General features: G+C 59.7%; 90 protein-coding genes and 2 pseudogenes (1 of these 92 running past the window's edge). 64 read left to right on the top strand and 28 right to left on the bottom strand.

Annotated elements, in window-relative coordinates; genetic code table 11:
- The first annotated feature begins 241 nt into the window (after positions 1 to 241).
- Positions 242 to 493 (top strand): 30S ribosomal protein S20, encoded by a 252-nt coding sequence (gene rpsT / locus B3C38_RS03755; RefSeq protein WP_055210692.1) that lies wholly within the window; start codon positions 242 to 244, stop codon positions 491 to 493.
- A gap of 233 nt (positions 494 to 726) precedes the next feature.
- On the opposite strand, the gene thiL is transcribed toward rpsT, so the two are convergent.
- Positions 727 to 1764 carry a thiamine-phosphate kinase gene (gene thiL / locus B3C38_RS03760; protein ID WP_276656036.1) on the bottom strand — a complete coding sequence of 346 codons (1038 nt, stop codon included), beginning with the start codon at positions 1762 to 1764 and terminating at the stop codon, positions 727 to 729.
- A gap of 94 nt (positions 1765 to 1858) precedes the next feature.
- Between thiL and B3C38_RS03765 the strand changes: the two genes are divergently transcribed.
- The 4 genes from B3C38_RS03765 (at position 1859) to rplI (ending at position 3868) form a co-directional block, all read left to right on the top strand.
- Positions 1859 to 2434 carry an adenylate kinase gene (locus tag B3C38_RS03765; protein ID WP_286725487.1) on the top strand — a complete coding sequence of 192 codons (576 nt, stop codon included), beginning with the start codon at positions 1859 to 1861 and terminating at the stop codon, positions 2432 to 2434.
- A 348-nt stretch (positions 2435 to 2782) separates the two neighbouring features.
- Positions 2783 to 3127, top strand: coding sequence for a 30S ribosomal protein S6 (gene rpsF / locus B3C38_RS03770; protein WP_018694587.1), 345 nt, complete (start codon positions 2783 to 2785; stop codon positions 3125 to 3127).
- A 3-nt stretch (positions 3128 to 3130) separates the two neighbouring features.
- The gene (gene rpsR / locus B3C38_RS03775) at positions 3131 to 3409 is read left to right on the top strand and encodes a 30S ribosomal protein S18 (RefSeq protein WP_286725493.1); all 279 of its coding nucleotides are present in this window, start codon (positions 3131 to 3133) and stop codon (positions 3407 to 3409) included.
- An 18-nt stretch (positions 3410 to 3427) separates the two neighbouring features.
- On the top strand, positions 3428 to 3868 hold the full coding sequence (rplI, locus tag B3C38_RS03780; RefSeq protein WP_018694585.1) for a 50S ribosomal protein L9: 441 nt from the start codon (positions 3428 to 3430) through the stop codon (positions 3866 to 3868).
- 194 nt (positions 3869 to 4062) lie between these two features.
- Here rplI and B3C38_RS03785 read toward each other — a convergent pair whose 3' ends face one another.
- The 4 genes from B3C38_RS03785 to B3C38_RS03800 all read right to left on the bottom strand — a co-directional run bounded on the left by B3C38_RS03785 (position 4063) and on the right by B3C38_RS03800 (position 9519).
- Positions 4063 to 4983 (bottom strand): DMT family transporter, encoded by a 921-nt coding sequence (locus B3C38_RS03785; protein ID WP_286725497.1) that lies wholly within the window; start codon positions 4981 to 4983, stop codon positions 4063 to 4065.
- Positions 4984 to 5070: 87 nt separating this feature from the next.
- Entirely contained in the window at positions 5071 to 5724 is a 654-nt protein-coding gene (locus B3C38_RS03790; protein WP_286725499.1) for a DKNYY domain-containing protein, read from the bottom strand.
- 352 nt (positions 5725 to 6076) lie between these two features.
- Positions 6077 to 7912 (bottom strand): 30S ribosomal protein S1, encoded by a 1836-nt coding sequence (rpsA, locus tag B3C38_RS03795; protein WP_018696096.1) that lies wholly within the window; start codon positions 7910 to 7912, stop codon positions 6077 to 6079.
- Between the two features lie 182 nt (positions 7913 to 8094).
- The gene (locus B3C38_RS03800) at positions 8095 to 9519 is read right to left on the bottom strand and encodes a bifunctional metallophosphatase/5'-nucleotidase (protein WP_286725504.1); all 1425 of its coding nucleotides are present in this window, start codon (positions 9517 to 9519) and stop codon (positions 8095 to 8097) included.
- A gap of 70 nt (positions 9520 to 9589) precedes the next feature.
- Between B3C38_RS03800 and B3C38_RS03805 the strand changes: the two genes are divergently transcribed.
- The 10 genes from B3C38_RS03805 (at position 9590) to B3C38_RS03850 (ending at position 23357) form a co-directional block, all read left to right on the top strand.
- On the top strand, positions 9590 to 11260 hold the full coding sequence (locus B3C38_RS03805) for a nucleoside kinase (RefSeq protein WP_286725507.1): 1671 nt from the start codon (positions 9590 to 9592) through the stop codon (positions 11258 to 11260).
- A 201-nt stretch (positions 11261 to 11461) separates the two neighbouring features.
- A complete protein-coding gene (gene gcvP, locus B3C38_RS03810) occupies positions 11462 to 14287 on the top strand; it encodes an aminomethyl-transferring glycine dehydrogenase (RefSeq protein WP_286725508.1) in 2826 nt (941 codons plus the stop codon).
- 436 nt (positions 14288 to 14723) lie between these two features.
- A complete protein-coding gene (locus B3C38_RS03815) occupies positions 14724 to 15263 on the top strand; it encodes an FKBP-type peptidyl-prolyl cis-trans isomerase (RefSeq protein ID WP_055202593.1) in 540 nt (179 codons plus the stop codon).
- 269 nt (positions 15264 to 15532) lie between these two features.
- Complete coding sequence (locus tag B3C38_RS03820; protein WP_286725511.1) at positions 15533 to 16927, top strand: WG repeat-containing protein; 1395 nt, start codon at positions 15533 to 15535, stop codon at positions 16925 to 16927.
- 34 nt (positions 16928 to 16961) lie between these two features.
- Complete coding sequence (locus B3C38_RS03825; RefSeq protein ID WP_286725513.1) at positions 16962 to 18692, top strand: DUF4954 family protein; 1731 nt, start codon at positions 16962 to 16964, stop codon at positions 18690 to 18692.
- Between the two features lie 7 nt (positions 18693 to 18699).
- Positions 18700 to 19557, top strand: coding sequence for a vWA domain-containing protein (locus tag B3C38_RS03830; protein ID WP_032135394.1), 858 nt, complete (start codon positions 18700 to 18702; stop codon positions 19555 to 19557).
- A gap of 2 nt (positions 19558 to 19559) precedes the next feature.
- Complete coding sequence (locus tag B3C38_RS03835) at positions 19560 to 20567, top strand: WG repeat-containing protein (protein ID WP_286725516.1); 1008 nt, start codon at positions 19560 to 19562, stop codon at positions 20565 to 20567.
- A gap of 154 nt (positions 20568 to 20721) precedes the next feature.
- Positions 20722 to 21654, top strand: a complete 933-nt coding sequence (gene trxB / locus B3C38_RS03840; RefSeq protein ID WP_286725519.1) for a thioredoxin-disulfide reductase — start codon at positions 20722 to 20724, stop codon at positions 21652 to 21654.
- A 6-nt stretch (positions 21655 to 21660) separates the two neighbouring features.
- The gene (locus B3C38_RS03845) at positions 21661 to 22584 is read left to right on the top strand and encodes a ribonuclease Z (protein WP_055202604.1); all 924 of its coding nucleotides are present in this window, start codon (positions 21661 to 21663) and stop codon (positions 22582 to 22584) included.
- The gene (locus B3C38_RS03850) at positions 22581 to 23357 is read left to right on the top strand and encodes an RNA methyltransferase (protein WP_286725525.1); all 777 of its coding nucleotides are present in this window, start codon (positions 22581 to 22583) and stop codon (positions 23355 to 23357) included. Before B3C38_RS03845 ends, B3C38_RS03850 begins: the two co-directional genes overlap by 4 nt.
- A 145-nt stretch (positions 23358 to 23502) precedes the next feature.
- On the opposite strand, the gene B3C38_RS03855 is transcribed toward B3C38_RS03850, so the two are convergent.
- A complete protein-coding gene (locus B3C38_RS03855; RefSeq protein WP_276656045.1) occupies positions 23503 to 23862 on the bottom strand; it encodes a hypothetical protein in 360 nt (119 codons plus the stop codon).
- A 361-nt stretch (positions 23863 to 24223) separates the two neighbouring features.
- On the opposite strand from B3C38_RS03855, the gene pdxA reads away from it, so the two are divergent.
- The 10 genes from pdxA (at position 24224) to B3C38_RS03905 (ending at position 33706) form a co-directional block, all read left to right on the top strand.
- Positions 24224 to 25318 (top strand): 4-hydroxythreonine-4-phosphate dehydrogenase PdxA, encoded by a 1095-nt coding sequence (pdxA, locus tag B3C38_RS03860; protein ID WP_286725530.1) that lies wholly within the window; start codon positions 24224 to 24226, stop codon positions 25316 to 25318.
- A 1-nt stretch (position 25319) separates the two neighbouring features.
- Positions 25320 to 25610 carry a hypothetical protein gene (locus B3C38_RS03865; protein WP_286725532.1) on the top strand — a complete coding sequence of 97 codons (291 nt, stop codon included), beginning with the start codon at positions 25320 to 25322 and terminating at the stop codon, positions 25608 to 25610.
- Between the two features lie 189 nt (positions 25611 to 25799).
- The gene (gene thrS / locus B3C38_RS03870) at positions 25800 to 27752 is read left to right on the top strand and encodes a threonine--tRNA ligase (RefSeq protein WP_276656048.1); all 1953 of its coding nucleotides are present in this window, start codon (positions 25800 to 25802) and stop codon (positions 27750 to 27752) included.
- 36 nt (positions 27753 to 27788) lie between these two features.
- Entirely contained in the window at positions 27789 to 28409 is a 621-nt protein-coding gene (infC, locus tag B3C38_RS03875; protein WP_082426582.1) for a translation initiation factor IF-3, read from the top strand.
- A 251-nt stretch (positions 28410 to 28660) separates the two neighbouring features.
- Positions 28661 to 29305: a hypothetical protein gene (locus B3C38_RS03880; RefSeq protein ID WP_286725536.1), complete on the top strand. Its 645-nt coding sequence runs from the start codon at positions 28661 to 28663 to the stop codon at positions 29303 to 29305.
- Positions 29306 to 29425: 120 nt separating this feature from the next.
- On the top strand, positions 29426 to 30595 hold the full coding sequence (locus B3C38_RS03885; protein ID WP_286725537.1) for a hypothetical protein: 1170 nt from the start codon (positions 29426 to 29428) through the stop codon (positions 30593 to 30595).
- Positions 30596 to 30597: 2 nt separating this feature from the next.
- Positions 30598 to 31158, top strand: coding sequence for a LemA family protein (locus tag B3C38_RS03890; protein ID WP_022333817.1), 561 nt, complete (start codon positions 30598 to 30600; stop codon positions 31156 to 31158).
- Positions 31139 to 31519, top strand: coding sequence for a hypothetical protein (locus B3C38_RS03895; protein WP_055202622.1), 381 nt, complete (start codon positions 31139 to 31141; stop codon positions 31517 to 31519). The genes B3C38_RS03890 and B3C38_RS03895 overlap by 20 nt, the downstream gene beginning before the upstream one ends.
- Before the next feature lie 450 nt (positions 31520 to 31969).
- Complete coding sequence (locus B3C38_RS03900) at positions 31970 to 32935, top strand: acyltransferase (protein WP_286725542.1); 966 nt, start codon at positions 31970 to 31972, stop codon at positions 32933 to 32935.
- Between the two features lie 120 nt (positions 32936 to 33055).
- Complete coding sequence (locus B3C38_RS03905; protein ID WP_278720267.1) at positions 33056 to 33706, top strand: cytidylyltransferase domain-containing protein; 651 nt, start codon at positions 33056 to 33058, stop codon at positions 33704 to 33706.
- Positions 33707 to 33780: 74 nt separating this feature from the next.
- On the opposite strand, the gene B3C38_RS03910 is transcribed toward B3C38_RS03905, so the two are convergent.
- A complete protein-coding gene (locus B3C38_RS03910; RefSeq protein ID WP_018696130.1) occupies positions 33781 to 34662 on the bottom strand; it encodes a hypothetical protein in 882 nt (293 codons plus the stop codon).
- 66 nt (positions 34663 to 34728) lie between these two features.
- Here B3C38_RS03910 and B3C38_RS03915 point away from each other — a divergent pair, with 66 nt between their 5' ends.
- Positions 34729 to 35658 (top strand): glycosyltransferase family 2 protein, encoded by a 930-nt coding sequence (locus B3C38_RS03915; protein WP_286725549.1) that lies wholly within the window; start codon positions 34729 to 34731, stop codon positions 35656 to 35658.
- Positions 35659 to 35678: 20 nt separating this feature from the next.
- Positions 35679 to 36575, top strand: coding sequence for an alpha/beta hydrolase family esterase (locus B3C38_RS03920; protein ID WP_055202628.1), 897 nt, complete (start codon positions 35679 to 35681; stop codon positions 36573 to 36575).
- Between the two features lie 240 nt (positions 36576 to 36815).
- On the opposite strand, the gene clpB is transcribed toward B3C38_RS03920, so the two are convergent.
- Positions 36816 to 39413 (bottom strand): ATP-dependent chaperone ClpB, encoded by a 2598-nt coding sequence (gene clpB / locus B3C38_RS03925; RefSeq protein ID WP_286725553.1) that lies wholly within the window; start codon positions 39411 to 39413, stop codon positions 36816 to 36818.
- 223 nt (positions 39414 to 39636) lie between these two features.
- Here clpB and B3C38_RS03930 point away from each other — a divergent pair, with 223 nt between their 5' ends.
- From B3C38_RS03930 to B3C38_RS03980, 11 genes are all read left to right on the top strand, one after another.
- Positions 39637 to 40623, top strand: a complete 987-nt coding sequence (locus B3C38_RS03930) for an ATP-grasp fold amidoligase family protein (protein WP_286725556.1) — start codon at positions 39637 to 39639, stop codon at positions 40621 to 40623.
- 146 nt (positions 40624 to 40769) lie between these two features.
- A complete protein-coding gene (gene dnaX, locus B3C38_RS03935; protein ID WP_286725557.1) occupies positions 40770 to 42713 on the top strand; it encodes a DNA polymerase III subunit gamma/tau in 1944 nt (647 codons plus the stop codon).
- A gap of 18 nt (positions 42714 to 42731) precedes the next feature.
- Positions 42732 to 44030, top strand: a complete 1299-nt coding sequence (gene tyrS, locus B3C38_RS03940; protein WP_022333847.1) for a tyrosine--tRNA ligase — start codon at positions 42732 to 42734, stop codon at positions 44028 to 44030.
- Position 44031: 1 nt separating this feature from the next.
- Positions 44032 to 44385, top strand: a complete 354-nt coding sequence (folB, locus tag B3C38_RS03945) for a dihydroneopterin aldolase (RefSeq protein ID WP_018696138.1) — start codon at positions 44032 to 44034, stop codon at positions 44383 to 44385.
- A 55-nt stretch (positions 44386 to 44440) separates the two neighbouring features.
- Positions 44441 to 45790 carry a sodium-dependent transporter gene (locus B3C38_RS03950; RefSeq protein ID WP_022333848.1) on the top strand — a complete coding sequence of 450 codons (1350 nt, stop codon included), beginning with the start codon at positions 44441 to 44443 and terminating at the stop codon, positions 45788 to 45790.
- A 491-nt stretch (positions 45791 to 46281) separates the two neighbouring features.
- The gene (locus tag B3C38_RS03955) at positions 46282 to 47700 is read left to right on the top strand and encodes a calcineurin-like phosphoesterase family protein (RefSeq protein WP_286725565.1); all 1419 of its coding nucleotides are present in this window, start codon (positions 46282 to 46284) and stop codon (positions 47698 to 47700) included.
- A gap of 36 nt (positions 47701 to 47736) precedes the next feature.
- Complete coding sequence (locus tag B3C38_RS03960) at positions 47737 to 49953, top strand: calcineurin-like phosphoesterase family protein (protein ID WP_286725567.1); 2217 nt, start codon at positions 47737 to 47739, stop codon at positions 49951 to 49953.
- Between the two features lie 21 nt (positions 49954 to 49974).
- Positions 49975 to 52632, top strand: a complete 2658-nt coding sequence (locus tag B3C38_RS03965; protein WP_286725568.1) for a BACON domain-containing protein — start codon at positions 49975 to 49977, stop codon at positions 52630 to 52632.
- A gap of 81 nt (positions 52633 to 52713) precedes the next feature.
- Positions 52714 to 56064: a SusC/RagA family TonB-linked outer membrane protein gene (locus B3C38_RS03970; protein ID WP_286725571.1), complete on the top strand. Its 3351-nt coding sequence runs from the start codon at positions 52714 to 52716 to the stop codon at positions 56062 to 56064.
- 13 nt (positions 56065 to 56077) lie between these two features.
- Positions 56078 to 57760 carry a SusD/RagB family nutrient-binding outer membrane lipoprotein gene (locus B3C38_RS03975; RefSeq protein ID WP_237957461.1) on the top strand — a complete coding sequence of 561 codons (1683 nt, stop codon included), beginning with the start codon at positions 56078 to 56080 and terminating at the stop codon, positions 57758 to 57760.
- Between the two features lie 18 nt (positions 57761 to 57778).
- A complete protein-coding gene (locus B3C38_RS03980) occupies positions 57779 to 59449 on the top strand; it encodes a BACON domain-containing protein (protein ID WP_117507599.1) in 1671 nt (556 codons plus the stop codon).
- A gap of 527 nt (positions 59450 to 59976) precedes the next feature.
- On the opposite strand, the gene ribH is transcribed toward B3C38_RS03980, so the two are convergent.
- A complete protein-coding gene (gene ribH / locus B3C38_RS03985) occupies positions 59977 to 60507 on the bottom strand; it encodes a 6,7-dimethyl-8-ribityllumazine synthase (protein WP_022333855.1) in 531 nt (176 codons plus the stop codon).
- 9 nt (positions 60508 to 60516) lie between these two features.
- Positions 60517 to 61200 (bottom strand): tetratricopeptide repeat protein, encoded by a 684-nt coding sequence (locus B3C38_RS03990; RefSeq protein WP_286725578.1) that lies wholly within the window; start codon positions 61198 to 61200, stop codon positions 60517 to 60519.
- A 238-nt stretch (positions 61201 to 61438) separates the two neighbouring features.
- On the opposite strand from B3C38_RS03990, the gene recF reads away from it, so the two are divergent.
- Both recF and B3C38_RS04000 read left to right on the top strand, forming a co-directional pair.
- The gene (gene recF / locus B3C38_RS03995) at positions 61439 to 62824 is read left to right on the top strand and encodes a DNA replication/repair protein RecF (protein ID WP_286725579.1); all 1386 of its coding nucleotides are present in this window, start codon (positions 61439 to 61441) and stop codon (positions 62822 to 62824) included.
- 14 nt (positions 62825 to 62838) lie between these two features.
- Complete coding sequence (locus tag B3C38_RS04000; protein ID WP_055202647.1) at positions 62839 to 63111, top strand: DUF721 domain-containing protein; 273 nt, start codon at positions 62839 to 62841, stop codon at positions 63109 to 63111.
- A gap of 333 nt (positions 63112 to 63444) precedes the next feature.
- Here B3C38_RS04000 and B3C38_RS04005 read toward each other — a convergent pair whose 3' ends face one another.
- The 3 genes from B3C38_RS04005 to B3C38_RS04015 all read right to left on the bottom strand — a co-directional run bounded on the left by B3C38_RS04005 (position 63445) and on the right by B3C38_RS04015 (position 67918).
- A complete protein-coding gene (locus B3C38_RS04005) occupies positions 63445 to 64644 on the bottom strand; it encodes an OmpA family protein (RefSeq protein WP_022333859.1) in 1200 nt (399 codons plus the stop codon).
- 153 nt (positions 64645 to 64797) lie between these two features.
- Complete coding sequence (locus tag B3C38_RS04010; protein ID WP_286725584.1) at positions 64798 to 67350, bottom strand: adenosylcobalamin-dependent ribonucleoside-diphosphate reductase; 2553 nt, start codon at positions 67348 to 67350, stop codon at positions 64798 to 64800.
- 193 nt (positions 67351 to 67543) lie between these two features.
- The gene (locus B3C38_RS04015; protein WP_055210647.1) at positions 67544 to 67918 is read right to left on the bottom strand and encodes a RidA family protein; all 375 of its coding nucleotides are present in this window, start codon (positions 67916 to 67918) and stop codon (positions 67544 to 67546) included.
- Positions 67919 to 67994: 76 nt separating this feature from the next.
- Here B3C38_RS04015 and B3C38_RS04020 point away from each other — a divergent pair, with 76 nt between their 5' ends.
- Positions 67995 to 68423, top strand: a complete 429-nt coding sequence (locus B3C38_RS04020; RefSeq protein ID WP_117507603.1) for an META domain-containing protein — start codon at positions 67995 to 67997, stop codon at positions 68421 to 68423.
- 78 nt (positions 68424 to 68501) lie between these two features.
- Here the strand turns inward: B3C38_RS04020 and B3C38_RS04025 are convergent, their stop codons facing one another.
- The 5 genes from B3C38_RS04025 to B3C38_RS04045 form a co-directional block, all read right to left on the bottom strand.
- A complete protein-coding gene (locus B3C38_RS04025) occupies positions 68502 to 69500 on the bottom strand; it encodes a malate dehydrogenase (RefSeq protein ID WP_022333864.1) in 999 nt (332 codons plus the stop codon).
- Positions 69501 to 69634: 134 nt separating this feature from the next.
- On the bottom strand, positions 69635 to 70231 hold the full coding sequence (recR, locus tag B3C38_RS04030; protein WP_276656067.1) for a recombination mediator RecR: 597 nt from the start codon (positions 70229 to 70231) through the stop codon (positions 69635 to 69637).
- Positions 70232 to 71059, bottom strand: coding sequence for an SH3 domain-containing protein (locus B3C38_RS04035; protein ID WP_237957456.1), 828 nt, complete (start codon positions 71057 to 71059; stop codon positions 70232 to 70234).
- A 7-nt stretch (positions 71060 to 71066) separates the two neighbouring features.
- Positions 71067 to 72938, bottom strand: coding sequence for a BatD family protein (locus B3C38_RS04040; protein WP_286725592.1), 1872 nt, complete (start codon positions 72936 to 72938; stop codon positions 71067 to 71069).
- A 76-nt stretch (positions 72939 to 73014) separates the two neighbouring features.
- Positions 73015 to 74628, bottom strand: coding sequence for a fumarate hydratase (locus B3C38_RS04045; RefSeq protein WP_286725595.1), 1614 nt, complete (start codon positions 74626 to 74628; stop codon positions 73015 to 73017).
- Positions 74629 to 74975: 347 nt separating this feature from the next.
- On the opposite strand from B3C38_RS04045, the gene B3C38_RS04050 reads away from it, so the two are divergent.
- Entirely contained in the window at positions 74976 to 75968 is a 993-nt protein-coding gene (locus tag B3C38_RS04050) for a class II fructose-bisphosphate aldolase (RefSeq protein ID WP_018696169.1), read from the top strand.
- Positions 75969 to 76666: 698 nt separating this feature from the next.
- On the opposite strand, the gene B3C38_RS04055 is transcribed toward B3C38_RS04050, so the two are convergent.
- From B3C38_RS04055 to B3C38_RS04070, 4 genes are all read right to left on the bottom strand, one after another.
- Complete coding sequence (locus B3C38_RS04055) at positions 76667 to 77062, bottom strand: S24 family peptidase (RefSeq protein WP_286725598.1); 396 nt, start codon at positions 77060 to 77062, stop codon at positions 76667 to 76669.
- A gap of 553 nt (positions 77063 to 77615) precedes the next feature.
- The gene (locus tag B3C38_RS04060; RefSeq protein ID WP_286725600.1) at positions 77616 to 77927 is read right to left on the bottom strand and encodes a hypothetical protein; all 312 of its coding nucleotides are present in this window, start codon (positions 77925 to 77927) and stop codon (positions 77616 to 77618) included.
- 32 nt (positions 77928 to 77959) lie between these two features.
- Positions 77960 to 78838 carry a hypothetical protein gene (locus tag B3C38_RS04065; RefSeq protein ID WP_286725603.1) on the bottom strand — a complete coding sequence of 293 codons (879 nt, stop codon included), beginning with the start codon at positions 78836 to 78838 and terminating at the stop codon, positions 77960 to 77962.
- Between the two features lie 28 nt (positions 78839 to 78866).
- Positions 78867 to 79943: an HK97 family phage prohead protease gene (locus B3C38_RS04070; RefSeq protein ID WP_286725605.1), complete on the bottom strand. Its 1077-nt coding sequence runs from the start codon at positions 79941 to 79943 to the stop codon at positions 78867 to 78869.
- A 306-nt stretch (positions 79944 to 80249) separates the two neighbouring features.
- Between B3C38_RS04070 and B3C38_RS04075 the strand changes: the two genes are divergently transcribed.
- On the top strand, positions 80250 to 80552 hold the full coding sequence (locus B3C38_RS04075) for a hypothetical protein (RefSeq protein ID WP_286725607.1): 303 nt from the start codon (positions 80250 to 80252) through the stop codon (positions 80550 to 80552).
- A gap of 320 nt (positions 80553 to 80872) precedes the next feature.
- Here the strand turns inward: B3C38_RS04075 and B3C38_RS04080 are convergent, their stop codons facing one another.
- Complete coding sequence (locus tag B3C38_RS04080) at positions 80873 to 81934, bottom strand: phosphodiester glycosidase family protein (RefSeq protein WP_229092093.1); 1062 nt, start codon at positions 81932 to 81934, stop codon at positions 80873 to 80875.
- Positions 81935 to 82142: 208 nt separating this feature from the next.
- Here B3C38_RS04080 and B3C38_RS04085 point away from each other — a divergent pair, with 208 nt between their 5' ends.
- Complete coding sequence (locus B3C38_RS04085; protein WP_168949295.1) at positions 82143 to 84284, top strand: alpha-N-acetylglucosaminidase; 2142 nt, start codon at positions 82143 to 82145, stop codon at positions 84282 to 84284.
- A gap of 77 nt (positions 84285 to 84361) precedes the next feature.
- Here the strand turns inward: B3C38_RS04085 and B3C38_RS04090 are convergent, their stop codons facing one another.
- Positions 84362 to 85567 carry an ROK family transcriptional regulator gene (locus tag B3C38_RS04090; protein WP_286725610.1) on the bottom strand — a complete coding sequence of 402 codons (1206 nt, stop codon included), beginning with the start codon at positions 85565 to 85567 and terminating at the stop codon, positions 84362 to 84364.
- Between the two features lie 326 nt (positions 85568 to 85893).
- Here B3C38_RS04090 and B3C38_RS04095 point away from each other — a divergent pair, with 326 nt between their 5' ends.
- The 17 genes from B3C38_RS04095 (at position 85894) to B3C38_RS04175 (ending at position 111197) form a co-directional block, all read left to right on the top strand.
- On the top strand, positions 85894 to 86832 hold the full coding sequence (locus B3C38_RS04095) for a DUF4434 domain-containing protein (protein ID WP_015547686.1): 939 nt from the start codon (positions 85894 to 85896) through the stop codon (positions 86830 to 86832).
- Positions 86829 to 87905, top strand: coding sequence for a DUF4434 domain-containing protein (locus tag B3C38_RS04100; RefSeq protein WP_019149386.1), 1077 nt, complete (start codon positions 86829 to 86831; stop codon positions 87903 to 87905). The genes B3C38_RS04095 and B3C38_RS04100 overlap by 4 nt, the downstream gene beginning before the upstream one ends.
- Positions 87906 to 87915: 10 nt before the next feature.
- On the top strand, positions 87916 to 89082 hold the full coding sequence (locus B3C38_RS04105; RefSeq protein WP_015547684.1) for an AGE family epimerase/isomerase: 1167 nt from the start codon (positions 87916 to 87918) through the stop codon (positions 89080 to 89082).
- A gap of 116 nt (positions 89083 to 89198) precedes the next feature.
- Positions 89199 to 92330: a SusC/RagA family TonB-linked outer membrane protein gene (locus B3C38_RS04110; RefSeq protein ID WP_278409381.1), complete on the top strand. Its 3132-nt coding sequence runs from the start codon at positions 89199 to 89201 to the stop codon at positions 92328 to 92330.
- A gap of 20 nt (positions 92331 to 92350) precedes the next feature.
- Positions 92351 to 94006 carry a RagB/SusD family nutrient uptake outer membrane protein gene (locus B3C38_RS04115; protein ID WP_276720079.1) on the top strand — a complete coding sequence of 552 codons (1656 nt, stop codon included), beginning with the start codon at positions 92351 to 92353 and terminating at the stop codon, positions 94004 to 94006.
- Between the two features lie 26 nt (positions 94007 to 94032).
- Positions 94033 to 94416 carry a hypothetical protein gene (locus tag B3C38_RS04120; protein WP_227901029.1) on the top strand — a complete coding sequence of 128 codons (384 nt, stop codon included), beginning with the start codon at positions 94033 to 94035 and terminating at the stop codon, positions 94414 to 94416.
- 43 nt (positions 94417 to 94459) lie between these two features.
- The gene (locus tag B3C38_RS04125; RefSeq protein WP_019149383.1) at positions 94460 to 95818 is read left to right on the top strand and encodes a DUF5018 domain-containing protein; all 1359 of its coding nucleotides are present in this window, start codon (positions 94460 to 94462) and stop codon (positions 95816 to 95818) included.
- A 221-nt stretch (positions 95819 to 96039) separates the two neighbouring features.
- A complete protein-coding gene (locus B3C38_RS04130; protein WP_019149382.1) occupies positions 96040 to 97212 on the top strand; it encodes an alpha amylase family protein in 1173 nt (390 codons plus the stop codon).
- A 4-nt stretch (positions 97213 to 97216) separates the two neighbouring features.
- Complete coding sequence (locus tag B3C38_RS04135) at positions 97217 to 98554, top strand: family 10 glycosylhydrolase (RefSeq protein WP_286725629.1); 1338 nt, start codon at positions 97217 to 97219, stop codon at positions 98552 to 98554.
- Positions 98555 to 98570: 16 nt separating this feature from the next.
- Positions 98571 to 100538, top strand: a complete 1968-nt coding sequence (locus B3C38_RS04140) for a glycoside hydrolase family 97 protein (RefSeq protein ID WP_286725631.1) — start codon at positions 98571 to 98573, stop codon at positions 100536 to 100538.
- A complete protein-coding gene (locus tag B3C38_RS04145) occupies positions 100535 to 102010 on the top strand; it encodes a calcineurin-like phosphoesterase C-terminal domain-containing protein (RefSeq protein WP_019149379.1) in 1476 nt (491 codons plus the stop codon). Before B3C38_RS04140 ends, B3C38_RS04145 begins: the two co-directional genes overlap by 4 nt.
- A gap of 7 nt (positions 102011 to 102017) precedes the next feature.
- Complete coding sequence (locus B3C38_RS04150; protein WP_286725634.1) at positions 102018 to 104027, top strand: glycoside hydrolase family 97 protein; 2010 nt, start codon at positions 102018 to 102020, stop codon at positions 104025 to 104027.
- On the top strand, positions 104024 to 105823 hold the full coding sequence (locus tag B3C38_RS04155; RefSeq protein ID WP_195498094.1) for an FAD-dependent oxidoreductase: 1800 nt from the start codon (positions 104024 to 104026) through the stop codon (positions 105821 to 105823). The genes B3C38_RS04150 and B3C38_RS04155 overlap by 4 nt, the downstream gene beginning before the upstream one ends.
- A gap of 6 nt (positions 105824 to 105829) precedes the next feature.
- Positions 105830 to 107869: a calcineurin-like phosphoesterase C-terminal domain-containing protein gene (locus B3C38_RS04160; RefSeq protein ID WP_286725638.1), complete on the top strand. Its 2040-nt coding sequence runs from the start codon at positions 105830 to 105832 to the stop codon at positions 107867 to 107869.
- The gene (locus B3C38_RS04165) at positions 107866 to 108951 is read left to right on the top strand and encodes an SGNH/GDSL hydrolase family protein (protein WP_168949224.1); all 1086 of its coding nucleotides are present in this window, start codon (positions 107866 to 107868) and stop codon (positions 108949 to 108951) included. The genes B3C38_RS04160 and B3C38_RS04165 overlap by 4 nt, the downstream gene beginning before the upstream one ends.
- A 222-nt stretch (positions 108952 to 109173) precedes the next feature.
- Entirely contained in the window at positions 109174 to 110493 is a 1320-nt protein-coding gene (locus B3C38_RS04170) for an MFS transporter (protein ID WP_286725643.1), read from the top strand.
- A gap of 23 nt (positions 110494 to 110516) precedes the next feature.
- Positions 110517 to 111197 carry an SGNH/GDSL hydrolase family protein gene (locus B3C38_RS04175; protein WP_015547673.1) on the top strand — a complete coding sequence of 227 codons (681 nt, stop codon included), beginning with the start codon at positions 110517 to 110519 and terminating at the stop codon, positions 111195 to 111197.
- A 30-nt stretch (positions 111198 to 111227) separates the two neighbouring features.
- Here B3C38_RS04175 and B3C38_RS04180 read toward each other — a convergent pair whose 3' ends face one another.
- The 4 genes and pseudogenes from B3C38_RS04180 to B3C38_RS04195 all read right to left on the bottom strand — a co-directional run bounded on the left by B3C38_RS04180 (position 111228) and on the right by B3C38_RS04195 (position 114100).
- Positions 111228 to 112364, bottom strand: a complete 1137-nt coding sequence (locus B3C38_RS04180; protein ID WP_286725674.1) for a DUF5009 domain-containing protein — start codon at positions 112362 to 112364, stop codon at positions 111228 to 111230.
- Complete coding sequence (locus tag B3C38_RS04185) at positions 112256 to 112627, bottom strand: DUF5009 domain-containing protein (protein ID WP_286725644.1); 372 nt, start codon at positions 112625 to 112627, stop codon at positions 112256 to 112258. Before B3C38_RS04185 ends, B3C38_RS04180 begins: the two co-directional genes overlap by 109 nt.
- Before the next feature lie 304 nt (positions 112628 to 112931).
- Positions 112932 to 113276: pseudogene (locus tag B3C38_RS04190) on the bottom strand (maturase); the annotation flags it as partial.
- Positions 113277 to 113821: 545 nt separating this feature from the next.
- The gene (locus B3C38_RS04195; RefSeq protein ID WP_286725646.1) at positions 113822 to 114100 is read right to left on the bottom strand and encodes a hypothetical protein; all 279 of its coding nucleotides are present in this window, start codon (positions 114098 to 114100) and stop codon (positions 113822 to 113824) included.
- Between the two features lie 455 nt (positions 114101 to 114555).
- Between B3C38_RS04195 and B3C38_RS04200 the strand changes: the two genes are divergently transcribed.
- From B3C38_RS04200 to B3C38_RS04210, 3 genes and pseudogenes are all read left to right on the top strand, one after another.
- Entirely contained in the window at positions 114556 to 114711 is a 156-nt protein-coding gene (locus tag B3C38_RS04200) for a hypothetical protein (protein ID WP_286725647.1), read from the top strand.
- 76 nt (positions 114712 to 114787) lie between these two features.
- Positions 114788 to 114913, top strand: a pseudogene (locus B3C38_RS04205) (DUF3408 domain-containing protein); the annotation flags it as partial.
- Positions 114914 to 115030: 117 nt separating this feature from the next.
- Positions 115031 to 115343, top strand: the 5' portion of a protein-coding gene (locus tag B3C38_RS04210; protein WP_286725648.1) for a DUF3408 domain-containing protein. The gene runs 206 nt beyond the window's last position; only the first 313 of its 519 coding nucleotides appear in the window; its start codon is at positions 115031 to 115033; its stop codon lies off the right edge, out of view.

Raw genomic sequence — 115343 nt, forward strand, 5'->3', positions numbered from 1 at the left:
TAGGACGCAAGATTTTCATTCTTGAAAGAGGAGTTCGACTCTCCTATGGGCTACGAACGAGGAGGGCTGCGGAGCGGCACGAAACCGGGGGGGGGCTCCCGACCGGCAACCGGGACAGCAAAAACGGCAGACCTCTACGGGTGAATACTTTTCAAGGAGCGGGCTTCAGGCCTATCCGCACACAGCTACGGCTGGAACCGATTTAGCAACTGAAAAAGTAAAAAATAAAAAACACAGAATTATGGCAAACCATAAGTCATCGAAAAAACGCATTCGCCAGACCACGGCCAAACGTGCCCACAACCGTCTGTACCACAAGACAGCACGTAATGCCGTAAAAGCACTGCGCAACACCTCGGAGAAGAGTGCCGCCGAAGCCCTGCTTCCCAAGGTAACCACCATGCTGGACAAGCTCGCCAAGCACAATATCGTGCACAAGAACAAGGCCGCAAACCTGAAGAGCGCCCTCCAGCTGCACGTGAACGCACTCTAAACCCCGGCCGGATGCAAAGCCAGAAGCTGCCCCTGTGGCAGCTTTTTTATTCCCCTGCGCAAAACAACGGTATCAGCCACCGTCCCGCCCCGGACATAGCGCATACATACGCTCCGGCATACCGCCTGTACGACAAAGCCGCCCGCATCGCTGCGGACGGCTTCCGTTTTTCTCCGCCGGGGCATCCCCGCGCGGCACTACCCTTCCCGGAAAACCCGGATCCGTCCCCGGAATCACTCCTTTTCGGGAAAGCCTTGGGCCTTGAGGCGGATATCCGCGCCGTCGGGCGTCACCAGGTATACCCCCGTCGACTCGGGCGTTATATGGCCGATGACATCGACGCACCCCATGCGCATCACCTGCTCCTGCAACGCCAGCGGCACCGTGAACAGCAATTCGTGGTCTTCACCGCCGTTGAGCGCCGCCACGACCGGGTCGGCATTCATCTCTTCGGCCAAGGCATAGGTCTGCCTTGCGATAGGAATCCGGTCGAGGTATATGCGGGCCCCGCATTTCGACGCCTTGCAAATCTGCATCAGGTCGCTGGAAAGCCCGTCCGAAAGATCGATCATCGACGTCGGTACGATGCCCTCCTCGGCCAATGCCTCCACGATGTCCTTTCGCAGACGCGGCTTGAGATACTTCTCCAGCAGGTATTCGTACCCTGCGAACTTCGGTTCGGGGTCTTTCACGTCGGCAAGCACCCGCTTCTCACGCTCCAGCAGCCGCAGCCCCATGTACGCCGCACCGAGGTTGCCCGAAATACAGATCAGGTCGTTCTGCTGTGCGCCGCCGCGCGACACGACCTTCTCCTTCGGGGCATGTCCCAGCGCCGTGAGGCCCAGCACCAGTCCGGTCATCGAAGCCTTCGTATCGCCCCCCACGAGGTCGATCCCCTGCTCCCTGCATGCGAAGGCAATTCCCTCGTACAGCTCCTGCAACGCCTCCACCGACAGCTTGGACGACACACCGAGCGACACCATCAGTTGCGAGGGCAGTGCGTTCATCGCCAGGATATCGCTTGCGGCCACCGTCACGGCCTTGTATCCCAGGTGCCGGAGGGGGAAATAGGTCAGGTCGAAGTCTATGCCCTCCAGCAGTGCGTCCGTCGAACAGAGCACCGCCTCGCCCGACGGCGGCATGACGACCGCCGCATCGTCGCCCGCGGCGCGGAGCGTCGAAGCGTCCGCCGGGTCGAACCCTCTGGTCAACAGGTCTATCAGGCCGAATTCACCCAGCTCGGCGATTTCGGTGCGTCGTTTCTTTTCCATATTATAAATTTTTTTACAAAATTACGGATTCTTTACTCTTTCCCAAAAATTTAGCGTATTTTTGTCCGGTAAATCCCAAATTCGGCTTCTACATATGATAAACATCGTCTTATTCGGTGCGCCGGGCTGCGGCAAAGGCACGCAGGCACAACGGCTCAAAGCACACTACGGCATCGAGCATGTCTCGACGGGCGAGGTTATCCGCGACGAGATCCGCCGCGGCACGGAACTCGGACGCAGCATGGAATCTTACATCGAGGCTGGCAAACTGGCCCCCGACGAAATCGTCATCGGCATGGTCGCCAACTATGTCGCCCAGCACAAACATGCCAAGGGCTGTATCTTCGACGGCTTCCCCCGCACCACGGTACAGGCCGAGGAGTTCGACAAGCTCCTTGCCCGGCACGGGCTCAAGGTCGACATCATGGTCGACATCCACGTCCCCGAAGAGGAACTCGTCCGGCGCATCCTGCTCCGCGGCAAGGATTCGGGACGCGCCGACGACGCCTCCGAGGAGGTGATCCGCGGCCGCCTCGACGTCTACCGCCAGCAGACCGCCGTCGTCTCGGACTACTATGCCGCCCAGGGCAAATACGCCTCGGTCAACGGCACGGGTTCGATGGAAGAGGTCTTCTCGCGCATCACCGACGTGATCGACCAGTTGCAATAGGCACCGGCAGCCGACCGCCGAAGTCCGGGCAAATCCTGTTCCGGACTTTATTTTTGTCCCCTTTCCCGCCCTGCCGCAGGGGTATCGGATCCACATCCCGCCCCTGCCCGCGGCACGGGCTGTCGCAGAACCCCCGGCCTCCGGCGGCAGGCACGCACCGGCACTTTCCCCGCCCGGGCGACCGCCGTCCGTACACCCCGGACTGCTCCGTCCGGCACCCCGGCAACGGAACCGGCTCGAAGATACGGCGATAAAACCGAAAAAAAGGTGCGCGGTTTTGCTATTTTACAAATAATCCGTATATTTGCAACCCCATTGAGGGGCAATTAACTAATTTTAATACGTATTATGAACAATTACGAAACCGTTTTCATTGTCACGCCGGTTCTGTCCGATGCACAGGTGCAGGAGGTCGCTGACAAATTCCAGGGTGTCATCACCGAGAACGGCGGTCAGATTGTGAACAAGGAGTCGTGGGGCCTTCGCAAGCTCGCCTACCCTATTCAGAAGAAGACCACCGGTTTTTACTTCCTGGTCGAGTTCACGGGCGAGGGCTCGCTCATAGGCACGCTCGAAACGCAGTACCGCCGCGATGAGCGCATCATCCGTTTCCTTACTTTCAAGCAGGACAAGTTCGCCGTGGAATACTCGGAGAAGCGTCGTGCAAAACTTTCTAACAAACAGGAGGAGTAAACCATGGCACAGGAGAACAAGGTACAGTCTGAAATCCGTTACCTCAACCCGGTATCGGTCGACGTCAAGAAAAAGAAATACTGCCGCTTCAAGAAGCTCGGCATCAAATACGTGGATTACAAGGACGGGGAGTTCCTCAAGAAATTCCTCAACGAGCAGGGTAAGATCCTTCCCCGCCGCCTGACGGGTACTTCGCAGAAGTTCCAGAAGAAGGTGGCACAGGCCGTGAAGCGTGCGCGCCACCTGGCCATCCTGCCCTTCGTAACCGATTGCATGAAATAATTAAAGGAGGAAGAGACAATGGAAGTTATTCTGATCAAAGATATGGAAAACCTGGGCTACGCCAACGACATCGTGACCGTAAAGCCCGGTTATGCGAACAACTACCTGATTCCCCAGGGTTACGCAAAGGCTGCCACCGCATCCGCCAAGAAGGTGCTCGCCGAGAACCTCCGCCAGCGCGCCCACAAGGACGCCAAGATCCTTGCCGACGCACAGGCACTCGCCGAGACCATCGCCAACCTGCCGCTCACGCTGGCCGTGAAGGCCGAGGAGGGCAAGCTCTTCGGTACGGTTACCGCCACCGACCTGGCCGAGGCCCTGGCTGCCAAAGGCATCGAACTCGACCGCAAGCTGATCGCCGTAGAGGGCATCAAGACCGTCGGCGAGTACGAAGCGACCGCCAAACTCCACAAGGAGGTCAAGGCCGTCATCAAATTCTCGGTTACCGCCGCAGAATAATCCGCAGGAGGCTGCAAGGGTTCCGCCCTGCAACTCATCGCACCATAAAAAAGGAGAGCCAAAGGCTCTCCTTTTTGCATTCAGGCAATACTCCGTCCCGATATTCGTTTCCCCCGAATTCGGAGACGGGCACGCCGCGTGTCCTGCCAACCCGCATTCCGGACTGTTCGATCCCGCCGGATTCCCCGCCCGGGTCAGTGCGGCGGCGCGGCCGGCGGATCGGGATGGCGCGGCGGCACGGAGTAGGAACGCAGCACGAGCGCCACGCCGACGAAGATCACCAGCGCGAAGACCACCGTATCGGCATGCAGCTTGTCCAGCCCCATCCCGACCGAAATGGCGATCGCCAGCACGGGCTGCAGGTAGGTATAGATGCTCGACACCGTGGCCGGCACACTCTTGAGCGCATAATTCAGCATCAGGTTCGGCAGGTAGGTCGGCACCGTCAGCACGAAGAGCGTCGGGAAAAGCGCATGGCCGGCTATGGCGGCATAGTCGGTATGGACGATCTCCTTCAGGCCGAACGGAAGCGCAATGACGGCCGCCACGCAGTATACCCAGCGCAGCACGGTGGTGATGCGGTACCTGGCAACCAAAGTTTTGAACCACACCATGTACAGCGCCGTGGCGCAGGCGCACAGCATGATCATCACGTTGCCCCAGACATGCGAATGCTGGTGCGACGACGAGGCGCCCGTCAGCACCACCGCCACAGCGCCCGCCATGCCGAGCACCAGCCCCGCGACCTTGAGCTTCGTGAAGCGATCCATGCCCAGCAATACGGAGAGCAGCAGCACCAGCAGCGGGACGATGGTGTCGATGATCGAGCCGTCGATGGGCGAAGTCATCGAAAGCCCGTACATGATGAATACCTTGCGCAGCACGCCGATCAGCAGCGCGGCGCCGATCAGCTTGCGGATGTCGGCGCGCGCGACCCGTTCCGCCTTCTGCCACAGCAGCGGCACGAGCGAAAAAAGCGCCGTGACGACCAGCGACCCCGCCACCATGGCCATCGGATGGACATAGTGCGGCAATACGATGTTGTAAAACGGGTAATCCATGGCCCATACGATATTGCATATCAGCAGGGCGATGTGGGGCTTGAATCTGCTCATTCCGTCTCGGGGTTTACCCTGCGGGAAACAAAAACAGTGCCTTTCCGTTCGGAAGGGCACTGCCGTTATAGCGGTGGCGGCCATTTCTCACCAGCTGTCGCGCGGCACCTCGAACGAACCGGGCGACGCTCCCGGCAGCTCTTTCCCCCGGTAATAGACTTTCCATGCGTCTTTCCCGTATCCTTCCCCGAGTTCTTCGAACGTCTGTGCCGAGGCGCCCTTCACCGCTCCGCCCCTGTAAAATACCTTCCAGGCATCCTTTCCGTATCCGTTCCCGAGGCTCTCGAAGGTCATCGCCGACGCCCCGTCCACCTTCCGGCCGCGGTAATACACCGTCCAGCTGTCCTTCGAGTAACCGCCGCCCAGCCTTTCGCCCGACAACGCGCTCCCGTCATACCGCTCCCCGTAGTGGTAGGTATGCCAGTTGTCTTTCCCCATCCCGTTCCCGAGGCTCTCGAACGACGAGGCCGACGCCCCTTCCACCTTCCGGCCGCGGTAGAACACCGTCCAGTCGTCCTTACCGTACCCACCGCCGAGATCCGTGAACGACGATGCCGAAGCGCCCTTCACCTTCCTGCCCTCGTAATACACCGTCCAGTTATCCTTCGAGTAAGCCCCGTGCCGCCTCTCCCGGTTGGGCTGCGACGCCCGAACCTCCTCGGGGGCAGGATTTCCCAGGCAGTGCGGGACACCCGCAAACACCGAAAACAGCGAAAACAGGGATAATATCAGCTTTTTCATAAGGCGCGGTATCCGTTCATGATTATATTTAGTTCCTGATTATATTTTACGATTCGGCCCGAAATATACGGAGTTATCGCCACGCGTCCAAGAAATCGGCGGCAAACTTTCCCGGAGTGGGGCGAAAAGCCCTGTCCTCCGCCTCAACCCGCCGCAGTCCTTCACCGCTCCCGGCCTATCCTTCGCCCAGGTCTACCCGCACCCCGCCCCGCAATCCTTTTCCCAACCGCGACCATCTGCCCCTCCTTCCCCTGCGCCCACAAACGCGCCCACAAAAAAAGAACCGCAGGCGTAACGCCTGCGGTTCTTTCGATATATCGGCGGACGGCTGCACCGTCCCTCCGTGCGGGGATTACTCCTCGGCCTTCTCTTCTTTGGCAGCTTTCTTGGCGTTCTTCGCCTCGGCAGCCTCCATGGCGCTCTTCAGCGCGGCCAGACCTGCGATGTCGCCCAGCGTCGTCTTCTCGACCGAAGCGTTGATCTTCTTCACGGTCGACTTCGTAGCATCGGCGGCGGCACGCTTCTCAGCCTTCTCGGCTGCCACTTCGGCACGCTTGGCCTCCTCGTACGTACGCAGGTGCGAAAGGGTGATACGCTTGGTAGCCTTCGAGAACTCGAGCACCTTGAAGTCGAGCTTGTCGCCCACCTTCGGCGTCGTGCCGTCCTCTTTGGTGAGCTGGCGTGCGGGGCAGAAGCCCTCCACGTTCTCGCCCAGTGCGACAACTGCGCCCTTGTCGGTCATCTCGGTGATCGTACCCTCGTGGATGCTGTCTACCGAGAACTGGTTCTCAAACTCGTTCCAGGGGTTCTCCTCGAGCTGCTTGTGGCCCAGCGACAGACGGCGGTTCTCCTTGTCGATCTCGAGCACCACGACGTCGATATCAGCGCCCACCGACGTGAATTCGCCGGGGTGCTTTACCTTCTTCGTCCAGCTCAGGTCGGAAATGTGGATCAGGCCGTCGATACCCTCCTCGATCTCGACGAAGATACCGAAGTTGGTAAAGTTGCGCACCTTGGCCGTGCACTTCGTGCCGACGGGATACTTGGTTTCGATATTTTCCCAGGGATCGGGCGTAAGCTGCTTGATGCCCAGCGACATCTTGCGCTCCTCGCGGTCGAGCGTCAGGATGACAGCCTCGACTTCGTCGCCGACCTTCATGAACTCCTGCGCCGAACGCAGGTGCTGGCTCCACGACATCTCCGACACGTGGATCAGTCCCTCAACACCGGGGGCGATCTCCACGAATGCACCGTAGTCGGCCATCACGACCACGCGGCCCTTGACCTTGTCGCCGACCTTGAGATTCTGGTCGAGCGCCTCCCACGGATGCGGGGTGAGCTGCTTCAGGCCCAGTGCGATACGCTTCTTGGCGTCGTCGAAATCGAGGATGACGACCTGGATCTTCTGGTCGAGCGCCACGATCTCTTCGGGGTGGTTCACGCGGCCCCACGAGAGGTCGGTGATATGGATCAGGCCGTCCACACCGCCCAGGTCGACGAATACGCCGTACGAGGTGATGTTCTTGACGGTACCCTCGAGGATCTGGCCCTTCTCGAGTTTCGACATGATAACCTGCTTCTGCGCTTCGAGTTCGGCCTCGATGAGCGCCTTGTGCGAAACGACCACGTTGCGGAACTCCTGGTTGATTTTCACCACCTTGAACTCCATGGTCTTGTCCACGTATACATCGTAGTCGCGGATGGGCTTCACGTCGATCTGCGAACCGGGCAGGAACGCCTCGATGCCGAATACGTCGACGATCATACCGCCCTTGGTGCGGCACTTGATGTAACCCTTGATGATTTCGTCCTTTTCGAGGGCCTCGTTCACACGATCCCACGATTTGAGCTGACGTGCCTTCTTGTGCGAAAGAACCAGCTGTCCGCCCTTGTCCTCGGCCGACTCGACATAGACCTCGATCTTATCGCCGACCTTCAGGTCGGGGTTGTAGCGGAACTCGGAAACGGGAATGACACCCTCGCTCTTGTAGCCGATGTTCACGAGAACCTCGCGCTTGGTAATGCCCGTAACGGTACCTTCCACGACCTCGCCGACGTTGACGTTCGAAAGCGTCTTGTCGTAAGCCTCTGCGATCTCCTCCTTGGGATGGTCATAGACCCCCAGGTCGTTCTCATACGCGTTCCAGTCGAAATTCTCGTTCGTGACTACATTTTTCGTTTCTTCCATGATGGAAATTCTTTTTGCGATACAATCGCTCGTTAAATGATTAATAATTAAACTTGTAGCCCCCCACCGCGCGCCTTATGCGCATACGTGAGGGCTACAAAGGTAACGGTTTTTTGCGAATCTGCAAAAAATCAGGCGGTTATTTGCGTTCCGCGGACGAGGCCCGGCGGCTTCCGCGGCGCCTATTTGCGCACCACCCGCTGCCGCGGGGTGTTGTCGATCTTCAGCGGGCTGTCGTCCCTGAGCCCTTCGAGCAGGATGTCGGCCACCTTCTCGACGGTGATTTCCCCGCCGGTATATTCCATATCCTTGTAATTCCGGTAAATGTAGTCGCTCACGGCGACCTTGTACTTCCGCCCCTCGCGCAGCTTCGGGAACTGCACGTCGAGGGCGTTGTCCGCCGCATCGGTGACGATCATATAGGGCGTGGTCGAAATCAGGTCGATGCGGTGCGCCTCCTTGGCGTTCACCGGGTCGTTGTACTTCGACACGATCATGCGGCGCATCTGGGCGGGCGTCATCTCCATCCGGGCCACCAGCGTCCCGAACGGCTCCAGTCCGTATACCTTCGCCGCGCTCACCCCGCCCGCGGGGATCGAATCGAGGCGCACGCCGCCGATGTGGTAGAAACCGACGTCGGCATCGGCCTCGTCGGCTACCGCCGCAGCCATCCAGTTGGCAAGCCCCCACTTGTCGGCGGCATTGCCGAACCGCCCGACGGGTTTGTTCAGCCCCGGGTCGGCATAGTAAGCCTCGACCTGCTTCTGGTAGAGGATATCGGGTTCGTAATCGGCCAGCGGGACGATCCGGTAATCAACCCCAGACACCTTATGCCCCTTCATCCGTACGGTCGTCACGCCGATGTTCCGCAGGTCTTTGCCCGTCTGCGTCAGCAGCGTGCCGCCGATGAGCGTATCGACCTCTTCGTGCGTATGCCCGCCGATCACCACGTCGTACTGCGACTGCCCCTTGGCGAGCAGTTCCGCATCGCGGTCGTCGCCCATGTGCGACACGAGTACCAGCACGTCGCACTCGGGCCGCAGCTCCGCGGCATATTTCAGGGCCATCGCCTGCGGATCGGGAAACTCCAGCCCCGCGAAACTCGATTCATTGCCCGCCGGATGCCCCGGGCCCTCGTAGTTGGTCACCACGCCGACGAACCCGATCCGGAACCCGTCCCGGTCGACGATCGTGTAGGGCGGCAACTGCGGGAAGGTGCAGGTGTCGCTCACCACGTTGGCGCAGACCACCTCGAAGTCCATGCTGTCGATCATCCGCCCCAGGAACGCCTGCCCGTGGTCGAATTCATGGTTGCCCAGCGTCGCCACGTCAAACCCCAGTTCGTTCATCAGGGCGATCATCGGCATACCGGGCGTCGGCGCCATGTCCACATAGGCATTCCCCGTCCAGCGGTCGCCGGCATCGACCAGCACCACCAGCCGGGCCGTATCGCGGCACGCCTCGACGGCCGACGCCAGCCGCGGGAAGTTCTGTATCTTTGCGTGCATGTCGTTCGTCGACAGCAATACGAGCGTCCTTTCGCGGGGTGCGCAGGCCGCGGCGAACGCCGCAACGGCGACCAGCCCCATCCTCAGTATTCCTTTCATAACACAGGTTTTAGTTTGTCAAAGTTATAAATTATTCATATCTTTACATGTTTTCAAGCCTGAAAATCTTATGACAAATATCATCGAAATCATATGCGAAAACCTCGGCGGCACGGTCGAGGTGCCGATGGGTACCCCGCTTTCCGAGGTCGCAAAGCGGGTCGCACCGGGGCCCTACCCGTTCCTTGCCGCCCTGGTCAACAACCGCATCAAGGAACTGTATTACAAAATATATACCCCGGTGACCGTCCGTTTCGTGGACATCACCTCCTTCGCCGGCATCCGCGTCTACCAGCGCACGTCGTGGTTCATCCTGCAGAAAGCCGCCCGCGACCTCTTTCCGGGCAAGACGCTCCATATCCGCCATTCGATGGGGCAGAACGGCTTTTACTGCGAGATCGAGGGCATCGACGAATTCACGCCCGGGCTGGCCGAGGCACTCGAAGGGCGCATGCGCGACCTGGTGGCGCAAGACCTGCCGATCTGCCGCATGAAGATCCTCACGAGCGAAGTCCGCGCCCGCTATGCGGCCCAGGGGCTCACCGACAAGATCGCCCTGCTGGACACCCGCCCGCGGCTTTACAGCGACCTCTATACGCTCGGCGACACCGACGGTTATTTCTACGGCGCGCTGGCGCCCTCGACAGGGTTCGTCGACCTGTTCGGCATCGAACCCTACTACAACGGGTTCTACCTCGCCCTGCCGCTGCGCACGGCGCCCGACCGGCTCAACACCAACGTCGAACAGGAAAAGATGTTCGGTATCTTCCAGGAATACCAGTCCTGGGTGCGGATCATGGGCGTGCCCACCGTGGGCGCCGTCAACTCCAAGGTGCTCGCGGGCGACGCGGGCGGGATGATCAAACTGGCCGAGGCATTCCACGAACGCAAGTTCGCGTGGGTCGCCGACACGATCTACGACGCCAACATCTCGCGCGGCGTGCGCATGGTGCTCATCTCGGGCCCCTCGTCGAGCGGCAAGACCACCTCGGCCAAACGGCTGGGCATCCAGCTCGGCGTACTGGGGCTGCAGCCGGTGCTGATCTCGCTCGACGACTATTTCGTCGACCGCGAAAAGACCCCGCGCGACGCCGACGGCGATTACGACTACGAGGCACTCGAAGCCATCGACCTCGACCTGTTCAACGACCACCTCTGCCGCCTGATGCGCGGCGAAAGCGTCGACATCCCGCGCTACGACTTCATCACGGGCCGCCGCACGTGGCACAACAACCCGCTGACGCTCGACGAGCGTTCGATCCTGATCGTCGAGGGCATCCACGGGCTCAACCCGCGCCTCACCCCGAGCGTCCCCGAAGCGCAGAAATTCCGCATCTACATCTCATGCTTCACGTCGGTGGCGATGGACAACCTCTCGCGCATCGCTACGACCGACAACCGCCTGCTGCGCCGCCTCACGCGCGACTATACGCAACGCGGCGCCGATGCCGTGGCGACGCTTTCGCGCTGGGGCTCCGTCCGCCGCGGCGAGGAGAAACACATCTTCCCCTACCAGGAAAACGCCGACGTCATGCTCAACTCGTCGCTTTTCTACGAAATCTCGGTGTTGCGCCCCTATGCCGAAAAGATCCTCCGCGAGGTTCCCGACACGGTACCCGAGTACGACGAGGCGCGGCGCATGCTGAAGTTCCTGAAAAACTTCACCCCCATCCCGCCCGATGAGATCCCGCCCACGTCGATCATCCGGGAATTCATCGGCGGCAGCAGTTTCAAGTACTGACCCCGGAAAGCCCCGCCGGGCTCCCCGCCCCGCACCCCGCCGATGCCGGGACACCGCCCGGCAGGATGCGGCGCCGCATGCGGCCTGCGGCGGAAAATATAAGCCCGGCAGGCGCTTGCGGTCTTCGTAAAAATAGTATTTTTGCATGGGAATTACGCGCCGCCCGGCGCATCCGACGACAATAACCAATTGATGATAACTATGTTCGACAAGTTTTCCGAACGCCACATCGGCGTCAGCAACGAAAAAGACCTCAAAGCCATGCTCGAAGTGATCGGCGCAAAGTCGGTCGACGAACTGATCTCGCAGGTCATTCCCCAGTCCATCCGGCTCAAGAAGCCGCTCGCACTGCCGGCCGAAGGGATGAGCGAATACGAATTCGCCGCCCACATCCGCTCGCTGGCCGACCGCAACCGTTGCCTCAGATCGTTCATCGGCATGGGCTACTACCCCTGTGCCGTCCCGGCCGCCATCGTGCGCAACGTCTTCGAGAACCCCGCCTGGTACACCTCCTACACGCCCTACCAGGCCGAGATCTCGCAGGGCCGCCTCGAGGCGCTGCTGAACTTCCAGACCGCCGTGATCTCGCTCACGGGCATGGAGATCGGCAACTGCTCGCTCCTGGACGAGGGCACGGCCGCCGCCGAAGCCATGCTGATGATGTTCGCGCTGCGCCCGCGCGAAGCGGTCAGGGAAGGTCGCAACCAGCTCTTCGTCGACCGCAACATTTTCCCGCAGACGCTCGACGTGCTGCTCACGCGCAGCGAACCGTTCGGCATCGAACTGATCATCGACGAATACGACGAATACAGCTTCACGGGCAAGGAGTTCGGCGCCATCGTCCAGTACCCGGCCGCCAACGGCGCCGTACGCGACTATACGGACTTCACGGCCGCGGCACATGCCAAGGGCGTGCTGGTCACGGCTGCCGCCGACCTGCTTTCGCTGGCGCTGCTCAAATCCCCCGGCGAGTGGGGTGCCGACATCGCCGTCGGCTCGACGCAACGCCTGGGCACCCCGATGGGCTTCGGCGGCCCCGGCGCAGGCTACATGGCCACGCGCGAGGCCTACAAGCGCAACATGCCCGGCCGCATCATCGGCGTCTCGGTCGACCGCCTCGGCAACAAGGCGCTGCGCATGGCGCTCCAGATGCGCGAACAGCATATCAAGCGCGAACGCGCCACGTCGAACATCTGCACCGCCTCGGCGCTGATGGCCTCGATGGCAGGCTTCTACTGCGTCTACAACGGCCCCGAGGGGCTGAAACGCGCCGCCGACACGGCCCACCTGGCCGCCGCAACGGTCGCCGACGCACTCCAGGCGATGGATTACAAACTCGCCGCCGCAGACTTCTTCGACACGCTCGAAGTCTCGGCCGAAGCCGCCGTCGTGCAGTCGCTGGCACTCGAAAGCGGCATCAACTTCTACTACCCCACCGAAGGCTCCGTGCGCATGTCGTTCGACGAGGTGACCACCCCCGAAGAGGTCGCCGAGGTAATACGCATCTTCGCCGCCGCCAAAGGCAGGAAAGCCAAGGCCATAAAGCCCGTCACCGAAAGCCGCGTGCCGGCCGCCCTGCGCCGCCGCACGGCCTACCTCTCGGAGGCGGTCTTCAACACCTACCGCTCGGAAAGCGACCTGATGCGCTACATCAAGAAGCTCGAACTGAGGGACATCTCGCTCGCCAATTCGATGATCTCTTTAGGTTCGTGCACCATGAAGCTCAACGCCGCGGCGCTCATGCAGCCGCTCTCGCTGGCGGGCTTCCAGATGATGCACCCCTTCGCCCCGGCCGACCAGGCCGAAGGTTACATGCAGTTAATCACGGAGTTGGAAAACGATCTGGCGACGATCACGGGCTTCGCGGCCTGCTCCCTGCAACCCAATTCGGGCGCTGCGGGCGAATACGCCGGACTGATGGTAATCCGCGCCTACCACCAGAGCCGCGGACAGGGCTACCGCAACGTGGTGCTGATCCCGGCCTCGGCGCACGGCACCAACCCCGCGTCGGCCGCCATGGCCGGCATGAAGATCGTCACGGTGGCCTGTGACGACAAGGGCAACATCGACGTCGAAGACCTCAAGGCCAAGGCCGGGGAATACAGTTCGGAGCTGTGCGGGCTGATGGTCACCTACCCCTCGACGCACGGCGTGTTCGAGAGCCGCATCCGCGAGATCGTGGACGCCGTGCACGACGCAGGCGGACAGGTCTACATGGACGGCGCCAACATGAACGCACAGGTGGGGCTGACCAACCCCGGCTACATCGGCGCCGACGTCTGCCACCTCAACCTGCACAAGACCTTCGCCATGCCCCACGGGGGCGGCGGCCCGGGCGTGGGCCCGATCTGCGTCGCCGAGCACCTTAGGGCGTTCCTTCCCTCGCATCCGGTTATGCCGACGGGCGGCGACGAGGGTATCACGGCCGTGGCGTCGGCCCCTTGGGGCTCCGCCATGCTGCTGCCCATAACCTACGGTTATATCAAGATGCTGGGTGGAAACGGGCTGCGCCGCGCCACCGAAATGGCGATCGTCAATGCCAACTACATGTCCTCGGCGCTGGCACCGGAATACCGCACCTATTATTCGGGCGAGACCGGCCGCGTGGGACACGAGATGATCCTCGACCTGACCTCTTTCAAGAAGGACTACGGCGTCGACTGCGGCGACATCGCCCACCGCCTGATGGACTACGGGTTCCATGCCCCGACGCTCTCGTTCCCCGTGCACGAGACGCTGATGGTCGAACCGACCGAATCGGAACCGAAGGCCGAGATGGATCGCTTCATCGAAGCGCTGGTGAGCATCAAGCGCGAGTGCGAAGCCGCCGCGGGACAGGCCGACAACGTGGTCGCCAACGCGCCGCACACCGCCGTCGAGATCGCCGGCGAATGGACGCATCCCTACACCCGCGCCGAGGCGGCATTCCCGCTCGCATGGGTGCGCGAAGCCAAGTTCTTCCCCTACGTAACCAAGATCGACAACGGCTACGGCGACCGCAACCTCTGCTGCCGCAACTGCGAATAGGCTCTCCCGAACCGGCTACTACGTACCGAAAACACGGGCACGACCGCCCGCCGGCACCGCAAGCCATACAATAATGATCCCCGGAATCCGTTTGTATTCCGGGGATTTTTCCGACAGCCCGCATCCGCAAAACCGGCGATAGGGAAGACGCAAACGCGCAGGCTCGGGCCAAGGCCCCCGCGAAAAACAGCCCCGCCGGCCCGGCCGGCGCCGTAAGCATCGCGGCACGTATCCGGCCCCGGCATTTCACCCGCGCAGTCCCGACGAAACGGGCCGAGAGCAACGGAAGCGGAAAATAAATTTTTTTGCACGATTTTAGCATAATAGGAAGATAAGCTTCCATAAAACCAGATAAATTCCGCAGTAATTGCAAATCCGGAACTTAATTTCTATCTTTGCCAATCAATTACATGCAATAAATCCTAATCAGATTACAATGAAAGTAGAACAGAACAAAATGGTCGGCGTGGACTACAAGCTCACTGTCGACGGACAAATCGCAGACCAGTCGCGCCCGGGACAGCCACTCGAATTCATCTTCGGGACAGGCATGCTGCTTCCCAAATTCGAGGAGGCAATCCTGGGCAAGGAGATCGGCGAGGCCGTCTCGTTCACCCTCGAGCCCAAGGACGGCTACGGCGAACTGATCGCCGATGCCGTGGTAGACCTGCCGAAAAATATATTCATGGTCGACGGCAAACTGGCCGAAGACATCCTCTTCGTGGGTTCGCAGGTGCCGATGAGCGACAACCAGGGCAACCGCATGATGGGTATCGTCAAGGAGGTCGGCGACGAAACCGTGAAGATGGACTTCAACCACCCGATGGCGGGCAAGACGCTCAATTTCGACGTCGAGGTCGTATCAGTGCGCGACGTAACGCCCGAAGACTTGCAGGGCGGCTGTTCATGCGGCGACTGCGGGGATGACTGCGGCGGCGGGTGCGACCATGGGGACGGCCACTGCGACTGCCACTGACGAACACGAAGCGGGACTGGAAAGCCCCGCTTTTTTAAACCCGGATACCGTATTACTGTATTATGTGGCCCTGGCCCAACTTGCCACGGTGGCCGACAGCGGTACTTTTCACGACCTGCCGGGACTGGAGGTGAAAGACGCGGATTCCACAGGCGCCGCAGGCAGCAGGGAACCTTCGCCCAGGCCGGGAGGCGGCTCCGCTTTCGCCGCCCCACCCTGCAAACCGGAATCTTCGGTTCCAACCCCGGCAACAAGACAACCAATAAACCGTGTTCACGCTGCGACAATACCTCACGACACTGGCCGACACCCACGGATTGACGAAAACCCTGGGCGGCATGGAGGTATGCCGTGACAGCCGGGGCCGCATGTGCTACACCGTAGGCAACAGCGCCATCGTCTTCCGTGTCCGCCACGAAGGGCATATCCGCTCGCTGCGGTGCTACATGCATCCGCCGCGCCACCTGGCGGAGATTTACGGCGAACGGCTGCTGCCGCAGGAGCTGTACCTCTACGACTCGCCCCGGAGCGGGGTTTGGGTCGACGTCGTGCTGGGCGACTGGATCGAAGGCGCGACGCTCCACGAAGCAGTCGCAGAAGCGGCCGCGGCAGAAGACACAGCACGGCTGCGGCAACTGGCCGCGGCGTTCGACCGCCTGGCCGCAAGGCTTACGTCGGACGACTGGGCGCACGGAGACCTCAAGCCCGAAAATATCGTCGTGGATCCCTCGGGGAGGCTGCACCTGATCGACCTCGATGCCATGTACCTGCCCGCATTCGCCGGGGAGGCGAGCCCCGAACTGGGTACCGCGGCCTTCCAACACCCGGCACGGACGATCCGCGACTTCAATACCTCGCTCGACGACTACCCCGCGGCGCTGATCTCGACGGCCCTTCATGCGCTGGCGCTCGACCCCACCTTGTACGTACGCTACCCCGATGCCGACGGGCTGCTCTTCTCCCCGCAGCAGATCCGCACCGACGAGGCGCTCCGCGAGGCCATCGCGCTTTTCGAACGCGAAGGGCTGGCCGTGCAGTACCGCATCGCACGGTTGCTGTATGCACCCACGCCCCGTTTGTTCGGGCTGCCGGAGTTGCTGGCATGGGCCGCACGCACTGGCGGGCCCCCGTGCGGCGGGAGAGAAGGCGAAGAGACAACCGGGAATACGGGCGGGGACAAAAGCGGGGACACGGACGGCGGCGCAGAGAGGTATCCAGCCGGAAATACAGGGTGCGGCGCGGACAAGCACACAGGCGGAGGCACAAGAGGTATAACCGGGAATACAGGGTACGGCAGGGACAAGCACACAGACGGGGACACAAGCGGCGGAGAGTTGTTTGCGGGCAAAGACGGAGACGTACGGAACGACGGCGGCGCAGTTTCGCCGGAGCTGTTCGTCGGGAACGGCCTGTGGGGTTACAGGACACCGGAGCGGATCGTCATACCGCCGCTCTACGACTGCGGATTCGACTTTACCGAAGGGCTTGCCGCCGTCAGGGTGGGCCAGGCTTGGCACTACATCGACACCGAAGGGCGCACCCGGATACGATGTGCGGGGTACGAAGCCGTAAAACCCTTCCGCAACGGCCGTGCGGAGGTCATCCGTGACGGCAGGCGGCTGGAAATCGACCGCGCAGGGCGCGAGTTTGAAATTTTGCCGTAATTCGTTATATTTGCATCTGCTAAATACGATTGTGATGCCCCAATTCAGAAATATGACACCGGCGGAAATCGCCGCGGTCGAGTCGCTCGGCTCCTCGGCCGAAGCGTGGTCGCAAGTGTCGGTCACCGACGATTTCACCCCCTTCCAGTTGCTGCAAAGCCACCTGGAAGGCAAGGTCGTGATCGGCTCCGGAGCAGGCATCATCCGCTCACGGGTGTGCAACTACCACCTCGGCGAAGGGGCGCTCGTCGAAGGGGTCACGGCACTCGAATGCCGCCGCAGGAGCACGTTCGGGAACGGCGTGGGCGTGGCGACGATGAACGAATGCGGCGGGCGCACGGTGAAGATTTACGACCGCCTTTCGGCACAGGCAGCCTATCTGATGGCCGTCTACCGGCACCGCCCGCAGACCATGGCGGCCCTGGAAAAGATGGTCGACGACTATGCCGAAACCCGCGCCTCGCAGACGGGGAGCGTCGGCAAGGACAGCCGCATCGTCGGCGCCAGGTTCATCCGCGAAGTCCGCATCGGCGACAACGTCACCGTCGACGGCGCCTCCCTGCTCGAAAACGGCACGGTCTGCGACGGCGCGCACATCGGCGTGGATGTCAAGGCCTACGACTTCATCGCCGCGGAAAACGCCCGGATCGACAACGGCTCGATCGTCGAACGCTGTTTCGTGGGCGAAAGCTGCCGGCTGGACAAGGCCTTCACGGCGGCCGAATCGCTGTTTTTCGCCAATTCGCACTGCGAGAACGGCGAGGCCGCCTCGATCTTCGCGGGGCCCTACACCGTCTCGCACCACAAGTCGTCGCTGCTCATCGCGGGCATGTTCTCGTTTTTCAACGCGGGCAGCGGCTCGAACCAGAGCAACCACCTGTTCAAGAGCGGCGCCGTGCACCAGGCGGTGCACCTCAGGGGCTGCAAGTTCGCCAGCGGCGCCTACATCATGTCCCCCGCGCTGGAAGGGGCTTTCACGATGATCATGGGGCACCACTCGTTCCACCACGACACGTCGGCCTTCCCCTACTCATACCTGATCGAAAAGGAGGGGCGTTCGGTGCTCATGCCCGGGGCGAACCTCACCAGCTACGGAGCCGTGCGCGACATCGAGAAATGGCCGGCACGCGACCGCCGCACCATACGGCGCGACGTCATCAACTTCGAAGAATACAACCCTTATATCACCTCGGGAATGCTCAGGGCCGTGGATACGCTCCACGCGATCGCAGAGGAAGACCCCGATGCCCCGACGTACGTCCACCAGAAGGCGATCATCCGCGCGGCGGCCCTCAAACGGGGCATCGGACTCTACAACCGCTTCATCGTGGCGGCGCTGGGCGCGATGCTCGACCGGGGGGAATCGGCGGAACGCTACGACGGCAGCGGCCGCTGGCTCGACATCGCCGGACAGTATATCACCAAACGCGAAGTCGAGGCCATCCTCGACGCCATAGACCACGGCGAACTGGCCTCGCCCGAAGAGGTGGACAACCGGTTCAGGGTCTTTTCCGTCCACTACGACGACTACGCCCACAGCTGGGCCGAAGGGGTCTACGCATCGCTGCTGGGACACATCCCGACCGTGGCGGAGATAGAAGAGGCCATCGCGGCGGGGCGCAACGCCCGCGCGACGATGCGCCGTACGACCGACGCCGACCGCGACCGCGACTGCTCGCTCGACATGGCGGTCAGCTACGGCCTCGACAGCGACGACGAAGGGGAAGTACGCGACGACTACTACTCCGTCCGGGGACTTAAATAGACGCAACATGTATACACAGAGCATCACACGCAACCACCGCACGGCATTCATCCTGGCCATAGACGGCTCGGGGTCGATGGCCGAAAGCATCCTCTTCCGGGGACGCTGCATGACCAAGGCCGAAGCGGTTGCAACCATCACCAACGACCTGCTGTTCGAGCTCGTCGAACGGGCACGCCGCAGCGACGGCGTACGCGACTATTACGACATCGCCGTGGTCGGCTATTCGGGCGACGACGAGGTACGCTCGCTGCTGCCCGGAGGCGAGGATCTGGTGCCTGTCAGCGCCCTCGCGGCACAGGAGATGCCGGTGCACACGGAGGTGATCGAACACCGGCTTCCCGACGGCAGCATCGCCCTGCGGGAGATTCCCGCACCGGCGTGGATCAAGCCCCTGTCGGCCGGGCAGACGCCGATGTGCGAGGCACTGCGCCGCGTGAGGGACATAGCCGCCGGCTGGACTTCCCGCACGGCCAACGCCGAAAGTTTCCCTCCCGTGGTCTTCAACATCACCGACGGCGAGGCCACGGATTGCGACAACGAGGAGCTGCGCACGGTCTGCGACCAGATCAAGGCGCTGGGCACCGTCGACGGCAATGTCCTGTTGATCAATATCCATATCGCTGCCGGGGATACCGAACGTCCGGTATTCTTCCCCGAGGCGCACGAAGCCCGGTATACGAACCGATATGCCTCGCTGCTCTACGACTGTTCGAGCGAAATGCCCGCGGTCTTCAACGAAGCCATCCGCGAAGCCAAGGGCCCGGGTGCGATCCCGCCCTTCCGCGGCATGAGCTACAACGCCTCGGCGGCCCAACTGGTCGCCATGCTCAACATAGGTTCCATCAGCGTCAAAACCGAATAGAGATGATAGTGACCCTGCAACATTTCTCCCGGGCACTGCTGACGCCCGACCTGTCGCTGGCGATGCTTGCCGACGCCCGCCCCGTTACGGAACCCAACGGCATGCCGCGCCTGGTGCGCACGACGCGTTTCGCCGAGGCGGAAGTAGAATGGCGGGGCGAGCGGTGGCTCGTCGCCATGCCCCTGAACCCGTCGGCCATGCCGCGGATCGAACGCACGGTCTCGGCGCTGCGCAAACTCAACACCGGCTACTTGGCGGAATGCCGCATACTGCCGGGCGAAATGCGCTGGCACGACGCCACGGGCGCGGAACGGCACACAGACCTGGTATTGCAGCACCTGCCTGCGGGGCGGGAGTTCGCCGAAGCGCTGCTCGCCGAGGATAAGGCGACGCTGCTCGCGGCGCTCGATACATTGCAGGCGGCGCTCGGGGAGCTGGAATTCACACACAACAACCTCAAGGAAACGAACCTCCGCTGGCACCGGGGACGGTTCGTCCCGATACGCTATTACGATGCCCGCATCGGCATGGCGGAGCCCGGCACGGGTGACAGGGAGGCATTCGACACCCTCCGGCACAGGATCGCCGAGGCACCCGCACCCCGCCAGACGGCCAACGACGTCACGGCGCCCTACAACCCGCTGCGCAGTCTGACCGGACACCGGTGGACGAGCCACGTATTCGAAGGACTGGTGTGCGTGGAGGACGACAACGGGTTCGGGTTCGTGGATACGGACAACAACCCGGTGATCCCGGCGCAGTTCGTCTGGGCGGGCGATTTCCGCGAAGGCCGCGCCGAGGTACAGACGCAGACGAGGATGGGGCTGATCGACCGCCGGGGCTGTTACGTCATACCTCCCGAATACGAAATCGTCGACTACGACCCCGCCGCCAGCGTGGTGCATGTGCGCAACAACGGGCACTGGGCGCTGTTCGACTACCTGGGACGCCGCCTCACGGAGTTCCGGACGGAAGTCCCGGAGCCCTGCGGGCCTGAAATTTGCAGGTGACAACGGCAATATCAGATATTTCGCCGTTATCGGTGCCTTCCGGCTGCATTGGCAAACCCGGCCCGGAGGGGCGCTGCCCGGCACAACCGGAAAAGGCGACCGGCGGGACTTCGGAGCATATAATCACGATAACAAATACAAAAAATTACAAGTCATGGAAGAAACGATCAAATGCCTGATTATCGGCAGCGGCCCCGCAGGATACACGGCCGCCATCTATACGTCGCGTGCAAACCTCCAGCCCGTGCTCTACGAGGGCATCGAACCGGGCGGGCAACTCACGACGACGACCGATGTGGAGAATTTCCCGGGCTACCCCGACGGGGTCAGCGGCCAGCAGATGATGGCCGACATGCGGCGTCAGGCCGAGCGCTTCGGCACCAAGATCCGCACGGGCACAGCCACCCGCGTAGACCTCGCGTCGCGGCCGTTCCACGTGGTGATCGACGGCGAGAAGGAGATCAGGGCCGAAAGCCTGATCATTGCCACGGGCGCCTCGGCCAGATACCTGGGGCTCCCCTCGGAGACGAAATTCCGCGGCATGGGCGTGAGTGCCTGCGCCACCTGCGACGGCTTCTTCTACCGTAAAAAGGACGTGGCCGTGGTCGGCGGCGGCGACACCGCCTGCGAGGAGGCCACCTACCTCGCCTCGATCTGCCGCAAGGTCTACATGATCGTGCGCAAACCCCACCTGCGCGCCTCGAAGGCGATGCAGCAGCGCGTGTTCAGCACCCCCAACATCGAGGTGATATTCAACCACAACACCGCCGAGGTACTGGGCGACGAGTCGGGCGTGACGGGCGCACTGCTGCGCTGCAACGACGGCAAGGAGGTGAAGATCGACATCTCGGGCTTCTTCCTGGCCATCGGACACCATCCCAACACGGAGTTGTTCCGCGACCAGTTGCAGCTCGACGCCGAAGGCTACATCAAGGTCGAACCGGGCACGTCGATAACCAACATCGAAGGCGTCTTCGCCGCGGGCGACGTCCGCGACCCGCACTACCGGCAGGCCGTCACGGCGGCCGCTTCGGGCTGCATCGCGGCCATCGACTGCGAGCGTTTCCTGTTAAGCCGGGCCAACTAAAAACGCATGAGTTTCAGCGTCACCATACTGGGGTCTTCCTCCGCGAAGCCCACCCTGAGCCGGCATCCGTCGGCGCAGGTGGTCAACGTGCACGAGCAGTACTACCTGGTCGATGCGGGCGAAGGGGTACAGCAACAGTTGATCCGTTACGGCATCAACCCGCTCAGGCTACGTGCCGTGTTCATCTCGCACCTGCACGGCGACCATGTATTCGGGCTGTTCCCGCTGATCTCGACGCTGGCGCTCTACGGCCGCAAGACCCCGCTGCGGGTATTCGCCCCGGCACCGATGGGCGAGATTCTGGCCTGCCACCTCAAATATTTCGACAGCGAACTGCCCTACCCGGTCGTATGGACGGAGGTCGACACGACCAAGCATGCGCTGCTGATGGAAAACCGTACGCTGGAGGTGTGGAGCATACCGCTGCGCCACCGCGTGCCGACGGCGGGGTTCCTTTTCCGCGAAAAGGAGCCGGCGCTGAACGTCGACAAGTTCAAGATTACGAAATACGGGCTTTCGGTCGCACAGATCACCGCCGCAAAGCGGGGCGAGGACGTCACGCTCTCCACGGGGGAGGTGATCCCCAACGGGGAACTGACCTACCGTCCCTACGCCCCTCGGTCGTACGCTTACTTGTCGGACACCAACTTTTCGGCCAAGGCCGCAGCGCTGGCAGCAGGCGCCGACCTGATGTACCACGAGGCGACCTACGCCGCAGCGGAGCAGAAGGCGGCGCGGGAGCGCGGGCACTCGACGACGACCGACGCGGCCAAGGCTGCCCTGAAAGCCGGGGCGAAACGGCTGGTGATCGGGCATTACTCGTCGCGCTACAAGGATGAAAACATGCTGGTCGAAGAGGCCCGTGCGATCTTCCCCGAAACCTACCCCGCCACCGAAGGGGTGACGTTCACCTTAGAAAAACAACGATGACAAAAGCCGACATACAACTCGTCCGCGCGCTGGCCGACAAACGCGGGCGCACGGAGCACGGACTGTTCGTCGCCGAAGGGGAGAAACTCATCGGCGAGCTGCGTACGTCGCACCTCGGGGTACGCAAGATATTCGCCCTGGAAGGGCTGTTTTCAGGGCCGGAAGTCGAGGTCGTCGGCACGAAGGAGATGGAGCGGCTGTCGCTGCTGAAAACAGCCTCCAACTCGCTGGCGCTGATCGAAATACCGCATTACGGACTGGATATGCGGGCTCTCGCGGGACGGCTGACGCTGGCGCTCGACGACGTGCAGAACCCTGGCAACCTGGGCACGATCGTCCGGCTGGCCGACTGGTTCGGCATCACGGACATCGTCTGCTCGGAGGCTTCGGCCGACTGTTTCAACCCCAAGGTCGTGCAGGCCACGATGGGCGCCATACTCCGCGTGAGGGTGCACTACACCGACCTGGGAGGGTTCCTGCGCCAAGCCGCGGACGCCGGGCTGCCGGTGTGCGGGACTTTCCTGGAGGGGGAGAACATCTACGGGGCATCGCTCCCGGAGGCGGGGATCGTCGTCATGGGCAACGAGGGGCGCGGCATTTCGGACGCCACGGCCGCGACCGTCACCCGCAAATTGTTCATCCCGCCTTACCCGGCCGACCGGCGGGGTTCGGAATCGCTCAATGTGGCGATGGCGACGGGGATCGTCTGCGCCGAATTCCGGCGGCAGGCAGGCACCGGGGGCCCGGGACAGGCCCGAAGGGGTAAAAAATAGGCAGGGAGAAGCCGCAAACAGGCGGCGGGAAGGCGTGCCAGCCCGGTTTCATCATCGTATTTCAGCTGTTATCCGCCGAATAAAGTCGATTACACCCGCTTACCGGAGCATGACACCGGAAGCAACGGGCAGGAGGTCGCCGCACTCACACCGGGTCGGCACACCGTTCGCACAGCCCGGCAACCATGCGGCGCACGGCTTCCAGGGCTTCGGCACACCGCTCGGGCGGCAGGAGGCGCGCCGCATCGAGCCGTTCGATGCTCCGCAGGAGGCACTCCACGGCATAGCGCATTTCGTCCAGCTCGCCCCCCGAGGCGGCCGCAAGGTCGGTAGCAGCCAGCCGTATCACCGCGGAGCGGGCGCAGAGTTCGAAATCCACGACCAGGGCATTGCATTTGCGGCGGTCGTATGGCGGAATCCAAAGGGTCTCGAACATCAGCCGGAAAACCGCGGCGACCAGGGCCGGGTTGTTTTTCCGCGTAATTTTTTTTGCGCAAGGTTCCATCTTTCAAAGCTGTTGCTCCGGAAAAAAGCGCGGGCAAAGATACCGAATCCACCATCGAGGTATTGGACGACCTGTAACGTAGAATGCGGCCAATGCCCACGCCGAAAAACAGCGAGAGCATCAACCTTCGTTCCTTACGCTACACGAAAGTGTCCAATTTCCGATGGTAAGAAAAAAGCCGATGCGCCTTTATCCGAATATGTCAGCAACCCTAACAGGCTGCATAAGACAAAGGTAGGAAAAATAAGCCCATCCGCAAAACATTCCGGGCCGCAGGAATGCAAAATTTCATTTAAATTCGATCCGGCGCATTGCCAATTCTGAATAATATGTATCTTTGTAAGTTGAAATATATGTATCTATGTCCGAATGCAAACTCAAAATAGGCATCACGCAGGGAGATCCGAACGGCATCGGCTGGGAGGTGATCCTCAAGGCCCTTTCCGACCCGCGCATGACGGAGCTCTTCACGCCCGTCGTCTACGGTTCGCCCACGGCGGCGGCCTATTACCGAAATACGCTGGGCGACACCGAACCGGTGGCGTTCAACACCGTGCCCGCGGCACGCGACGCCCGCCGCGGCAAGGCCAACCTGGTCGTATGCGGGGAGGCCGGGCAGCCGGAGCCGGGCAAGGCTTCGCCTCAGGCCGGACGCGCTGCGGTCGAAGCGCTGCGCACGGCGACGCAGGATTTGAAGGAGGGGACGCTCGACGCCATCGTCACGGCGCCCTTCAACAAGGAGAACGTGCAGGGCGACGATTTCAGCTACACGGGCCACACCGAATTCTTCGGGGCGGAACTGGGCGGGGAGCCGATGATGATCCTGTGCAGCGACGTGCTGCGCGTGGGGCTGGTCACCAAGCATATCCCCGTGTCGGAGATCAGCCGCAGCATTTCCAGGGAGAAGATCGTGCACGACCTCCATACGCTGCGCCGCTCGCTCATCGAGGATTTCGGCATCGTCGAGCCGCGCATCGCCGTGATGGCGCTCAACCCCCACGCCGGGGACGGCGGGCTGCTCGGACACGAGGAACAGGAGATCATCCGCCCGGCCATCGTCGAGGCATTCAGACAAGGCGTGCTGGCATTCGGCCCCTTTGCGGCCGACGGGCTGTTCGCCGGGGGCGGATACGCCAAGTACGACGGCATCCTGGCCATGTACCACGACCAGGGGCTGGCGCCCTTCAAGACGCTCTCGCCCGACGGCGTGAACTTCACGGCGGGGCTCGCCAAGGTACGCACGTCGCCCGACCACGGCACGGCCTACGACATCGCGGGGCAGGACAAGGCCGATGCGCAGTCGATGAGGTCGGCGATCTACGCCGCCATCGACATCGTGGAGCACCGCCGCGCCTGGACGGAATGGAGCCGCAACCCGTTGCAGCGCGCCGAGCGCGAGAAAGGCGGACGCGACATCTCGGTCAAAGACCTGCCGCAGACCGAACGGGAGGATTAGTATGACGCCGCAAAAAAAGATCCGCATCGGGGCCGGGTTCGTGGCCATATGGGTATTGCTCGGAGGAGCATGGCTCTGCGATTACTTTTTCGGCGACACGGAGTTCTGGAAGCTGGCATCCGGGAAACTGACCGTACTGCTGGGTATCGGCGCCGGGACGGCGATGATCCGGGAAGGGCGCCGCGGACAGGAGGCTGAAAACGCTGCGGGCAAAGACGCAGCACCCGGAAATCCGGCCGAAGGCACGGCGGGCAAAGACGCAGGGTCGCAGGCCGCAGAGACACAGGCCTAAGAGACCAGGCTGGAGAAACACAGGCCGCAGGGTCGCAGGCCGGGAACACGGCAGCCAAAAGCACGGCAGCCCGCACGGCGCGGCAGCCGGAAGAGAAAAACGATAAACACCGGGCAACCCGGAAGCGTATTCCGTCTCGTAATTGTGGAAGCGCCGAAGGCCCCGAAAACTTAACTTTATAATTTTTTTATGATCAAAATCACTTTTCCCGACGGTTCGGTGAGGGAGTTCGCCAAAGGGACGACTGCCTTCCAAATCGCAGAGAGCATCAGCCCTCGTTTAGCTGCTGACTCCCTGGCGGCCTCGGTAAACGGCGCAACCGTGGACATGATGCGCCCGATCGAGGAGGACGCCTCGGTCAAATTCTACAAATGGGAGGACGAAGAGGGCAAGCACGCCTTCTGGCACACCTCGTCCCACCTGCTGGCCGAAGCCCTCGAGGCACTCTACCCGGGCATCAAGTTCGGTATCGGCCCGGCCATCGAAAACGGCTTCTACTACGACGTCGATTCGCCGACGCCGATCACCGAGGCCGACCTGCCCAAAATCGAGCAGAAGATGCAGGAGCTTTCCCGTAACAAGGAGCAGCTCATCCGCCGCGAAGTCCCCAAGGCCGAAGCACTCAAGACCTTCACCGAGAAGGGCGACCAGTACAAGGTAGAACTGATTACGGACTTGCAGGACGGCACCATCTCATTCTATACCAACGGTGCGTTCACCGACCTCTGCCGGGGACCGCACATCCCCAACACGGGCTACATCAAGGCCCTGAAGCTGACTTCGGTAGCCGGGGCATACTGGCGCGGCAACGAGAAGAACAAGATGCTGACTCGCATCTACGGCATCTCGTTCCCCAAGAAGTCGATGCTCGACGAATACCTCGTGATGATGGAGGAGGCCAAGAAGCGCGACCACCGCAAGCTGGGCAAAGACCTCGAACTGTTCTGTTTCTCGCAGCGCGTGGGACAGGGCCTGCCCCTGTGGCTGCCCAAGGGCGCCGCACTGCGCGACCGTCTGGAGCAGTTCCTGCGGGGCGTGCAGAAGGAATACGGCTACCAGCAGGTGATTACCCCGCATATCGGCAACAAGGAATTGTACGTGACCTCGGGCCACTACGCCAAATACGGCAAGGACTCGTTCCAGCCTATCCACACTCCGATCGAAGGCGAGGAATACCTGCTCAAGCCGATGAACTGCCCGCACCACTGCGAGATCTACCGTTCGAAGCCCCGCTCGTACAAGGAGCTGCCCGTCCGCCTGGCGGAGTTCGGGACCGTCTACCGCTACGAGCAGTCGGGCGAGCTGCACGGGCTGACGCGCGTGCGCGGGTTCACGCAGGACGACGCCCACCTGTTCGTACGTCCCGACCAGCTGCTCGAAGAGTTCGAGCGCGTGATCGACATCGTGCTTTACATCTTCAAGACGCTGAAGTTCGACAACTATACGGCACAGATTTCGCTCCGCGACCCCAATAACAAGGAGAAGTACATCGGTTCGGACGAGAACTGGGAGAAGGCTGAAAGCGCCATCATGCAGGCAGCCAGGGAGAAAGGGCTCACGACCGTCGTGGAGCTGGGCGAAGCCGCATTCTACGGCCCGAAGCTGGACTTCATGGTCAAGGATGCCATCGGCCGCAAATGGCAGCTGGGCACCATCCAGGTGGACTACAACCTGCCGGAGCGTTTCGACCTGACGTACAAGGGCGCCGACGACAAACTGCACCGCCCGATCATGATCCACCGTGCGCCGTTCGGCTCGATGGAGCGTTTCGTGGCCGTGCTGCTCGAGCACACGGGCGGTAAGTTCCCGCTGTGGCTCTCGCCCCAGCAGGTCGTGGTACTCCCGATCTCGGAGAAGTTCAACGATTATGCGCAGAAGGTGGCCGAATACCTGAACCGCAACGACGTCCGCACCGAAGTCGACGACCGCAACGAGAAGATCGGCCGCAAGATCCGCGACAACGAACTGAAACGCGTCCCCTACCTGCTGATCGTCGGCGAGAAGGAGGAGGCCGAGGGCCTCGTATCCGTCCGTGCACAAGGCGAGGGCGACAAGGGCCAGATGACGATGGAAGCGTTCCGCGACCTGATCACCGGGCTGGTCAAAGAGGAGATCGACGCCAACAAACTGGAAAAGAAATAAAAGAGCACATTATTAACTTAACTAATACGTACAACTATCGCAGCACCGAAACCATTCCCGCCGAGGCCGTTTACCCCCGGGAATAACAGACCGAAACCGGCAGCCAATGCCAACAACCGCTTCGGGCGCCGTCCGCCCGTCAAGGAGAACCCCCACCGGATCAACAACGAGATCACGGCTCCGGAAGTGCGTGTGGTCGGCGACAACGTCGGCCAGCCGCAGGTTCTGCCGATCCGCGATGCGCTCAAACTCGCCGACGAACTGGAACTCGACCTGATCGAGATCTCTCCGAAGGCCGAGCCCCCCGTATGCCGCATCGACGATTACCAGAAATTCCTTTACCAGCAAAAGAAGAAAGCCAAGGAACTGAAGGCCAATCAGACGAAAGTGGTCGTGAAGGAGATCCGCTTCGGGCCCCAGACCGACGACCACGACTACAATTTCAAACTCAAGCACGCGCAGAACTTCCTCAAGGAGGGGGCCAAAGTCAAGGCTTATGTCTTCTTCCGCGGCCGTTCGATCGTCTTCAAGGAGCAGGGCGAAATCCTGCTGCTGCGCTTTGCCACCGATCTCGAAGAGTTCGCCAAAGTGGAGGCGATGCCCCGGCTCGACGGCAAGAAGATGAACATGATGCTCGCGCCGAAAGTGAAAAAGTAACAAATGACAAGCGGCCGCAGGCCACGTAATACCCGTGAAAACAACGACGGCGGAACGGAGATATCCGGGTCGCAGGTTGTTGTTTTCGCATTTACAGGAATGGGCCGCCCGGATCATGTCGTTCTGCTCCGGCGCCCAGCTCCTCTATCTCCTGGAACATATCCCGCAAGATAACTTTATGAGCGTTTTGGATAACCGAATATCGAAAACTATTCCCGATCTTTATCCGATAAATGATTAAACTGAAAAAAATGATGAAGAAATGGTTATTATCCGGATGTCTGCTGACTTTGATGGCCTGCGGACAAGTGCCGCAGGAGCGGATCGATTCACTGAAGGAGACCATCGCCGATTATGAAGAGAACGGCGCAGGAGCCGAAATGCCGGAAGAATTCCGTGCATTGCAGGAATCATTTGCCGAGGTGGAGAGATCGGTGGAAGCCGAAAAAGAAAAAATGTTCAGCAGCTACTCCGCAGTCGAACAGAAGATGGCACAGATCGAAAAACAGTTGGACGACATGGCGTTTACCATCAACGCGCGGAGTGACCGATTTCAGAAGGTGTATAAAAAATTTGCGAGGGAGGTCTGCTTGGGGCTCCTCATGTACGCAAGCCTGCCCAAAGACAAAGCCCGGAGCCTGCCCAAAGAGATGAAGGACGATTTGCAGCGCGCCCTGCAGCCTGCACTCCTGCTGAGAGAACTCATGAAAGCCGAAACCTATGCGCAAAAACATGAGATACTGGATCCGCACGTCGAAAAAATGGAGAAATTGAACCAAACGATGAAGCCCTGGCTTTCGGAGCAGAAATACGACGAGATCCTGAAAAAAGTCGAAGCCCAGCTGAAAAAGACAAATCTCAGCGACGACAGCCAGATCGGGTTCGGGGCGTTTTAAACATCCCGGCCTTTATCCCGCACGGAATCGGACGCAATCCGGTCTTGAACCCGTCCGACTTTTGCGTGTCTTTTGCATCCACAAAAGCGTGAAAAACTGAATACAAGAAATGTTTCGTAAATGAAGGAACTTATCAACTTTTTGACAGATTGGGGCGATATAAGTGTTGGAGTGGTTTTTGTTCTGATACCATTTTCGGCTTTTGTGGCGCTTTTTCATCATGTTATTTTAGGCGGAATATACGGTTGGGACTATAAACCTAAATGGCTTCTCTTTGTTCTGGAACCAACTCTTGTATGCTTCTTAGGGGTTATTAAACCGGGCTTTGGCTTGTGTGCGTTGGTGCTTCTTTTTGTACTTACTTTTGTGTTGGCTATTGTCGGCCTTATCATAATGCCTTTGGTGAGGAGATTAAGAAAAGTCAAAGCTGAATACCGGAAAACCGGAAAAAAAGTTTCCGTCTTCACTGCGGGCAAAGTAACGGGAACTTATATATCGGGGATTATTGGAATGCTCGTTATTATGTTTATTATGGAAGTCTCGTTGCCGCTAATATTTTTGGTGGTATTTATTATCCTTCCTCTTTTCGCGCTGAAAAATCCCGGGGGTGACCGTCATTTTATGCGTTTACAGGCAATATTGCCTACCTCTCCTATACGTTCTGTGGCTATGGGGCTTGCCGAAGTGGAAGGAATAGTTGTTCCCGGAGGAAAACTCATTGCTCCTATCGGTGACACGGAGTGTATTGCATACGAATACGAAATAGAAGATATAGACCACGACAGCGAAGGACGAACTTCGTATACCACCGTTCACAGCGAGAATAAATGCAACGCATTCTCCATACAGGACGAAACGGGCATATTGGACGTTACACCCGAAAAGCTGAATCTTTTGTGTCTGCCCATAAACAAGCGGTATCAAAAAGAAGGAAAGCGATACACGCAGCGGTTGTTGTTGCCCGGCGATAAAGTACTGCTTATAGGAATGGCAGATACACGAGGAGGCAAAACGGTTTTCCGGTACGAAGAAACGAAGAAGGTATATACGCTCATGCCTTCACAAACACTCAACAAATACAACAGGGCAAAGCCGCTTATCAATAGTCTGATCTGTTATACCTCCGTTTGGGGTATTATCGCTTCACTGATACTGCTTTGTCACATCGAATACCGTGACGGAGAGTTGCAAATAAACCTGCCTTTCGGCAACAAGGGTATTTCATCCGGTCAGTATGGATATATACTCCCTTCCAATCAAGAAAAAACAATCATCTTTAAGCATCAGTGAATATGGGAATTATTATTGCTTTCGTTATTTTGGGAGTTATCATTGTCGGCATTGTCTCGGGAGGCGTTGCCATTTACAACCGGTTGGTTATGCTGAAGTACAATGTAGATAAAAATTTTGCCAATATCGATGTAATATTAAAGCAGCGTGTAGATGAAATACCCAACCTTATTGCTGTGGTAAAAAAGACACAGGGATACGAAGAATCGCTGTTAAATCAGCTTACAGAGCTACGAACCGCTTTTCTTTCCTCTCGCTCTACCGATGAAAAAGTACAACTGGCTAATGAAGTCGGCAAACTGCTAAATTCCTTTTTCGCCGTTTCGGAAAACTATCCCGAGCTGAAAGCTGTGGAGAGTTTCCGCACCCTCCAACTTCGGGTGTCGGATTTGGAAGATATGCTTTCCGACCGCCGCGAACTCTACAATGAAAGCGTGAATATGTATAATATCGGTATTCACGAAATGCCCGCCTTGTTGTTTGCTCGTCCAATGGGTTATACTGACAAACCGTTGTTGCACATATCTGAAGAGGAGAAAAAATATGACGGAATTCGTTTCTGATATTCTAAATTATCTGCAAAATAACGAGAATGCCCAGGGAGTTGTAGTTGCATTGGCTGCGTTTGGCGTACCTTTATTCTCGTTCCTCTTGTATCTCTTGTTTCGAATACTGCGGATCAAGGTGGGGGCGATGGCAAGCAGAGCTTTGGCGGCATTAGCCACGGGGTATACGCTTTTCGGGTTTATTACGCAAATAATTCTCCTTTTCAGCGGTGTGCCTGCTCTTAAAATGGCACTCATTTGGCTTGCCATGATAATTGTTTACGGAGTGTTTGTCCTTTTTAATCGTAGAATGATATACAAAATATTGTCTACTTTTAACGAAACAAAGAACAGCGGACAAGAGTCATTAGAATCATAATACATATCCGTATTATTTCTTTGCTTTCCCTCCAATTTTCACATGCACCTTTTTTGTCTCCGCTCTGGTTACGGGCCAGACCACGACCACAATACAACTTACAGTCCTTAGGGAAATGCACGATGCCCTTGCCATAGACTTCAGCGGATTCCTTAAAGCCTTTGAGATCGTCTTTTTTCGTGCTGTCTCTTCCGCCTTCCGAAAATTCGGTTACATTTATAGATGAAACAGCCTTTGAAAGCGTGTAAATCAGCTCTTTGGAAACCATCTGAAACTTTTCCGCCAGCCCAAAAAGTAACAGGATAGTAACGTAATTCCGGTTTGAGTTGGCTTTTTGATGGTTTTACTTGGCTGCGCCCGTTTGTCCAATCTTCGTCTAAATCGCTATTCGACAGTCTTATCACACCGGTTTGCTCTCACTTTCATTTTTATTTCCTATCTTTACACTCGATGAGCACACCCGACGACATATTCCGCATCGCGGACGAGGCGGCATTCGAAGCGGCGGCGCTGGAGGTATTCCGGCGCCAGGCTGCGGAATGCGCGCCCTACCGCGAGTATCTGTCTCTGATCGGCGTACGACCCGGGGAGGTGCGGACGGCGGATAAGATCCCCTACCTGCCGATCGGGCTGTTCAAGACCCACGAAGTGTATTGCGGCGGCACGGAGCCCGAAGCGGTCTTCACCTCGTCGGCCACCACCGGCATGACCCCGTCGCGCCACCCGATGCGCTCGCTGGCGCTCTACGAACAAGCGTTCCGCGCTTCGTTCCGGACGTTCTACGGCGAACCGGCACGGTGGAGCCTCTACGCACTGCTGCCCAACTACCTGCGGCGCAAAGGCTCGTCGCTGGTCTACATGGCCGACCGGCTTTTGTCCGACTGCGGCTCGGGCGGCTTTTACCTCGACGACTACGAAGCCCTGCTGGAGGCGATGCGCCGCGACCCCAAGCCCAAGATCCTGCTGGGCGTAAGCTATGCGCTCTGGGATTTGGCGGAGCGTTACGCCCCGAAGCTGGACGACACGGTCGTCATGGAGACGGGCGGCATGAAGGGATACCGCGAGGAGATCCCCAAAGCGGAATTCCACAAAATCCTGTGCGACGCATTCGGAGTAGACAGGATACACTCCGAATACGGCATGGCAGAACTCACGTCGCAGGCCTACTCGCAGGGCGGGAACATCTTCCGCTGCCCGGCCTGGATGCGGGTCGCGGCACGCGACGTGAACGATCCGTTCGACCGCCTGCCGGCAGGCTCCCGCGGCGGGCTGGACATCGCCGACCTAGCTTCGTGGTGGTCGTGCGCCTTCATCCAGACCCAGGACGTAGGGCGCGTGGCTGCCGACGGAGCGTTCGAGGTAGAAGGACGCATCGACCACAGCGACATCAGGGGTTGCAACCTGCTGGTGCAATAATTTACATGCAAAGCTCCCGGCCACAGTCCGCGGGCCGGTGTCCTTCGCGGGACTCCGGCAGCAGCGACCGACAAGAGGGGGGGGGGCATTGACACAGACCGACAAAAAAGAGAGATAGCGATGAAAACAGTAGCATTCGTCCCCTTACGCCTCAACAGCCAGCGGGTAGCGGGCAAAAACCTCCGCCTGCTGGGCGGCGAGCCGCTGATGTGCCATATCCTGCGGACGCTCGCCGGCATCGGGGAGATCGACGAGGTGTACGCCTATTGCAGCGACGAACGCATCTGCGAATACCTGCCCCAAGACGTGCGTTTCCTGCGCCGCAGCCCCGACCTCGACCGCGATACGACGCTCGGGCGGGAGATCTACGACAGTTTCACGGCCGACGTCGAGGCCGACCTCTACGTGCTGGCGCACGCCACCTCGCCGTTCATCCGCGCGGAGACCGTGGCGGACGCCCTGCGGCACGTACGGTCGGGGGAATACGATTCGGCGTTCAGCGCCGAGAAGATCCAGACCTTCGCCTGGTTCGAAGGCCGGCCGCTCAACTATGCGCTGGACGACATCCCCCGCACGCAGACCATAGAGCCGGTCTATATCGAAACCAGCGCATTTTTCATTTTCCCGCGCACGCTCTGGTGCGGCCGCGGGCGCCGCATCGGGGAGAAGCCCTACATGGCCGTCGTCGACCGCATCGAAGGGTTGGACATCGACAACCCCGAGGATTTCACGATGGCAGAGATCATCGCGGCAAGCCGGCGGCTGGGGTGACGGGAGCGGGAATCCGAGATGAGCATAAAAAAGCGACCTTTCCTGGTCGCTTCCTTTATTTCAAAAGGGCGGGGTTACTCCGCCCCGCGCTCGTAGGCGTCGATCATCGAGCCGCGGGTGCGGTTGACGATCCGCGCACCGAGCGACGCGGCATAGTCGCGCAGTACTTCATGCCCGCGGAAGAGTTCGGCGACCTCGGCCAGGTATACCGACATCGTATAGGGCACGTGCGGCACCTTCATGTAGATGGGCTGCGGAGCCGGGGGAAGGGTATCGTAATAGTGGCGGTCGGCACGGCACAGGCGGTTCGCATCGTCGACGCATAGCCCGTCGAGCAACGTATGATCCACCCCGTAGAGCTCGATCCGCCGGTAACCCAGTAACAGGGCGACGTATTCGCCCACCTGCACGACCGTGCCGAAATTGGCGCTGCCCAGGCCGTGGCGAAAAAGCCAGAAGCCGACGCTGCCAAAACCGCGGTAGACCTGCGTATGGAAGCGAACGATGCGGATACGGGGGTTGGGCAGCGCGGCGCGGTAGTCGAACTTTTCGGGATTATAGAACTGTACGTAGAGCGTCATCGGCCACGTGACCTTGCTATCGAGCGTGCGGTAGAGCGCGGCCACGCGGTCGCGGCATTCGCTGTCGCGGAAGAACATCGGGTCGGAAAGGACGTAATAACCCGGTCTGACCACCTCGAAGCGGTCGTCCTCGGCAAAAAAGTTGACCGCCATGAAATCCTTCGCCTCGTATTCGCGGCGCGCGATCAATCGCGGCAGGTCGTCCGACAACGAAGGGCCGTTGCCCAGAATGACCATCCCGCGCGACGGGTCGCCCGTCGGGCCCGCACGGCGGATATAGTTGCGGAAATTCTCCTTGACGGCCATCACGGCGAAGTAAAGCGCCGTGTCGAACGTATTGCGGATGAATGCGATGAGCTTCTCGGATGCGGTCATGAACAGGGTTTTATTTGCAAATGTAGCAAAAGATCGGTATCTTCGCAAGAAACCAAACCGTAACAAATGGCATCGGCAACCATCTCGGTCATCATACCCCTCTACAACAAGCAACGCGAAATCGGCGACACCCTACGCTCGGTGCTCGCACAGACTTTGCAGCCCACGGAGATCGTCGTCGTGGACGACGGATCGACGGACGGGAGTGCCGGCGCCGTGCGTGCCATCGCATCGCCGCTCGTGAAGCTCGTCACGCAAGCGAACGCCGGGGTCTGCGCGGCACGCAACCGCGCCATCGCCGAGTCGACGGGCGACCTGATCGCCCTGCTCGACGCCGACGACACGTGGGAACCGGGATTCCTGGAGGAGATCGCTTCGATGGCGGCCGAATTCCCGGGCTGCGGGATTTATTCGACAGCCTTCAACATCGTCAGCCATGACGGACGGTTCCCCGCCCCCACCCCCACGGAGCGCGGCGTGGTCGCCGACTTCTTCCGCGACTCGGCGCACCGTTATATCTCGATCCCGTCGGCCAGCGCCGTCCCGCGCGCGGTATTCGAATCAGTGGGCGGATTCCCCGAGGGAATGAAGATCGGCGAGGATCTCTACATGTGGATCAAGATCGCCCGGCGCTACAAGGTCTGCTTTTCGCCCAAGCCGCTGGCAAACTATTCGAAGGTGGCCTCGAACCGGTCGTCAGCCATCTACACGCCCGAGCGGACGCGCTACTCGTTCGAGGAGCTTTACGACCCGGCGGCGGCAGACGGATACAACGAGTTCGTGGCCCGCGCAGCCTTGGGAAAAGCGCTCATCATCAGTGCAAAGGGGGGCACGAAGGATGCGGCGAGGGCTATCCGGTTCTTCGGCTACACGAAGACTTACCGCCGCACGCTGCACAAGGTACGCATCCTCAACGCCCTGCCCCGCAGCTGGCGGGGGCCGCTGATCGGGCTTTACAACAGCCTGGCCTGGCGCATCGCCCGGAAAGGGCTCTGAGCCCCGAAAATTCCGACAGCATGAAATACCTTTCGAACCCCTCCGTCGTAAAGGGTCTTTTTACGGCACTCCTCCTGCTGGCGGCATCCGTCGCCCGGCCCCAATCCGCAAATCCGGACACCCCTTCCTACACGATGCGCTCGGGCGGTATCGAACGCAGCTACAAGCTCCACCTGCCCCAGGGGCTGCCCCAAGGCGCCCCGCTGGTGGTCGTCCTGCACGGTTACGGCGGTAACAACGACCCGGGCCGCTTCGGGCTGAACGCCGCGGCCGACCGCCACGGCTTTGCCGTCTGCTACCCGCAGGGCGCGAAGGACGGCCGGGGCAAGACGTGCTGGAACGCAGGCTACCCGTTCCAGGCGGACATGGCCGTCGACGACGTGAAGTTCATCGCACAGCTGGTGCGCCACCTGCAAAAACGACACGAGCTGAGCCGCCGCAACGTATTCTGCACGGGCATGTCGAACGGCGGGGAGATGTGTTACCAGCTCGCGGCGCAGCGCCCCCGCCTGTTCGCGGCTGTGGCACCCGTATCGGGGCTGATGCTCGAATGGCTTTACAAGGCCGACGATTCCACGCACCCCGTGCCCCTGTTCGAAATACACGGCACGGCCGACCGCACGTCGGCGTGGGAGGGTGACCTCGACAATAAAGGCGGCTGGGGCGCCTACGTCGCCGTACCGATGGCCGTGCATTACTGGGCAGCCAAGAACAAATGCACCGGCATGCAGACGGACACGATTCCCGGGCGCACGCCGGAAAACGGGCGCAAGGTCATCGCCCACCGCTTCACGGGCGGCACGGGCGGCAGCGAAGTCTGGCTCTACGAGATCGTCGGCGGGAAACATTCGTGGGGCGAACAGGACATCGACACGGGCGAGGAGCTCTGGAAATTTTTCAGCAAGTTCGTGAAATAGACGGGACGACAGCCGGCAGGGGTAAGGGGCTTGTGCAACACCTCGCAGAAGGAGATGGTCTACATATGTATCCAATCCCGGGAAAATTCGCGGGAAGAACACACCTACGACGACGGAACCCGGGTCGCATGCACTCCCGGGTGGGAAACCCGCTAAAAAAACACCCGGCTTTACGTCCATGCGTAAAGCCGGGTGCCGATTTACCTCTCCCCACCCCTCACGGAGCCGGGTCGTTGCAGATCAGTTCGCGAAGGTCAGCCCCTTGTCGTCGGCGTCGATGCGGATCGGCTGCTCGCGGTTGACGTCGCCCGCAAGGATGCGCTTCGACAGGTCGTTGACCACATAGCGCTGGATGGTACGCTTCACGGGACGCGCACCGTAGAGCGGGTCGTAACCGGCGGCAGCGATCCATTCGCGTGCCTTGTCGGTGTATTCGAGGCGGATGCCGTTTTCGGCAAGCATCCTGCGCACCACACCGAGCTGAATGTCCACGATGCGCCCGATATCCCGGCGCGTCAGCGGCTCGAACATCACGATCTCGTCGATACGGTTGAGGAACTCGGGCTTGAGCTGCTGCTTGAGCAGGTCGATCACATCCCGGCGGGTCTTCTCGACCACTTCGGGGGCGAGTCTCTCACCGTTGAACGCCTCCGCGAAATTCTCCTGGATGACCTGCGAACCCATATTCGAGGTCATGATGATGATCGTATTGCGGAAATCCACCGTACGGCCCTTGTTATCGGTCAGACGGCCGTCGTCGAGCACCTGCAACAGGATGTTGAAAACGTCGGGATGGGCCTTCTCGATCTCGTCGAGCAGCACGACCGAATAGGGTTTGCGGCGCACGGCCTCGGTGAGCTGGCCGCCCTCGTCGTAACCGACATATCCCGGAGGCGCCCCGACCAGACGCGACACGCTGTGGCGCTCCTGGTATTCGCTCATGTCGATACGCGTCATCATCGAGTCGTCGTTGAAGAGGAACTCGGCCAACGCCTTGGCCAGCTCGGTCTTACCGACACCGGTGGTGCCGAGGAAGATGAACGAGCCGATCGGTTTGCGGGGGTCGTTCAGCCCGGCGCGCGAACGGCGCACGGCGTCGGAAATGGCGGCGATGGCCTGCTCCTGCCCGATGACGCGCTTGTGCAGCTCGTCCTCCATGTGCAGCAGTTTTTCGCGCTCGGAAGCCAGCATGCGCGTCACGGGGATGCCTGTCCAGCGCGACACCACCTCGGCGACGTCCTGCGCATCGACCTCCTCCTTGATCATCGAGCCGTTGGCCGACGCCAGTTTGTACTCCTCCTGGAACGCGGCGATCTCCTTCTCCGCCTCCTGGATCTTGCCGTAGCGGATTTCGGCCACCTTGCCGTAATCGCCCTGGCGCTCGGCCTGCTGCGCCTCGATCTTCAGGGCTTCTATTTTGTCCTTGTTCGACTGAATCTTTTTCAAGAGGTCGCGCTGCCCCTGCCACTTGGCACGCATCTCGGCGTCACGGGCCTTGAGCTCCTCGATCTCCTTGGTGAGGTGCTCGACGCGCTCCTTGTCCTTCTCGCGGCGAATCGCTTCGCGTTCGATCTCCAGCTGGCGCACACGCCGGTCGAGGGTGTCGATCTCCTCGGGCACGGAGTTCATCTCCAGCCGCAGCCGCGAGGCCGCCTCGTCCACCAGGTCGATGGCCTTGTCGGGCAGGAACCGCGAGGTAATGTAACGCGTCGACAACTCGACGGCGGCCACGATCGCCTCGTCCTTGATCCGCACCTGATGGTGGTTTTCGTAACGATCCTTCAGGCCGCGGAGGATCGAAATGGCATCCTCGGGGCTCGGTTCGTCGACCATGACCTTCTGGAAACGGCGTTCGAGGGCCTTGTCCTGCTCGAAATACTTCTGGAACTCGTCGAGCGTCGTGGCGCCGATCGTCCGCAGTTCGCCCCGCGCAAGTGCAGGCTTGAGGATGTTGGCGGCGTCCATCGCACCCGACGACTTGCCGGCGCCCACGAGGGTGTGGATCTCGTCGATGAACAGCAGGATGTCGCCGTCGCTGGCCACGACTTCCTGCACGACAGCCTTCAGACGCTCCTCGAATTCACCCTGGTACTTGGCACCCGCGATCAGGGCACCCATGTCGAGCGAGTAGATCACCTTCGACTTCAGATTCTCGGGCACGTCGCCGTCGACGATCCGGTGTGCGATACCCTCGGCGATGGCGGTCTTGCCGACACCCGCCTCACCCACGAGGATCGGGTTGTTCTTGGTACGCCGCGAGAGGATCTGCAACACGCGGCGGATCTCCTCGTCACGGCCGATCACCGGGTCGAGCTTGCCCGAACGGGCCTGTTCGTTGAGGTTGATGGCATACTTGCCCAGCGCATCGAACTGCTGCTCGGAGGTCTGGGAATCGACCGTAGCCCCCTTGCGGAAGGTGCGGATCGCCTCAAGGAGTTCCTTCTCGGTGGCGCCGCTGCGCTTGAGGATGTCGGCGGCCTGCCCGCGCTCGGCGATAAGCCCCAGCAGCAGGTGCTCGACCGACGCATATTTGTCGCCGAAGTTCCGGGTAAAGTCCACGGCACGCTGGATCACCTTCGAGGAGTCCTGCGAAAAGAACTGGTCGCCGCCGCCCTCGACCCTCGGCAGGGACGCGACGGCCCGGCCGGCCTCGTCGCGCAGGCCGCGGACATTCACCCCGACACGCCCCAGGAGGAACGTGGCGAGCGAATCGTCCTCGCGGACAAGCACGCTCAGAATATGGAGCGGCTCGACAGCCTGCTGTCCGCGCTCCCGGGCAAGAGACAATGCACTTTGCAGAGCCTCCTGCGCTTTTACAGTTAACGTATTGATGTTCATATCTCTGATAATTTGTTTTTCAAACTTTCGTATACTACACCCGCAAAACGCCTGCCAACCCGGCTTTCCGGCCAATGTGTCATCCTTTGTCACACACGGGACTGACACGAGGCGCCAAAACGGCAGCTGTTTTGCAGAAGAGTTACACAATACGGCATAAAACAGCAGGACATCGCCCGAAATGTATTATCTTCGCAACACCTAACTCTCACTCTTCACGTTCATGACATACCGTAAACCCCCGTTCCTGCTGCGCAAATGGCAGCGGTTGCAGATGCGCTACTATGCGTACCGTAACCCGGAAAAACTGGTCAGGATACGCTACCGGCAACGATTCGGCAACGACCCCGACCTCGAAAACCCCCGAACCTTCAACGAAAAAGTCCTCTGGATGATGCTCTACTCGGACACTTCGCGCTGGTCGCAGTTGGCCGACAATTACCGCGTCCGCGAGTATGTCGAGCAATGCGGGCTGGGATGGATGCTCAACGAATTATACGGTGTATGGGAATCCGCAGAGGAGATAGACTTCAGCGGGAGGGGGAATCTCCCCGACACGTTCGTGCTGAAAACCAACAACGGCTACGGACAAGTTATCATCGTGAACGACAGGCAAAAAGCCGATATCCGGTCGATCCGCCGTACACTCAACCACACCCTGCGAAAGAAATTCGGCCGCATGACGGCCGAACACCACTATTTTGGTATTAAACCCCGCATTATCGCCGAACGCCTCCTTCCCTCAGAACCAGCATTCGGCAATTCGCTCATCGACTATAAATTCTACTGTTTCGATGGCAACCCCTATTGTTGCATGGTCTGCTACAACCGTAAATCGCCATCCGACGTCAAAACAGGATTGTACGATGCCAGGACATGGAAAAACATAGGTCATTACGTCACCGGAAAATATTACGACCCACATCAGTGTGATATCCCGCGTCCGGCATCCCTCGACCGGATGCTCGATGCGGCCAAACGGCTCTCATCAGGATTCCCCCAAGTACGGGTCGACCTTTACGAAGTCGCCGGAAACCCCGTATTCGGGGAACTGACATTCACCTCATCTGCAGGTATGGATACGGGATTCAGCCAGGAGTTTCAGGAATTGATGGGATCGCAAATCTCCCTGCCGCCCGCCAAGCGGACGCAACCGTCGCACCCGGGACTGCTCGGGCTCCTCGGACTGCGGAAGGCCGCCGCCAAATAAAAACGGCAGGCAGCCCGGAGGGGCGGGTGCAACAGGCTGCCCGGCCCGCCAGGCACAGCCCTTTGCCCGGGTATGGGGAGAGGGCTGTCATTTTGTAGGCGGGTTTCATTTTTAATTTAATTCTTAATTCGTATCTTTGCGCTACTATGAGTGATTTTATCGTCAGCGCACGGAAATACCGCCCCGCGACCTTCGCCTCGGTCGTCGGACAAAAACATATCACCTCCACGCTCAAAAATGCGATCGAGCGCGGGCAGTTGGCACATGCCTATCTGTTCTGCGGCCCCCGCGGCGTGGGAAAGACCACTTGTGCCCGCATCTTCGCAAAGGCCATCAACTGCCTGAACCCCAACGGATCGGAGGCCTGCAACGAATGCGAATCGTGCCGTTCGTTCAACGAAGGGCGCTCGCTGAACATCCACGAGCTGGACGCCGCGTCGAACAACTCGGTGGAAGATATCCGCACGCTGATCGAACAGGTGCGCATCATCCCGCAGGTAGGGCGCTACTCGGTATTCATCATCGACGAGGTGCACATGCTCTCGGCGGCGGCGTTCAACGCCTTCCTCAAGACGCTCGAAGAGCCGCCCGCACATGCGATCTTCATTCTCGCGACGACCGAAAAACACAAGATCATCCCGACCATCCTCTCGCGGTGCCAAATCTACGATTTCAATCGCATCCGCGTCGAGGACGGCGTCGAATACCTCAAATACATCGCCTCGCAGGAGGGCATCGCAGCCGACGAAGAGTCGCTCAACCTCATTGCCCAGAAAGCCGACGGGGGTATGCGCGACGCCCTGTCGATGTTCGACAAGGCCGTGTCGTTCTGCGGCAAGGCGCTCGATTACCGCAACGTCGCCCAGACGCTCAACGTCCTGGACTACGACACCTACTTCAGCGTCACGGAGATGCTGCTCGCGGGCAACTATGTCGATACGCTGGTGACCTTCGACAGCGTGCTGTCGCGGGGTTTCTCGGGGCAGACCTTCATGGCGGGGCTGAACCGCCACATGCGCGACCTGCTGATGGCCAAGCGCCCCGAAACGCTGCGGCTGATCGAAATGACCGGGACGCTGCTCGAACGATACCGGACGCAGGCGGGCGCCTGCAGTGTCGAGTTCCTGTTCGGAGCCATCTCCTGCCTGACGGAGCTCGACGGGAAGATCCGGCAATCGTCCAACCAACGGTTGCTCGTCGAGCTGGGCCTGATGAAGATCGCAGGGCTCGGCCAAAAAAAAAATGACTCTCTGACATCTTCCGGGGAATATCCCCTTCCTACCCTCCCCCCCCGCACGGCGGGCCCCGCATCTGCGGCGGCTCCGGCAGCGGCCGGGCAGCCAGCAGCCGCAACGGCACAATCGGCAGGGATTACCGCGACCGGCAATCCGGCAACGAACGCCCCGGCGACAAGCGCCTCCGGCAACCCCGCAGCCCCGGCAAGCGCAACGGCACAACCGGCAGCGCAAGCAGCAGGAGCCGCAACGGCACCCCCTTCCGCAGCGACGTCCGCAGCAATGCCTGCCGCGTCCCCGGCCGGAAGGCCGGCAGCGGGTACCTCCGCCGGCCCGGCTGCACAGGGAACACTCCCGGTACAGCCTGCACCGGGGATGATGCGGCGGCCGCTGATTTCGGGCGCGTCGCTCTCGGAGCTGCTCGCCTCGGCAGGCGGCGACCCCGACGAGGAGCTGTCGGACGGCGAAACGCCCGACGAACCCGAAACCGTGCGCATAGACCCGGACTGTGCCGAAAAGTTGGAGCACGCCCGCAGCAGGATACTGAACCTCATCAAGGAGAAACGCCCGCGCTTCGTGCCGGCTTTCGAGCTGATGACGTTCCGCGACAACACGATCTCGGTGAGCGTACCGACGACGGAGCTGCGCGAGGAGATCCTGCGCAGCAAGACCGGGATGCTGATGCGCATCGCCGAACTGGCGGGCATCGAGGGTATGATCGAACTGGAGGTCACGGTCAATGAAGAGATCCGGGCGGCACGCCCGATCAAGCTCGAAGACCGCGTCCGCTACATCACGGAGAAGAACCCGCTCGTCGCGGAACTCCGCAAAGCACTGGACTTGGAAGTAGAATAAAAAGAACGAACAATAAAAATGGCAACAAAGAATTTCATCGAAGAACTCGAATGGCGCGGGATGATCCACACGATCATGCCCGGCGCGAAGGAACAACTCGAAAAAGAGATGACGACGGCCTACCTGGGCATCGACCCCACGGCCGACTCGCTGCATATCGGCCACCTGGTGGGCGTAATGATCCTCAAGCATTTCCAGATGTGCGGCCACCGTCCGCTGGCGCTTATAGGCGGCGCGACGGGCATGATCGGCGACCCCTCGGGCAAGTCGCAGGAGCGCAACCTGCTCGACGAACCCACGCTGCGCCACAACCAGGAGGCGATCAAGCGCCAGCTGGCCAAACTGCTCGACTTCGAGTCGGACGCCCCGAACGCGGCCGTGCTGGTGAACAACTACGACTGGATGAAGGACATTTCGTTTCTGGAATTCATCCGCGATATCGGCAAGTGCATCACCGTCAACTACATGATGGCCAAAGATTCGGTCAAGAAACGGTTCAGCGGCGAGGGCGACGGCATGTCGTTCACCGAGTTCACCTACCAGCTGGTACAGGGCTTCGACTTCCTGCACCTCTACCAGACGATGAACTGCAAGGTGCAGCTGGGCGGCGCCGACCAGTGGGGCAACATCACCACCGGAACGGAGCTGATCCGCCGCAAACTGGGCAACGAGGCCGAAGCATTCGCCATCACCTGCCCGCTCATCACCAAGGCCGACGGTACGAAATTCGGCAAGACCGAGAGCGGCAACGTATGGCTCGATGCGCGCTATACCTCGCCCTACAAGTTCTACCAGTTCTGGCTCAACGTCAGCGACGAGGACGCCAAGCGTTACATCCGCATCTTCACGCTGTTAGACCGTGAAACCGTCGAGGCGCTGACCGCCGAACACGAGGCGGCGCCCCACCTGCGCGTACTGCAAAAGCGGCTGGCGCAGGAGATCACCACGATGATCCACTCCAGGGAGGAGTACGAAAAGGCGGTCGAAGCCTCGGCGATCCTCTTCGGCGGCTCGACGTCGGAGGCGCTGCGCAAAATAGACGAAGAGACCCTGTTGCAGGTGTTCGAGGGCGTGCCGCAGTTCCGCATCGCCCGTGCCGAGCTGGGCCTGCCGTTCGTCGATCTGTGCGCCGAAAAAACGCAGGTGTTTCCCTCGAAGGGCGAATGCCGCAAGATGGTGCAGGGCGGCGGCGTGTCGCTCAACAAGGAGAAGGTCGCCGACCCGGCACGTACGGTGGGCGAGGCCGACCTGATCGCCGGCAAATACCTGCTCGTACAGAGGGGTAAGAAGAACTACTACCTCGTAATCGCCGAGTAGCATGGAATACCGCATCGTCCTGACGCGCATGGAATTCCACGCGCTGCACGGCTGCTACGAGCTGGAACGCAAGGTAGGCAACCGCTTCACGGTCGACCTGGAACTGACGGCCGAACTGGGCCATGCGGCCACGGACGACGACGTGCGCAAGACCGTCAACTACCTGACGGCCTACGAAGTCGTCGAGATGCAGATGCGAATCACGCAGCACACCATCGAGCGGGTGGCGACGAACATCATCGAGGCAGTTTACGCCACCTTCCCGCAGGTGCGGCACGTAAAATGCACCGTCTCGAAACTGGCGCCGCCGCTGGGCGGAAAGCTCGAGAAGGTGAGCGTCGTGCTGGAGAAATAGGGCGGGTGTGCGCATGCATGCGCACACCCGTTTGCGATAATAAACAGGTTAGGTTATGCATCACAAGGAGAGTCGCGCCACCTTGGGTGGCAAATTGAGCGCCGTGCTGGTCGCCGCGGGAAGTTCCGTGGGGCTGGGCAACATCTGGCGCTTCCCCTATGTAGCCGGGGACAACGGCGGCGGGGCATTTCTGATAATCTACATCCTTTGCGTCCTGCTGCTGGGGCTGCCGCTCATGATCGCGGAGTTCACCGTGGGGCGTGCTTCGCACCGCAATGCCGTGGGTGCCTACCGGGCGCTGAACCCACGGTGGAGTTTTCTGGGTTACAACGGCGTGCTGGCCGCATTCCTGATCCTGGGGTTCTACTTCGTAGTATCGGGATGGACGGCCGAATACATGGTACACTCGGTGACGGGCAGTATCGCCCGTTTCTCGACCGCCGAGCAGTACAAGAGTCTCTTCGAGAACTTTATCAGCAATCCCTGGAGGCCGGTCGTCTACACCTGCCTGTTCGTCCTCGCAACCCATTTCGTGATCGCCATGGGCGTGCAGAAAGGCATCGAACGCTCGGCTAAAATCCTCATGCCGCTGCTGTTCCTGATTCTGATCGTACTGTCGGTACATTCGCTGCTGATGCCGGGCGGGGAAGCCGGGCTGAAGTTCCTCTTCGCCCCCGACTTCTCGAAGGTGACGCCCACGACCGTGCTCGTCGCACTGGGGCAGGCGTTCTTCTCGCTTTCGATCGGCATCGGCACGATGGTGACCTACGCCTCGTATTTCAAACCGGACACGAACCTGCGCCACACGGCGCTCAACGTCACCATCCTCGACACGCTGGTGGCCATACTGGCCGGCGTGGTGATCTTCCCGGCGGTATTCAGCGTAGGCATCGAGCCTTCGTCGGGGCCGTCGCTCGTATTCATCACCCTGCCGAGTATCTTCAACGGCATGCCGCTGAGCATGGTGTGGTCGTCGATTTTCTTCCTGCTGCTGGTCGTCGCAGCACTCACCTCGACCATCTCGCTGCACGAGGTAGTCACGGTCTACCTGCACGAGGAGTGGCACCTGAGCCGCAAGGCTGCGGCATGGCTGACGACTGCCGCCACGGCCGCCCTGGCGTCGCTGGCATCGCTGTCGCTGGGTGCGTTGGGCAGTTGGAAGATCGCCGGGCTCTCACTTTTCGATTCGCTCGACTTCCTGACGGCCAACATCCTACTGCCGGCAGGCGGGCTTTTCACCTGCATCTTCGTGGGCTGGAAGCTCGACCACCACATCCTCAAGGCACAGATCACCAACGACGGAGAGCTGAAATTCCGCATCTACGGCCTGTTCAGCTTCCTGCTCCGCTACGTCTGCCCGGCCGTGCTGCTGCTGATCTTCCTCGACAACCTCGGCGTATTCTGACACGGCCGACACGCGTTTCCCCGACCCCGGACTTCGGAAAGTCCGGGGATTTTTATTTCCGCGGCCAGGACGGAATGGAGGGCGTACATTTCGATTCAAAACCACTCTTTCTCAAAAAAGCAGACATTTCGCCCAGTTTTTTTGTGTTTTATTTTGGAAAATAAAATTAAAGATTTATTTTTGTTTCATAATGAAATTAAAAATATTACACATCACAATAAAAAACACAAATACAACCGAAAAACCCAAAAAAGGTAAAAAGCGGCACGAGATCCAATCACGACCGTAAAAGGCAAACCGCGGGCAGCACCCGCGGCCTGCATCCGTTTCAGTGACAAGCTTTCGCAGCAGCAGCCGATTGCCAGGGTATGAAAAAAGGATTACATTCCGGTGACAACGACGCACGAAGCCAATTATTAAAATATTTTTGCAGCCGGAGCGACACAGGCTCCCACCTATAATATAAAGAAACCATTCGAAAAGACCCGGCCATGAAAAACCTGTTACTTTTCCTGCTGGCCTGCAGCCTCGGCGCCGTAGCCGCAGCCCGCCCGATACGGGGATCGGTCAAATGCGGCGGAAAGCCGATGGGCGGCGTGGCCGTAACCGACGGTTATACGTTCACGCAAAGCGATGAGCAGGGCATATTCACGCTCGATGCCGACGACCAGGCGCTGTTCATCAGTCTGGTGACCCCGTCCGGCTACCTGGCTCCGCTCGATGGGGGCATCCCGCAATTCTACCGCGCATACGACCCGGCGGCCAAACGCTACGACTTCGAATTGCAACCGTGGCCCGGCCCGGACGGATGCTACGAACTGCTGGCGATCGCCGACCCGCAGCCTAAGACCGAAGAGCATTTCCGGCGGTTACGGAGCGAAGTCATGCCCGCATTGCAGGCGGCAACCGATAACGGGAGGACGCGGGGCGCGAACCAGGCCGCGATCGTGCTCGGGGACATCGTATGGGACTCCCCTGAACTCTTCGCAGGCGTGAAAGCGGAGTTCGCCGGGCTCGGGGTACCCGTATACGGCGTGATCGGCAACCACGACCACGACCTGAACAAATACACCGACCGCGAGGCGACGGAAAACTACCGCCGCCATTTCGGCCCCACCTATTATGCCTTCGACATGGGGCGCACACACTATATCGTACTCGACGACATCGTTTACCACGGCGCGAAGAAATACGAGGAGCAGATCGACACAATGCAACTGCGCTGGGCCGCCGCCTATGCGGAACGCCTGCCTGCAGGGTCGCGCGTCTGCATCGCGATGCATGCCCCGGCCATGAAATCGTGGCTCGGGAACCGCGTCATGGAGTCGGCCGAGAGGCTGATGGACGCCTTCGCCGGGCACGAACTGCACTTCATCACCGGGCATACGCACCTCAACTCGAATTACGACATCCGCGAGGGGGTCACGGAGCACAACGTAGCGCAGGTCTGCGGCAACCTCTGGTGGGATCCGATCAACTGGGACGGTACGCCCAAGGGCTTCCAGCTGTTCCGCGAATGCGGCGGGGAATTCTCGTGGGAATACCGGAGCCTGGGCGAGTCCCCGGCACGGCAGATCCGCGTATGGCACCCCGGCCAGGTGGCCAAGCACCCGGCCAGCGTCGTGGCAAAGGTGTGGAACTGGGATTCGTACTGGACGGTCGTATGGTATGAGGACGGCCGTTACCGCGGCGCCATGCAGCGTACGACGCTCGACGACCCCGATTATACCGCACACATCGATTCGCTGAAGGCCGCCGGGAGGAAAATCTCCAAAGTCCAGCGCCCACGCCCGACGAACTTCTATTTCACGGCACGCCCCTCGGCATCGGCCCGCGAGGTGGAGGTGGTCGCCACCGACCGATTCGGCCGCCGCTACTCGGAGCGCATCGCACTCGGGCACACCGACTGACATACAGGACACCAACACCAAAATCATCAATAGCCTATGAAAAAACTGATTACTTTAATCGCCGGGTTGCTGCTCGTCGCCCTGCCGGTCGGACTGGCCGGTTGTGACGACAGCGACAAGGAGATCTACAACGATGGCCGGCTGGTCACCGATGTAGTTATTCCGACCTCGATGACCGTCTACCGCGGGATGGAGGTTTCCGTTTCCGGCTACGGCTTCGCCCAAGGCGACGCCATCGCGTTACGCGCCGGCGAGGATCTCCCGGCAGCGACCACGGTAGCATCGGAAAAACTGCTGACGTTTGTCATACCCGACGGCGCGGCAGACCAGACCGTCTATAAGGTCGTGCTCAACCGGGCACAGGACTACCAGGTGCTCGGATCGAGCAAGATGACCGTACAACTGGCCATCGACGTCGACCTGGGCAAGACCATCTCGGGCAACTGGGGCGGCGACGCCGTGATCCGCGGCCGCGGGTTCATGGCTACGGACAAACTCCTATTGGAGCAAGGGGGGGGGAAGTTCGAAGCGCCGGTCAAGGGTGCTGACGATTCTTCGCTGACCTTCACCATTCCCCAGAACGCCGCCGACGGCGACTGCGAATTCACCCTGCAGCGCGGCGCAGAAGAGCAGGCACTGGGCTCCGCCAAGCTCAACCTCTCCCTGGGCGGCGTCACCGTACCGGACAAGGAGGGCGCGACGATCAAGGGTATCGTCCACCTGGCAGGACAAGGCATCGCCGACGTCCTTGTCTCGGACGGCGACCTGATCACCAAGACCGACGCCAACGGTTTCTATTGGCTCAATTCCGAAAAACGCAACGAACTCGCCTTCGTCATCCTGCCTGCGGGCTATGACGTCCCCACCGTCAAGGCGATGCCCCAGTTCTGGCAGCCCTGCACGCTCGACGCAAACACCGTCGAACAACTCGACTTCCAGCTGCTCAGGGCCGACAACGACTCCCACACCATGCTCGTGGCCACGGACATGCACCTGGCCAACCGCAACACCCCGAAAGATTACGTTCAGTTCGCCGACGGCTTCGTCAAGGAGCTGACATCGGCCTACAACTCCGCCGCACCCGGAAAGGTATACTGCCTCAACCTGGGCGATTTCTCGTGGGACGGCTACTGGTACGACAACAAGTGGGCGCTGCCCGAATGCAAGCAGACCGTCGAGGATTTCAATTTCCAGATGTGGTCGGTGATGGGTAACCACGACAACGACCCCTATGTAGCCTCCGATTTCGGCGCCGAAGGCCCCTACCGCCAACACATGGGCCCGGTTTACTACGCCATGAACATCGGCCGGATACACTACATCATGCTCGACAACACCGAGTACCTCAACACGGGCGGCTCGCAGGGTACGGTCGGTTCGCGCAATTACAACCGCCGCTTCGACGACCGGCAGCTGGCATGGCTCAAGGAGGAACTCACCCATGTCGACAAATCGACCCCGATCGTCGTGGGATGCCACTGCCCGCTTTACTCGTACAGCGGAAGCGGCGGCGTGAGCGTAGCGCTCCAGACCCAGGCCGACATCGACAAAATCCTGAGCTGCTTCGCCGGCTTCAGCAACGTGACTTTCGTCACGGGGCACACGCACGTGAACCGCAATATCCAGTCGCCGACCTATGCGAACGTCTACGAGCAGAACATCGCGGCGGTCTGCGGCACCTGGTGGTGGACGCAGCAGTACGGCAACAACAACGTCTGCACCGACGGTTCGCCCGCGGGTTACAAGATCTTCACGGTCGACGGAACCGACCTCAGATGGCAGTACAAAGCCACGGGGCTTCCCATCGAAAAGCAGTTCATCACCTACGACATGAACGAGGTCAAGGAGTACTGGGCCACCGACGCCACGGCACTCAAGGCCTTCGCCGCAGGCAACGACATGCGAAACCGCGACAAGGATTATTCGACGGTGGGCGAAAATGCCGTCTACATCAACGTCTGGGCCTACGAGCCGGGCTGGACGGTCACCGTGACGGAGAACGGAACCCCGCTCGACGTGAAACAGGTCTGGAGCAAGAAAGACCCGCTGCACAGCATTTCGTACGACATCCCGCGCGGCGCGGCCAACAACGGCACGCTCACCTTCCCCTCGACCTCCTGCATGCATATGTTCGAGGTTACGGCCTCCTCGGCGTCTTCCACGCTGGAGATATCGGTTACCGACCGCTTCGGCAACGTTAGCACGGAGTCGATGACCCGGCCCAAGGCGCTCACGACCGACGTGACCAAATAACCCTCAAAAAACCTTAAGACAATGAAGCGTATAATGAACAAATGGTTGTGGTCATTATTATGCGTCACGCTCCTGGGAGCCGCGGCGTGCAGCGACGACGACACCGAAGGGGATTCGGGGAACCCCATTCCCCCGGCACTCTCCACCGAAAACCTGCCCGATGCAGGACTGAAGTTCCTCTATTCGGCACTGACCCCGCATACATTCACCATGAACGTCGACGCGCCCTGGGAGATCACCAAGACCGCAGGCTGGTTCGTCGTCACCCCGAACAAGGGCGAGGCGGGCCAGAATATCCAGGTCACCGTCACCCCGGCCCTGAACCAGGGCGAGGCGCGCGACGGCGAATTCACCATCCGCGCCAACAGCGGCAACAACCTCCATCCCTGCCTGACGGAGAAGAGCATCCCGCTTTCGCAGGACGCCTACCTGGCGGCCGGCATCGTGATAACGGGGCTCGACGAACGCCTGCTGGCATTCGAAGCCGAAGATACGGATCCGGTGGTCTTCACCGTCGAGACATCCTACGACTGGACGCTCACGGTGGAGAACGAGACCTGGCTGACGGTAGCGCCCAAGAGCGGCAAGGCCGGCTCTGCGGCCCAAGTCACCATCACGCCCAAGGCCAACACCACCGACGAACGCCACGAGTCGAAAATCACGATCACGGCCGGTGACGCCGAATTCGGCGAGAACACCGCCGAAGAGATCATCGAGCTGGTTCAGGCGCCCTACATGCCCAAGGACACGCATGCCGAGGGATACGTCTTCTTCAGCGACGACTTCCAGTGGATTCCCGACAACTGGGTGAGCCCCTACACCAAGTACGGCTGGCCGAGCGTATCGATCGACGGCACGAACGGCAACGAGTTCGCCCTTTCGACCGACGGGATGAAAGAGGCCGTAGCGGCCAAGGGCTACACCTACACCCCCTCGGTATATGCCCGTTACGAAGGCCATGTCAAGCTGGGTAAGACCGCCAACATGGGCGCCATCACGATTCCCGCGCTCACGGGCATCGACGCCGGCAAGGCCGCGACGCTGCTCGTGCAGTTCGACGCAGCCGCCTATTCGTCGGCAGGCGGCACGGTGGACAACGGCGATGACCACATGGACGTCACGATCGAAGGCCCCGGCACGATCGGCGACCTGGTGGAAACCTCCGCGCTGGTCGAAGTGAAGAACGTCTGGGAGTGGACGCGCTACTCGCTGATCGTCTACGGCGCTACGAACGAAACCCGCATCACCTTCGGCAGCGAGCGCGAAGTGAAGTGCCGCCTCTACCTGGACAACATCACCGTGACGCGCGCCAAGGACGAGAACCCCGAAGCCCCGGCACCGGAGGCACTCGTCACCCCGTTAGACAAGGAGATCGTCAACACTTCCGATCCGAGTCTCTTCGATGCCAACAGCATGGTGGTTGCCGAAGGCGGCACGCTGACCTGCTCGGTGCGCGTCAACAAGGCCTGGACGGCAGAGACCGACTGCGACTGGCTGACGATCACCACCGTACGCTGCGGCGACGCAGACCCGTCGACGGTAACGGGCGCCAACAACGGCGCATCGCTCTCGAACGGCGTGGCGACCGTCAAGGCCACGGGGCTGCCCTACATCACCACCAAGGTGGAAGTAGGCAGGAACTCCGGAGGCGAAAGCCGCACGGGCCATATCATCATCAAGTCGGAAGGCGCAGAGATCGAGAAGGTTGCCGTCACGCAGGCTTCCGGGGCACAGATCACCATCGAAGGGCTGACGGACAATACGCTGGAGCTCAGCGACAACCCCGCAGAATCGGGTGCCGAGGTGAAATTCACGGTCAACGCCCCCTATCCCTGGACGATCGCCCCATCGGGCGCTGCGGCATGGTACGAGGTGAGCCCCGGGCAGGGTGCCGCCAACACCGACGTGGAGGTAACGGTCAAGGCGCTTGAGCAGAACCTCTCGTTCCGCCGCTTCGGCGAGTTTACGATCACGGCGGCCGAGGGCGATGCAACCCTTACCGAGAAGATCGCGCTTTCGCAGCAGCCCGTATCGCCAGGAACGGTGAAATGGGACTTGGCGTCTCCCGTACAATGGTCGTTCTCGGAAGAGGATATGGACAACTACGCCCAGGACTTCAAGGGCGGGCCCGACAGCCCGTACAACACGGTGCTGGCCCAGTCGGGGCCGGGGTACCTCTCCTATACGCACACGGCACCGAGCGATCCTGACAAGAAATGCGAACGCATCGTCGGCGGTACGGGCCATCCGTACATCACGGGCGGCTGGCCGGGCGACTACTGGACGTTCGCCGTCCCAGTGACGAACCTCGACGCAGGCACCAAAGTCCGCTTCACGGCGATCACCCGCACCTCAGCCACCGGCCACAAATTCTGGCGGATGGAGTACAACGACGGCGGCACCTGGAAACCCGCCGCGGCATTGCAAACGACCACGGAAACGGGGGAAGAGGTCTCCTACACCCACGCCATGAAAGCCGACGGGAAGACCAACATCACGGTCGACGTGACGGTCACCTATGCCAATGCGATCTCCGGCGGCAACATCGAATTCCGGTTCGTCTGCGCGGCCAACTGGCAGGCCAGCGGCAAGGGCGCACTCGCCAAGCCCAACGGCGGGACGATGCGCTGGGCCGGAGCCGGAACGGCCGACAGCCCGAGAATACAGATCGTACCCTAAACCGACCTTGACGGCTGCGGCCGCCCGCAGGACGACCGCAGCCGTTCGACAAAAAAACCCGAATCAAAAAAAATCAACAATATGAAGCTTAAAACATACATACGGAATGCTTTGGCAACCGCGGTAATGTTGCTGGTCGCTTCGGCCGCCTGGGCCCAAAGCCGCAACATCACGGGCATCGTGTTCGACACGGACGGCAAAAGCCCGCTCGTCGGGGCCACCGTCATCCTGAAGGGGACTGCGACAGGCACGATTTCGAACGCAGACGGAACCTATACGATCCATGTGGGCAGCGACAACGACGTGCTGGTCTTCCAGTCGCTGGGCTATGACCCGCAGGAGGTCACGGTCGGAAGCCGCACCACGGTCAATGTCACGCTGAAAGAATCGGCGCAGAAGATCGACGAAGTGGTCGTCACGGCACTCGGCCTGACCCGCTCGGAGAAATCGGTCGGCTATGCCGTTTCGAAAGTCTCGGGCGACGAACTCACCAAATCCATATCGAGCAACTGGGTGACGGGGCTCAACGGCAAGGTCGCCGGTATGTCGATGTCCTCAGCGGGCACCGGCCCCGGCGGTACGGTACGTGTGACGCTGCGCGGCGACACGTCGCTCAACTACGGCGCCAACGAAGCGCTGTTCGTCATCGACGGTATCCCGATGAGCAACGGCTCGGTAGCATCCGGTTCGGGCGCCAACTACGCCAACAGCAACGCCCCGGTGGACTTCGGTAACCCGATCTCCGACCTCAACCCCGACGACATCGAGAACGTCTCCGTCCTCAAGGGCCCCGCCGCAGCCGCGCTTTATGGTTCGATGGGCCAGAACGGCGTGGTGCTCATCACCACCAAGTCGGGCCGCGAACAGCGCGGTATCGGCGTTACCTACAACGGTTCGGTGACCTTCGAGACCGCAGGCTTCTGGCCCGAATTCCAGGAGGAATACGGCCCCTCGGCCGTCACCACGTCGCTCACCAACCGCGTCGCATCGGCATGGGGCCTTCCCGGCACGATGACCTATGACGGGCAGCCCGTCCGCCAGCAGATTTCGCGCTACACGTACGGCGAGCATTTCGACTCCAGCAAGCTGCGCTACCTCTACATGTCGAAGAACTGGGAGACCGGGGAGTTCACCCCCCTGCCGTGGGTATACGCCGACGACTGGTTCACCGGCCTCTTCGAAACGGGCGTTACGTGGAGCAACTCGGTGACCATCGACGGTTCGACGGGCAAGGGTACGAGCACGCGCTTCTCGTTCACCGACCTGCGCAACGACTGGATCACGCCCAACTCGGGCTACGAACAGCAGACCTTCGCACTGGCCCTGAACCAGAAGATCAGCAAGGCCATCAAACTGGCGGCAAAGGTCAACTACATCCGCAAGAACAGCGACAACATGCCCATGTCGGGTTACAGCCAGGGTTCGCCCATGTACGGCCTGATCTGGGGCTACAACACCAACCCCATCTCGGCTTACCGCGACGAGTACATGCAGGGCCGTTATACCTACGCCAACTACCTGGCAGGCAGTGGCGAGGACAAGTACAACACCACTTCGGGGCTTATCTACAACAGCCTCGAGGGCCACAACCCCTACCGCACGCTGTACGAGGAGCTGAACAAACTGGATCGTGACCGTATCTTCGGCAACGTGAGCATCGACTTCACGATCCTGCCCGAGCTGACCTTCACGCTGCGCGGCGGCTTCGACGCCAATATCGAATGGCGCTCGCAGCAGAAACCCTTCATGTCGCTCGACAACCGCTACGGCATGTACCGCGAGAAGACCATCCGCCGCTACGACTACAACTCGGACTTCCTGCTCAAGTACAACAAGCTGTGGGATCGCTTCGGCGTCACGGCGGCGTTCGGCGGCAGCGTCCTGCGCAACAAGTACTACTCGACCACCATCACCGCCTCGCAGCTGAGCAGCGAAGGCCCCGGCATGTATTCGTTCGCCAACGCCGCGGTAGCCCTCGACACGTCGCCCTACCGCAGCAACCGGCAGACCAACAGCCTTTACGGCTTCGTCAACCTGTCGTGGGACGACACCTACTTCCTCGACCTCACGGCCCGCAACGACTGGTCATCGACGCTGGCTCCCTCCAACTGGAGCTATTTCTACCCGTCGGTATCGGCCAGCATCCTGCTCGACAAGGCGTTCAAGATCAACTCCCCTCATGTCAACATGATCAAGCTGCGCGGTTCGTGGGCACAGGTGGGTAACGACACTTCGGTCTTCTCGCTCTACGACGACTACTCGACCACGGACTATCCGGGCGGCGTCACGCTGCCTACGGCCAGCAACTACCCGTACATCCTCCCGGAAAAGACCAGCAGCTGGGAAGTCGGCCTGGAAACCAAGTTCCTGGGCAACCGGCTCAATGTCGACGTGGCGCTCTACAAGACCAGCACCCGCAACCAGATCATCAGCGCCGAAACGAGCGCCGAAACAGGCAGTACGTCCCGCAAGATGAACGCCGGCCTGATTACCAACAAGGGTGTCGAGGTCACGTTCCGCATGGTTCCCGTCCGCACGAAGGACATCAACTGGGAGATCAACGGCAACTGGTCGCTCAACAAGAACAAACTCAACGAGCTGCAGAACGGATGGGATCCCGCAACGCCGTTGCAGACCTCGACCTCGACGACCATCGGCAGCCGTATATTCGTCTACTCGTACGTGGGCAAGTCCATGCACCAGCTCTATTCGGCCAGCCACTACGAGTACGCGCCGGAGGGTTCGACCTACACGGACGAAAACGGCAACCAGGTCGACTGCTCGGGCATGCAGATCATCAACGCCAAGACCGGCTACCCGCTGCTGACCAAGGAGACCGACTCCAAGAAGTTCGAGCACCTGGGCAGCGTAATCCCCGACTGGAAGGCAGGCTTCGGCACGACGTTCCGCTACAAGAACCTCTCGCTGAGCGCGCAGTTCACGGCGCAGGTCGGCGGCGTGGCCTACTCGGTGACCAACTTCGCACTCTCGTACCAGGGCAAACTGAAGAACTCGCTCGCCGGACGTGACGACGGCCTGGTTCTGCAGGGCGTCAACGCCGTGGACAACGGCGACGGCACGGTTTCCTACCAGAAGAACACCGCCGTCACGGAGAACATCTACACCTACTACCAGTCCTACAAATGGGTACGCGACAACGGCCGCGAAAACACGTTCAGCACCGACTTCCTCAAGTTCAAGGAGTTGCGCATCGACTACCAGCTGCCCAAACACCTGATGGCCAAGACCCGGTTCCTGCAGGGCGCGTCGATCGGGTTCTTCGCCACCAACCTCTTCTGCATCACCGACTGGCCGCAGTTCGATCCCGAGGCGGCGGGTCTGGTCAACGGTACGAACATTTACCCCGGTATCGAAACCGTCACCTTCCCGATGACGCGTACCTACGGTATCAACATCAAACTTCAGTTCTAAAACCGCGAACACCATGAAATACGCAAAACATATCCTGATACTCGCGCTGCTCGCCGCATCGGGCGCATGTACGAACGATTTCGAGGATTACAACACCAATCCGAACAAACAATCGGAAGGATCGGTAGCCCCCATCGCACTGCTCGAACCGCTGATTTACAGCTCCACGAACAGCTATTCGTCCTACATGCTGAGCATCGCCAACGAAATTTCGCAGGTCACCGTGGCCAAGTCGACACCGCGCCGCGAACACTGCTACAACCTTGCCGACGGCAACTTCAAGGCCATCTGGAACCTCGGGTACAAATGGGCCGGCAATGCCAAGCACATGTACGACCTGGCCGTGGCGCAGAACCAGCCCAACTTCCAGGCCATCGGCCTGACGCTGAAGGTCTATAACATGTCGATCCTCACCGACATGTTCGGTTCGATCGCCTACCGCGAGGCGCTCAAGGGCGGCGAGGGCATCAACACCCCGCATATCGACTCGCAGCAGGAGGTCTATACGGCCATGCTGGAGGAGCTCGAACTGGCCAACTCGCTCTACAACGCCAGCCTGGGGCTGGACGACCCCACCAAGGACGGCATCTACGGCGGCGACATCGCCAAGTGGCAGAAATTCACCAACACGCTGCGCCTGCGCCTGCTGATGCGCGTGAGCGGCCGTAACAACGCCTTCACCCCCACGGTCGGCGAGCAGATCAACCAGATCATCTCCAACCCGGGCAAATACCCCGTCTTCGAATCGAACGACGACAACGCCACCGTGAAGTTCTCCGGCAGCGCGGAATATTACAAGACCTATTTCAACTCCAGTTCGTTCCCCGACGACAAGAGCCTGTCGAGCGACCACCACGTCGCCGCCCAACTGCTCGACCTGCTCTACGACGCTTCGGACGGCTTCGTCGACCCGCGCCTGCGCATCTGGATCAAGCCCCGTTACGTCCAGTATCCCAGTGCGACCGAGCCCGATGTGATCCGCGAAATGATCGGCGCCGTCTCGGGCTGTACGATCAACTACAACGGCATCACCTCCATCAGCGAACGCGAACCCTACCTGCATTACGAAACGCTGGTGGGCGACACGCGCCCCAACCACATGCTCGACTACGACGAGCTGCTCTTCATCAAGGCCGAAGCAGCGATGAACGGCTGGATATCGGGCTCCGCCAAGGAGTATTACGAAGCGGCGATCACCGCGTCGTGCCAGAAATGGGGCGAATACGGCATTTACGCCTCCTACCCCGAACTCAACGCGTCGAACAAGATCGAACTGAAAACCGTAGCCATCACGCAGAAGAACATCGCCGCACTGCTGGCGAGCGACCACGTAAAATGGAATAATACCCAGCAGCGCCTCGCCGAGCAGAAATGGCTCTCGCTGTTCTGGGTCATCGGCTTCCAGATGTACCACGAAATGCGCCGCACGGGGTATCCCGAGTGCAAGACCGGCATGGGAACGATCGAGCTGAACGCCACGGGCGGCAAGTTCATCGCCCGCTATCCCTATCCGTCGATCGCGATCGCCAACAACCGTGCGAACTATACGGCCGCATTCGAGGCACAGGGCGGTACCATCAACGACAACACCATGGTCTTCCCGATCTGGTGGAGCGGCCAGGCCGTCGCCAAGGATGCCGGGCAGCCGTGGGAACACTCGTTCCGCAAGAATGTCATCGCCGAAGAGAACTTATAATCTAAAAACGAACGCACTATGAACGCGAAAAACATATTCCGCAACATAAGGGGCCTGGCCATGTCGGCGCTGCTCCTGATCCCGGCGGCCTTCGTCTCGTGCAGCGACGACGACACGGAGGGCGGCAGCCCCTACTTCCGGCTGGAGAATACCGTCGTATCGAGCAAGCTGGTGACCGCCTCCTCCGACCTGGGTTTCGACGCCGAGGCCATCATCGGCGACGCCACGCTCGAACTGATCCGTTACGACATCCGTTCGAACTGCAACTGGAGTGTCGAATGCAACTCCACGGACGGAGACTGGATCAAATTCTACCCCAAGACAGGCCAGGGCGACGGCAAGGTACGCTTCTGCCTGGACGATAACGACGCCAACACCCCGCGTTCGGCGACGGTCGTATTCCGCTATGCGGACGGCAGGCAGACCGAAACGACCCTCGTCGTCAACCAGAGCGCCAACGAACCTTACATCCGGTTCGTCGTCAACAACATCGAGACGAACGAGATCGTAGCGGGACGTTATGCCGCCCATTACGACATCAGGGTCGCGTCGAACGTGACGCCGTTCTACGAACCCGAAAAAGCCGAATGGGCAACCTTCACCGAGACGGGCAACGGGACTTTCACGCTCGACATCGAGGAGTATCCCGAGCAGCCGGCATCCCTGAGCCGTGATTTCAGCATCGCCTTCAAGGGCAGCGGCCAGTACAAGGACATCAGGGCCGACCTGAACATCCTGCAGGACATCACGCCGCAGATCGAGATTACGAGCGAGGACATCGGCGACGACCTGGCACTGCCCCCGTTCCCGGCCTACCAGCCCAATGCATTCACCTTCAAGGTGAAATCCAACTGGGACTGGACGATTTCGGTTGCCGAGAACGCATGGATCGAGGTCACGCCCTCGGCCGGCGAAGCGGACAAGGAGTATGTCATGACGGTGAAAGCGACCAGCAACCTCTCGCTCGACGAACGCTCCGCTTCGTTCTCGATCATCTCGGACGAGGTGCTCGGCACCAAAGCCGTCAAGGAGATGTTCGTGACACAGGAAAGCCTGGCGGAAGGCGGGCCGCTGGAAGGTCTGGACGCCCCGGTAAAGTGGTTCTTCAACGGCGCCTCGGGCACGGACTACACGGCCATGAAAGAGCAGTTCGAGCAGAACAACAAGCTCATGGCCTCGTCGGGCGTAGGCTATATCTCCTACTTCCACACCTTCAACCCCGACGGCAGCCTGCACCCCAACAGCACGCGCATGATCGGCGGTACGGGACAGCCTTACGTCACGGGAGCATGGAAGGGCGACTACTGGTTGTTCGAAGTTCCGGTCAAGAACTTCAAGTCGGGCACGAAGGTTCGTTTCACGGGTCTCACGCGCATCTCCGGCACCGGACAGAAGTACTGGAGCCTGCAATACATGGACGGTACGAGCTGGAAACCGGCGACCGACACGCAGACCGCAACCGTCAACGGGGAACAGATTACCTACACGCATCTGGTACCGACGGCCAATATGCAGATCGACGAGACAATGACCTTCGCACGCGGTATCAGCGACGGCAGCGTCAAGATCCGGTTCTATTGCGAAGCCAACACCACGGGCGGCACGGAACCCAACGGCGGTACGATCCGCTGGGCAAGTTCCGCCGATAACGGGTACAACGACAGTCCGGTCATTCAGGTTGTCGAATAACACCGTTCGATCCCCATACCGAAGAGGGAGGCCTTCAGGCCTCCCTCTTCTTTTATTCCGCCCCGGGTGGCAACGGCGATGGCGGTGGTACAGGCCTCCGAAGGCCGGGCCCGCCGGGCCCGAGGCACATGCCTTTCCGTCCAAGCCGTGAATGGCGCCCCGGAGCATATCAGGCGGCGGAGAGGGACGCACGGGCGCCGACACGGACACACAACTCGCGGGCACACGAGTTCAAGACGCACAGCACACGGCGCTGGACACCCGGTTCACGGCGCAAGGCGTACCGGCACACAGTACACAATTCACGGAGCACCGGAGCATCAACGCACGGTACACAATTCATGACACACCGAAAAAACGGAACACCAACGCACAGCACACGGTTCACGGAGCACGGTTCCCAGAGCACAGGACACGGATCATAGGTCATGACACACGGACGCAACTGATAACCGCTACGCACCGCCGGAAACGCCGCAAAAAAGGGAGCCTATGAAAGGCTCCCTTTAATATCTGTACCAAAGTCGTCAGTTGATGTTCCGCCGGTCGGGTTCGTGGTCGGGGGAAGCGGCTTCCATGTCGATCTGCAACTTGACCATGTTGATGGCCGTCGCAGCCGCTTCATCGCCCTTGTTGCCGTGGCGGCCGCCGCAGCGGTCGAGCGCCTGCTGCATGTCGTTGACGGTCAGCACACCGAATGCGATCGGCATGTTCCACTGGATCTGCAGCTGGGTGATACCCTGCGTCACGCCCTGGCAAATGAAATCGAAATGGCGCGTATCGCCCTGGATGACACACCCGAGCGCGATCACCGCGTCGACATCGGTATATTCGGCGAAAAACTGTGCGCCGAGCGCCAGTTCGAACGTCCCGGGGACATATTTGATCTGGATGTTCAGGTCGGGGCATCCGGCGGCACGCAACGTGCGCACGGCGCCTTCGAGAAGGGCTTCGGTGACCTCGCGGTTCCACTCGGCCACGACGATGCCGAACCGCATCTCGGCGGCCGAAGGCAGGGGTGAATCGAATTGGGAAAGGTTATGCTTCTTGGTCGCCATAGTCTCCGGTTATTTTATGCTGCCGAGAAGTTTCTCCGCGTCGCGTGCGTCCATCGACGCCGGGTACGAAGTCAGTATCCGCTCGTAGTATGCGGCCGCTTTCGCGCCGTTGCCCTGGGCCTGCTCGGCCAGGCCGGCTTTGCGGAGGTACATCGGAGCGGTGAGGTTGTTGTCGGCAGCCGCTACGGCTTTGTCGTAGAATTTCACAGCCTTGGCATAGTCCTTCTGCTCGACGGCGATGTCACCCTGCAACCCGTAGTTCTGGGCGTTGATCAATGCGCCCGGGATACCCTTTACGGGCGAATACCTGGCCAGGAATTCGGCGGCATTCTCCAGGTCGCCGGCCTTCAGGTAACAGATGCCGGCGTAGTGTTTGGCAAGGTTGCCCGAAGGGGTCGAGCCGTACTTCTCGATCACCTCGAGGAATCCGGCGCCGTTGGCATCGCCTTCGAGTGCCAGCGCATAGTCCGCATTCTGATCCTCGAAACGGTACTGCGCCTCGGCGATCATTTCGGCGGCCTTCTCGGCACGCGGCGACACGATCAGTGCGCGGTAGCCGAAAACGAGGGCTGCGAGCACCAGCAATCCGAGGAAAACATACGACAACATACGGCCGTTCTTCTCGAAGAAAAACTCAGTTTTGTTCATTGCTTCGCCAAGGGTTTCCTGCTCGGCGACATGCTGTTTTGCCATAAAAATCTATCTTGTTTAGTTTATAATTCCGTACGTTAGGCAGCAAAGATACAAAACTATTCACAATGTACAATGCCGCATCCCGATTTTTTGCAACTCGGGATACATGCGACGGGCGCAATGCCCAAATAAATTTGGCATTGCGCTCGGCTTGCACTATCTTTACAGAACACAGGCGGCGCCTTGGCAATGCCCAAATAAATTTGGCATTGCGCTCGGCTTGCACTATCTTTGAACCATGTATCTGAAGAAAATATCGCTGCTCAACTTCAAGAATATCGCACAGGAGGAACTCGCCCTGTGCCCCGGCATCAACTGCCTGGTGGGCGACAACGGGGCGGGCAAGACCAACGTCATCGACGCGGTCTATTACCTCTCGATGTGCAAGTCGTCGCTGGCGATGACCGACGGGCAGAGCGTCCGCCACGGCGCGGATTTCTTCCTCGCCGAAGGACAGTACCTCACCGATGCGGGCAAGACGGAGAGCGTCGTGTGCTCGTTCTCGCGCAAGGGCGGCAAGGTGCTCAAACGCAACGGAAAGGAGTACGAACGGCTGTCGGATCACGTGGGGCTGATTCCGGTCGTGATCGTGTCGCCGGCCGACAGTGCGCTCATCAGCGACGCCGCGGACGAACGCCGCCGCTACCTCAACGGCTTCATCTCGCAGCTCGACCGCACCTACCTGGCCGCCGTAATGCGTTACAACGGCGTGCTGGCCGAACGCAACCGCCTGCTCAAGAACATGCCCGACGAAACGATGCTCCGCATTTACGACATGCAACTCGTCGAGCAGGGCAACCGGATACACGCCCTGCGGCGGGAGTTCACGCAACGGCTGCAACCCGTCGTCGCGGACTATTACCGCACCCTCTCGGGCGACCGCGAGCAGGTCGAACTGCACTACAAGTCGGAGCTGAACGACCGGCCGTTCGACGAACTGCTCCTCGCGGCACGGCAAAAAGACCTCGCCAACGAATTCACCACGGCAGGCATCCACCGCGACGACCTGGTGCTGAAAATCGGCGGCTACCCCCTGCGCAAATACGGGTCGCAGGGGCAGCAGAAATCGTTCCTGATAGCCCTCAAACTGGCGCAATACACCATCGTCGCCCGGGAAAAGGGCGAAAAACCGATCCTGCTGCTGGACGACCTCTTCGACAAGCTCGACGCCGGGCGCGTGGAGCAGTTGATCCGCCTCGTGTCCGAAGATTCGTTCGGGCAGATCTTGATCACCGACTGCAACCCCACACGGCTGCGTACGATCCTCGACAAGGCGGGCGGCGAATATGCGCTTTTCACGGTCGGGAACGGGGCGGTGACGCAGGGGAATGCAACGGCAACGGCTGCCGCGGCAGACCCGGACAAAGGATCGGCCGGAAGCCGGCCCGGGAATGCGGTAACGGACGGGGCTGCGGAACCGATGGAGGAAAAAACACCGGGACAGACCGGGACTGCGGTCGCGGATCGGACAGAAGGGCAAGCCGGGGAATCGCCGGCGGGAGAACCCGCGCGGCGGCCTTCGGAACCAGTCCCGGCACCGGAGCCTGCCGAAGAACCGGCAGCAGAACCCGACGGCAACGGGGCACGCCCCGGGGATGCAGCATCGGAAGGAGGACGGCCATGAGACGGACGAAGACCATGCTGATGGGCGACCTGCTGGAGGAGTTTTTCAAACGCCCCTATGTTGCGGCGAAAGTCGCCGAAGGGAAACTGCCCGACACCTGGCGCGAGATCGTGGGCGACCGCGCCGCGGAGATTACGACCGAGCTGAAAATCGAAAACCACATCCTCTATGCCCGCATCCAGTCGAGCGTGCTCCGCTCGGAGCTTTTCTACCAGCGCGAGGCGCTCAAGGAGGAGATCAACCGCCGCTCGGGCGTGCGGCTGGTCAATGCCGTGATTATCCGGTAAAACACACAGCCGCCACCACCCGGCAAACACAGGGCTGCCGCAAGACGGGCGGTCAAATACAGGGCCGCCGAACTCCGGGCCGCAGGAAACAGAGCTGCCGGAAACAGGCTCCCGAATCAGTACCTTCGGAGTCAGGGCTGCCGAAAACCGGGAGCCGGACGCCGCGGGCAAATCCCCGGCCAACGCCTGTGAATCTCCGGCCAAGCAACTCCCGGCCACGACAGGCGAAGCCCCGGAAACTGCAGCCCCGGAAATCAGGACAAAAAAAGGTGCAGGACAATCCTGCACCTTTTTCTTTTCTACTTCGGGGGAAGCCCGCAGCCTCGCTCCCGATTACTGGATAATCGCGGCACGGTTGGCGGCCTGAACCTTCTTGAACGGATCGGGCGAGTTGCCCTTGCCCTCGTAATTCAGCTGCTTGGGGTTGACGCCCTTCGATACGAGGAAGTCGAATACCCGCTTGGCACGGTGCTCGGCGACGCGCTTGTTTCCGGCCTTGGTTCCCGTCTGCTGGTCGGCATGGCCCACGATCTGGTAAACCATGTCCTGCGGGCCGTTCTTGATCTTCTCGGCCACCAGCTCGAGGCGGGTCTTCTCCTGCGGGGTCAGCCACGACATGCTGTAATCGAAGAGGATGATCGAAGTATCGGCTGCAACCTGCTCCTCGGCGGCAACGACGGTAGCGGCCGCGGCGGCAGTAGCTGCCGCAGCTGCGGCATCGGCCGTGGCGGCGAGCTCGGCCTGCGAGGCGGCAAGCTGCTGTGCCAGCTGGGCATTCTCGACCTCCATGGCGGCGGCAGCGGCCATGCTGGCGGCTACGGCGTCCTGGAAAGCCTGGATGTCCGCAACGGTATAGCCCGCAACACCGCGCTGCCAGCCGCGCTTGTTAAAGCGGTAGGTGAAACCTGCCGTAGCGCTGAAGCCGAACAGGTAGGAGCCGTCCATCGCAACGGGGCTGACCCGCGAAGGCGCTATCAGCCCTTTGAGTTCGATATTGAAATCGAACGACGGCGAAATGCGGAACTTGTTGAGCCAGCCCAAAGTGAACGCGAACGACTGGTGCGTACCCGAACCGTTGTTCTCGTGGCTCTTGTCGGTGAAGTTCGAGGCCATATATCCGAAACCGGCGAACGGCACGGCATAGTAGGCTCTGTCTTCACGATAACCCCCTGCCCAGTTGGAGAAGTTGAGCATGAAATCGGCATGCACGAACAAATAGGGCCATTTCGCCTTGCCCAGCACATCGTCGAAATTGGCGAACCGGCCGCCCTGCAACTGGAGGCGCATACCGGTCACCGGATGGAACCATTTGGTAAGGCCGAAGTTGGCCTCGAAATTAATACGGTCGCCGAAACTCCCCTGGTTGGTACCGTTGGAAAGGGCCGTACCGGCACCGCCCCCAAGCGTAATTTCCCAGTTATCCCAGAAACCGTTCGACACGAAACCGGCGAAGCTCGGTTTTTTGGGCGTGTCCTGCGCCCACACAGACGTAGCCAATGCCACGGCTGCCAACAATAGAATAAGTTTTTTCATGGTCAATAATATTTAATCCCAATAATAAAGTTTCTCTTTTCCCGAAACCGTTAATTGACAGGTCATAGCACAAAAACAGCGCCGAACCCGCACAAAAAAGGCTGGAAACGTGTGTTTCCAGCCTTTTAAGCTCAGGATTAAATCTTTACAGAATCAACCGCACTTCGAATAACCGCACGACATGCACGTAAGACAGCCATTCTGGTAGGCCATATTCTCCTGTCCGCAGCTCGGGCACTTGCCTTTCGACTTGGTGCCGTCGACGATATACTGCTTCAGGGCGCGGCAGACGCCCGTCTTCCACGTGTTGATCGACTCGCTGTTCAGGTGGAGCGATTCGATCAGCGAGACAGTCTTTTCGATCGGCATACCGTGGCGCAGGACACCCGAGATCAGTTTGGCATAGTTCCAGAACTCCTCGTCGAACAGACGCGAGATACCGCCGATGGTATTCGTATAGCCGTAGCGGTCAGTATACTGGAAGTCGTAACGCTTGGTGCCGTCCTCCTCGCGTACCTTTATAATATAGCCCTTGTCGATCTTGCGGGGGATATACATGGCATCCTCCTCGATCTTACCGGTGAAGACCTCGTAGGGGCGACCGTCCTGCAGACCCACGAAGGCGATCCAGTCCTCGGTGCCGTTCTTGAAACGCACGATGTCGGCCGGGATCGACTTGGGACGCTTGGGCACCTGTCCGGGATGCTCCTCGCACTTCTGCTTCTTTTTGGAGCCCTTTTCGAGCAGCACACCGTCGCGGCAGCCATCGCGGTAAACCGTGACGCCCTTGCAGCCGCATTCCCAGGCCGTGCGGTAAACCTGCGCTACGAGCCCCTCCGAAACATTGTTCGGCAGGTTGACGGTCACCGAGATCGAGTGGTCGACCCATTTCTGGATCGCACCCTGCATCTTGACCTTGGCCACCCAGTCGATGTCGTTGGCCGTAGCCCCGTGGTAGGGCGAAGCGGCCACCCACTCCCCGAGCTCCTCGTCGGAGATCGTCGCGAGCTTCGACGTGTCGTATCCGTTCGCCTCGAGCCACTTCACGAAGTTGTGGTGGTAGACGTTGTATTCCTGGAACTTTTCGCCCGTTTCATCCTCATAGTCCACATGCGTGTCCTTGTCGGAGGGGTTGATCTTGCGGCGGCGTTTGTAGACCGTGCGGAACACCGGCTCGATGCCCGACGTGGTCTGCGACATGAGCGACGTGGTACCCGTGGGGGCGATGGTCAGCATGGCGATGTTGCGGCGGCCGACCTTCTCCATCTCGGCGTAGAGTTCCGGATCGGCCTCGCGGATGCGGGCGATCATCGGATTGTCCTTCTCCTTGGCTGCGTCGTAGACCGGGAAGGCACCGCGCTCGGCGGCCATCTTCACCGAAGCCCGGTAAGCCTCGACAGCCAGCGTCTTCTGCACCTCGACGGCGAATGCGATCGCCTCCTCGGAACCGTATACCAGTCCCAGTGCGGCGAGCATGTCGCCTTCGGCCGTGATGCCGAGGCCCGTACGGCGGCCCTTCTGCGCCATGCCGAGGATCTTCTTCCACAGCTCCAGTTCCACGCGGCGCACGTCCTCGTCCTCGGGGTCGGCGGCGATCTTCCCGATGATCTGCTCGACTTTTTCCAGTTCGAGGTCGATGATGTCGTCCATCATGCGCATGGCCATGGCCACGTGCGACCGGAACTTATCGAAATTGAACTTCGCATCCTTCTTGAACGGGTTGTCCACATAGCTCAGCAGATTGAGCGCCAGCAGGCGGCACGAATCGTAGGGGCAGAGCGGGATCTCGCCGCAGGGGTTGGTCGAAACCGTCACGAAGCCCTCGTCGGCATAGCAGTCGGGCACGCTTTCGCGGATGATCGTATCCCAGAACAGCACGCCCGGCTCGGCCGACTTCCAGGCATTGTGGATGATCTTGTCCCAGAGCTTCCGGGCGTCGATATCCTGCTCGTATCGGGGGTTGTCCGAATTGATCGGGAATTGCTGGTGGTATTTCTTGCCGGCGATGACGGCACGCATGAACTCGTCGTCGATCTTGATCGAAACGTTGGCGCCCGTGACCTTGCCCGTGTCGACCTTGGCGTCGATGAAACGCTCGGCATCGGGGTGCTTGATCGACAGCGAGAGCATCAGCGCACCGCGGCGGCCGTCCTGCGCCACCTCGCGCGTCGAGTTGGAATAGCGCTCCATGAAAGGCACGATACCCGTCGACGTGAGCGCCGAGTTGAGCACCGGGCTGCCCGTGGGACGGATGTGCGAGAGGTCGTGCCCCACGCCCCCGCGGCGCTTCATCAGTTGCACCTGCTCCTCGTCCATGCGGAAGATGCCGCCGTAGGAGTCGGCCGGATGCTTGTGCCCGATCACGAAACAGTTCGAGAGCGAGGCCACCTGGAAATTGTTGCCGATACCCGTCATCGGGCCACCCTGGGGGATCACATACCGGAAATGATCCAGCAGGCCGAAGACCTCCTCGCGCGACATCGGATTGGGATACTTGCGCTCGATGCGCTCGATCTCGGCTGCGATACGCTCGTGCATCTGTCGGGGTGACGTTTCATAGATATTGCCGAAAGAGTCTTTCAGGGCATATTTGCTGACCCATACCGTCGCGGCAAGGTCGTCCCCGTCGAAATACTTTTTCGACTCGGCAACCGCATCGTTGTAATCGACTTTTTGCGGCGCTTCGGGTTTTACGGCTTTAGACATAACTGTTATTGCTTTTATTTCAGATTTTTAGCGTCGATCCGGGCGAAACCCGGTTCTACAAAATTCATTCTTTTCTATGGAATAACCCAATGCACGGCACCAAACTTATCCACAAATTATTTACAAAAAGGCAAAACATGCGCCCCACATTTATGGGGCGCACATTTGCTGCGGACGGGATGTCCGGCAACGGCTATTTCGCCGCGACGGCGTCGATCTCGACCAGCGCCCCCATCGGGAGTGCGGCGACCTGGTAGCATACGCGCGCGGGCATTCCCGAGGTGAAGAACCCGGCGTAAACGGCATTCATCGCGGCAAAGTCGCCGATGTCCTGCAACAGGACGGTCGTCTTGGCCACGTCGCCGAGCGTATAGCCGGCCTCTTCGAGGATATGGCGCAGGTTGGTGAGCGACTGCCGCGTCTGGGCCTCGATGCCTTCGGCCATCTTTTGGGTCGCTCCGTCGATGGGGAGCTGTCCCGAAACATAGAGCGTGCCGCCGGCCTCCACGGCCTGCGAATAAGGGCCCACGGCCTTGGGGGCGTGGGGCGATGCGATAATCTTCTTCATAGCGGGGTGTTTTTCAAATTCCACACAAAGATAAGATATATTCCGTATATTTGCACAACACATTTAAGAATATGCTATGAAGATTTTGCTGAGAATCGCAGTTATCGCAGCCGTAGCGGCACTCGCCGCGGGTTGCTGCAAATGCCGTTCCTACCAGAAGAAAAACCGCCGGCCGCTCGTCGGCACCGAATGGCAGCTCATACAGTTGGACGGCAGGGCCGTCAAACCCGAAGAGGGCAAGTTCTATGTGATGTTCCTCGCCGAAGAGAACCGCTTTGCGGGGGTCGGGGCCTGCAACCGCCTGATGGGCAAATACGAAACCACCGACAAGGGCGCGCTCAGGATCGGGCCGATCGCCTCGACGATGATGGCCTGCCCGGGCATGGAACAGGAGGACGCCTTCACCAAGGCGCTCGAAGCCACCACGCATTACGACATGGACGGGCCGATGCTGCTGCTGCTCGGCGACGGCGAGCTGAAAGCCGTATTCCAGGCCAAACCCTGAAACAGCGGTCGGAGAAAATCGGAAACAGGGGCCGGTTCAAATGAACCGGCCCCTGCCGTAACAAGATGCATCCGCCGCCTATTTCAGGTGCGGGTTCAGGCCGCGCCACTTTTCGACGGGCGGGATGATCCCCATCGAGATCACCTCGTCGCGCAGTTTGCAGAGGTGCCCGTAGCTGTCGGCAAGAGCCTTGTTCTCCTCGGCCGTACCCTGCACGTTTTTGTAGCTGATACCGTCCTTCGTGATTTCGGTCTCCATCGCCATCAGGATATGCTTGAACCGGTCGTTGTGTACGAACACGCCGGCCGGATAGCCGAACGGCCTGCCGCCCATCGCCGCGGCAATCATGCAGATCGACAGGTAGGCCGGGCTCTGGAACGACGAACGTCCGCGCAGGTCGATGATGTGCTTGCCGCCCTGGATCACCCGCTGTTGCAGGTCGTGCCAGTCGCCTTCGGGCATCTCGCGGCCGATCAGCTCCGACAGGGGGCGTCCGGCAACGAGCGTCGTCGAAGCGAAGACCGCCATCTGCTCGCCGTGGCCGCCGTAGGTGCGGCAGTTGCGGATCTCGTCGGGCGAAATCCTGAAATATTTGGCCAGTTCGCTCCGCAGGCGCGTGGAGTCCAGCGCCGCGAGGGTCGAAAGCTGCGACGGGCGGATACCCGCATAGATGAGCGTCACCAGCCCCGTGATGTCGGCCGGGTTGAAGACCACAACGACGTGTTTCACGTCGGGGCAGTAAGCCTTGATGTCCTTGCCGAACTGTGCGGCGATCTCGGCATTGCCCTTGAGCAGGTCTTCGCGCGTCATGCCGGCCTTGCGGGCCGCGCCGCCCGACGAAACGACATAGGCCGCTCCCGAGAGCGCCTCCTTGACATCGCTCGTCCAGGTGATGTTCACCCCTTCGAACGCACAGTGGTAAAGCTCCTCGGCCACGCCCTCGAGCGCCGGAGCATAGGGATCGTAAAGGCAGATGTTGGGCGTAAGGCGCATCATCAGCGCCGTCTGGGCCATGTTCGAGCCGATCATGCCGGCCGCGCCCACGATCGTGAGCTTGTCGTTTGTCAGAAATTCCATATGAGAAATATTTTACATTGGTACAATCCTGTACCCGGGTCTTGCTTGCAAAAAAACGGGCGACAGTTCCGGCCGTATTCCGGCATATGTCGTGCCGCAACCGGGGATGCCCCGGAGTGCGCCCCGGCCGCAGGTCATTCGACCTCGCGGCGGTTCAGCAGGGCGTGCGTGATGGTCAGCTCGTCGACATATTCCAGTTCGTCACCGAAGCCGATGCCGCGGGCAATGGAGGTGACTTTCAATTCCGGGAACTGCCGGAGGCGGTTCATCAGGTAGAAGAGCGTGGTTTCGCCCTCGACCGAGGTGGAGATGGCGAGGATCACCTCCTTCACGCCGCCGCGGGCGATGCGTTCGGTCAGCAGGTCGATCTTCAGGTCGGAGGGCGAAATACCCTGCATGGGCGAAATAACGCCGCCCAGCACATGGTACAACCCCTTGTACTGCCGCGTGTTCTCGACCGACAGCACGTCGGCCACCTGTTCGACGACGCAGATCGTCGTATGGTCGCGCTCGTCGTCGGCGCAGATCGGGCAGACTTCCTCGTCGGAGAGGTTGTTGCACTGCGTGCAATATTTGACCTCGTTGCGGAAACGGTCGATGCTTTCCGTCATTTCGGCGACCGATTCGCGCTCCATCCGAAGGATGTGGATGGCCAGGCGCAGTGCCGTACGGCGCCCTATGCCCGGGAGTTTCGACAGCTCGCCGACAACGTCCTGTAAAAGCCTCGACATTCAGATGATTTCGATTTTGCGTCCTTCGACCCAACCTTTCTTGCCGTCGGCGATCACGACCTCGCACCACCCGTCGAGGCGGTCGGTGATCGTCACGACCGTACCCTCGTGCAGCACGAAGAGGTCGGTCGACGACTTGTCGGGCGAGCTCTTCACCGCCGTGGAGGCGGTCATCACCACGGCCGAGGTGTCGTCGAGCATCTCACGGCGTTCCCCCACGGCGAACCACGTGGTCAGCATGAACAGCAGCGCCGCGACGACCGTGCCGTAGAAACCCGCCTTGCGCAGCGAAATGCGCTGTGCCAGCAGGTAGACCAGAAACAGCCCCAGCATACAGGCCAGCAATGCGAGCGAAAGCAGGCTCCACGCCGTGCATCCCATCATGTGGCGGATGTCGCGCATCCACGTGACGAAGAAGAACTCGGGGATATCCTCGATGTTGTCTTTGGTGCGGGTCTCGGCGACCCTGAGGTTGTAACGGATGTCGTCGTTGCCCGGCGCAAGGCGCAACGCCCGGTTGTAATAGAGGATGGCCTTGCCGATACGGTCGTCCTTGAAATAGGCATTGCCCAGGTTATAATAGAGTTTCATGGAGCTCACCCCGCGCGAAAGCAACTCTTCGTAGGTATCGGCGGCCGCATGGAAATCGCCGTTGATATAGGCCGTATTGGCTTTGTTCCACAACTGCTCCGCAGTCTGCTCCCCGGAGGCCTGCGCCTCGGCAGGGGCTTCCCGGGAAACCCGTTGCAAGCTGTCGGCAGGCTCCTGCGCAAAGGATACCGCGGCCAGGGCCAGCGACAACAGAAAACACAAGATCATTCGTTTCATGGCGTTCTTATCTTTTTATCACCGCTTCGATCCGGGAAATGATGTCCACGCCCTCGGCGTACACCTCGCTCATCTGTGCCGATGCAGCAGGCGAATACTGCGCCTCGTCGCACTTGGTGATGATGGACGTGAAGCGCTGCGACTCCTCGGCCGACACGCCGCGCTTGTGCAGCTCCTCGCGGACGTTCTCCTTGGTGAGGTTGGCCACCGGGATGTTGAACTTGTCGCCCATGTATCCCCACAGAGCCCGGAGCATCTCCTCATAGAAGGCATGGCGGTTCTGCTCCTCCATATAGCGTTTAGCGACCCGGAAACGCTGCACGGCGACCTTGTTGGCACGCTTTCCGCGCACCAGTGCGGCGTTCTGCGACTCGCGGATCTGCTTGCGCAGCGCCACGTAGACCGCCGTGAAGAAGGCCAGGATTCCGAAGAGTAGCACCCAGTAGACCGCACCGAAAAGGAACGGCTCGCGTACCGGGCGCAACTGCGCGTTGCCCAGCTTGATGAAACGGATGTCCTGGCCGAGCATCTTGACCTCCTCCTTGGACATGCCGCGTCCCTGCACGACATAGGCGTCGCCTCCGCCGCCCTTGGCATCGGGCGTGATCTCCAGTTCGAGCGGACGCGAGCGCAGCGTCATGTACTGCATGCGCGCCGGATCGAAATAGCTGAATTCGACGGGCTCGACTTCGTACGTGCCTTCGGCGCGTGCGATAAAGGGGTATTCGAACTGGCGGTAGCCGGAAATCCCGGCCGCCGAGGCGTTGATCGACTCGGTCGTCTTGACGTTATACTGCTCGAACGAGGCGGGCAGCGTCAGCTTGGGTGCCTGCACGAACGTGAGGTTGCCCGTACCGGAGATCTTCACCGTATAGGTCGCCGCAGAATTGGCTGCCAGCCGGTCGGGCGGCAGCACCGCATCCATCGCAAAACTGCCTACGGCGCCGCTGAAGCTGGCAGGAGCGCCCGCCGGCAGCGGTTTGACCGTGACGTTTATCCGCGGGCTCTGCACCTTGCGGGGCACGTTCACGAAATCGTGCCCGCCCCCGAAGAAGGGGTCGAGGCTGCGGCGGCTCTGGATGACAATCTGCGCCACGGCGGTGATCTCGGCAGGCTCGATGACGAGCGTACCGGCCTGCTGCGGATAGAGCAGGTACTCCTTGGCCACGAGCGTCTCGTAGACTTTTCCGTTGAAGGTTTCGCGTTCGCGGCGGGCGTTCTCCGTATTGAGTTCCTGGGCCCAGAAGCCGTTGAACGAAGGGAATTTCACCTCGTTATACCCCACTACCGGAACCCGTTCGTAAAGCTTGAAGGTCACGCGCAGCGGCTCGCCTTTGAAAACCGAAGTCCGCGACACGATGGCCCGCAACAGGATGTCGTCCTTGGCGACCCGACTCTGCGCCGCACTCTCGGAGGAGGCTTCCTCGCGGCGCTGCGGCTGCCCGCCGGCGGCGGAACCGCCGCCTCCCGGCGCCTTGCCCTCATCCACCACCTCGATCGCCAGCGGCTTGGTACGGTAGGTAGTCCCCTCGACCGTCACCTCGGCCGCACCGACGGTGACGTTCCCAGCGCCCTGCGGCACGAGCACGTAGGTGATCGTGTAGTTGATAACCCGCGTCATCGAATTGTTCACGATCTGGATCGACTGTCCCTGCGCTTCGGCCGGGCCGGCGATCACGTCGAACCCTTCGAACGAAGGAGCTTTGAACGAGCCCGGCTCGGGCTGCGCGTTCAGTGCGAACTCCACGCGGAACGGCTCGCCGACAGCGACCGTCAGCGGAGAATTAGCCTCAAAAGTGACCTTCTCGGCAGCCGATGCCGAGAAGATCGCCAGCACGAAGAGTGCCGTCAGGGATATTTTCGCAATGAAATCTCTCATTGAGCTTTACAATAAAACCTTCTTTCAGATTTTACAACGTAAACTTTTGCCCGTTAGTATATCCGCGGGCCGGTTTTTAATGCTTGAAATCGGCAAAAAAATCGTTGCCTTTGTCATCGACGATGATGAACGCCGGGAAATCCTCGACGTAGATCTTGCGGACGGCCTCCATACCCAGCTCGGGGAAGTCCACGACCTCGACCGATTTGATGGAGTTCTTGGCCAGGATCGCCGCCGGGCCGCCGATCGAACCGAGGTAAAAACCGCCGTACTTCTTGCAGGCGTCGGTCACCTGCTGCGTGCGGTTGCCCTTTGCCACCATCACCAGCGAACCGCCCAGCGACTGGAACAGGTCGACGTAGGGATCCATACGCCCGGCCGTCGTGGGGCCGAACGATCCCGAGGCCATGCCGTCCGGGGTCTTGGCAGGCCCGGCATAGTATACCGGATGTTTCTTGAAATATTCGGGCATCGGCTTGCCCTCGTCGATCATCTTCTTGATGCGCGCATGGGCAATGTCGCGGGCCACGATGAGCGTGCCTTTCAGGTTCAGACGCGTCTTGATCGGGTATTTCGAAAGGATTTCACGCACCTTGTCCATGCCTTCGTCGAGGTCGATGTCCACGGCGGGCGACATGTTGGGCGCCTCCTTGGGCAGGAAACGCGCGGGATTCTTCTCCAGCTGCTCGAGGAAGATGCCCTCCGGGGTGATCTTGGCCTTGATGTTACGGTCTGCCGAGCAGCTCACGCCGATGGCCACGGGGCACGAAGCCGCATGGCGCGGGGCGCGGATCACGCGCACGTCGTGCACGAGGTATTTGCCGCCGAACTGGGCGCCGACACCGCTCTGCTGGCAGATCTTGAGCACCTTCTCCTCCCACTCCAGGTCGCGGAAGCAGCGGCCGCCCTCGTTACCCGAGGTGGGCAGCTCGTCGAGATAGCCGGCCGAAGCCTTCTTCACGGTCGAGAGGCACATCTCGGCCGACGTACCGCCGATGCAGATGGCCAGGTGATAGGGCGGGCAGGCCGACGTACCGAGGTCGAAAATATGGGTCTTGATGAAATCGGTCAGCGATTTCTCGTTCAGCAGCGCCTTGGTCTGCTGGTAGAGGAAGGTCTTGTTGGCCGAACCGCCGCCCTTGGTAATGAAGAGGAATTCATACTCCATGCCGGGGTGGCCGCCATAAATGTCGATCTGCGCCGGGAGGTTCGTACCGGAATTCTTCTCCTCGGTCATCGTGAAAGGCACGACCTGCGAATAGCGCAGGTTGCGGTCTTTGTAAGTCTCGTGCACGCCTTTGGCAATGCATTTCGCATCGTCGGAGCCCGTATAGACGTCCTCGCCCTTGTGGCCGATGCAGATGGCCGTGCCGGTGTCCTGGCACGTGGGGAGTTCGCCCCCGGCCGCAACGACCTGGTTGAGCAGCATGGTGTAAGCCACGAACTTGTCGTTGTCGGTGGCCTCGGGATCATCGAGGATGTTGCGCAACTTCTGCAGGTGGGCGGCGCGCAGGTAGAACGACACGTCGCTGTAAGCGGCTTTGGACAAGAGTTCGAGGCCTGCGGGGTCGACCTTGAGGATCTTGCGGCCGTCGCACTCGACGACTTTCACATAATCCTTCGTCAGCAGACGGTACTGGGTTTTGTCTTCCCCGACGGGGAACGGCTCCTGATAAATGAAATCAGCCATAATCGTGATATGTTTTGTGTTTGTTAATGTCCGTTTGTCCCGTGCCCGGCATGCAGCGCGGCGCTTTTCCGCAGGCAGCCCCTGCAGCCGGGAGGCATCCTGCGCCGCTCTGCCGCCCGCAATCAACCGCATGCAGGCCGCACCGGGCATACCCTGCCCGCACACCGGGGCTTAAGGCCATGCAAAAATACAAAAAACTATCCGGATTGCACAACAATTTGCCGCCGGCTGTTATTATTTTCACAAAAAGAGAATAAAATAGCCGGATCGGACGCAATTAATTAGAATTTTTATTAAATTTGTGCAGTTTTTCGAGACAAACAATTCACTGCATAAATTAAATTATTATGGTATCGTACAAAGAATTGGGCCTTGTGAACACCCGTGAGATGTTCGCAAAAGCCATCAAGGGCGGTTATGCCATCCCGGCATTCAACTTCAACAACATGGAGCAGATGCAGGCCATCATCTCGGCTTGCGTGGAGGCTTCGTCGCCGGTCATCCTCCAGGTTTCGTCGGGCGCACGCAAATACGCCAACCAGACGCTGCTGCGCTACATGGCACAGGGCGCCGTCGAGTATGCCAAGGAGCTGGGCAAAAACATTCCCATCTGCCTGCACCTCGACCACGGCAACTCGTTCGAGTTGTGCAAGAGCTGCATCGACATGGGCTTTTCGTCGGTGATGATCGACGGTTCGCACCTGCCCTACGACGAAAACGTAGCCCTCACCAAGCAGGTCGTAGACTACGCACACCAGTTCGACGTAACGGTCGAGGGTGAGCTGGGCGTGCTGGCCGGCGTGGAGGACGAGGTTTCGGCCGAGCACCACACCTATACCGACCCCGCTGACGTGATCGACTTCGTTTCAAAGACCGGCGTAGACTCGCTGGCCATCTCAATCGGCACGTCGCACGGCGCCAACAAGTTCAAGCCCGAGCAGTGCACCCGCAACGCCGAGGGCATCCTCGTTCCGCCCGAACTGCGTTTCGACATCTTGGCCGAGATCGAGAAGAAGCTTCCCGGCTTCCCCATCGTGCTGCACGGATCGTCGTCCGTACCGCAGGAGTACGTGAAGATCATCAACACGCACGGCGGTGCGCTCAAGGATGCCGTAGGTATTCCCGAGGAGCAGCTTCGCCGCGCCGCCAAGAGCGCAGTCTGCAAGATCAACATCGACTCGGACGGCCGTCTGGCCATGACCGCAGCCATCCGCAAGATCTTCGTAGACCAACCCGCAGAGTTCGACCCCCGCAAATACCTGGGCCCAGCCCGCGACGAGCTGAAGAAGCTCTACATGCACAAATGCGAAAGCGTCCTGGGTTCGGCCGGACAGGCTTAATCCGAAATTCCCGACAGAAAAATCCCGGACCCATCGCGGTGCGGGATTAAAGAGATGTAACGACTTGATTTATCGGGTCGTTACATTTTTGTATAGGATAATAGGTAACGAAAAGGCAACGGTTTATTTTCAGTTAATTGCACGAAAATACCGCATTTCAAATAACCTATTGCAAGATACGAAAAATTTTTGGAATTGGCAAATAGTCAAGAGTTGTTAGATGCAACCTGTTTCTTTTACAATTTCTGAAGTGTATTGTCCAAAATCGAACCTCCGTATTTGTGATTTTTGTTATATGTTTTATGATTACTATTACCACTTTAGAATGCATATTTGAATATAAACTGAGTTCCTTTCTCCTGTACAGATTCCTGTTCCAAGAAAAAAGAGTTCAGACGTATCTTGTTTTCTTGAAGGATATGTCTGGGAATCTTCCTGATAGATATTGGTGTAAGGGGCAGAACGAAAACTCCAAAAGGGAGAAAAGAGATGAAACGATTGTAAAGTAGATAGTTAGGAGAGAACGGTCAAATTTCGGCTGCGTAATTTACCGTAATTTCAGTGCAGGAATTTCAAGGCGAAACGCCCCAATTCAATGCGTAACCGCAATATTCAGTGGTAATTCACCACAAAGACGAGCCCGCACGACCATTTAAACGTGGTTTGTGCGGGCTTTAATAGTATAGACCGACTGTCCCCTATTTAAGCGAGTTCAGGCGCAGCGACGCCTTGATAAAAGCAAGCGCCCGGATGCGGTTGACGTGTATCTCCATCGGTTTGTGGTGCTCGTTATAGCTGACCAGCACGATGCGATCCGGTGTATCTGATTTTTGCAGGTATTTCACCGAAACGTACTCGTCTCCGTCGATGTCGAACGAAATCAGATACATTTCACCCCATATAATGCTGTACATGATGTCATGTACCTGCTTGTAAAATACGATGTCACCGCTTTTCAGCAGCGGGTACATCGAATCCCCTACGATGCGCAGTCCTCCGTCGCATTTGGGGATCAGTGTCGTCTCCATGACCTCGACGATCGACTGGCTATATTGGTCTGCAAACAGCGGAACAAGACCAGCGACGGCCTCCATGTCATATATAGGTATCTGCTGGCGGTCAATCAGACGATCGGTTCGCAACTTGAAAACCTTATCTACGGTAACATCGGCGACATTCTTCTCGAAACTTTCCTCCTCTTTCGGGTATTCGTTATTCCCTAACCTTTTTTGGAGCTTTGGAAAGTTAGGCTTTTGGTTAGGGATTTTGTTAGGGTTTGAATCCCTAACCTTTTCCGGAGTTTTCGTAGTAAAAATTTCTCCCCGACTTGTTCTGCCTGATCCTGATATAAAAGGGCAAAGGGTGACGTTTTGTGGAGTTTTGGTTTGTCACCCTTTCCGTCCCCTAAAATGTCACCTTTTGAAAAGGTGACGTTTTTTGGAGTTTTGGAATAGATTTTTAATGATTGGGTATTCTGTAATTTGTAGGGATTTTCCGGAGTTTTGGAAACCCTACATTTCACCCTACAAATTTCCCTACATTTTCTTTGTAGGGATTTTTTGGAATTTTGGAACGCAAAATAATACCGCCCGCCGAAAATATCGACGGGCGGCCACTGTCCAGATTTCGCAGTCTTCGGGGAGCGGGTTAGGATACTTTTCTAACCCGTGTTCGCGCGGGAGCTTTCCGAACCCTGCGGGGGTTCTTCATCCTCTCGGCCTTTCGCGCTTCCATGTCCGCCCTGCGTTCGGCTTTCAACTGTTTGAGGTATGCGGCATATTCGGGGTCTTCGCGCAACCATTTCAAATAGGTCGGATATCCGATGTGGAACATCTCGTGAATCTGCGTGCGCCATACCCACCGATGATTACGATCCTGCCGTCCCGGTTCATAATGCGCTTTTGTCACCTCTACGGCTTGTTTCACCTTTTCGAGGTAGTTCTTGTTGTTGTATGCCATAATACACGAAATTTAGCGGGTTTAAAGGTCCTTTAAACGGATGCGCTGACAATCGCGCCGATGCCCTTGCCGCGGATCGGCAACGCCACGAACCGTTTGTCGAAACCTACGATCGTCGCACGCTCTTTGGGGTCGTTCTCCGTGGCGTACATGTGTATATCGCCGTCGGCTTTCATCACCTCCTTTGCGTAGAACGCGAACGAGGCGAACCGGTCACCCTCCGCGGCTGCGGCCCCGAATGCGACCTTTTTCAGCACGCCGTCCATCATGCGGTACGTCGGCATGCGTGAGAACGCGTAACAGCCGAATCCGGCGAATTTCAGCGGCTCGCCGTCCTTGATGCTCGTCAAATCCTTGAAGAGTTTGAGATCTTCGAGCAGCAGGTCGGAAACGTGCTTCGGATGCAACACGATATAACGGTCATCGAGCGGTACGTCCACATCGTCGAAACGCTCTTTCAGCGCGAGGATGTCCGCAAACCGCAACCGCTTGCGGCCCGTGATGCTTTCGCCCGTCGTGATAATTACGGGAGTGTTTTCGGTATCTTCCGCCGGGGCATAAGCGTGCGCGGCTTTCGTCGCCACACTTGCCCGGAGCGTCGAACGGTGCTGGCCGATAACGCTTTCGAGTTTGTCGTAGCTGTACTCCAGCGCTTCGGGGCGGCGGACGATGGTGTTTTCGGTCTCGAACTTGTCGAGCCGGATTTCGTTGTCCTCGTCATCACGCCCGATCACCGAGATAGGATAGGTCGTATTATTGACCAAAACCTTTGGGTCGATGCCTGCCGATGTAATGTGCAGGCGGTTGTGATCCACGAACTGCGAATAGTCCGTCGCCTTTTGCAGGAAACTGTCGTCGGGGTAGAAACCCTCTTTTACCTGGTCTATCCAGACCTCTCTGTTTAATGCCATAAATATTGTATTTGTAATTGATTGTTAGTTACTTGTTTTTGCGTTCGCGAGCAAGCAGCCGCTCGTATTGGTCGGGATGCTGTGCCAGGTATTCGGGGTCGTGCTTACGGTAATAGGCTAAGTTGTGGTACGGTTCACGTTCTTCCCCGTATTCCTTTTCCCGCAGGCGGGCGTATAACTCCGGATCATCGCTCAATGCCTGCGGATCATATTTGCGGTACTCTTTCAGTCCCCAGTTGGCCCGGTTGGTCATGTCGTTGCGGTTCGGGCTGAAGAAAGCCGCAAACGACACCTTTTCAGGCATGATTTCGAGGACCTCCTTCAGAGCCTTGACACCTAACTGTTTGCCGATATGCTCGAATACACCACGGTCGGGCATACCGAACTTGCCGAGATTGACGGCTTGTTTCAACTCCTTGTCTATATTCGCCGCTGCGGCCTGCTCCTTGTCCTGCATGAATTTGCGGAATGCCGATTTGTCAGTCCGCGCCATGTGTTTCAGCAGCATGAGCTGCGACGAATCGACATACCCCAGCCGCAGGGCCTTTTCTGTGTCGGGTTCCGCCGGGCCTGCATTACCGGATAGGGCTGTGACAGTTTCGACGATCTCCCCATCCGTAGATGTTGCAGGCAGTTTCAGTACCTCGATCAACTGCGTGCGCAGGTCTTTGTCCCCGTCGGTCGATTCTTTAAGGCTCAATACGATAAGCCCCCTTTTGTCGAACAGTTTGACGGCGTTCCGATTGGACGGGATATCGACGATCGACACCTCGGTCAGTTCGCAGTCCGTTACGGTGTCTACGCCGTCGATCCTCTCGTAATTGAGAACAGACAGGCCGATAGACGCCGAGCGCAGAAAGCCGCCGTCTACACGCTCTTTAACCTCTTTTCCAAGCGGATTATTTTCGTCGAAGACAGCATCGGCAATCAATTGCGTACCCTCGGCCCGGATGTTGTCCCAGCGGCCTATAACGCCTTTTTCCCGTTCGTGCATATAGAGCATCACGGGATTCTTTTTAAAGCGTTCCGTGCGGATGCCCTTTGTCTGAATGACAAAGCCGTCCGCGTTGACGCTTTCGTCGGAGATGATAAATGTGTATGCCATGTAAAAGTATTTGGATAGCACAAATATCCTTCATATATGCGCCATGGCAAAAAATTGTTTATAACCTATATACAAATTATTTTCAACCCTTGGCAATCCGATTTTTTGATAAACTTTGTATTTTATTCCGTTTCTTTTACTATATTTGCATATCCTAAACAATAATAGTTATGCTTTTCTCACAAACAAATCACAGAACTACAACGGCTTATGGTGTGGGTAGTGGAAACGCCCCAGCGCTTATAACTATTATTGGCGTAGGACACCTAACGGCCGTTTCTTTTAACCTCCTAAACAATAATAGTTATGTTTGCCTATCAACGAGATGCCGCACAAGTTGCGCAGTTTGCTAATCAGTACAATTTCGACGAACTGATCGAATGCCTAACCGACTACATCGACCCGAAAGTGGCCGCTAAACATTTGAAACTGATTTATTTCACACTTACAGAGTATATTTTGAGCGACACCGAAAATATGGGCCGTTCGGATGTTGCGGAAGCTATGGTGACTCTGCGGTGGTTGCACGAGGCGATAGAAACAATGACAAACGGCGATGACCGTGCTATTAAAATTGTTCCTTACCATATTCCCGTTGTAAAATGGTGAGACTAAACCCAATTTATTGCAAGTATAACGAACTTGCAATGACATTCCAAACAAAGACCCTTTAAACTCGGTTTAAAGGGTCTCTTATTTTTGCCACTTTTTTGTCGATATTTCAAGGCTGAACTTTGAAATTTCCTGTTTTTGGACTGGAGTTTTCGAAATGCCGATAATAACCAACGAGTATAAAAGATTATCTGAAAGCCGTGTCAAAAGATGTTAATTAATCCTTTTTTTGACAAATTTCGGGCAAAAGTGAATGAATGCGCACCACAAAAACGGGCGGCAGAATGCCTGCCGCCCGTAAAGTATTGGGTTTCGCGTCACTGCTCGGCGATTATTACCGCCGTGGGAACGCTTCGCTCCCGTAGCGCGACGTCCTGCGCAGTCGTACCGGGCGTGTCGCTGGGCATGTTGAGCACCCGTCCCTCCCGGCCCACGAAGGTCGAGGAGCCGCCGCCGTCGAGATTGATCGCTTCGACACATCCCAGCGAGATCATTTTGTCGGCCAGTTCGGGCAGTGTCATACCGGCGCTGCCCCGCTTGTTGCGTCCGTCGCAGACCACGATGACCAGTTTCCCGTCCTCCGTGGCGCCGATGGCCGTCCGGGGATGCCGCGCAAGCCCCTGCAGACCTCCGCAGTCGAAAATCTCTTTCCAGTAGTTCTCCTCGGCCACGTTCCGGCCCCCGTGGACCAGCATCGGGCCGCCGCCGATGGCGTTGTAGGGCTGCCAGCGGCGTCCGCCCGCCGTGTGCGAGGTCGGTGGCGCCGGCATGAACGTCATGGTCTTCTCGTTGTTGCCGAGCGCGGACGGGAAAGCATAGGGACAGTTGTCGTCGTCGGCCACGCAATAGACCCAGGCCGCCTCGAAACTTCCGTCGCGCAGCTGCCCCAAAGCGGCCCGCACGGGGAAGAAATGCGTGTAAGGATTTGTGGACCATATCCAATCCTCCTGCACGGCGAGCGATCGGACCACACCCCGGTCGATGAGCAGGCTAACCGAAGTCGTACCGCCGAAGAAACCCCCGTTGACGGCCAAATACGGCGTACCGTCTCCCGATTCGGCGAATGCCGAGAAATAGGCCGTCGGCTTCTTCGCTGCGGAGAACTGCGGACGGAACCGCAGGTTCGGATTCGCCTTGAAATCGACGATGGCGTAGAAGCCCAGGCACTTCGAGCCGTTCGCAAGTTCCTGCGTAAACTCATCGACCGTAAGACCCTTCGGATAACCGGGCAGACCTTCCGGATTTTCTTCGCCGCCGTCGCCGCCCGGATCGTCCCCTTCAGAGAGAGCCGGAGGAGTCTGGTGCTCCTTCTCGCTGCATTGTACGCAGGTGCAGCACAACAGAAGGGCTACCAACAGCATATAACCGAGATTTTTCATGTGCATCATACAAATGTTTATTCATTTCATGGAAGCAAAGATAATTAATTTACGGTAACATAAAACTCTTCAGCGTAAATATTTTTACTTTGTATGATGTTTTGAATAATTTTATTAATTTTGCCATCAAAGCAATCGATCGCTCACCCAAACCCTGCCCGATATGAAAATACCGAGATTTATTGCCTGCCTTACGGCGCTGCTCTGCATGGCCGCTGGCTGCCGCTCTGAGGACGATGCCGCCGTCCGCGCACTGGCCCGGCGGATCATTCCCGAGCACGAAAAACAGTTCCGCTTCGAGCGTCTTACCGATACGACCGAGTGTTTCGAACTGGAATCCCGCGGCTCAAAGATCGTCGTGCGCGGCAACAGCTCCGCCTCGATTGCCGTGGGACTGAACCATTACCTGAAGAATTACTGCCTGACGACCGTCTCGTGGCATGCCTGCAATCCCGTGGAGATGCCTGCCGTGCTACCGCGGATCGACGAAAAAGTCCGCGTCGAATCCCGCGCACGGGAGCGTTTCTTCCTCAATTACTGCACGTTCGGGTACACCATGCCGTGGTGGGGATGGACCGAATGGGAACGCTTCATCGACTGGATGGCGCTTCAGGGCGTAACCATGCCGCTGGCCATCACGGGGCAGGAAGCCGTCTGGCAGCGGGTATGGACCCGGCTCGGACTTTCGGACGAAGAGGTCCGCGCCTACTTCACCGGTCCGGCCCACCTGCCCTGGCACCGCATGTCGAACATCGACCGCTGGCAGGGTCCGCTGCCCAAGGAGTGGATCGACGGCCAGCTGGCGTTGCAGCAGCGTATTCTGGCGCGCGAACGCGAACTGGGGATGAAACCCGTGCTGCCGGCCTTCGCGGGACACGTTCCGCAGGAGCTCAAAAGACTCCATCCCGATGCCCGGATCACACGCGTGAGCTACTGGGGCGGCTTCGACGATCGATACCGGTGCAGTTTCCTCGACCCGATGGACCCGCTTTTCGCGGTCATCCAGCGGGAGTTCCTCACCGAACAGACCCGTCTGTTCGGCACGGGCCATATCTACGGCGCCGATCCGTTCAACGAGATCGACGCCCCGACGTGGGATCCTGAAACGCTCGCCGGAATGTCGCGCCACATCTACGAGTCGATGGCGGAGGTCGATCCCGAGGCGGTGTGGCTCCAGATGGGTTGGCTCTTCTATGCCGATCCGACGCACTGGACCGCGGAGAACATCCGCGCCTTCCTCGGCGCCGTGCCGCAGGACCGGCTGCTGATGCTGGATTACTTCTGCGAATTCACAGAGATCTGGAAGCAGACCGAAAAATTCCACGGCCAGCCTTACTTGTGGTGCTACCTCGGCAATTTCGGGGGCAACACGATGCTATCGGGCAATTTCCATACCGTGAGTGCCCGCATGGAGGACGCTTTCGCCCATGGCGGCGACAACCTGCGCGGCGTGGGCTCGACGCTCGAAGGCTTCGGCGTTAACCAGTTCATGTACGAATTCGTGCTGGACAAAGCGTGGAACACGGGCATTGCGGACGACGAGTGGATCGCACGCCTGGCCGACCGCCGCACGGGATTCCGCGACCCCGCGGCCCGCACCGGCTGGCGGACGCTCTGCGACAGCGTCTACACGCTGCCCGCGCAGACCGGACAGTCTCCGCTGACCAATGCGCATCCCGCGCTGGAGGGTAACTGGCACTGGACCACCAAGCCCACGACGGGCTACCGTTTCCCGACCTTGTGGCGGGTTTGGGAAGAGCTGCTCGCTGTGGACAGCGAACGCGACACCTACCGTTTCGACGTAGTGAACATCGGCCGGCAGGTGCTGGGCGACTACTTCCTGATAGAACGCGACCGTTTCGCCGCGGCCTATGCGCAGCACGATCGGAAGGCGATGGACGCCGCCGCCCGACGCATGACCGGATTGCTTGCGGACATCAACCTGCTCACGGCCTGCCACCCCGAGTTTTCGCTCGAGCGGTGGATCGCCGCGGCGCGCGGCTTCGGCAGCGACAACGCTTCGAAAGATTACTACGAAACCAACGCCCGCATGCTCATCTCGGTTTGGGGCGACAGTTACCACCTTACCGATTACGCCAGCCGCACATGGTCCGGAATGATTTCGACCTACTACGCTCCCCGCTGGCGGCTCTTCATCGAACGCGTGATGGAGGCGGCCCGCACGGGCCGGATGTTCGATCATGAGGCTTTCGACCGCGAAATCCGCGACTTCGAATGCCGATGGGCCGACGCCTCCCACCCGCTTACTTTCCCCGAAGCGGGAGACGCCGTGCGGACGGCGCGCGAACTGGCCTCGAAATACAAACCGCTGTTCGACGCCGAGCGGTAGGGCGTCGTACCTATTTATATAAAACCCCGGACTTTTTCGTTCAGTCCGGGAGTTTTCCGTTCGCAGAGGGCCGCTTCTCAGAACAGCCCCAGCGACTTGCTGCGCGCCAGTATGCAGGCGCCCATCACTCCAGCGCGTTCGCCCAGGGTCGAGAGGCGTATCTGCGTATCCTTGTTGACCAGCATCAGCGAGTATTTGTTGATGGCGTTGCGCACGGGCAGCATCAGGTACTCCTTGGCCACCGAAAGCGTACCGCCGATAACGATCACCTCCGGATTGAACATGTTGATAAGCCCCGCGATGGCCTTGCCGAGCGTGTGCCCCACCGACTCCAGAATCTCGATGGCCAGCACATCCTCCTTCAGCAGCGCGGCCAGAATATCATTCAGCGTGATCTCCTCGCCTTTTTTGTATTTCTCGGAAAGCATCGACACGCGTCCCTCCTTGAGTTTCTCCAGAAAAATCCGGTGCATGGCCGAACCGGAAGCCCCCGTCTCAAGACAGCCGCGTTTGCCGCAGCGGCAGATGATCTCGTTGTCGAGCAGCGGAAAATGGCCGAATTCGCCCGAAAAGCCCGACTTGCCGTAAAATATCTTGCCGTCGATGATCATCCCCAACCCCAGTCCCCAGCTGGCGTTAATGTAGAGCATCGTCTTCTCGGAGTGGGCGTCGCCGTACATATATTCGCCGTAAGTGGCGGCACGGGTGTCGTTCTCGATGTAGACCGTCGTGCCGAGACGCTCTTCGAGCAGCATCGTCAGCGGCTGTTCCTCGACGAAGAAATAGCTGTAACTGTATCCGGTCTGCGAATTGACGCGGCCCGAAATATTCACCCCGACGGCCAGCACCTTGTCGCGGGCGATCTTGCGCGCACGGATGAAATTCTGAATCACGTCGCAAAGACGGTCCAGCGAACGGGGATCGTTGTCCATCAGAAAATCGACCGTCGTTTCATCGATCAGCTGTCCCTTGAAATTGATGACGGCCATCATGACCGAATCCTTGCGCAGATCGACGCCGACGAAATACCCGGCATAGGGATTCAGGCCGTAGATATTCGGCCGTCGTCCGCCGGCCGTCCCCTGCTCGCCGAAATTGTGCACGAAACCCTCGTCGATCAGCTCCCCGATGAGTTTGGTCACGGTCGGCACGCTCAGATTCACGGCCTTGCTCAGATCGGTGATGCTCGCATCGCCGCCGAGAATGTACTGACAGATAATCTGCTGTTTGAGAATAGCAGCCTTGTTGCCTTCCGTGGCCAGCTTGAGGAACGAATTGGTCATTTCGTCGGGGTGTTTGATTTACGTCTTTACGATTGGGTAAAGATAAAAATAAATAGCGAGTCGGGCAAACATTCTGCGGAAAATGCGCCCCGAGCCGCGAATTTATAACGAATGTCGCCATGCGGACCGTTCATTCGCAGAAACTTTACGATCGTACCCCGATCGGCCGCCGCCCTTCCTGCGAACGAGCTCCACCTGCAAAATAAACATATTTGTGACAAAAACCGCTGTTGAATAAATTTTATCACCAAAACCGCTTGTGATAATAATTTTTATTATTACATTTGCTCGTGATTTAACGCCGCCTTTATTATAACCAAACCGCCATGCAGATCAAAGGAACCTTTCTGGACGAAATCAGCCACGACATTCCCCACCAGAACTGGGGCGAAAAGGAGTGGGACGCCGATTTCGGACACATGCACCGGGCCGGTATCGAGCACGTGATACTCATCCGCTGCGGCTACCGCCGCTGGCAGACCTTCTCCTCGCAGGTGCTCACCTCGGAGGAACGCTGTTACGAACCGCCCGCGGACCTGGTCGGGATGTTCCTGCGCCTGAGCGAAAAGTGGGGCATGAAATTCTGGTTCGGGCTCTACGACTCGGGCAAATACTGGGCATCCGGGGATTATCTGCACGAGGTGGAGCTCAACTGCCGCCTGATCGACGAGGTGTGGGCCCGTTACGGGCATCACGCCGCTTTTGGCGGATGGTACATCTCGCAGGAGTGCAGCCGCAACACGGGCAAAATCATCGACCTCTACGCCCGGCTGGGCCGTCACTGCAAAGCCGTCTCGGGCGGACTGCCGACGCTGATTTCCCCCTACATCGACGGCAGCAAGAACATCAGCCAGTACACCGACCGGACCACGCGCACGGGCGGCGTCACGGCCGAGAGCCACGAGGCGGAGTGGGACGCCATTTTCCGGGGGATTCAGGGCGCGGTGGACATCGTGGCCTTTCAGGACGGGCACGTCGAATACGACGAGCTTCCGGAATTCCTCCGCATCAACAAGCGGCTGGCCGACCGCTACGGCCTGGAGTGCTGGACCAACACCGAGACCTTCGACCGCGACATGCCGATCAAGTTCCTGCCGATCAAGTGGGAGAAGCTGCGTCTGAAGTTGCGGATGGCCGAGGAGGCGGGTATCGATCAGGCCATCACCTTCGAATTCTCGCATTTCATGTCCCCGCAGTCGGCCTACCTGCAGGCGGGGCACCTCTACGACCGATACCTCGAATACTTAAATACTTCGAAGAAATGAAAAAAACGCTGTTCCGCGGCCTGCTCGGCGCCGCACTGACGATACTTGTCTGCCTGCCCGCCGCATCGCGCGGCAAAGGTCCGAAGAAGACGCGCGAATTCACGGATGCGGATTTCCGCACCGAAAAGATCCTCGAAGCCCTCCCCATCCGCGCCACGTTCCTCGACGAGGTGAGCTGGGACATTCCCCATCAGAACTGGGGCGTGAAGGAGTGGGACGCCGACTTCAAGGCCATGAAGCAGATGGGAATCAACACCGTCGTGCTGATCCGCGCCGGGCTCGGCAGCTGGATCGCGGCGCCGTTCGATTGCCTGCTCCGGACCGGAAAGGTCAAGTATCCGCCCGTGGATCTGGTGGAGATGTTCCTCGCGCTGTCCGACAAGTACGGAATGGATTTCTGGTTCGGGACCTACGACTCGTGCTACCACTGGCACGTGGGAGAGTATGAGAAGGAGATCGAACTGAACATGCAGCTCATCGACGAGGTGTGGGCCAAATACGGCCACCACAAATCGTTCCGGGGCTGGTACCTCTCGCAGGAGATCAGCCGCCGCACCCGCAACGTATCGAAGATATACGCCGCGATGGGCCGGCACGCCAAGGAGATATCGGGCGGGCTGAAGACGATGATCTCGCCCTACATCCACGGCGTCAAGACCGATCAGGTGATGGCCGGCGACAAGGCGATCACCGTCGAGGAGCACCGCCGCGAGTGGGACGCGATTCTGAGCGACATCGCCGGAGCCGTGGACATCCTCGCTTTCCAGGACGGACAGGTCGATTACGACGAACTCTACGACTACCTGGTGGTCAACCGCGAGCTGGCCGAACGCTACGGCATGGAGTGCTGGACCAACGTCGAATCGTTCGACCGCGACATGCCCATCCGTTTCCTGCCGATCAAATGGGAGAAACTCCTCTTCAAGCTCGACGCCGCACGGCGCGCCGGGATGCAGAATGTCATCACGTTCGAATTCTCGCACTTCATGAGCCCCAATTCGTCCTACACCCAAGCGGGACACCTCTACAACCGCTATATGGAATACATGAACTATCTCCAACACAAAAAATAAAGAACCTCCCATGATCGATTTCAAACAACTGGCGTGTCTGAACCGGGACGAACTGCTCGAAAACGTGGTTCCGTTCTGGCTCACCCACTCGCAGGACGAACGATACGGCGGCTACTTCACCTGCCTCGACCGCGGGGGCGACGTCTACGACACCGACAAATTCGTCTGGCTGCAGGGACGGCAGGTGTGGCTGTTTTCGATGCTCTACAACCAGGTCGAGAAGCGTCCCGAATGGCTCGAATGCGCCGTACAGGGGGCGGAGTTCCTCCGTAAACACGGCCACGACGGCAATTACAACTGGTACTTCTCGCTCACGCGCGAAGGCCGGCCGCTCGTGGCTCCCTACAACATCTTTTCCTACACGTTCGCCACGATGGCCTTCGCGCAGGCGGCTCTCGCCACGGGCAGCGACCAATATGCCGAAATCGCCAAGCGCACCTTCGCGCGGATTCTCGAAAAACGCGACAACCCCAAGGGACCGTGGTGCAAGACCGTCCCGGGCACGCGCGACCTGAAGGATTTCGCCCTGCCGATGATCCTCTGCAACATGGCGCTCGAAGCGGAGCAGATGATCGACCCCGCGCTGCTCGACGCGACGATCCGGGATTGCATCCACCAGGTCATGGAGGTCTTCTACCGCGGGGAGCTGGGGCTGATCGTCGAGAACGTCGCAGCGGACGGCGAGCTCTCCGACTCGTTCGAAGGCCGGCAGATCAATCCCGGCCACACGCTCGAAGCTATGTGGTTCATCATGAACCTCGGCGTGCGGCTCAACGACCGGGCGCTGATCGACAAGGCCGTAAAGATCGCGCTCGACACGGCTGAATATGGCTGGGACAAGGAGTACGGCGGCCTGTTCTATTTCATGGACCGGCTCGGACACCCGCAGCAGCAGCTCGAATGGGACCAGAAACTGTGGTGGGTGCATATCGAAGCGATGATCGCGATGATCAAGGGATACCGCCTCACCGGTTCGCAGGCGTGTCTCGACTGGTTCCTCCGGCTGCACGACTACACCTGGTCGCATTTCAAGGACCCCGAATACCCGGAATGGTTCGGCTATCTGAACCGCCGCGGCGAGGTGCTGCTCCCGCTCAAGGGCGGCAAATGGAAAGGCTGTTTCCATGTACCTCGCGGTCTGTACCAGTGCTGGAAAATACTCGACGAGTGCCAATAACCCAAACATAAAACTATGCGAAAAATGCCTTAATCAACCATTTCGAGCGGAGCACGTCTCCCGTCACAAAAATCTAAACCTATTGCAACCCTAATTTTATGAGAAACGTTTACAAAATGAAACCTTCAGGCATTCGCTGCCTATTGAGCAGCGTATTAGCCGTGGTCTCCATGGCGATCACAGGCACCAATGTGGCTGAGGCGCAAGGACTTTCAGTCTCCGGAAGAGTGACCGACGCAAGGGGGGGGGAAATTTCGGGTGCTACGGTCATCGTAAAAGGTGACAACACCCGGGGAACTACCACCGATGCACAGGGACAGTATGCTATCGAGGTCTTGTCCTCCGACGATGTGCTGGTCTTCAGTTTCCTCGGTTACAAAACTGCAGAAGTGGCCGTCCGCGGCCGCAAAACCCTGAACGTCCAACTGGAAGAGGACGCCACGCTGGTGGATGAAGTGGTCGTAGTGGGATACGGCACACAGAAACGACAGTTTCTCGTAGGCTCCGTGTCCCAGGTCTCCAGCAAGGAGTTGCTGAAGGCCCCGATGACCAACGTATCGAACATGATGACCGGCAAATTGCCGGGAGTGACGAGTATTCAGCGTTCGGGACAGCCCGGCAGCGACGGCACCACGATCTTCGTCCGTGGAGTCTCCTCGTTCAACAATTCCAGCCCGCTTTGCATCGTCGACGGGGTGGAGCGTATGATTAATACGGTCAACCCCAACGACATCGAATCGATCTCCATCCTCAAGGATGCCGCCACCTCGGCCATCTACGGCGTACGCGGAGCCAACGGCGTTATTCTGATCACCACCAAAACCGGCTCGAAGGGCGCTGCTACCATTTCATACGACGGCTCGGCGACTTTCACCACCAATGTCGCCATGCCCGAGATGCTTAACGCCCAGGACTACATCGGCTGGCACAACAAGGCTCGCGAGATGGACGGATTGAATCCGCTGTGGACGGATGAGGTGATCGCCGGTATGAAGGAAAAAGGGATATACGGTGAAACGGACTGGATGGATCTGCTCTTCAAGAACTACGGTTTCACACACCAGCACAACATCTCCGCTACGGGAGGTACCGACCGCGTAAAATACTATACGAGCATCGGTATGATGAATCAGGACGGTATCCTGCCCAATACCTCTTACCAGCGTTTCAACGTGCGCGCCAACATCGACACGAAGATCGCCAAGAATTTCAATCTGAACGTCAATATCGCCGCATTCCGCGAAGACACCCACGCACCCGGATACTCTCTTGGCACGCAGGGTGAGTTCAACCCCATCTCGCAGGCGCTCTTCTCGTTGCCGATCATCGCTCCGACCTATAATGACCTGCCGCAAGGTTATATGAGCGGCGTATACACGCAGCAGCCCATTGCCGCGGTCAACAAGAGCGGTTTTCAGGATACGAAGCGCTGGCAGTTCGAGGGAAACGCCAAATTGGAATACGATTTCGGCAGCATCAAGGCGCTTGAAGGACTCAAGGCCGCCGTACACGTTGCATACGACTATTCGAATACGGGCAACCGCAATATGCTGCAATCGTACCAGCTGATGTCATTCTCGCCCACGACGATGAATTCCACAGTCGTGAATGCATCGGGAGTCAATGTCAACAGCAGCTTCAACAAATCGTCGTCGTTCGGAGACGGATTCACCGTTCGCCCGACGCTGACCTACAACCGCGAATTCGGGCGTCACAGCGTAGGCGGCCTGTTCTTCTACGAGCAGAAAAAAACCTACTCGGACACAATGACCGGCTATAAGGCGGGGTATTTCGCCCCCTATCCGGTCGATCTTTCGATCGGCACCACGTGGGAAGGCATCACAACCCCCGTAACCGGTTCGTTCAGCGAAACGAGTATCGCCAGCTACGCCGGCCGTTTCAACTACGCATTTGACAAGAAATATCTGGTCGAATTTACATTCCGCGTGGACGGTTCCTACAAGTTCGCCCCCGAAAACCGCTGGGGATTCTTCCCGTCCGCAGCCGTCGGCTGGGTCATGTCCGAAGAGAAGTTCTTCAAGCAGGCACTCCCGAAAATCGACTTCTTCAAGCTGCGCGCCTCTTACGGCGAACTGGGTATGGACGATACGAGCCCTTATCTCTATGTGCAATCCTACAGATCGACCGCACCCTCCTACAGCTATATCATAGGCGGCAAGGGTCAGACGGCCTATTACACCAGCAACTATGTCTACAAGGACCTTACCTGGTCGCGTTCGCGCAGTTTCAACGTGGGCCTGGACCTGAACGCTTGGGGCGGAAAACTGGGCATCGAATTCGATTGGTTCTACAAGGTTACCGACAATATCCTCGAACAGGTCGGCGGTTCCTACGCACCCTCCCTGGGAGGCAACGTACCGTCATACAAAAACTCCGGCAAGGTAGATAACCGCGGCTTCGAGCTGGTGCTAAAACACAACAATCACTTTGCCAGCGGTTGGCGGTATTCGCTGACGGGTAGTCTCTCGTGGGCCCGCAACCGGGTTCTCGCCAAACAAATTTCCGACAACCATCCGATGTACCGTGCCATCCTGGGCAAACCGATGGGTACGCTCTACGGGTACAAGGCGATCGGACTCTATCAGACCGAAGAGCAGATCGCCAATTCGCCGACGGCTCCTTCGGGAGAGAAGCGTCTGGGTGACCTGATGTATGCCGACGTCAACGGCGACGGCAAGATCGAGCAGTCGCAGGACTTCATCAAAATCGGCCGCGGCTATACCCCCGAGATGAACTTCTCGCTCAATATGGAGGTGGCATGGAAAAACCTCTATCTTACAGCCCTCTGGCAGGGTGTAGCCATCTGCGATTATCAGCTCAGCGCGGCATACTATTCGGGCGTTTTCGACAACACGATGTACACCCGTCCTTTCTACGGCAACGGCAACGCACCCTATTATCTCGTGGAGAGCGCCTGGCGTGAAGACAACCGCAATGCCGACTATCCGCGTCTGAGCACCGTAGCCAACGGCAACAACGCATGGCCTTCGTCCTGGTGGGTGAAAAACGGGGCATATCTTCGTCTGAAGAACCTCCAGATCGGCTACTCGCTCCCCGAACACATTCTGAAAAATACCGGTATCGGCCGGGTAAATATCTACGTGGCAGGAACCAATCTGCTGACTTTCAGTGCATTCAAATACGTGGACCCCGAAATGCCGTCGGTCAACAACGGTTACTACCCGCAACAGCGGACCTACAGTATCGGAGTCAATTTATCCTTCTAACCGCTAAAGCAACTGAACCTATGAAAAAGATCATATTCATACTCGGTCTGGCGGCCGTCGTATTGGGCACCTCCTGTTCCGACGTGCTGGACCTGAATCCGGCGGACCGGTTTTCGCCGGCGACCGTCTGGTCCACCACCACTACGGCTGATAAATACGTCATCGGACTCTACTCCATCTTCGGGGCAAACACCGAGATGCGCGGCGGCGATGCCTATGCGTCGCCCCGATTATCGGATGCCTATTCCGACATCCTGAAAAGCACCTCCTGGAATCAGTACAACCACAACTTCAACGCCACGCTCCTCCAGGAAACGGCTTTCAACAGCAACTCCGCCGGTGCGTTCGAGTGCTGGTCGAGTCATTATGACCGCATCCGCCACGAAAACGAATTCCTGCGCGACGCGGCCGAATTCGGCAGCAAATTCGGTGAGGACTGGCTCAAGATTCGTATCGCCGAAGTGCGTTTCTGCCGTGCCTACGCCTATTTCATGCTGTGCCGGGTTTACGGCGGGGTGATTCTTCGCACCGAAGTCGACGGCCCTGAGCAGAACGACAAAGCCCGTTCGACGGAGGAAGAGTGCTGGGGCTTCATCATTAACGAACTGAAGGAACTGGCTCCCGACCTGCCCTTGAAATGGGACAGCGACAACTCGGGCCGCGCCACTCAAAAAGCCGCATACGGTCTGTTGAGCCGCGTAGCGCTCTACGCTGAAAAATGGGATGTCGCCGCACAGGCCGCACGCGATTGCGCCACGGCAGAGGGTAATCTGGACCTGTCGGAGAACGGCTATGCCAAAATCTTCGAACTCGGCATCAACAGTCCCGAAGTACTCTTTGCCGTAGAATTCAAATCCAGCGTGATCGACCATGCCTACGACGCCTACGTGCGGCCCTCGGGCGATACAAAGGAGTTAGGCAAGCAGGTTTATTCGGGATTCGTTCCCACCAGCGAATTGGTCGACAGCTATGAAATGGCAGGCGACGGCGGCAATTTCTCCTGGGAGAAACACGGTAAGGATCCCTATGCGAACCGTGAACCGCGCTTCTACGCCACGATTCTCTATAACGGAGCCGATTGGATGGGGCGGAAGATCGAAAGCTTCGTTGGCGGCAAGGACGGATACAAGGCCTATGAAAACGCCGGAGCCGCCGGAACGACCGTAACGGGTTATTACCTGCGCAAATACCTCATAGACGGAGACAAGACGTGGGTCACGAGCGGCTCGGGACAGGACTGGATCGTACTGCGCTATGCCGAGGTCCTCCTGAACAAGGCTGAGGCACTTGCCATGGAGAACTGGAACAAGAACAGCGCCGAAGCGCTGCAGGCGCTCAACGATGTCCGCGCCCGCGTCGGACTGCCCGCGCGTGCCACCGCCGACAAGGAGACCTTCCTGGAATACGTGCGTCACGAACGCAAGGTGGAGTTGGCCGGCGAAGGTTTCCGCTACTGGGACCTGCGCCGCTGGCGGCTGGCCGAAAAAGTCATCGACGGGCAGAACGTGCACGGCGTTAAGATCTCCAAACAGTCCGACGGTTCATTTACCTACGAGCAGGTCGATGCCGACGGCGGACACAAGCGCATCTTCTACGACCGTTATTACCGATTCGCCATTCCGCTTTCGGAGCGTTCGAACAATTCGCTCTGTACGAACAACGACGGATGGATCTAATGATTAACCGCAAAAACAGAACGACTATGAAACTCCGTAAATATCTTGCAGTACTGGCCGTAGCGGCATTCGCATCGCTTGCGACATCATGCGCCGAAGCGGAAGACGAATTCATCCACACGGACAGTACGATTAATTCCATCGAAATCCAGCCCGCCGAAGGCGGAGCCGGTATCGCAGGAATCATCGACGAAACGACGGGCGAGATTTTCTTCCCCATTCCCAAACAACTTCGTGAAAAATACGACGTGAAAAAGCTGATGGTACGCGCAAACGTGGCTTATGACACCTATATCTATCCGTCACTGTCGGGATTGAAAGACCTCTCCGATCCGATGGAGATCAAGGTTCGGGCAGGCGACAATGGATCGCGAACCTATACGCTGTGGGCTTTCTACACGCGCAGATAACGAATTACAACGAATGAATAAATCTAAAATTAACTCGACCAATATGAAAAAGTTCAATTTATTCGCTTACGCCACCCTGGCAGGTCTCGCGCTGTCGTTTGCAGCCTGTACGGACGACGATCCGGAAATCAGCAAACCCGGCCCGCAGATCGACCGCGGCGAAAAATGCCGTATCGAATCTTTCGTTCTGAATCTCCCCGAAGGGGAAACGCTTTCAGGCGATGTCTACGACTACGACAAATCGATCGACCTTGCCTATACCACGCCGCAGCTGGAAGCCATGAAGACGGCCACCGCCACGGTGAAACTCTCCGAAGGCGCAACCATCACGCCCGATCCCTCCGTGGCGGCCGACTATACGCAGCCGATTTCATTCACGGTGACGGGAGCCGACGGCAAGACCACCCGCATTTATACAACAAAGCCCGTTGAAAAAGTTGTCGTTTCCTATACCAAGATCGGTGCTCTGGCAGAGAAAACGGCCACTCAGATGGACATCACCGATCACACGAAATACCTGCAAATCGGCGTCAGCGGCGACAAGATCGTCATCGGCACCAAGGTATTCGACGGCAAGACGCTCGCTGCCGCAGGCAATCTGAACATGACCGGTTACGACGGATTGCAGGTCACCTCGCTGGCTAACGACGAGGCAGGACATCTGATCGCTTCACTGACCGCTGACGGCACGAGTGGATCGGCTCCTGTTACGTACGCCTGCTGGAAGAACGGATGCGACCAGCCCGCCGAAACGATCCTCGGTCCGTCGGACAGCGCCATCGCAGCGTTCCTCTCCGTGGGCGGCAACCTCGTCGAAGGCAAAGCGCTCATTACGGCATTGGGCGCACGCGTAGCCACTGGCCCGAGTTTCTGCTGGGGTTTCGCCGACGGCGTGCGTGGCGACTACTACAACCTGCTTACCGGACAGCCCTCGAACGACGGCTCGTGGAGCCAGATGGTTTCGGCCTGCTCGGGAGAGGTTTCGGGCACCTGGTTCATGTGGGATGCCGTGGCCGGCGGTCACAACGTATTGACCTGGGAAGGCTGGGACGGCACATCCTCGCTCAATCTGAAGCAGATTCCGGGAGCAGCGCCCAACGGTCCGAACAACTGGGGTAACTACACCAAAGGTTCGATCCGCGCTTTCATGTTCAACGAAAAGGCTTATGCCGCCGTCTTCACCACCGGCTGGCCCTGCACCTACGTCTCGATCGTGGACTCGAACGGCGAATTCCTGCTCAACCCCGCCGAGGCGACGCTCAATTACGCGATCTCGGACGCCAACCCCTACTGCCCCGTCGGAACATTCGTGTATAACGAAAAGGAAAACTGCGGTTACGTATACGTACTGGTTCCCGGGCACGCAGTCAAGAGCTGGAAACTGGAGATCACTTACGATTAACAAACCTTACACCTGTCACGACAGGTCTTGACGAAACCGTATCAATCCGCATTCTTCCCGGTCCGGGCCCGTTCTCGGGCCGGAGGAATGTGGTTCTTTTAACACGACCCATGAAAATAAGCACCTTTTTTACAGTCATCCTCTTCGTTGCAGCGACATCGATATCCTGTGGCGGAAACTCCGCCCGGACGCTTCGCGCCGCCGACGGTGGAAAACCCAAAATGCTCTGGTTCGACGCAGAGGCCAATTTCAAGCGCTTCGCTTCGCAGGATTCGATCCGCTACTATTTGGACCGCACCGTCGAGTGCGGATTCAACCACATCGTCGTGGACGTGCGCCCCATTTCGGGCACCGTGCTCTACGAAAGCGATATGCTGGAACCGCTCACCGTCGTTGGTCCGGACACCGTCCGCCGCGATTGGGACTACCTGCAATGCTTCCTCGACGAAGCGCGTAAAAGGGAACTAAAAGTGACCGTCTCGACGATGATTTTCCCTGCGGGATTCACCACGTTCCGCCAGGGAGCGGCCTACTCCGACCCGGAACTGGCGGGCCGAACCTGTGTCGAATACACGCCCGAAGGGAGGAAAGACATCAAGGACGACCCGACGAAAGTCGCGGCGTTCCTCAATCCCGTACTGCCCGAAAATCAGGAGTACGTGCTGCGTTTCGCACACGAACTGCTCACAAAATACAAGTTCGACGGCTATGCCCTCGACTATTGCCGCTTCCCCGATGCTGAGAGCGATTTCTCGCCCGCTTCGCGCGAAGCGTTCGAAACCTACCTCGGACACGGCATCGACCGTTTCCCGGAGGATATATTCACCTACGACGCCAACGGAGCCCGCGTGGCTGGCCCCTACTATAAACAGTGGTGGGAGTTCCGCTCGGGCGTCATCCGCGACTTCATCGCCGAAGTGCGCACGCTTATCGAACGGACCCAGCCCGGCGTGAAACTGGAGTATTGGGCCGCCTCGTGGCTGCACGCCATCTACACACAGGGCCAGAACTGGGCCAGCCCGCGTTCGCGCTTCCACGAAGCCTATCTCGACGATTGGGCCACGCCGACCTACAACCGCACCGGATTCGCCGATCTGCTCGATGTCTTCATCACGGGAACCTACCTCGAAAAGGTATGGGGCATGGATGACCCCGAATCGATCGAATACGGTCTCGCCCGCTCGCTGAAGGATGTCGACGGCGACTGTGCGGTCTACGGTTCGCTCTACGCCCAGAACCATGTCGATCAGTTCGAAGACGCCGTATACCTGTGTCTTTCGCGCACGGACGGAGTGATGGTCTTCGACATCATTCAGGTCATCGAAAACGATCTATGGGATGACATCAAACGTGGTATCGACCGGGCTGAAAAAGAACAGAAAACTCAAAAATGACAAGATGAAAAAATCCATCCTGATACTTTGTGTCCTGCTGATGGCGGCGATTCCGTCCGCCTGCACGGAATCGCATAAAACCCCTCCGGAACTCGACAAGCCGCAACCCGGGCCGAACCCCGATCCGAAACCGAAACCCTCAGAGGGAAAGGAAAAAATGCTCTGGTTCGATGCCGAGGCCAACTTCCAGCGATTCTCGACACAGGCCGGTATCATCGCCATGCTCGACAAAACACAGGAAGCGGGATTCAACAAGATCGTCGTGGATGTGAAGCCCGTCGAGGGGGACGTACTCTACAAAAGCGAGTTCATGACCCAAGCGACGACTATCGGTTCAGTTAACGTTGCCGACAGAGGTTGGGACTACCTCCAGTTTTTCCTCGACGAGGCACATAAACGGAACCTGAAAGTGACCGTCTCGACCACCGTATTCCCCATGGGCATGCCCAGCACCAGACAGGGACCCGCCTACCGGGGCACGACATGGAAGGGGAAAACCTGCATGCAATACAAGCCCGAGGGCATGGTCGACATCAAGGATGACCCCACGAAGGTCGCAGCGTTCCTCAATCCCGTCCTGCCCGAAGTTCAGGAGTTCGCCCTGCGTTTCATTCGTGAAATAGTCACCAACTACGATTTCGATGCCTACGCGCTCGACTACTGCCGTTTTCCGGACTATCAGAGCGATTTCTCGGAAGCATCCAAAGAGGCGTTCGAAAAGTACATTGGCGGACTCGTCGAGACGTGGCCGGGCGATGTCTTCACCTACAACGCTTCCGGCGAAAGAGTCCCCGGCAAATACTACAAAGAGTGGTGGGAGTTCCGCTCGATGATAATCCACGACTTCGTAGCCCGCGTTCGCAAGGAGATCAAGGCAATCAAACCGGACGTAAAATTGGAATATTGGGCCGCTTCGTGGTGGGGCGCACTCTATGCCAACGGACAGAACTGGGCCAGCAAGGCGTTCCGTCCGCTAACGGATCAGGATGCGTGGTCGTTCAACTCTTGGTGTTCGATCAATTACCACCAGACCGGTTTCGCCGATCAGCTCGACACGTTCCTGCTGGGGACCTACCTGCCCCGCGTGTACGGACCCGACGACGGCGAGTCGATCGAATACGGTATCAACCGTGCCGAGCGCTTCCTGCTCAACGCCTGTACCTATTACGCGACGGTGGATTGCTCGCAGAAGACATTCGACATCGAGGAAGCCTGCTATTACTGCCTCAAACGCACGGCCGGGCTGATGGTCTTCGACATCGTTCATGTCATCAACAACGATATGTGGGCCGCCATCAAGCGGGGCATCGACCGTTACGAAGCGGAGGCGGCAACCGAATAAGTAAAACAGTTGCACCATGAAAAAACTCCTTCTTATCGCCGCAGCCGTGCTGGCCGGGGCTTCGGGGCTCCGGGCCGAAGAGTACACGGCGATATCTCCCGACGGAAAAATCACGGTGACGGTATCGACCGCGCCCGAACTGCGCTGGAGCGTCACGCGCGAGGGCGAACGGCTGCTCGACGCAAGCCGCATCGGCATGAAGATCGCCGGGGCCGAGCCGTTCGGCGCGGCGCCCGTCGTGCGGCGGGCCGAACGGCGGCGCATCGACGAGCGCAGCACGGCGCCCGTTCCGACCAAGTTCCGCACGCTGCACGATCGCTGCGAAGAGCTTCTGCTTACGTTCCGCGGCGGCTGGGCCGTCCGCTTCCGGGTCTACGACAACGGCGCGGTCTACCGTTTTGAAACGGCGCGAAAGGGGACCGTCGACATCGAGTCGGAGACCGCCGAGCTGAATTTCGCCGCCGATTTCGAGACCCTCTGGCCCCGCGAGGAGAACCCCGATTTCATCTCCCACTGCGAAGCGTTCTTCGACCGCAAGCACCTCTCGGAGCTCGACGCGAAGCGGTACGCCTACCTGCCCGTGTGGTTCTCCTCGCCGCGCGGCACGCGCATGGTCGTGACGGAAACCGATCAGGAGGACTATCCCTGCCTGTTCCTGTTCGGCGGCGAGGGACACAGCCTCCGCGCGCAGTTCCCGCCCGTGGTGCTCGAAGCCCGGCTCAGGGAGGGTTCGGACCGCAACGAGGAGCTGGTGAAAAAAGCGCCCTACATCGCCCGGACCCGAGGCACGCGCACGTTTCCGTGGCGCGTGGTGACCATCGACCCCGACGACCGCGCGCTGCTGGAGAACAACCTCGCCTACCAGCTCGCGTCGAAACCCGTCGAAGGCGACGCCTCGTGGGTGCGGCCGGGCAAGATTTCGTGGGAGTGGTGGCATTCGCTCAATATCTACGGGGTCGATTTCCGCTCGGGGGTCAACACCGCGACCTACAAGTATTACATCGATTTCGCGGCCAAATACGGCATCGACTACATCCTGCTGGACGAAGGGTGGTCCGTGAGCACGCTCAATATCAAGGAGCCGCGCCGGGAGATCGACCTCGGGGAGCTGATCCGCCACGGCCGCGAAAAGGGCGTCGGCGTGGTGCTCTGGACGCTCTGGAACCCCATGAAGAAGGACCTGGAAGGCATCCTGGACACCTACCGCGACTGGGGCGTGAAGGGCATCAAGATCGACTTCATGCAGCGGTCCGATCAGGAGATGGTCCGATTTTACGATGAGATCGCCCGCGCGGCGTTCGACCGCGGTCTGATCGTGGATTTCCACGGGTCGTTCAAACCCGCGGGGCTCCAGCGCAAATACCCCAACGTCCTCTCGTTCGAAGGAGTTTACGGCATGGAGCACGACAAATGCTCGACCGACATTTCGCCCGTCCACGACTGCACGCTGCCCTTCACGCGCATGGTCGCCGGACCGATGGACTACACGCCCGGCGCCACGCGCAACGCCACCCGGGCCGATTTCGCCATCAGCTGGGACAACCCGATGAGCCAGGGCACGCGCGCCCATCAGGCGGCGCTGTACGTCGTCTTCGAAAGTCCGCTTCAGATGCTCTGCGACTCGCCGTCGCACTACCTGCGCGAAGCGGAGTTCACGGCCTTCATCGCCGCCGTGCCGACCGTGTGGGACGAAACGGTGGGGCTCGCCGCCTCGGTGGGCGAGTACGCCGCCGTGGCGCGCCGCAGCGGTGAGAAGTGGTACATCGGAGCCATCACCGACTGGACGGCCCGCACGCTGGAGGCCCCGCTGAAGTTCCTCGACGGTGGCCGCTACCGCATGAAGGTCTTCGCCGACGGGGTGAATGCCGACCGCATCGCGCGGGATTACCGCACCGAAACCCGTGAAGTCACGCGCGACGACGCGATCGCCCTGCGGATGGCCCCCGGAGGCGGTTGGGCCGCCGTTCTCGAACCCGTGAAATGAAAACCAGCGCGTTCATCCTCTTTGCGGCGCTGCTCGCCGCCTCGTCTCTTTCCGTCACGGGGCGGGCGGCCACGCGCACGATCGATCTGTGCGGCCGCGTGACGGCTTCCGGCAGGGGCGTGACGGGAGTTTGCGTCACGGACGGCCGCACGATCGTGCGCACCGACGCCAAAGGGCGCTACCGCCTGCCGTCGGACACGGAGGCGGAGTTCGTCTACCTGACGCTGCCCGACGGGTACGAAATCCCCCTGCGCGACGGCACGCCCTGCATCTACCGGCGCATCGCTCCCGGCAGACGGCGCTACGATTTCGCGCTGGAGCCCGCGGCGCAGGACATGACGCGCCACCGCCTGCTGGCGGTCGCCGATCCGCAGGTCTACTTCGAGTGCGAGCTGGACAGCGTGCGCCGGGCCGCGGACGACATGCGGCTGACGGCCGCCGACGGAGTGCCGACGCTGGGGGTGGTCTGCGGCGACATCATCGGCGACATCGACCGCAGGCCCCCGCTTTTCGAACCGGTTAGCGAGGCCCTCGCCGCGAGCGGGGTCGCGTTCTTCTACGTCGCGGGCAACCACGACATGGACCTCGGCGTGCGGACGAGCGACCGGGCGAAACGCTCGTTCAAGGAGCACTTCGGCCCGACCTACTACGCTTTCGACCGCGGCCGCGTGCACTACGTGGTGCTCGACGACTGCTTCTACATCGGCCGCAGCTACCTCTATGTGGGGTATCTCGACGAGCGGCAGCTCCGCTGGCTGGAGCAGGACCTCGCCACCGTCCCGGCGGGCCGCACGGTGGTCGTCTGCCTGCACATCCCGACCTGGTCGCGCGCGGCGCGGAGCGGTGAATGGAGCCGCGAGGAGTCGCACAAGGTGCTCAACAACCGCCGGGCGCTCTACCGGATGCTCGAACCCTACAACGCCCATATCCTCTCCGCGCACGAACATTACAACGAAAACTACACCCCCGAGCCGCACCTCTTCGAGCACGTCCACGCTCCGCTGAGCACCCTTTTCTGGCAGACCCCGTGGAGCATGGACGGCATTCCGGCCGGGTACGGGGTCTACGAGTTCGACGGCGACGGCCTCACGTGGTACTACAAGGCCGCGGACCACCCCCGCAGCCGGCAGTTCACGGCCTACGGCGTCGGCGAGGACCGCCGCCGCCCCGACGCCGTGACGGTCAACGTCTGGAACTGGGACCCCGCCTGGCAGGTCGTCTGGTACGAGAACGGCGAGCCGCGCGGACCGATGACCCGTTACACGGGGTACGACGCGTCGATCTACGACTACGTGGCGCGTTACAGCGAGCATTTCAAGCACAAAAACATCGGCGCGGACCGCACCGAACACCTCTTCCACGCCCTGCCCGCGTCGCCCGATGCGCATATCCGCGTCGAAGTCCGCGACCGATTCGGCCGGCTCTCGGTCTGGGAGAGCGGCACGGGCTATTCGACACCGAAAAAACCATGACAGCACGATGAAAAAACCTCTTTCGATCCTCTTCGCGGCGCTCGCCGCACTCCTCTGCACCGCCTGCGGCAGCTCAGGCCGCGTCTGCTCGCCCGACGGCACGCTTTGTCTCGAGGTGGCCGAACGCGGCGGCCGCATCGGCTACTCCGTGACGCGCCGCGGCGCGCCCCTTTTGGATTTCTCGACGCTGGGATTCGAACTGCTCGATGCCCCGGCGCTGCGCGAAGGGCTCGAAATCACGGGCACGTCGCGCGACAGCCGTGACGAGACGTGGGAGACCGTCTGGGGCGAACAGCGCACCGTGCGCAGCCATTACAACGAACTGAGGGTCAGCGTGCGCGAAAGCGACGCACCCCGCCGCCGCTTCGACGTGGTGTTCCGCCTGTTCGACGACGGCTATGGCTTCCGCTTCGAATTTCCCGAACAGCCCCATCTGGGCGAGTTCGCGATCACGGACGAGCTGACCGAATACCGCTTTCCGTCCGACCACAACGCCTGGTGGATGCCCGCGCGCGAACCCTACTACGAGAGCCTCGCCCGCCACACCCCCATCTCGCGGATGGACACGGTCAACACGCCGCTCACGCTGGAATGCGCCGGTGGAGGGTATCTCGCCCTGCACGAGGCCGATCTGACGGACTACGCCAAAATGAGCCTCTACCCCGACGGAACCACCCTGCGCTGCCACCTCACCCCGTGGTCCACGGGGGTGAAGGTCTACGCACGGACGCCTTTCCGCACGCCGTGGCGCACGATGATCGTCGCCGACACGCCGGGCGGTCTGGTAACTTCGCGGCTCATGCTCAACCTCAACGAGCCGTGCCGCATCGAGGACACCTCGTGGATCCGCCCCGCCAAATATGTCGGCATCTGGTGGTCGATGCATCTCTTTCAGGAGACCTGGGCGCAGGGACCCCGCCACGGCGCCACGACCGAAAACGCGAAACGTTACATCGACTTCGCCGCGGAACACGGCATCGAGGGCGTGCTGGTCGAGGGGTGGAACGTCGGCTGGGACGGCGAGTGGACCAAAAACACGGACCGGATCCGCTTCACGGAGCCCTATCCGGACTTCGACATCGAAGCCGTTGCCGGCTACGCCGCCCAAAAGGGCGTGGAACTGATCGGCCACCACGAAACGGGGGCCGATACAAAGAATTACGAGGCCCAGCTGGAGGAGGCTTTCGCGTTCTATAAAAAGTACGGCGTCGATTACGTCAAAACGGGCTACGTCAATGTGCTGATGGACGGAAAGGAGCTGCACGACAGCCAGTACGGCGTGCGGCACTACCGCCGCGTGATCGAGACGGCAGCCCGCTGCGGCATGATGATCGACAACCACGAGCCGGTCATGCCCACGGGGATAGAACGCACGTGGCCCAACCTGATGACGCAGGAGGGCGTCCGCGGTCAGGAGTACAACGCCTGGTCGCCCGACGGCGGAAATCCGCCCGAGCACACCACCGTGGTGCCGTTCCTGCGCGGACTGGCCGGGCCGATGGACTACACGTTCGGGACGTTCCGTTTCGACAACCCCGTCTCGCCCTTCGCGCGGGTGCAGTCGACCATCGCGCGCGAGCTGGCGCACTACGTGGTGATTTACAGCCCGCTCCAGATGGCCTCGGACCTGCCCGAAAACTACCGCGGACACAAGGCCTTCGACTTCATCCGCGACGTGCCCACCGACTGGGAGCGGACGCTCGTGCCCCAGGCCGCGATCGGCGACTATGCCGTATTCGTGCGGCAGAACCGCAGCTCGGAGGACTGGTACCTCGGCGCCGTCACCGACGAGGAGCCCCGCACGGTCGGCGTGCCCCTCACGTTCCTCGTGCCCGGGGTGACCTACACGGCGCAGATTTACGCCGACGGCGAGGGCGCCGACTGGAAAACCAATCCCTATGCCGTTGACTACGAAGAGCGTCCCGTAACGGCCGCCGATACGCTGACCGTGAGCATGGCTTCGGGCGGCGGATGCGCCGTTAGGTTCGCCGCACCTGAAAAAACACCGATCCGATGAAAAAAATCCTGATTCCGGCCCTGCTGTGTCTGACGTTCGCCGCGGGCTGCACCTGTGAAAACACCATCCGCCGCCGGGCCGACGTGCTCGTCATCGGCGGCACGACCTCCGGCACGACGGCCGCCATCGCCGCGGCGCGGCAGGGCGTGCAGACGCTCGTCGTCGAGGAGACTCCCATGCTGGGAGGCATGCTCACGGCCCAGGGCGTATGCGCCACGGACGGCAATTTCGACCTGCCGTCGGGTCTGTGGAACGAGTTCCGCGACCACCTGCGGAAGCGTTACGGCGGTATCGGCGCGCTGTGGACGGGCTGGGTGAGCACCACCCTGTTCGAACCGCACGTGGCCGACAGCATCTTTCACACGATGGCCGCGGCCGAGCCGACGCTCGAGGTGGTGCACGGCTACCGCCTGACGGGCATCCTGCGCCGCGGAAAGCGGGTCACGGGCGCCGAGTTCACCGACGCGCGCGGGGGCCGCATGCTGGTGCGGGCCCGCATCACCGTCGACGCCACCGATCTGGGCGACGCGCTGCCGTTGAGCGGCACCTCATACCGTCTTGGCATGGACGCCCGCGCCGACACGGGCGAAGAGCTGGCTCCGGCCGAGGCCAACGACGCGGTGCAGGACCTCACGGTGGTGGCCATCCTCAAGGACTACGGGCCCGGCGCGGACCGAACCATCGAGCGGCCTGCGGGCTACGACCCCGCGGAGTTCGCCGGGTGTTACGACCTCTCGTCGGAAGGGGTGCGCAGTGCCGACCGGATGCTCGAATACGGCCGTATGCCGGGAGGCAAATACATGATCAACTGGCCCAAGGAGGGCAACGACATCAACCTCGACGTGGTGGAACTTCCCCATGCCGAGCGCACAGCGGCCCTCGAAGCGGCGCGGCAGAAGACCCTGCGCTTCGTCTACCACATCCAGCACGAGCTGGGATACCGCCGCCTCGGCATCGCTGACGACGAATTCGACACGCCGGACGGGCTGGCCTACCTGCCCTACCACCGCGAGGGGCGGCGCATGGACGGCGTGGTGCGCATGACGCTCGACGACGTGACCGATCGTTACGCGAGGCCGCTCTACCGCACGGGCATCTCCGTCGGCGACTACCCCGTCGACCACCACCGCAACTGCCGGACCGATCTGCCGAAGATCCTCTTCCCGCCCGTGCCGTCGTTCAGCGTGCCGCTGGGGGCGCTGATTCCCGACCGGACCGAGAACTTCATCGTCTCGGACAAAGCCATTTCCGTCTCGAACCTCGTCAACGGCTCGACGCGCCTGCAACCGGTCGTGATGCTTACCGGACAGGCCGCGGGAACCCTCGCGGCGCTGGCCGCCGAACGCCGCTGCCCGCCGCGGGAGGTTCCCGTGCGCGAGGTGCAGGAGGCCCTGCTGGCCCAGAAAGCCTACATCGCGCCGCTCTACGACGTAAAGCCCGACGATCCCGACTTCGCGACCCTGCAGCGCATCGCCGCGACGGGCATCCTGCGCATGACGGGCGAGCCGTTCCACTGGGCGAACCGTTCGTGGTTCTACCCCGAGCGGACGATCCCGGTCGGGGAATTCACCCGCGGACTGCACGACTTCGCCCCTCGAATCCCCGTCCGGACCGACACGACCGCCCTCACCGCCGCACGCGCCGCGAAGCTCATCGCCGAGGCGGGCGGCAAAGCCCCGCGGATCCGCCCCGCGGATGCGGATAGGCCCCTCACGCGCCGGAAACTGGCGTTGCTTCTCGAGGAGTGTCTCGATCCCTTCGCCCGCCCGGTCGATCTTCACGGAGAATACCGCTAACTGCTTATGAAACGACTGATTCTGACCCTTCTGTCGACCGCCGCGGCGGTCACGCTCGCTGCACAGCCCGACTCGCTCGACTACCGCGGCGACTACTACTTCTCGAAACGCAGTCAGCAGGAGTCCCTCCCCGTGCGGCCGCACCACACGGTGATGCTCGGCAACAGCCTCACCGAGCGGGGCGCCTGGGCCGAATACTTCCCCGAAGCGCACGTGATTAACCGCGGCATAGGCGGGGACTGCGTTGCCGGCATGGCCGCGCGGCTGGACAGCATCGTGGCGGGACGGCCGCGGGCGATATTCCTCATGGCGGGCGTCAACGACCTGATATTCTCGACCATCGCGCCCGAGGCGCTGCTCCGGCAGTACGAACGTCTGCTGGACCGCATCGCCGCCGAATCGCCTGCGACGCAGGTCTTTATCCAAAGTCCGCTGCCCCTCGACGAGGCGCGCAACGAACCATATTTCACGGGTAAGAACGCCCGCATCGAGGCTTTCGACCGCCTGCTGCGGCGGATGGCCGCCCGGCGCGGACTGAAATTCATCGACATCCGCAGCCGCATGCTCCGCGACGGAAAACTCCCCGCGGAGTATACCGTGGACGGCATCCACCTCACACCGGCGGGCTACGCCGTCTGGGTCGAGGCACTGCGCCCTTACGTCACGCCGGCCAGGGCGCGTATCGGCACGGTGACCTGCGCGGGCCGAGGTCTGGCGGGGGTTGTGGTGAGCGACGGCGACAACTGCGCCGCCACCGACTCGGCGGGCCGCTTCGTGCTTCCGGCGAACGACCGGGCGCGCTTCGTCTTCGTCTCGACCCCCGCGGGCTATGCGTCGCCCTCGGAGGAGGGGGTCGTGCGCCATTACCTTCCGGCGAAGTCCGACGGCAGTTCCCACGACTTCCGTCTCCGGCGCAAACCATCCGGCGAAACCCGCCACGGCTTCGTCGTCGTCGCCGATCCGCAGCTCTTCGCCCGCAAGGAGTTCCGCCTGCTGGAGCGTGCGGCGGAGGACATCCGCCAAACCGCTGCCGCCGCCGAGCGCTCCGGACGCCCGATGCACGGCATCTGCGCGGGCGACATCACCTCGAGCGACCACACGTTCTACACCTCCTACAACGAGGTTATGTCGGCGACGGGAATCGAGTTCCGCAACGCGATGGGCAACCACGACATGAAGCTCTGGGGCCGCTCGCACGAAACGTCGGCCGCGGCGTTCGAAGCAATGTACGGCCCCGCGTACTACTCCTACAACGTGGGTGAGGTACACTACGCGGTGCTGAACGACAACTACTACATCGGCCGCGACTGGTACTACATCGGCTATCTCGAGGAGCGGCAGCTGGCGTGGCTCGAACGGGACCTGTCGTTCGTTCCCGCGGGAACGACGGTGGTCGTGGCGCTCCATATCCCGACCGCGTTCGCCGGAAAGGACGAAAAACCCTTCGACTATCCGCAGGCCGAGCGGTCGCTCTGCAACCACCGGGCCCTGCACCGGCTGCTGGAGCCCTATGACGCGCACATCGTCTCGGGACACATGCACACGACGACGAACTGCCCCGTCCGCGAGGGGCTCTACGAACACAACGTCGCGGCCCTGAGCGGCGCGTGGTGGCAGGGCGCGATCTGCACCGACGGCACGCCGGCCGGCTACGCCGTCTTCGAGGTCGACGGCGACGAGGTGACGTGGTACTACAAATCCGTCGGGCATCCGCGCTCCTTCCAGCTGAAAATCTACGATTCCAAGGACGACGAAGCCTTCGCCGGACGCGTCGTGGCCAACGTCTGGAACTGCGACCCCGCCTGGACGGTCGAAATGCACGCCGACGGCGGCCGCCCCGTGCGGATGGAACGCACCACGGCGGTCGATCCTCAGGCACGGAGGCTCTACGCCGATGCGTCGAAGCTCGACCACAAATGGATCACGGTCACCCCCTCGGACCACTACTACGCGGCGCCGCTGCCCGCCGGAACGCGGCGCGTCGAGGTCATGGCCCGCGACCGCTTCGGAAACACGTACCGCGCTGAAAAAAGAATAAACCGATGAAAAAACTGATTTTCGCCCTGCTGCTCTTCGCCTGCGGGGCCGCTTCGGGCCGCGGCAGGGGCCCGGTGTTCACCCCCGCCGACTCGCCCGAAATCCGCTTCACGGGCCGCGCCGCAAAGGGCCCCGGCGGAGCGTTGTCGTTCGACTGGAGCGGCAGCCAATTCACGTTCCGATTCGAGGGCACGCGCTGCGCCATGCGGGCCGCGGACACGGGCCGCAACTACTACAACGTTTTCGTCGACGGCCGTCACACCGGCGTCGCCGCCACTTCCGGGGCCGATACGACCGTCGTGCTGGCCGAGGGGCTCGAACGCGGCCCGCATACCATACTGGTGCAGAAACGCACCGAGGGCGAGCAGGGCCGCACGACGCTCCGCGGCGTCGAAACCGACGGGGCGCTGCTCCCGCTCCCCGCACCCCGCACACGCCACATCGAATTCATCGGCGACTCGCACACCTGCGGCTACGGCACCGAGGGCAAATCGGTCGAGGAGCCCTTTACGCCCGAGACCGAGAACTGCGATCTGGCGTGGGGATGCGTCATCGCCCGCTATTTCGACGCCGAATACACCCTCATCGCCCACTCGGGACAGGGCATCGTCCGCAACTGGGGCGACGAAAAGGAGGTCTCCGACTGCACCATGCGCGAACGCATGCTGCGCACCTTCGACATGGACCCGGCGTCGCGCTGGGATTTCCGCGGCTGCACGCCCGACATCGTCGTCATCAAGCTCGGCTCGAACGACTTCAGCACCGGTGTGACCCCTTCGGAGCAGGCCTTCAACGCCTCCTACGCGCAGGCGCTGGATCAGCTGCGCGCGGCCTACGGCGAGGTTCCCGTGCTGTGCGTAGCCCCGAGCGACAACACAGTGATCCTGCGCTATCTGGAGAATTTCCTCCGCGAGCGGCAGGACGCGCATCTCCACCTCACGGCCATGCTTCCCGGCATCACCGACTGGGATCGCGACATGGGCGCCAACTACCACCCCAACCACCGGGGACACCGCAAGATGGCCATGGCCGTCATTCCCTACATCGCCACGATCACGGGGTGGGAAATGCCCGACCGGAATGTCGAATAATTAGCCGCAAATAATTATCTTTGGTGTCGTAACGGCACTTTTATCGGTCGGAGGGTTTTGCCGAACCGCCGGGAATCCGGTTTTGCACCCTTCCGCCTTTTTCGTATCTTTGTATAAAATAAGCCGAAACCGGAGGGGGGGGGAGGGCCGCCGCAGGGTCGTTTTCAACCGCTCCCGCCTCTGTCCGTAATGTCCGTGCCTAACTACTAAACGCAAAAACGCATGAAACCCGAAACCGTCCGGCGCCGCTCGCCGCTATCCTGGGTTCCGACCGTCTACTTCGCCATGGGACTGCCGTTCATCCTCGTGAACATGGTCTCCACGCTGATGTTCCGCGGTCTGGGCATCGACGATGCGCGCATCGCGCTGTGGACCTCGCTCATCATCCTGCCGTGGTCGCTCAAACCGATCTGGAGCCCCCTGATGGAGATGTTCCGCACCAAGAAATTCTGGGTCGTGTCGACCCAGCTCATCTCCGGGCTGGGGCTGGGGCTGGCGCTGACGGCGCTGACGCTGCCCCTGCCCGACTTCTTTCCCTACGCCGTGGCGCTGATGGGCGTCATCGCCTTCAGCGGCGCCACGCACGACATCGCCACCGACGGGGTGTATATCACCGAACTCTCGAAGGACCAGCAGGCGCGGTTCATCGGCTGGCAGGGGGCGTTCTACAACATCGCCAAGGTGTTCGCCATGGGCGGGCTGGTCTATCTGGCCGGAGCGCTCAAGGAGCGGGTCGGGATCGTCGAGGCGTGGATGATCGTCATGGCGCTCTGCGGCGCGCTGCTCTTCCTGCTGGGAATCTACCACCTGCGGATGCTGCCTTCGGGCGGCGAAGCCACGGCCCATGCGGGGAGCGTCGGCGAGGCGCTGCGCGAGACGGGCGCCATCTTCCGCGGATTCTTCCGGAAAAGGTACATCGGCATCTACATCGCCTTCATCGTCTTCTACCGCTTCGCCGAGGGGCTGGTCATCAAGATCGTTCCGCTGTTTCTCAACGCCCCGCTCGACAATCAGGGTCTCGGCCTGACCGAACAGCAGATCGGCCTCTACTACGGCACGTTCGGCGTGATCGCATTCGTCGTGGGTTCGATCCTGGGCGGCTACTTCATCGCGTGGCTCAAACTGCGGCGGGCGCTGTTTCCGCTCATCACGATCTTCAACATCCCGTTCGTGGTCTACGCCCTGCTGGCCTGGTTCCAGCCCGCATCGCCCCTGCTGATCTGCGGCGGCATCGTCTTCGAATATTTCAGCTACGGATTCGGGTTCGTGGGCCTCACGCTCTTCATCATGCAGCAGGTGGCGCCCGAACCGCACAAAATGGCCCACTACGCCTTCGGTTCGTCGCTGGCCAATCTGGGCGTGATGCTGCCGGGCATGGCGAGCGGCTGGCTCTGCGACCAGGTCGGCTACCACCGCTTCTTCCTCTGGGCCCTCATGGCCACCATCCCCATATTCCTCATCGCCTGGCGCATCCCCTTCGCCCATCCGGACACGGAGGAGGGAGCGGCCCAGGCCGTGGAAAAGGAACTGACCGACGAATAAATCACCGATAAACACCGTTAGACATGCTGAAAAATCTTATCATCACCCTCGCCGCCGCCCTCACCGCCGCGACGGCCGCCGCACAGGCCCCGGCCGACTGGGCCAACTTCGGACGTTTCGAAAAGGAGAACGCCGCGCTGGCGGAGCATCCGAAAGTCGTTCTGATGGGCAACTCGATCACCGAAGGGTGGATCGCCAAGCGTCCCGACTTCTTCGCCGAAAACGGCTACGCGAGCCGCGCGATCAGCGGACAGACCACTTCGCAGATGCTCGTGCGCTTCCGCGCCGACGTCGTGGAACTGCATCCGCAGGTCGCGGTGATCTGCGGCGGCACGAATGACCTGGCGCAAAACACGGGCTACATCTCGCTCGAGCACATTCTGGACAACATCCAGTCGATGGCCGAGCTGGCGCGCGCCAACGGCATCCGGCCCGTCCTCTGCTCGGTGCTCCCGGCCGGTGACTTCCCCTGGCGTCCGGGTTTGGAACCGGCGCAGAAGATCGTCCGGCTCAATGCGATGATCCGCGCCTACGCCGAACGGGAGGGCATCCCCTATGTGGATTACCATACGCCGATGGCGGCCGCGGACGGTTCGATGATCGCCGAATACACCTACGACGGCGTGCATCCCACCGAAGCGGGGTATCGGGTGATGGAGCGGATTCTGCCGCCCGTCGTCGAACGGGCGCTCTCCGACAAGTGACAGAACGGGGCTTCGGCCCCGTTTTTTTGGTCAGGTGCGCCAGAAGATTTTGCTCCGCGTGAAGGCCGCCGTGAAGAGCATCATCAACAGGGTGACGATCACCCCGCGCCCGACTCCCATCACGCAGCCGCACTGACCCCACAGCCACGGGAGCGCCACGGCCCGGTCCGCGAAGACGAGCAGCGGCACGACGACGTAACCCGCCGCCGTGTAAGCGATCATGGGGTTCTGCCCGCAAAGGACGAGCAGACCGCCCCGCGAACGGCCCTTTCGGAGCAGGACCGACGTGACCAGCAGCACGTGCGAAGCCATTCCGGCCGTGATGAAAAAGTAGCTCACCGTGGCGGGGTCCTTCTTCACGCCCTCTTCGAGCGATTCGAACGCAAGACCCAGCAGGAGCCAGAAAAATCCGGTCGTGAACAGTCGATAAAGCAGGGATTCGATCCCAGTGCGGGGCTTACGCAGCAACATCCACGCCGCCGTGCCCAGCGCGAGCGTCAGCACCAGATTGAGCGTCAGCGTACGGGTGAAAAGCCCCCATATATTGACCGCAAGGAGCAGCGCTGTGAGCCCTGCGGCGGCGATCTGTCCGGAAAGCGCCGGACGCTCCTCCTGCTGCCCGCGCGCCAGCCAGCGGGCGAACAGATCGCCGGCCACGCTCCCCGGCAACACGATGCAGAGGTATTGCAGAAACTCCGTGCGGAAGAGCCACGGCACAGGCGAGAAGTTCCACACCGCCTCGTTCCACGACCCCGGAACCGCCGCGCCCAGCTTCAGGGCGGCAATCAGGGCGACGATGCCCATCCGCAGCCAGAGGTTGCGGCGCGTCAGCCACCAGATCAGCGAACCCGCGACGACCACGTCGGCGAGAATCAGGATGATGATGTCCGACCGCACGACGCTCACCCCGACGCCCAGCCACCGGTACACGCCCATAAGGACCGCGAGGACCGCAATGCCGCCGGCGTTGAGCCACCCGTTCTGCCGCGGGATGAAGCCGGGAATCCGCACGAACATCGCGAAAAAGGCGCCCCAGACCGTCATCGTCACAAGGGCGCTCACGACGGGACGCTGCAACACGGCGTCGAGCGTCCACAGCCCCGTGTTGCCGAGCGCAACGGCGAAAAAGGCGAGCAGCAGGCCCCGTTTGAGGATCGAGACGACGATCCGCCGGGGCGGGTCCCGCGGTTCAGCCTGCGGCCCAGCGAGAGCGGAAAGGCCGCGCCCATCGAAAAGAGGAAAAAGGGGAAGACGAGGTCCACCCACGTAATTCCCGCCACCGACGCATCGAAGACGAACGACGGCGGCGGCAGCTGCGCGTGGAACAGCCACGCCGGCAGGTCGGGATTCCAGGCGATGTAACCCGAGAGGACCATCCCCACGATGGCAAGTCCCCGCAGGATGTCCACGGCATAGGCACGATTATTCATTCAGGCTGTTTCAGTTTAATAATTTTAACTCCAAACGCCTGTAAAAATAAGAAAAATCAACACCAACACCCACAAAAGCAAAAACTTTTACACTGTTAGTCCCCCAAATAAGGGCATATCTGAAAATTACACACTATTTTCATTGCATGGAATTCCCGGCTAAGAGGGTTTATGTGTGTTTTCCGGCGAGCAAGTGCGGCCTGCACCGGGTTGTTTCCCGGGATGGATTGTCCGGCTGAAAGCCGGATATGGGAGTTCCGGCGAGCATGTTTTATGCATCGGAAAGAACGGGGCAAATGGATTGTACGAATGGTACTACCTCCTGCACCAGTTTGTCGTCGAAAGTGGGTACGCCGAGAGGTCGTGTCTTTCCGTTTTTCTTCGGGATGTGCACTCTTCTTGATGGCTGGGGAGAGTAGCTTTCGTCTTTCAACGAAAGGATCAGTTTCTCAATGCGGGGAAGGCTCATACGATCGATGGTTTCTCCGTCTGCACCTTGTGTCATATTACCCGGCTTGGCATATATTCGCTGATAAGCCAGATAATACATTTCCTCATTGAAAAGAATACGATAAAGCCTCTCAAACCTGTATTCCGTGGTTTGATTATGCTTTGTCAGACTGTTTAATACTCTTGCGGGACTTCTCATAATGCCTCTCGCATTTTCCGTTAATCGTATTAATGAATATTAGCTGCCGCCCTTCGTCATGTGCGAGGCTTTCCCTCGCTCGGACTACTACGGCGGCTCCGTTACCATGCCGGATATTCATAGACCTTCGTCCAATAGCCTTACGGCATTCCGGTTTAGGTAATCCCCGTTTACGATATAATAACTATGGCGCGACAGATTGTCGGATATGACGTCCGCCTTTTACTGCTTATTACAGTTGCGTCGTGATAAGTTCTTGCTCTCTCTGTACAACTACTACAATGAGAGTATCACGATATGACGAGTATAGTTACCCTAACGTCACAGTTTCGCTAGGTACCGCTCAGGCTGTCATTCAATCAATCCGGATTTTATCCTCATATCTGTCTTTCATCACCCCATTCAGTCGCAGTCCGGTAACTGACTGACTTATGATTTACCCCGACATGCTACACTCCCTGTCCGGTTTCCCTTTCAGATAAGTCGGTTGATGATAGGTTTTTTTCAAAGAACACTTACCTAATAGCTTGCCATCGCTATATTTATTATATCGCCTTGACGGGCGCACAGTTGTTGGCGAGTTTCTGAAACTGGAAATAAAAGTCATTCAACCGGGCAATAAACTGCACCTTCGAGGGGTCGCGTCTGATGACGACGAACTCCTCGCAGAAGATTCTTTTGACGATAAAACGGCTCCGGTTATGCTCCGATCCGGCTTTGCAGAGCAGCTCGTTGAAGCGGATATTCTGCTCTTCATTGAGCCGGAAAGAGTATTTATAACTCGGAGTTGGGGGACGTAGTGTTCTTTTTCGGTCGGTATTCATAATATCGGTTAAAAAGGCGTTCGACTTGGGAGAACGCCCGGCCTCGCAGAGCGAGCACCTTTCGTATGCCGAAAAGTTTTTCGGCATACAAAGGTACAGCTCGCTGTTGTCTGACGACAACAAAAATCCGCGCCGGAGAATCTCTGACCGAAGTTTTGAAAATCCTCCGTTACGGCTTCCGAGGCAAGGTCTTTCCCGTGTGCAATATTACAACCGTGCGGGCGCCAAAACAAACCCTCGGTGCGGACTGGAGCGGTCGTGAGCGGACATCGGAACCGAGGCATTTCAACCGGTCGTATCTTGCAGCATGAAAGGCTGGTTTTCTTATTCCCTTCATTATTCCGATATAAACTGCATTAAACAGAAAACGGTATTTTGAATGGTTTAAAACATAAAACCGAACACACATGTTTTACGACTGCAAAACGAACATTCGATCTTAAAAACGTTATACCATGGCTTCATTAAAAGAAGAAAACAACCCTGCACCCAATCCTCCGAAACGATCCCGTATCGAGGCCGAGGAGGAACAGATGCACCGGACTGGTTCCTATGGATTCGCCGGCCGTTATCCCGCTATAAACTTCATTAAACGGAAAACGGTATTTTGAATGGTTTAAAACATAAAACCGGACATACACGCTTTACGACCGTATAGCTAACAATCAATCTCAAAAACGTTGCACCATGGATTCATTAAAGGAAAAAGACAACCCTGCACCCAATCCTTCTAAACATCCCCGTATCGAAGTCGATGAGGAGCTGATGCGTCAGATGATCGTCGGACAAGCCTCTTTGGATTCGAAAGTCGTTATCCCGCTATAAACCACACGAAATAAAACACTGTATTTTGAATGGTTTAACCCAATAAACCAGACATACATGCTCTATGCCCGTATGGCTGACAATCAATCTTAAAAACGTTGTACCATGGATTCATTGAAAGAAACAGACAAATCCGCACCCAATCCTTCTAAACATCCCCGTATCGAAGTCGACGAAGAATTGATGCGTCAGATGATCGCCGGACAAGCTTCTTTGGATTCGAAAGTCGTCCGCCGGATTCCCGAACCGGAAGAGGAAAATACGGACGATCCCGAGGAAAAGACATCGGCAACTGCATCCGTAGTATCGGTAGCGGTTGCTGAAAAAACAGATGTCGACACCCAAACGAGTGGCGTAAAGGAACCGGCTGGATTCCGTCGTAAAAAGCTCGCGCTGCCGGATTTCGAACGCACGTTCT

Source organism: Alistipes sp. UBA1686, from assembly GCF_002320215.1.
Taxonomy (GTDB): domain Bacteria; phylum Bacteroidota; class Bacteroidia; order Bacteroidales; family Rikenellaceae; genus Alistipes; species Alistipes onderdonkii.

What these genes read in the sequence shown, in the direction of transcription:
- B3C38_RS03990 (WP_286725578.1), bottom strand. Translation starts at nt 61,200, where the DNA reads ATGGCAAAACAGCATGTCGCCGAGCAGGAAACCCTTGGCGAAGCAATG.
- B3C38_RS03835 (WP_286725516.1), top strand. Translation starts at nt 19,560, where the DNA reads ATGATAGTGACCCTGCAACATTTCTCCCGGGCACTGCTGACGCCCGAC.
- B3C38_RS03915 (WP_286725549.1), top strand. Translation starts at nt 34,729, where the DNA reads ATGGCATCGGCAACCATCTCGGTCATCATACCCCTCTACAACAAGCAA.
- thrS (WP_276656048.1), top strand. Translation starts at nt 25,800, where the DNA reads ATGATCAAAATCACTTTTCCCGACGGTTCGGTGAGGGAGTTCGCCAAA.
- B3C38_RS04065 (WP_286725603.1), bottom strand. Translation starts at nt 78,838, where the DNA reads ATGGCATTAAACAGAGAGGTCTGGATAGACCAGGTAAAAGAGGGTTTC.
- B3C38_RS04195 (WP_286725646.1), bottom strand. Translation starts at nt 114,100, where the DNA reads ATGAATACCGACCGAAAAAGAACACTACGTCCCCCAACTCCGAGTTAT.
- B3C38_RS03855 (WP_276656045.1), bottom strand. Translation starts at nt 23,862, where the DNA reads ATGGAACCTTGCGCAAAAAAAATTACGCGGAAAAACAACCCGGCCCTG.
- B3C38_RS03890 (WP_022333817.1), top strand. Translation starts at nt 30,598, where the DNA reads ATGGGAATTATTATTGCTTTCGTTATTTTGGGAGTTATCATTGTCGGC.
- B3C38_RS04145 (WP_019149379.1), top strand. Translation starts at nt 100,535, where the DNA reads ATGAAAACCAGCGCGTTCATCCTCTTTGCGGCGCTGCTCGCCGCCTCG.
- B3C38_RS04100 (WP_019149386.1), top strand. Translation starts at nt 86,829, where the DNA reads ATGAAAAAAACGCTGTTCCGCGGCCTGCTCGGCGCCGCACTGACGATA.
- trxB (WP_286725519.1), top strand. Translation starts at nt 20,722, where the DNA reads ATGGAAGAAACGATCAAATGCCTGATTATCGGCAGCGGCCCCGCAGGA.
- B3C38_RS04140 (WP_286725631.1), top strand. Translation starts at nt 98,571, where the DNA reads ATGAAAAAACTCCTTCTTATCGCCGCAGCCGTGCTGGCCGGGGCTTCG.
- B3C38_RS03880 (WP_286725536.1), top strand. Translation starts at nt 28,661, where the DNA reads ATGATGAAGAAATGGTTATTATCCGGATGTCTGCTGACTTTGATGGCC.
- rpsA (WP_018696096.1), bottom strand. Translation starts at nt 7,912, where the DNA reads ATGGAAGAAACGAAAAATGTAGTCACGAACGAGAATTTCGACTGGAAC.
- B3C38_RS04090 (WP_286725610.1), bottom strand. Translation starts at nt 85,567, where the DNA reads ATGACCAATTCGTTCCTCAAGCTGGCCACGGAAGGCAACAAGGCTGCT.
- B3C38_RS04160 (WP_286725638.1), top strand. Translation starts at nt 105,830, where the DNA reads ATGAAACGACTGATTCTGACCCTTCTGTCGACCGCCGCGGCGGTCACG.
- B3C38_RS04055 (WP_286725598.1), bottom strand. Translation starts at nt 77,062, where the DNA reads ATGGAGGCCGTCGCTGGTCTTGTTCCGCTGTTTGCAGACCAATATAGC.
- B3C38_RS04095 (WP_015547686.1), top strand. Translation starts at nt 85,894, where the DNA reads ATGCAGATCAAAGGAACCTTTCTGGACGAAATCAGCCACGACATTCCC.
- B3C38_RS04000 (WP_055202647.1), top strand. Translation starts at nt 62,839, where the DNA reads ATGCTGATGGGCGACCTGCTGGAGGAGTTTTTCAAACGCCCCTATGTT.
- tyrS (WP_022333847.1), top strand. Translation starts at nt 42,732, where the DNA reads ATGGCAACAAAGAATTTCATCGAAGAACTCGAATGGCGCGGGATGATC.
- B3C38_RS04150 (WP_286725634.1), top strand. Translation starts at nt 102,018, where the DNA reads ATGAAAAAACCTCTTTCGATCCTCTTCGCGGCGCTCGCCGCACTCCTC.
- B3C38_RS04075 (WP_286725607.1), top strand. Translation starts at nt 80,250, where the DNA reads ATGTTTGCCTATCAACGAGATGCCGCACAAGTTGCGCAGTTTGCTAAT.
- recF (WP_286725579.1), top strand. Translation starts at nt 61,439, where the DNA reads ATGTATCTGAAGAAAATATCGCTGCTCAACTTCAAGAATATCGCACAG.
- B3C38_RS04155 (WP_195498094.1), top strand. Translation starts at nt 104,024, where the DNA reads ATGAAAAAAATCCTGATTCCGGCCCTGCTGTGTCTGACGTTCGCCGCG.
- B3C38_RS03955 (WP_286725565.1), top strand. Translation starts at nt 46,282, where the DNA reads ATGAAAAACCTGTTACTTTTCCTGCTGGCCTGCAGCCTCGGCGCCGTA.
- gcvP (WP_286725508.1), top strand. Translation starts at nt 11,462, where the DNA reads ATGTTCGACAAGTTTTCCGAACGCCACATCGGCGTCAGCAACGAAAAA.
- B3C38_RS04115 (WP_276720079.1), top strand. Translation starts at nt 92,351, where the DNA reads ATGAAAAAGATCATATTCATACTCGGTCTGGCGGCCGTCGTATTGGGC.
- B3C38_RS04080 (WP_229092093.1), bottom strand. Translation starts at nt 81,934, where the DNA reads ATGAAAAATCTCGGTTATATGCTGTTGGTAGCCCTTCTGTTGTGCTGC.
- thiL (WP_276656036.1), bottom strand. Translation starts at nt 1,764, where the DNA reads ATGGAAAAGAAACGACGCACCGAAATCGCCGAGCTGGGTGAATTCGGC.
- B3C38_RS03830 (WP_032135394.1), top strand. Translation starts at nt 18,700, where the DNA reads ATGTATACACAGAGCATCACACGCAACCACCGCACGGCATTCATCCTG.
- B3C38_RS04020 (WP_117507603.1), top strand. Translation starts at nt 67,995, where the DNA reads ATGAAGATTTTGCTGAGAATCGCAGTTATCGCAGCCGTAGCGGCACTC.
- B3C38_RS04170 (WP_286725643.1), top strand. Translation starts at nt 109,174, where the DNA reads ATGAAACCCGAAACCGTCCGGCGCCGCTCGCCGCTATCCTGGGTTCCG.
- rpsF (WP_018694587.1), top strand. Translation starts at nt 2,783, where the DNA reads ATGAACAATTACGAAACCGTTTTCATTGTCACGCCGGTTCTGTCCGAT.
- pdxA (WP_286725530.1), top strand. Translation starts at nt 24,224, where the DNA reads ATGTCCGAATGCAAACTCAAAATAGGCATCACGCAGGGAGATCCGAAC.
- B3C38_RS04040 (WP_286725592.1), bottom strand. Translation starts at nt 72,938, where the DNA reads ATGAGAGATTTCATTGCGAAAATATCCCTGACGGCACTCTTCGTGCTG.
- B3C38_RS03905 (WP_278720267.1), top strand. Translation starts at nt 33,056, where the DNA reads ATGAAAACAGTAGCATTCGTCCCCTTACGCCTCAACAGCCAGCGGGTA.
- B3C38_RS04185 (WP_286725644.1), bottom strand. Translation starts at nt 112,627, where the DNA reads ATGAATAATCGTGCCTATGCCGTGGACATCCTGCGGGGACTTGCCATC.
- B3C38_RS03950 (WP_022333848.1), top strand. Translation starts at nt 44,441, where the DNA reads ATGCATCACAAGGAGAGTCGCGCCACCTTGGGTGGCAAATTGAGCGCC.
- ribH (WP_022333855.1), bottom strand. Translation starts at nt 60,507, where the DNA reads ATGGCGACCAAGAAGCATAACCTTTCCCAATTCGATTCACCCCTGCCT.
- B3C38_RS04130 (WP_019149382.1), top strand. Translation starts at nt 96,040, where the DNA reads ATGCTCTGGTTCGACGCAGAGGCCAATTTCAAGCGCTTCGCTTCGCAG.
- B3C38_RS04005 (WP_022333859.1), bottom strand. Translation starts at nt 64,644, where the DNA reads ATGAAAAAACTTATTCTATTGTTGGCAGCCGTGGCATTGGCTACGTCT.
- B3C38_RS04120 (WP_227901029.1), top strand. Translation starts at nt 94,033, where the DNA reads ATGAAACTCCGTAAATATCTTGCAGTACTGGCCGTAGCGGCATTCGCA.
- B3C38_RS04165 (WP_168949224.1), top strand. Translation starts at nt 107,866, where the DNA reads ATGAAAAAACTGATTTTCGCCCTGCTGCTCTTCGCCTGCGGGGCCGCT.
- B3C38_RS03885 (WP_286725537.1), top strand. Translation starts at nt 29,426, where the DNA reads ATGAAGGAACTTATCAACTTTTTGACAGATTGGGGCGATATAAGTGTT.
- B3C38_RS04200 (WP_286725647.1), top strand. Translation starts at nt 114,556, where the DNA reads ATGGCTTCATTAAAAGAAGAAAACAACCCTGCACCCAATCCTCCGAAA.
- B3C38_RS03960 (WP_286725567.1), top strand. Translation starts at nt 47,737, where the DNA reads ATGAAAAAACTGATTACTTTAATCGCCGGGTTGCTGCTCGTCGCCCTG.
- B3C38_RS04175 (WP_015547673.1), top strand. Translation starts at nt 110,517, where the DNA reads ATGCTGAAAAATCTTATCATCACCCTCGCCGCCGCCCTCACCGCCGCG.
- B3C38_RS03815 (WP_055202593.1), top strand. Translation starts at nt 14,724, where the DNA reads ATGAAAGTAGAACAGAACAAAATGGTCGGCGTGGACTACAAGCTCACT.
- B3C38_RS04060 (WP_286725600.1), bottom strand. Translation starts at nt 77,927, where the DNA reads ATGGCATACAACAACAAGAACTACCTCGAAAAGGTGAAACAAGCCGTA.
- B3C38_RS03930 (WP_286725556.1), top strand. Translation starts at nt 39,637, where the DNA reads ATGACATACCGTAAACCCCCGTTCCTGCTGCGCAAATGGCAGCGGTTG.
- B3C38_RS03850 (WP_286725525.1), top strand. Translation starts at nt 22,581, where the DNA reads ATGACAAAAGCCGACATACAACTCGTCCGCGCGCTGGCCGACAAACGC.
- B3C38_RS04135 (WP_286725629.1), top strand. Translation starts at nt 97,217, where the DNA reads ATGAAAAAATCCATCCTGATACTTTGTGTCCTGCTGATGGCGGCGATT.
- B3C38_RS03865 (WP_286725532.1), top strand. Translation starts at nt 25,320, where the DNA reads ATGACGCCGCAAAAAAAGATCCGCATCGGGGCCGGGTTCGTGGCCATA.
- B3C38_RS03895 (WP_055202622.1), top strand. Translation starts at nt 31,139, where the DNA reads ATGACGGAATTCGTTTCTGATATTCTAAATTATCTGCAAAATAACGAG.
- B3C38_RS04085 (WP_168949295.1), top strand. Translation starts at nt 82,143, where the DNA reads ATGGCCGCTGGCTGCCGCTCTGAGGACGATGCCGCCGTCCGCGCACTG.
- B3C38_RS03800 (WP_286725504.1), bottom strand. Translation starts at nt 9,519, where the DNA reads ATGAAAGGAATACTGAGGATGGGGCTGGTCGCCGTTGCGGCGTTCGCC.
- B3C38_RS03765 (WP_286725487.1), top strand. Translation starts at nt 1,859, where the DNA reads ATGATAAACATCGTCTTATTCGGTGCGCCGGGCTGCGGCAAAGGCACG.
- B3C38_RS04015 (WP_055210647.1), bottom strand. Translation starts at nt 67,918, where the DNA reads ATGAAGAAGATTATCGCATCGCCCCACGCCCCCAAGGCCGTGGGCCCT.
- folB (WP_018696138.1), top strand. Translation starts at nt 44,032, where the DNA reads ATGGAATACCGCATCGTCCTGACGCGCATGGAATTCCACGCGCTGCAC.
- B3C38_RS04050 (WP_018696169.1), top strand. Translation starts at nt 74,976, where the DNA reads ATGGTATCGTACAAAGAATTGGGCCTTGTGAACACCCGTGAGATGTTC.
- dnaX (WP_286725557.1), top strand. Translation starts at nt 40,770, where the DNA reads ATGAGTGATTTTATCGTCAGCGCACGGAAATACCGCCCCGCGACCTTC.
- B3C38_RS03920 (WP_055202628.1), top strand. Translation starts at nt 35,679, where the DNA reads ATGAAATACCTTTCGAACCCCTCCGTCGTAAAGGGTCTTTTTACGGCA.
- B3C38_RS03785 (WP_286725497.1), bottom strand. Translation starts at nt 4,983, where the DNA reads ATGAGCAGATTCAAGCCCCACATCGCCCTGCTGATATGCAATATCGTA.
- B3C38_RS03900 (WP_286725542.1), top strand. Translation starts at nt 31,970, where the DNA reads ATGAGCACACCCGACGACATATTCCGCATCGCGGACGAGGCGGCATTC.
- B3C38_RS03790 (WP_286725499.1), bottom strand. Translation starts at nt 5,724, where the DNA reads ATGAAAAAGCTGATATTATCCCTGTTTTCGCTGTTTTCGGTGTTTGCG.
- recR (WP_276656067.1), bottom strand. Translation starts at nt 70,231, where the DNA reads ATGTCGAGGCTTTTACAGGACGTTGTCGGCGAGCTGTCGAAACTCCCG.
- B3C38_RS04025 (WP_022333864.1), bottom strand. Translation starts at nt 69,500, where the DNA reads ATGGAATTTCTGACAAACGACAAGCTCACGATCGTGGGCGCGGCCGGC.
- B3C38_RS03825 (WP_286725513.1), top strand. Translation starts at nt 16,962, where the DNA reads ATGCCCCAATTCAGAAATATGACACCGGCGGAAATCGCCGCGGTCGAG.
- clpB (WP_286725553.1), bottom strand. Translation starts at nt 39,413, where the DNA reads ATGAACATCAATACGTTAACTGTAAAAGCGCAGGAGGCTCTGCAAAGT.
- B3C38_RS04045 (WP_286725595.1), bottom strand. Translation starts at nt 74,628, where the DNA reads ATGGCTGATTTCATTTATCAGGAGCCGTTCCCCGTCGGGGAAGACAAA.
- B3C38_RS04125 (WP_019149383.1), top strand. Translation starts at nt 94,460, where the DNA reads ATGAAAAAGTTCAATTTATTCGCTTACGCCACCCTGGCAGGTCTCGCG.
- B3C38_RS03975 (WP_237957461.1), top strand. Translation starts at nt 56,078, where the DNA reads ATGAAATACGCAAAACATATCCTGATACTCGCGCTGCTCGCCGCATCG.
- rpsT (WP_055210692.1), top strand. Translation starts at nt 242, where the DNA reads ATGGCAAACCATAAGTCATCGAAAAAACGCATTCGCCAGACCACGGCC.
- B3C38_RS03805 (WP_286725507.1), top strand. Translation starts at nt 9,590, where the DNA reads ATGACAAATATCATCGAAATCATATGCGAAAACCTCGGCGGCACGGTC.
- rplI (WP_018694585.1), top strand. Translation starts at nt 3,428, where the DNA reads ATGGAAGTTATTCTGATCAAAGATATGGAAAACCTGGGCTACGCCAAC.
- B3C38_RS04105 (WP_015547684.1), top strand. Translation starts at nt 87,916, where the DNA reads ATGATCGATTTCAAACAACTGGCGTGTCTGAACCGGGACGAACTGCTC.
- B3C38_RS04035 (WP_237957456.1), bottom strand. Translation starts at nt 71,059, where the DNA reads ATGAAACGAATGATCTTGTGTTTTCTGTTGTCGCTGGCCCTGGCCGCG.
- B3C38_RS03980 (WP_117507599.1), top strand. Translation starts at nt 57,779, where the DNA reads ATGAACGCGAAAAACATATTCCGCAACATAAGGGGCCTGGCCATGTCG.
- B3C38_RS03965 (WP_286725568.1), top strand. Translation starts at nt 49,975, where the DNA reads ATGAAGCGTATAATGAACAAATGGTTGTGGTCATTATTATGCGTCACG.
- rpsR (WP_286725493.1), top strand. Translation starts at nt 3,131, where the DNA reads ATGGCACAGGAGAACAAGGTACAGTCTGAAATCCGTTACCTCAACCCG.
- B3C38_RS04110 (WP_278409381.1), top strand. Translation starts at nt 89,199, where the DNA reads ATGAAACCTTCAGGCATTCGCTGCCTATTGAGCAGCGTATTAGCCGTG.
- B3C38_RS03845 (WP_055202604.1), top strand. Translation starts at nt 21,661, where the DNA reads ATGAGTTTCAGCGTCACCATACTGGGGTCTTCCTCCGCGAAGCCCACC.
- B3C38_RS04070 (WP_286725605.1), bottom strand. Translation starts at nt 79,943, where the DNA reads ATGGCATACACATTTATCATCTCCGACGAAAGCGTCAACGCGGACGGC.
- B3C38_RS03910 (WP_018696130.1), bottom strand. Translation starts at nt 34,662, where the DNA reads ATGACCGCATCCGAGAAGCTCATCGCATTCATCCGCAATACGTTCGAC.
- B3C38_RS03970 (WP_286725571.1), top strand. Translation starts at nt 52,714, where the DNA reads ATGAAGCTTAAAACATACATACGGAATGCTTTGGCAACCGCGGTAATG.
- B3C38_RS04010 (WP_286725584.1), bottom strand. Translation starts at nt 67,350, where the DNA reads ATGTCTAAAGCCGTAAAACCCGAAGCGCCGCAAAAAGTCGATTACAAC.